Raw genomic sequence first — 115,343 nt, forward strand, 5'->3', positions numbered from 1 at the left:
GCCGTAGCAGGAAAGCGAATGAGCGATCTGTAAGCATATAAAAAGGACAAACACTCAATGTGTTTGTCCTTTTGTCTGCATTCTTATCTGTACCACGCTTTATTACGGTTCACTTGATTTTTATGAGCCGCATCGAAGAAATCGACTGTGTAAGAATAATCATAGTTCATTAAGCAGACAATGCCGCTTCCTTGAGGGTCATGCGGTAAGCCAAAGTTATGGCCGTATTCATGCGTAGCCGCTTTTGCAGTGTTCGCTGTTCCTTGATCAAGGTTAACGGCGAATGCACTTCCGCTTGGTGCACTATTGTAGACATAAGCAATTCCGCCAGCATCAAAGTTTGGATTTGCTGTAAATCCAGTGACAAAGTCATATCCTCTGCCATCAAAGCTTCGCGCAAGGTTAGACAGAATTTGCTCTGCATTTGATCCCGAAGACGTCCAAGATCCTACTGCTTGTACGACAAAGTCCACATCATGATCACGGTTAAACGTGACATCTGCTTGCTCGATGATGCTGACAATCCGTGTTTGCCAGTCACTATATTTCGCACGATACTGCGCATCAGCGACCGCATAGACAGTGACCTTCTGACTGCCTGTACTTGCTTTTGTTGAAATTGAATCTCCTGTATTGGCCTTAAAGGTTCTCGAGCCTACCTGCTTACCAGACTCATCTAATACCTTTGTTGTCACATCTCGTTCAATTGGAGGTGCTGTCTTCAAATCTTTAAAATCTTTTGCTTTTGGCAGCCCCTCACTAATATGGGTTTCGAACGGCGCATGACCATGATCATGCCCATGACCTGCACTCGCTACTGGTGCTGAAGCTGAACTTACCCCCGGTAACAAACTACCTACCAATAAAAATGACAAAAAGACTGAACGCTTTTTCATTCCTATCCCTCCTTTGTTTTTCACAAGGTTATATATTCACTGAAAATTCACCATTTTCCTTCTATTCAGTCAAAAACAGGGAATTAGATGCACAGGAAAAAAGTCGAATTACGTCATTTTCACTAATTTTTCGGATATTTTGACACACATTTCATCGAAAAATAGCGCTTTTGGTCTGGGTCTTACCAAACAAAAAAAGCCCTAAAAGTCGGGCTTTTGTTCAACTAGTTCAATTCCTTCAACTGATCAATATAAGCAAGGGCCGCCTCAAATTCTTCGTCCGTATAGCGCTGCTTGCTTTTAATGGTAAAGACCTTTTCCTTTACCTCATCTTCTGGCAGGTCATCAAAATATAAAATCGTTGAGACAAGCTCTAGGAAACGAGATGATTGCTCGTTCATCTGCTGCGTCAGCGCTTTGAGGTCAGGCATGTCCACTTCACACTGATCGAGAAACTCTTTCCCATTGTCCGTCAGCGAATAGCGATATTGATAGTATCCGCCCTTTTTTTCCTTCATTTCGTCCAAGAATCCAAGGTTGCACAGCTCTTCAATTCTGAGCGTCAACTCCTCTGAATAGGGGCCATAAAAATGAAAATCGTATTTCTCGTAAAAAGGCAAATCTAGCTTTTTTGCTATGTAAATCATCTTTTGCAGCTTCTTCCGTCCAACGATTTCCCCTGATTCAGAGAATACCTTCATCAACTTTGCATGCTCTTTCAACAAATTCCCGACATCTCCTTTTTCAGTACTTCCTTATCCCAAACCAAGCAGCTTCATGATCGCCTTCTTTTCTTCAGCTTTTTCCGACATATCTACAATTAAGTCCATCGGGAAATAAAGTTTATGATCGGTTCTTCGTTTACCGGAAATGGCGTCAACAATATCTGACTGTCTCGACAGTTCTTTAATATGACCGCTTTGCGTCAAAAGGTGGATGGGCAGCCTCTCTTCTTCCTCCCCTGGTCTGTAGAAGTCATAGGGCAAGTCAGAGGAAGAATCGACCACTAAATAATAGTCAGGATCAATTCCTGCCTCCTTGAACAAGGCAGTCAGCTTGAAATATTTCGTCATTTCTTCATTTGGATTAAACTCTGTATATTGGAACAATCGGCGGTTCATAAAACGGCGGCACAAATCAGCCAGCACGTGATCTTCTTCATCTTCCCACGCCTGAAAATAAAATAAGACAATGGATTCATCCAGCTTAATATAGTCCTCTGTGGTGACATTCCCCTCAAAGATTGAGTAAAAATGAACGGGGGCATGTGTAAAAATATAACCCGTTTCATGCAGCTCTTTTGCCCGATGAAGGATTTTCGTTAAAATGACTTCCGCACTGCGTGTCACTGGGTGGAAATAGACTTGCCAGTACATTTGATAGCGGCTCATAATATAATCTTCAACCGCATGCATCCCGCTCTGCTTCATCACAATCTGATCTTCTCTCGGGCGCATCACACGTAAAATACGTTCCATATCAAAGTGGCCGTAGCTGACGCCTGTATAGTAAGCATCACGCTGCAAATAGTCCATTCGGTCGGCATCAATTTGACTTGAGATCAAACTGACCACCTGTTTGTTTTGATACGTTTTGGCAATGACTTCAGCCACATGCTTCGGGAAATCATCACTCACCCGGCGGAGCACTTCATTGACTTCCGTCTGCCCTAAAATAATATCTCTTGTAAACGATTCATGGTCTAAGTGGAAGACCTTTTCAAAGGAATGAGAAAATGGACCATGTCCGAGGTCATGAAGCAAGGCTGCACTAAGTACAAGCTCGCGCTCCCCTTCATCCCATTCAGGCCGCCCTTTAAACACATCATCCACAATTCGTCTCACAATCTCGTATACACCGAGTGAATGATTGAATCGGCTGTGTTCTGCACCATGAAACGTCAAATAAGTAGTTCCTAGCTGTTTAATTCGTCTCAGGCGCTGAAACTCTCTTGTTCCTATTAAATCCCATATTAATGCATCCCTTACGTGAACATAACGGTGCACAGGATCTTTAAATACCTTTTCCTCAGATAATTTCCCTTTTGGATACGCCATCGTTTCGTCCCTCTTTTTTTAAGACGTGTTTCTATTATATCGGGTAACTTTTCCCGAAAACATCCTTGAATTTGCTGGTGAATGTGTTCTCAGAAGTTGCTTGGACGTAAAAAGCCCGACCTGACAGGGACGGACCTCTTTTTAGGTCGACTGAACACATTCAGTGACATTTATTTGACTTTTTTTTGAACCTTTTCAAGTAATTCATCTTCTGTTGGTGCGGATAATGGGCGATTGTTCACAAACGCAAAAGCCTTTTTTCGTCCTGGACCACAATAGGATTGACAGCCGATCTCAATTTTTGCATCAGGGTCAACCGATTTGAGTCGAGGCAATAACGTCTTTAGGTTCGTCGCATCACAATCGTCACATACGCGAAACTCATTAGCCATGGTCTTACGCTTCCTTTCAATGATGATACTTCATTCTATATGAAACAGTTGGACAGCCAATCGTGAATAATATACCACCCAACATTGTACATCGAAGCGGCTGGACTTGCAAGACGCTTTGCCGCCCCAATCACGTGCTTACATAAAAGCTAGTATTTTCCACTATCCTTTTAGCAAACTTGTATAAACCTTCTTGAACTTGGCTAATCTAATACCATCAAATCATATGGGGGTTTAAACACATGTCAAAACAAAGACAAGATGCTTGGTCAGAGGAAAATGATCTCCTCCTGGCAGAAACCGTCTTACGTCACGTCAGAGAGGGCAGCACGCAGCTAAATGCGTTTGAAGAAGTTGGAGACAAGCTGAACCGCACCTCAGCGGCATGCGGTTTTAGATGGAATGCTGTCGTCAGGCATCAATATGAAAAAGCGCTGGCACTTGCCAAAAAACAGCGAAAACAACGGATGCGCGCTCTTGGCAATGGCCAGCCAGCGAAAAAACGATTACTTTATCAGCCGCAAGTAGAAGAAACGGTTACTCAAGAGGAATTCTCACAGGAACTAGAGCCAGCAAAGGAAGAAACATTTGCACCAGCAGCTGAAACTGCTGAACAGCTTCAGTTTGTGGATCAAAGCTACAATGAAGAGTTAGCTAGTTTATCACATTTATTGTCACAGGCTTCTCCTGCCCCACATACCGCAGAGAAAAAACCGGAAGCAAATCCATTTAGGCAGCATCAAGAATTAACCATCGACGATATCATTGATTTCTTACGCCGTTATGAAGGCGATGGTCAGCAATCCACTGCCTTACGTATGGAAAACAGCCGCTTAAAACGAGAAAACAATGAGCTTTCTCATAAAGTTTCGCAGCTAGAAGCTGAAGTGAAAAAGCTTGAAAAGGATCAGCTCACGATTCAAGAAGATTATGAAACACTCGTCAAAATCATGAACCGTGCAAGAAAACTAGTTTTGTTTGAAGAGGACGATAGTGCCGCACCAACCTTTAAAATGGACCGGAACGGCAACCTCGAAAAAATGGCAGAATAACAAAAAGTGCTCCCCGCCTCGGGAAGCACTTTTTTAAATGCCCAAAAATAGCATCACACTAAAAAGGACATTGATCAAAAACACGAACATAAAAATATACCTGACCTGCCTTACCTGAAAATCACCAAACATAAAAATATAAAGACCTGCAATGCCAAGTGTCAGGACAGGCTGAAGAAATGGCACTAAAAGCGAAATGCCGTAGCCGGCTCCCATGATGACAGGAAGCCATAGTAAATAGAGGTAACCGCCGTTTTTGGATTTCAAGAAACCACTCCCTCTCTTTCTTCTATCTGCTTGATTTCAGGCTGAACAAACTTGAGTCCGGCCATTGTGCGGCCGCGTTTTTGTGATGTCCAGACCGCAATCGCCGGCTGATCTGTGAGAGATTCTGTGTCAATGGTGATCAGCACTTTCTCATGTAATTCAATTGAAGCTTCAGATTCGATTTTGCACCCAGATAAACTAATATCATGTATGTTCACCGGCACCTTCTCTTCTAACCGGCCCTCATAGGACAGCGTGCCTGCCACACCTTGCAACGGTCTTCTCATCCATTTGCGCCGCAAGGCCCTTGGTACTTTTTCCGTTTCTCTTATAAAGCGGAGAAATGTCCGAACAGCATAGGATTTTTTCTCACGATCCGTTATCGATACATGCTCTCGTGTGAATAAGAAACGGATCAGTGACAGATACTCTGATTTTTCTGTATCAGTAAAAGCAACACCAACCATCAGCTTGTCTCCATCTGGATGGCTCCAAACCACATCACACGCCACACTTTGATCCTCTGAAAAGAACAATTGCATTTGTCCTTGATTTAAAGAAGAAGCTTGATCCAATGGAATGGATAGACGCGCACCTGAATCACTCATGTCTAGTAGAAAACAAGCAATCGACTCATCTTGATGATCAGAACAGATCTGCCCCTCTTTTTCTATGACAAACCGCTCTGATTTTCGATAACGCGGACGATCAAACGCCACAATCAGTGCCATGAGTAGACCTGCACCGTTATAAAGCACCCAAAAAATATTAATCAACGTGAGATCAGCATTCATCGTCCCATTTACCTTCATATCGTATCCTATTTTCACAAGGACAAGCAATGAGAGCAGCAAGAAGATCAAATGAGGAATCATCGTTTTCAAATGAAAATGTCTCTTGTCCGTTTGAATTCCCTTCGGCGTGACAAGGAATTCAACCCTCTTCTTCAAAAATAGCTCACTTAAAGCTACACCAGCCAAGTGGAATGCCATAGAGCTTTCGTAAATATGACTCCAAAACATACTTCGTTTTTGATTCGACACCAGTTTAAACGCTAAATACGAACTAAAGAACGCCGGCAGCCAAAACATAAAAATGGACTGGAAATCGGCCCAGAAACTTTGAATACCAAATAATAAAAACAATATTGGTGTAAGAATGTAAATCATTTTAAACAAACCGTTAAACCAATACACAATGCCATCTAAATAAAGAACTCGCTGCATAAGCGTTAAGCCGCGAACCTTCAATGGATTAAACTTACGGGCGCACTGAATGTTCCCTCTCGACCACCGGTCTCTCTGCTTTAACAAGTCAAGCCAGCTTTCAGGTGCCAGACCGACGGCTAATACTTCTCCGACAGACACAGATTTGAACTTCCCTTGGAGAAGCATTCCGGTCGCCATGTCTTCTGTAATCACTCCAGTAGCAAATCCGCCAATTTCCTCTAAGGCCGTTCTTCTAAATACAGTATTACTCCCGACATACATCACCGCATTGAACCGATCCTTACCAGCTTGGAGGGTTTGCATGAAGAAGTCCTGTTCATTTGGAATTCGATCCTTCGAGAACATATTATATTGGAAAGGGTCTTCGTTATAAAACGCCTGTGGAACTTGAACAAACGCAGTCGCTCCATCATGAAAGTAAGGCACTGTCTTTTCTAAAAAGGCAGGAAGGGGGACCATATCAGCATCAAGTGTGAGAATCAGTTCCCCATTCGTTTGAGACATCGCATGGTTTAAATTACCCGCCTTAGCAAACTTGTTATCTGTTCTTGTCAGATAATGAACGCCAAACTCAGATGCAAGCTGCTCCACAGACTCCCTCTTGCCATCATCACATAAATAAATGTGGACGCTGCCTTTTGGATAAGACAGATTCAAACAGCCTGCAACCGTGCGTTTCAGCACTTCAATCGGTTCATTATATGTAGCTATGAAAATATCAACTGTTGGCAGCCTGTCCAAATCACTGATCATGACTTGTTTTCGATTTGAAGGCTTCCAAACAAGTGTATAAAACACAAGCAGCTGTAAAAATCCAATACATTCACAGGCTACAAGCAAGATGCCCATTATTATATTAAATGTACCTTCATGCGGCAGTGTAAAAAAGAGACGCCAGCAAATATAGGCAGCATTTGTTAACACACAGAGCACAATGATGATTTTTTTAACAGTAGAGGCAAGCGGCTGAATACGATACATCACATACAACACAGACAAAACACAAAGCATAAACAGCGGGTAATACGTGGTGAATATTGACAACAAATTTACCTTCTTTCTTACGCCATAAATGAATATCACATATAAAATTCCATAACAAAGGAGGGGATTTTTCATCACATTGCCCCTCCAAATCTATTCAAGTAACCAAATCAATATATTATTTCCACAATGTATCTAACTGATTTGAATAAAAATCAATCACTTTCGATAACTTAAAATAGCAGGATCTTTTGTCGTTTCAGTTAAACAGTTCAGTAATATTTCCATTGCTTTGCTATGTTCCTTTAAATTATACAAAGTATGGCATAGAACGTTTGAATGGCTTTGTTGTCCGGATAAGTTTCCATCCCTTTTAGGAATATCTGTTTTGACATTTCATATTCTCCTAAAGTTCTGTATGTACTTCCTAACCCTAGTAAAGCGTCTTAGTTCTTCTGAAGACAATCCTAACTCAATGGCCCTTTCATAAAAAAGACAGCCTGCCTTTCCTCTCCTAACAAGTCATAACTTCAGGCACATTGATAATGAATAGAGGCATCGTCTGGATACTCTTCTGCAAGATGAGACAGCATTTCCTTTGATTCTTGAAGATGTCCACTTTTTCGAAGTTCAATGGCTTTTTCAAGCTTTGTTTCCATCACTTCACCTCTACTCTTTTCAAGATAAAAGGACTGATATTTACGAAAATACCTTTTCATTCCGTTCAATCATCCGCGTCATGTTTTTCTCAAATTCCAGCTGTTCTTCTGCGTTCAGGCCCGAGGCTGTCAGCTGATCACTAAGCTTTTGAAGCTCCTCTAGTAATAAACGCATAAGAAGTGTACAATCAATCGATTCACCGATTAATTCTGATAAGGATGCCATCGTATCCGGCTGTATATCAGGAAATACTGCCTTCACTTCTTGCCGTTTATCCTTTAAGGCGGCGTCATAAAAACGGCGGATCAAGTCGGCACGTTCACGCCCGCTTCCATCTGCACACAAATAAATTTGCACAGCGACCCCACCGCGTAATCTACGCTGAGAAATGCCTGCAAATTTCTTTCCATTGATACTTAAATCGTAGCTGCCTGGACAATAAGAGCCGACTATTTCATAGGCTTCAATGTCCACATCATACATCGACAGCATCCGGCGGATCAATTCCACCATCGCATCATACCCGCGGTCAATATCAATGCCCTTCTTTTGTTCCGCAAAAATTAAAGACACATTCAGTACACCTTCATCCAGCACCACAGCAAGACCGCCTGAGTTGCGTACAATCACACGATATCCCTCTTCCTCAAGCAGCTTTACGCCATCTTGGAGAAATGGAAGTCTTGTATCCTGAATCCCAAGCACAATCGTATTGTGATGCACCCAAGAACGGGCTGTCGCTGGTGAAAGTCCATTCCCCACCGACGCGCAAAGCGTATCATCCATCGCAAAAGATTGCTTCGGGTCCACATAGAGGCCAAGACTCGACTGATCGATGATTCGCCATTTTGGCTGTGTCAGTAACTCAATAGGTTCATTTTTCATCTCCTGCATATCCTCTCGTTCATAAACTGTGTTTATTATAACATGTGATGAATGGGGGGAGAATGCAAAAAAGCTCCATAACATTTGGCGTCACAGAGCGTTTCAGTTGGATGATTTGGTTTTCGGTTACGCTTCTATGTTACAGCCCTCACTCACCCATTTCAGAAAGTTGCCGGTCAGGAGCTCTGCATGCTGAGGGTCCATTACACCAGCATCCACGATCCATACCTTTTTCTCCTCTTCAGCCAGCCGCATGAGAAATACTTGCCCGCCGCCATCGTCGCCAATTGCCACATAGCCGCTTGCATATTGTCGAGCCTCCCATGTTGCATTGCGTTCCGCAATGTCCTCCGTACCGTATAGAAGCACCTCACCGCCAACGGAACATCCATTTGTCTGTTTCAGCAGTTCCTTATAAACATGGGGCAGCAGCATGTTTAGCTGGGATTCTGCCTCTTTGATATGTATGTCACTTGCTGGTTTATTCACGTGCAGATGTGGGATTTGAGGTAAATTGAGCATTTTAAGAGCCTCCTCTATTTTAAGTTGCTGATTTTTTCATCACCCTTTTATACAAACGAAGGAGCATTTTTAAAAGAAAATAGAAAATGACCACGTCAAGTATAAAACCCCACACTAGAAATTCAAAAGTATGATGTCCGTGCAGAACTAGCCAATCAATAGGGAAACCGCGATAATCAGCATCTGAGTAAGAAACTCCTCTCAGCAAAGCTGTTCCTATAACAATCAGAACACTGACACTTAATAGCCAGTTGGATGTTTTTTTGCTTTTGTTTTGTTCATGTTCCATAGGCATTCCTTTCTCTGTTTTGCTGCCCGATACAAGACTTGATTCCAGTACTACAGACAACCGTCCTATCTATGACAGCATTTCTTTAAGCAAACTCTCTGCTTTATGTAATTCATCTAGAAAGGGGTTTAGATAGTCATTATAACTATCCAAATAAGCTCTCACCCCGCCAATGATCAAAATTTTTTGGAGATCTTCATTGTTCTGAATGATCCTTTGTGCATTTTTATATCTTTTGTATATTAATTGGAGAACACCTTGATGGATTTCTTGTGGATATTCTTTTTCTAAGATGTTGATGACGGTTTGGATTTGTTTTATTAGTTCTTGTTTTTTGTCCATAAAACTCTCCTATTTCAATTTTTTTAAGTGGCTGAATTTTAGGACATAGGTAAATGTGATATCTAAGTTATTATTACTTGGATATATTAAAGACCCTTTCTTGAAAAGGGTCTTATGCGTTTTTACTCTTTTTCTAAAGATCCATTAATATAACCATTAACTGATTGAATGAGGCCGACGTCTCCTTTAATTGTTGCTGTGACCTCCCCTGTAATAGTAATTTCAATTAAATCTTGGTCATTTTTATTTATTTCAATGTTCCCTCTATATGTATCTGAAAATGTTTTTATTTCTAAAGAATGGATATCAAAAATGTCTACCTCAAGAGAAATCGAATTGTAACCTAATTGATCCCATTTTTTTGGAGGATTTTCCGCATAATACGGCATATCAAAATGCAAAGTCACTTTTCTACCTTCCTCTTTAATATGGATACCTTCAATTCGTATATTTTCTAAGTTGGGAACCTCTTTGTATAGACTTTTTAAAAAGAAGTTTTCCTCTAATTTTTCAAACCACATAATATCACCTCTAATTATTTTTTAAATGGATAATGCTCTTTAGTCCCTGGGACTTTTCCTGTTCTAGGATTATCAAAGGGTCGTACATTGAAGTGGGGCCCTTGTCCACCTTTTTTATGACCTGCACTATGATCTTGTATAATAATTTTTTGACCCTTGTTATTAGTATATAGATACTCTTTAGTCCAAATAATTTTACCATAGTCGTCTTTTATTACACGCCCACCTTCATGAGGAGCGGTTCGCATCTCTACACGCCGAATTGATTCAGGATGTTGAGATCTTAAAATGCCAGCATCCTTTTTAGCTTCATTAAGAGCACCATGTCTGCTAGGAAGTTTCACTATGCTCTTAGAGCCTTTACCAGCCTTTGGAACCTTCTTAGCTACTTTCTCCCCTTTAATAATCTTAAAAACATATTTCCCCACTTTAACAATGTTGGTGCTTGGAACCATGTACACCCCTGATACCAAACGATCCATATCCGCGACTTTATCACCTGTTATCGGATCTCTTCCTGTATTAACCCGAATCGCGTCGTTTATTCCTGTAAATTCAACCGCTGTATTTAAGATATTTTGGGGTTGATCGCCCGTTTTTACATCAGACATCGGTTTAACGCTCTCAATCGTTACTTTGTTTTTTTCTGATATTCGTAACCGATACAGCATTCCGTCTCGCATGACGTCAACCGTTTTGGCATGTTCGAAGTTGATCTCTTTGTACTCATTTATGTTGTATACTTTTCCATTTAAGGTCAAGGTGGTTTGATTGATTTTACTAGACGGCGTTTCCCAAACAACCGTCTCCACATTCGCCTGTTGTTTCTCTTTCAGTTTCTTCAGCATGGTCATCATTGGATTGTCTTTTGGGTTGTCTATTTTATCCTTCAATCCACTGATGGTGTTGCTTACTTTTTCTTCTTTTCCATCTTTGAAAATAGATCCCTTTTGATAGCTCGTGATGTCGATTTTTGGGCCGGTGAACATGGGACTTAAGGTATCGATGTATTGCTTCATTGTTTGAAGGGAGCTTTTGGTTTCATGTAAAGCACTTGTCTGCTCCCGGTCAAATGCATGAAGCAGACCAATGGTTCTTGAGGTCTCGAGCCATGCCTTTTGATAGTTTTGCTGAAAAGCTGATTCATCTACATTTGGTAAATGAACAATATGACCAACTCTGTCAATGGCATGGTTTACCTCTGATATGATTTCAGAAATTGTTCGTTCAGCTTTTTTTAAGCCTTGGTCAAGATCATGTTCGATAAATGCTTGTGAGATAAATCCGTGCTCATTTGATTCTAATGCGTGAAGAGCCTGCTTTGTGTTTTTTAATGCAGCGCTATATTCCTCAATGACGACCTGAAAGAATTGCAGGAAGGGAATATGGCATTCTGTATAAAAGGCGCGGATGGCTTGTCCCGCCTCTCCCTTTAGTGCGCCATCGAGTGAGATGATGTGATTGATTTGTTTTTCTAGGGAGCTGATTTGCTGCGACTGCTGCTTTAACGCATTCAGCGTTTGATCTATTCCGTTTATTAGCTCAAAGGCGTCAAGGGTTTTCATTGCGTTCTCCTTTATTTTCTTTTACTGCTGAAAGCAAGCGCCTTGTCCGTTTCAATCATGGTGTTCACCGCTTGTTCTGTTTGTACAAGCTGTTTCTGAAGAATGCCTATATAGGATGAACTTAATTCGTTCAGCTGCTGATTGATCTTTTCTATTGTGTCTGCCGTCAGGAGCTGATTTCTCCCTTTGATGGTGGTTGGAAGGGCTGCATTCATTTGAGCGCCTGATTGTTTTGCATGCTGTAATACTTGTTTGACCTGACTGGCATCTATTTTAATTTCTCTCGACATGTGACTACCCTCTTTTTTCTTCCAGTTGTTTCTGCTTTTCTTTCTCTATTTTTCTTTCAACCGAATGAATTTCATGTTCTAACGAATAGATCTCCGATGTGAAATCACTGATTTTCTCATTGATTCGATTTAATAGATTGGTTAGCTGTACACCTTTTATTTCCTGACTGGCGGAAGCCATTTCGTCTCGAATGTCATCAAACGTGTCTGCCAAATGGCCAAACCATGTATGTGATGTCAGACCTGGATGAGTGATTTTTTTGCTGGCATCTGACAGGGCCCATTTTGCCTCTTTGATTTCTTTTCGGCACATATTGAGTTCGATGATTTGTTCTTTTTTGATAGATATATCTGCCTTTAATGAATACAAGGCTGCTTTATAACCGATGATTGCTCCAGATATGGTCAAACACCTCTATTCCTTAAATAGTCCTCCGTTATGTTACCATTTACTAGCACAAGAGGCATATGATTGAAAGTGAATTTACCAAAAAATGAATCGTACGTATTGGGTTTTAATACCTAATTCTCGCGCGCAAAAAAGCTGGATTCATTTACTGAATCCAGCTTCTTATTGCTTATTTGAGCGAATCACCTGCTGATGCAGATGGATGATCGCTAAATGAGGTGTCTTTCTTTTCAGGAATATAATGGAGAGAGAAACCAACAAGACTGAAAAAGGCACTTAACACCAGTGTTGGGTTTTTGAATAGGTTCGTACTTGCAATGATCATATCTCCCTTTTGCAAAAGAATCCCTAGTATTTGACCGAATACCAACAGGGCTCCTGACGTTAAGAACAGGACAAGCAGCACTTTAAATAAAAATTCCATCAATGCTCTCATGTGTTTCTCCTTTCTATACTGGAAGTATTCCCATTCCGATGAGCCAGCCAATTCCTACGATCGGCAGCATATAGTAGAGAATCAGCGGTATAAACGTTTTCTCCGGTCTGGCTCCTGCAAGACCAGAAGCAATGAAAATCGATCCTGATGCCGGCGGGGAAGCGCCTTCTGTTGATGAAAAAGCAAGAATGGCGACAACAGCCACAACTGGGTCCACACCGACTGAGACTAAAGCTGAAAAAGAGACAAGTCCAACAGCTGTTAATGTGGCTGTTGAAGATAATGGTCCAGCCACCAGCGTAACAAGAATACCCACAATGAGCACCATAAGCCATTTCGGAATGGTAAGTACTGATGTGATTTGCGTCAAATCTTCTGCGAGTCCTAATTCAGCAAGCACCTGACTAGCAGCAACAGCAAACAGCATCAAGGCACCGATCGTTGTAAACTTAGGAATGGCCGACTTGAAAAACTGCGACCAATCTAGTGCAGACGCCTTTTTTCTTCCAATTGTTAAACTAATCAACATCATGAGAATCGGAATCCACGTAATTAAAGAAATTTGATCCATTGCCTCTGGTCCGATGTTTGGATTACTTTTTAAGTAGTTTGCCAGCGGACCTATTGTGATAATGATAGGAATCAAGGCACCGAAAAAAATAAAGATCGATTTCCACCCTTGTTTCACAGCTTCCCTAAAAGGAAGAATATCATCTGGCGGCATGGCCTGAATTTTATTCTTTTTCACCAGAATATACACCAAAATAAATCGGTATACGACTTGATACAGTCCTCCTATTAACAGGGCAATATATAAATCTCCCTCAGATACAAGGGCTGCAATTGGTGCAAACCCCAGCATGATAAACATGGAAGAGTTAGGAGGCAGTGCCGCCCCAAGTCCGCCATTCCCTGCTAAAATCGTGGCCGTATGGGTTCGGCTCCAGCCTGATTTCATCATCCAAGAGGCCGTGATAGAGCCAGTCGCAGCTGTGTTTGCAGAATTTGAACCTGAAAGAGCACCTAAGACTGCTGAACCTAACGTACTCATATAAGCCGCTCCACCAGGAAGTTTTCCTACAACCGAATTTAAGATTCGCAAGAGTGCATGAATTAATTCCAGCTTTTCGATTAAATAAGCCATGAATACAAATGCGACAGCTGCATAGAGCACCTCATATGTGGATGCAAATTTTAATCCATCCCAGAAAAGTCTTAATGCATCCAATCCGCCAAATAATGTGGTTGCAATAAAGCCTAATAGCATGGCTTCTCCCATATTCCGTTTCACGACGACATTCCATATAATGATGACAGCTATGAATACAATCAACGCAATAAAACCCATATCGTTTTTTCGCCTCCCCTTTGTTCAATAAAACGCTTACAATTTATTTCCCCTGCTGCATCACGTCAATGACTTCTTCCCAGCTGGCCGGCTTTTTCCCATTAAACCGTTCAACGAATTGAAACTCTGCTAATCTCTCTAGCTTCTGTTGTGCTGCCCGTGACATACTGGCATCAACCTCTGCTTCATTCAGCATGTCAATAGAGCCAAGCAGCTCGATCGCTCGTCTTTTCGCATGAAGTGCACTCCCTGTCACAAGACGGTTCATGGTCTCTTCAAAACTTTTGCTATCCATTGTATCGCTTAGTGAAGAAATCACTTGATGTTCCACGTTATATTTTTTTGAAATTTCCAAAAATTCAATCATGAGACCAACGATCCCCTTCATATAAACGCTTCTGATCAGTTTCAAGGCCGAAGCATCTCCTGGCTGGTCACTGATTTTTTTAATATTCATGCCATAAGCATTCATTACTTTCATGAATTGGTCAGTTCCACTGCCGCTTGCCGTGATCGGAACCTTGTGTTTGTTGACTGGAAGAGGCCCTAGCATGGCAGCATCTACGAATAGAGCTTTTTGCTTTTCAATTTCGTTTGCCACTTGTTTTTTGATGTCTGGTGTTGATGCCGATACATCTACATATAATTGATCCTCTTTCAAACTTCCCGATACGGATTGGGCCACTTCTAAGGTTTTATTCGCTGGCACAGCGGCAATGACAATATCAGATTTCTCAATGACTTCGCTAATACTGCTGGTTAATTGAACTCCTGTCTGCGATGCTTTTTCCTTCAACGCGCCAGCCAATTTCTCGTTTTGTAATAGTACATCATACGCATAAAATTGATCTAATCCTTCTGTTTTCAATCCTGTTGACAGCTCATATGCCGCTTCTCCATATCCAATAAAGCCTATCTTCATCACAGATTCCCCTATCCCTTATATTTTTTCATTCTGCCTTCCAGCCATGCCGGTGCTAAGAGACTGATGTCTTGCTTTCCTTCGTTCATATACTGTTGAATCGTTTGTAACCTATGATTTTCATACGCTTGTTTCTCTTCCGCTAGCGTCAGCAGGTGTTCCGCCTTTTCCTTTGGAACGATGACGACTCCATCATCGTCTGCAATGACTAAATCACCTGGTGCTACTTTGACACCGCCGCACGAGATGGTTTGATTCAATTCCCCAGGACCATCTTTAAAAGGTCCATTTGGCATAAACCCCTTACTGTAGATCGGAAAAGCCAGCTCCTCTAAAGCGAGTTTGTCGCGAACAAGCCCGTCAATCACGATTCCTTCTATTCCTACAGCCTTTGCTGCCCCTGCCATCAATTCCCCTAAATATGCATGGCCCTTATGGTCTTTTCCATCAACAATCAGTACATCTCCTTCTTTCGCAGAGTAGATCGCTTGATGAAGAAATAAATTATCGCCTGGCCGTAAGCTGACGGTAAAAGCTGTACCTGCTACATTCATGCCTCTTGCAACTGGTTTGATTTGATGATCCATCGCGCCGGTGCATCCCATCACGTCTGACAGCAAGGTCGAGTTAAGCTTTCTTGCCCGATCTATTAGATCATTTGACACGAATTGAACAGTACTCATAGTTTCCATCATCCCCTTTTAGTTATATTCATTACATTTAATCTAATTAAAGTAATATTTATTACTTTTGTGATACGATCATACCATCTCGATTTTATTTAGTAAAGCGCTTTCAAAAAATCAAATTAAAAAATGAGTCACCACACGACTAATGTGTTGTGTGATAACTCATTTTCGTTAACATATGATTGATTTGATCTAAACGTGGTTTTGTTCTTTCAGGATCATTAATGGCTAAGGCACTTAAAATATAATCTACGATAAAGATAGCAGATACGACAGAGTTATGAGAGCTCACACTTGCTGAGGAACATGGCAATACATATTGTGCATACTTTGTTAGTGTAGAGCTATAGCTGTCTGTAATTAAAAGCACTTCCACCCCATATGACTTCGCTGCCTCCAGCAAATCCTTCATACGCTTTGCATAGCGGGGATAGCTGACCGCTATAATGAAATCATCAGATTGAAAATGAACGAGATCATCCACCCAGTCACTTTTGTCTGCATCAATATATTGACAATTCCCCAACAGCCGATTGATTCCGAGTGACAGATACTCGCCGACAGGTCTTCCGCTTCGAACACTTGTACACAGAACCTGGCGGGAGCTGGCTATTTTTTCAACAATATGCTGAAAGGTTTCTTCCGTGATATTGTCTAAAGCGTACTGGATATTTTGAAATTGCAGCTCAACATGATTATGCAGGAGCTTACTTTTATTTGAATGCTTGAGGTTCGCTTCAAGTCTCGTTTGAGGGGCAGCTTTATGCTTCATATTTGATTGAAGCTCTTTTTGAAGCTCGGAGAAACCGGAATACCCTACAGCAGCAGAGAATCTCATGATGGTCGCTGTACTCGTCCCTACTTTTGAGGCCAATTTATCTACAGTTAAAAACGCAACCTCCATTGGATTTTGCACGATATAATCTGCAATTCTCCTTTGTGCCTCGGTTAATCCCGCGACCTTATGCTGAAGCTTATGTATTAAATCGTCCATTATAGCACCTGCCCATTCTATCGGCTTTATCTACGATCAAAATTTTTTCTTTTCCCCTATATTGTACACATTTGTCATCAAAAAAACAGCCAGCACGAATCTATCGTACTGGCTGCCTTTTTCGAGATCATTATAGTGCTTGAGCTGCTGTGATAAGCGCAAGGTTGTAAACGTCTTCGGCATTACAGCCTCTTGATAGATCGTTTACTGGCTGGTTTAAACCTTGAAGGATAGGACCTACAGCTTCAAAGTTACCTAAGCGCTGTGCAATTTTGTAGCCAATGTTTCCAGCTTCAAGGCTAGGGAAAACAAATACGCTGGCGTCGCCTTTGATGACGGAATCTGGCGCTTTTTTCGCTGCTACTGAAGGAACGAAAGCTGCATCGAATTGGAATTCTCCATCAAGTACAAGCTCAGGTGCCTTTTCTTTTGCAATGCGAACTGCTTCAGATACTTTTTCTGTTTCGTCTGATTTTGCTGAGCCTTTTGTAGAAAAGCTAAGCATTGCCACACGTGGCTCGATATCAAACATTTTTGCTGTGTTTGCACTTTCGATCGCAATTTCAGCTAGATCTTGGCTGTCTGGTGCAATGTTGATTGCGCAATCAGCAAACACGTACTGCTCTTCGCCGCGAGCCATGATGAAGACGCCAGATGTTTTCTTTACGCCTTCTTTTGTTTTAATGATTTGAAGTGCTGGACGCACTGTATCAGCAGTTGAGTGTGCCGCACCGCTCACAAGTCCGTCTGCAAGACCTTTATACACAAGCATTGTACCGAAGTAGTTTTCATCTAGTAATGCTTTTCTTGCTTGCTCTTCTGTTGCTTTGCCTTTACGTCTTTCTACAAAAGCTTGTACAAGCTCTTCAAAACCTTCATATGTATGAGGATCATACACGTCAACACCATCAAGTGTAAGACCTAGTTCTTTTGCTTTAGCTTCAACTTCTTGTTTTTTTCCTACCACAATTGGCTGCAATACTTTGCCATCTGCTAATTTTTGAACGGCTGTTAGAATGCGTTCGTCCATTCCCTCAGGAAAAACGATCTTAACTCCTTTACCTGCAACCTTTTCCTGAACTGTTGAAAAAATATCTGCCACTTCAATACCCTCCTTGATTTTACAAAAAAAGCGTTCTCTTTTAAGCATACTCTTCTTCTACCTAAATTCAAACTACCAACTTACATTATAGCGCTTACAAATTAAATTCTTATTTTTCAAACTAATTTAATCAATTTTGATAAAAGCTGTTTTCCTCGTTCAAGTTTTGATCACATCTCCATTTGGACAAACTATGTTATAGTTGGAACAGATGGAAAACTGTTAATAGGAGTGAAAGAAATGAGCGAACAACATACAACAAATGAAGCAGCTCAAACACTAGATGGCTGGTATGCACTGCATGATTTTAGAACAATCGACTGGACAGCTTGGAAGCTGCTGACAAGTGATGAGCGCCAAGCCATCATTCATGAATTCACAGGTCTATTGGAAAAATGGAAGACAGCTGAGCATGATAAGGCTGGGAGCCAAACAATCTATAGTATTGTCGGTCAAAAAGCAGATATTATGCTCATGATTTTACGTCCGACAATGGAAGAACTAGGTGAAATTGAACTCGAATTCAACAAGACACGGCTAGCAGAGTTTACGATTCCAGCTTATTCTTATGTTTCAGTTGTTGAGCTCAGCAACTACTTAGCAGGAGGCGGCGATGGCGGAGATCCTTACGAGAACCCGCATGTACGTGCTCGCTTATATCCAGAGCTTCCTTCTTCTCAATACGTGTGCTTCTATCCAATGGATAAAAGACGTTCTGGCAATGACAACTGGTACATGCTTTCCATGGATGAGCGTAAATCTCTTATGAGAAGCCACGGCTTAATTGGCCGAAGCTATGCTGGGAAAGTAAAACAGATCATTACAGGTTCTGTTGGTTTTGATGATTATGAGTGGGGCGTTACCCTTTTCTCTGATGATGTGCTTCAATTTAAAAAATTGGTTTATGAAATGCGCTTTGATGAAGTCAGTGCACGCTACGGCGAATTTGGTTCCTTCTTTGTTGGAAACCGATTAGCAAACGAGCAGCTGGCGTCTTATTTCCATGTATGATAAACCCTTAAGGCTTCGGATCTCTCCGAAGCTTTTTTATGTATTTGTTTAGAAAGGTGATCACATCTTCATTTTCAGGATAAGTAAGAAACAAAACTAAACTCATGGCCCACAACAATGCAGTTAGGATGAACATCATTTTATTTCTTTAGCCTGCTTTCAATAAATTGAAGTGTGTCGGCTGCTATTCTATTTCTAGATAGTACAATTCCAGCATGCCCACAACTGTATACGTGCCTTTTAGGTTGATCCCAGCTATTCCACAGAGTATCAGCATCGTTTATGTCGATATACATGTCATATTTTCCTGATATTAAGAGTACATTTTCTTTTTCTACGAGAAGTTTTGCTTTACTAGGGTTCATAATATCCCAAGCTTTGTCGAGTTCTTCATACGTTGTCCCATGTTCCTCCAGATCTCTTCGTATATACTTCCCAGGAAGAGTGTTCCAGATGGAATGCGCAATATTGTTCGCATAAAAAACTGATACAATAATATTCACGTCTTTCTCGACTGTTGCTAATAAGTTTGTTAGCCACCCTCCTAAACTAATACCAACTACGATTATGTCCCCACCTTCATTTTCCTTGATCCATTTAATCAGCCCTCTAAGTTCAACAATAGCTTGCTGGGAGGATTGCACGGTTCGACTTATATTGGCGCTAATCATGTGTTCACCAGAATATGTTGAATTTTGTGGTTCCCTATCGAAATGATAAGGCAGCGTGTAGTAATACATATTCCAATCATAATTTTTAACAATTTTATCGTGAAAAATCTTCTTGATTCTGTCGTATGAATCCATTCTCCATCCATGTACAAAGATTACATTAGGCTTGTGCTTTGACTCTTTTCGTAAAAACACTTCCACCGAAACCTTGTCATTCTTATCTTCACCAGATTTGATGCTTGAATGAAAAGAAAATATTCCACTTTTTAAGTTTGCTGTATGGTTATCGATGTGAAATTGTAAATCAATTGGATGAGCACTAAAAAAACGATCCCTGTTACCTACGTCAATAGGCAAATGATTATAGTGACTTTCTTTGCTTCTTGTTCTGTGCATATCCATTAATGCTGCGTAATCTATTACCTTTAAAAGCTTCAAAAGAATTAACTCCTTTAATCTCAAATTATTACTATACGAATATTTCAGCATAAAAAGCTGAAAAGAATACAAAGGGCTAAAATAAAAATCATTTTAGCCCTTTGTCAACAATCTGAAACTTTTTATTTCACCACGGTCATTTCTGGCTCTTCTATTTGTTTCAAGCGTTCCTGAATTGGATGGGAAAAAGAGTGCTCTGACAAGACAATATGGGAGACGGTTTTTGTAAATCCAGATACTTCTTGAATAAAGGCTTCAATTTCTTCAAGAGAAGAAACTGACAGCTTAATGAAAAAGCAAGACTGACCTGCCACTCGATAAGCAAAAAAGGCGCGTGGATGCTCATTCATAAAAGCCACAAAACGCTGATACTCCCCATTTAACACCGTAACTTCCAGCAGGCAGTCAATCAGAAGCCCTAATTTTTTATAATTGACCTGAACAGAATACCCTTCGATAATCCCTGCATCCTCTAATTTACGCACTCTTTCTGCTACCGCAGGTGCTGATAAATTCACTCGTTTGGACAATTCCCTCATGGATAAGCGGGCATCTTCTCTCAATTCATTTAAAATATGCACATCTACATCGGTGATTTTCATTCGTACCTCTCCTATCCAAAAATCGTTCCATTTGAAAAGTATTTTATGATAATACTTATGATATGAAATGTAAAATAAAACTAAATAATGGTAGAATTTATTTTAACGGAATTGAATGAAAAAGCAAGTATGGAGGGATTACTTGATGAAAGAATCTTTAGACAGCCAGGCTTCTAAAACATTTCCCATCACACTTGCCATCGCACTCACACTTGGCGTTTTTGCTGCGGGATCGGAAGAGCTGGTGATTTCACCGCTGCTGCCTGATTTATCAAACTCCTTTCAGCACTCTCTTGATATTCTCGCTCTTTCCATCAGCATTTATGGGTTAGCTGTGCTGGTTGGAGCTCCGCTGCTCGTTCCTTTAGGGGACCGGTATTCAAGAGAGCTGTGTTTGATTATTGGGCTGTCTTTCTTTTTGATTGGAACAGTGATGTGTGCTGCTGCCCCAAATTTGGCCGTGTTTTTTGCAGGCCGTGCTATTTCTGGGCTGGCGACTGGTGTATTTGTGCCAACAGCCTATGCTCTTGTGGGCGACCGGGTTCCATACGAGTATCGCGGCAAAGTGATGGGACTCATTGTATCGAGCTGGTCTCTTTCTCTTGTCCTTGGTGTGCCCATTGGCGCCTTTATCGGTCAAAGTTTGAACTGGCGCTGGACATTTTGGATTTTTGCCATGATGAGTCTCGTTGTTCTGCTGCTCGTCATCCTTGAATCTCGAAAACAAGTCACAACAGCTGCTTCAAAGGCACCTCAAACTAGGGAGAAATCAGGCTCTTTATGGGGGGCTTTAAAAATCGACCGAGTCCCTGCCTATTTGACTGTGACATTTTGTAACATGCTTGGATTTTATGGCATGTACTCATTTTTAGGGGCTTACCTGCAAAGTCTGTTTTCCGGGGGGCAATCAACAGCTGGACTTCTGATCATGGCTTATGGCGTTGGTTTTTCCATGAGTATATTTACCGGGAAATTAGCAGATTGGTTTGGCAAAACACGTTCACTTTACTTTGTGCTGGGCGGCATTACGCTTGTTCTTGCCTTACTTCCTTATGCACCGTTCTCATGGACATTGCTCATTTTTGCTTTATTTATTTGGGGTGCTATGCAAAGTTTATCTGTCACGCTTTTGAGCACCGTCCTGAGCGACTGCTCCCAGACCCACCGAGGCAAAGTGATGGCATTTTACAGCCTTGCTTCCAATCTTGCCGTAATGCTTGGATCAGCTCTGATGGGACCTGTTTATGTCCATTTCGGCTATCATACAGTAGGGCTTGTATGTGCACTCATTACGCTTGTTGGTTTTCTCATCAGCTTCGTCAGCTATAAACGTGAAAAAACCTTACAGCAGAAACATAAAAACACATTTGAAACGTGAGCTCATTTCACTGCACATCTCGATATGTGCAGTTTTTTAGATCAATTTTTAATATCATCATAAAATACATTTTTTATAAATTTTGTTGACAATTACCAATTTTATTTTTTATAATCTAGTAAAAATTTGAAAAAGATTGGATGGTAAGGTAAACATGATCTTAAAGAATGATGTTTTTCATTTCAAAGAAGAGCCCATCGTTTCACCTAAGATGTTTACAGTCAATACATTAGGCCCTAAGGGGACAAGCAGTGAATATGCAGCAAAACATTTCATCTCTCATTCCACCACTACACTCGGCACTCATACGAAACTATCCCTTTACGACACATTCGAAACTTGCATTGAACATACTCTCTCTAACGCACTCCAATACACTCTCGTTCCACACGCATACGAAGGAATTAAACACTTCTACATGAGACCTGACCTGCAGCTTTTACAAATATTCAGATGTGACACGCCCATGTATGGTTTGGCTGTCAGACCAGATTTCCCCTTTCAAGAACAAATGCTTCACCATTTAAAAATTGTTTCTCATCCTGCACCTGTGAATTTGATTCAATATTTTATTCATCAAAATGCTGAATTTGAGCTTGTTAATTCTACAAGTACAGCCGCACAAAAAGTCAGAGACGGCGAATTTGATTTCGCTTTAACCAATGAGGTGGCTAGAGCTACATACGGCCTCACCTTCATTCGAACATTTAAAAGCATTCCTATGAGCTGGTCTATATTCGGAAAAGGAGAGATGTAACATGACAACTGAACAAAAGGTGCAAGAATTATATTTTCCTCAAGCGAAAAAACGAGAATGGGATAATGGTGTCATCCAATATTCTACTGCCAGAGGTGATACGGAAGTGTTAATTTCATACGTCCCTCCTCACACGATCATCGAACCTCACGAGCATCCAGAAGCACAAATCGGCATCGTATTAAAAGGTGAGCTTCAAATGACGGTCGGCCAATCGACCCAATTGCTCACCCCATTAGAATCAGCCTATATTGCACCACCATTCGTTCCTCACGGCGCATCGAATCTGACAGATGAAGAAGTGATCGCCATTGATATTAAGAGATTGAAAGATGGAGAGGAATATACGGCTCCTCCTACTTATTTCTTAGATATTTTCAAAACGCGTGATTTACTTCCTGGCATGGAAGTGACTTTTTTTGTGGAGGACTGGATGGAGCTTATGATTGCCAACATTCCGGGAAATGGCGGGGAAATGCCTTTTCATAAGCACCGTAATGAACAAATCGGGATTTGCATTAGCGGTGGGTACGATATGACGATTGAAGGCTTTACAGAAAAGATGGAATTTGGCACGACCTACTTCTGTGATCCAAAAGAAGATCATGGCGCCATTAATCCAAAGCCAGAAGCATCAAAGTCTATTAATCTCTTCTTCCCTCCACGCTATAACCGCTTAAAGCCAAAAGCGCCTAAGGTGAAGAAATGAACATTGCCGGAAAAGTCGTCCTGATTACAGGAGGTGCGTCTGGGATTGGGCTTGCCGCCGTCAAACTTTTCCTTGAGCACGGAGCAAAAGTAGCAGTGGCTGATATCAATGAAGATAGCGGTAAACAACTCATTGAATCATTGCCTCATGAACATGCTGCGTTTTTCAAAACAGATATTACGAATGAGTCTGACTGTCAAAAAACCGTTCAATCCGTGCTGAGCCAATTCGGGACAATTGATGTTTTGATTAACAATGCAGGCATCGAAATTGTCTCACCTATTCACGAGATGACACTGGAGGATTGGAACCACATTCTACAGGTCAACCTGACTGGTGTATTTCTTATGAGTAAGCATACATTGCCGCATATGCTTGAAAAGAAAAGCGGAAGTATTATTAATACTGGATCTGTCGGAGGTCTCGTTGGCTGGCCTGACATTCCTGCATACAACGCAACGAAGGGCGGTGTCATCCAGCTCACCAAATCGATGGCGATCGACTATGCCGCTCATCAAATCAGGGTGAATTGTATCGCACCAGGCATCATTGATACGCCATTAAATGAAAAATCCTTTTTAGACAATCATTCAGAAAGTCTTGAGGTTGTTAAAAAGGAAAAAGCAAAGGTGAATCCCTTGCTTCGTCTCGGAAAACCTGAAGAAATTGCGGGCGTGATGCTGTTTCTCGCCTCTGATCTATCCAGCTATATGACTGGAAGTGTTGTCACAGCAGATGGCGGATACACCGCTAGATAAAAAGGAGTGCTTTCATTGAGTAAAAAAACCGTACTTGTCATTGCTGACTTAGGAGGATGCCCGCCCCATATGTTTTATGAAAGCGTGGCGGCATCTTATCATATCGTTTCCTATATCCCTAGACCCTTTGCCATTACAAAGGGTCACGCTGAACTAATCGAAAAATACTCCATTGCCGTCATCAAAGATCGTGATTATTTTGAGACACACCCTTCTTTTGAACACCCTGATTCTATTTACTGGGCACATGATGATTATCTGAAATCAGAGGAAGAGGTGGTGGATGACCTAGTCCGTGTGGCTTCCTTTTTCAAAGCTGATGCCATCACCACCAATAATGAATTATTCATTGCACCAATGGCAAAAGCCGCTGAGCGGCTGGGGCTGCGCGGCGCTGGGGTAAAAGCAGCTGAAATGGCACGTGATAAAAGCCAAATGAGAGCTGCATTCAACGCTGCTGGTGTCAAAGCGGTGAAAACTCAGCCTGTCACGACTTTAGCTGATTTCCAGCAAGCTATTGAACAGATCGGGACACCGCTTATTTTAAAGCCTACATATTTAGCAAGCTCCATTGGCGTGACCCTTTTTCATGACAGAGCCGGCAGTGATGATCTCTTTTTAAACGTACAATCCTACTTGCAAACGATTCCCGTCCCAAACGCTGTGACATATGAAGCACCATTTGTCGCTGAAACGTACTTAGAGGGTGCTTACGAGGATTGGTATCAGGAGGGTGGCTATTCTGATTATGTCAGTGTAGAAGGGTTAGTCGTGGAGGGAGAATATATCCCTTTTGTCATTCATGACAAGACCCCTCAAATCGGTTTTACAGAAACGGCTCATATTACTCCCTCGATCCTAGACAATGAAGCCCAGCAAATCATCATTGAGGCAGCTAAGAAGGCAAATGAAGGGCTGGGCCTTGAAAACTGTGCGACCCATACAGAGATCAAGCTCATGAAAAATCGAGAAACAGGACTGATCGAATCCGCAGCTAGATTTGCTGGCTGGAATATGATTCCGAATATCAAAAAAGTGTTTGGGGTGGATATGGCCAAGCTGCTGATCGATGTATTAGTCGATGGAAAAAAAGCGGAGCTGCCAAAAGAGCTGCTTTCTGGACATACGCATTATATAGCAGACTGCCATTTATACCCTCAGCATTTCAAAGAAAGCGGACACATACCGGCAGAGGCCACACACATCACCATTGATCATATCCATATTCCGCAGGATGCTTTAGTTGGAGATACTGTGATCGTCAGTGAATCTGGCCCGTCCAAAGGCACCTTTGTCGATCTATCTTTATTTGAAGCCTTTAATGGCATCGTGTCGCTTGAGTTAAAAGGGTCATCCTCACAGGATGTTGCAGCATCCATCCGCAACTTACAGAAACAAGCTGCCCTTCATTTAATGGATGAATTAGTCAAGGGATAGAAAGAGAGGGTAACGTGGTGGAGATCTTACCATCTAACATAATGAAACGGCTGCCAGAACAGAAATTTGGAACCGTATTTGAGAAAATTGCGCAAAAAGCACAAAACGGAGCGAACATCATAAACCTTGGTCAGGGAAATCCCGATCTTCCTACTCCTGCACATATCGTAAGCGCCCTTCAAGAGGCGGCAGGCACTTTGCAGTTTCAGCAATATGCACCTTTCAGAGGCTTCGACTTTTTCAAGCAAGCCATTGCAGATTTCTACAAAAAGGAGTTCGGCCCTGAGATAGACCCACAGAAAGAGGTTGCTCTTTTCAATGGAGGGAAAACAGGCCTTTATGTCATGAGTCAGTGTCTGCTTGACCCTGGGGACGTTGCCCTCGTCCCCGATCCAGGATACCCAGAATATCATTCTGGGATCTTGATGGCAGACGCAAAGCCCTACTGCATCAAACTTGAATCGAAAAATGGCTATTTGCCGAATCTCTCTTCAATTGATCCGGAGGTACTCAAAAAGGCAAAGGTTCTTTTCTTAAATTATCCGAATAACCCAACAGGTGCTGTGGCAAATGATGCATTTTTTGAAGAGACTGCTGATTTTGCATCAGCTCACGGACTGCATGTCATTCATGATTTTGCCTATGGTTCATTTCATTATGAACAAAAACCCGTAAGCTTTCTAAACGCTCCTCTTGGGAAAAGCGTAGGAGTGGAATTATATTCTCTATCCAAAACATTTAATATGGCAGGATGGAGAGTCGCTTTTGCTGTAGGTAATGAGGACATCATCCAAGCCATTAACGCCTTCCAAGATCATGTGTTTGTCAGTATGTATGGCGGATTTCAACAAGCTGCAACTGTCGCCTTGCAAAGTGATGACCGTCACATACAATCATTAAAAGAGGTCTACCTTGAACGAATTCACTTTTTCATCCGTCAGGCAGAAAAGCAGCTAGGATGGTCCATCGAACGTCCAGCTGGCGCCTTTTATTTATGGGCTCCAATCCCTGATGATTTTGAACATTCTCATGAATTTGCTGACTATTTACTCGAACATACTGATGTCGTTGTCACGCCGGGGGGTGTGTTTGGAGCACATGGAAGCCGTCATGTCCGCATCTCAATGGTTGCTCCAATTGAACAGCTTGCCCTGTTTATCGACCGGCTTCGCATCCTTCCAATTCGCTTTAATCAAAAAACCCGCATATAGCGGGTTTTTGATGTCATATACTTTTCATCGAACCACCATCGACGGATATTTGTTGTCCTGTAAGATAGGAGGCTTCCTCTGATGCGATAAAAGCGGCCAATGAAGCCATTTCACTCGCTGACCCCACTCTTTTCATTGGAATTCCTGACGCTACAGCCTGTACAGCTTCTTCCCGCGATAATGCCTGTTTACGCATCATGTTTCCGATAAATTGTTCATACCGATCTGTAGCTATAAATCCCGGATTTAAACAATTCACTGTGATCCCTGAAGGTGCAAGCTGTGTGGCAGCATTTTTACTAGCATTAATAATCGCTGCATTCATCATACTGTTCGTAAACATTTGGTCGCCAGGCTCCTTCCATAGGTTCCCGACAATTTGAATGATCCGGCCATATTCATGTCGTTTCATCATCGCTGCCGCACGCTTCATCGTATCAATGTACGCAAGGGCTTTTTGAGAAAATACTGCCATCATCTGCTCGCTGTCACACGAATCAAAGGTATCCGGCTTCCCCCCTGGAATGTTATTAATCAACACATCCAGTCTGCCAAACTCTTTTTCTATTTTCGTAAAAGCCTCAGCCCTCACTCCTTCATCTGACATGTCCCCACAGAAAAGAGCCACCGGCTCCTTTGTTTCTGCCATACGCCCAATGTGCTGCTGCGCTTCTTCTAGTGAGGATTGATTTCTAGAATTGATGATGATCTTTACATTGTCTTGAGCGGCAAGCTTTACGGCGATGGCCTTTCCAATCCCTGTACTTGCTCCTGTTACAAACGCAATTCTTTTAGACAAACTCATCCACATCCCTTTTCTTATCAGCTTAGTACATATACATAAAATGACACATATAGAATGTATTTCAACAAAAAAAGACCTTTCTCCTGCGAAAGGCCCCCCGTTCTCTATTTAAATGTCGTTTCCCAATTAAACCCGATCGTTTCGTCATTCCAGGCGATTCGCTTTTCATCTGGGTTTTTCGGGTCATACGATTCTGTTGTGAAATACACAATTTGCAGCGGCGTCTCACCTAGTACACGATAGCCATGCGCGACACCCTTTGGGATAAGAAGCAGCATCGGATTGTCTTCCCCCATATAATACACATCGGTTTGCCCCTTTGTGGGAGAGTCGTCACGCAAATCATATAACACGACCTGCGCATGACCTGCGGGGAAGAACCAAACGTCGTCTTGTTTTTCATGATAATGAAAGGCTTTGATCACGCCTGGAAAGCTTTTCGACCATGACGCCTGCCCAAAGCGTTTCAGCATCGGTTCATCATCTCGAATGAGCTCTGCAAAAAAGCCGCGGTCATCACAATGTTTCATAAGTTTTTTCGTTTGAACACCATCAATCATGCTGTTGCCATCTCCCTTCTTTCTGCAAATATTCGTAAAGTGCATCCTTCCAATGCCTCGGCTGCCAGCCTGTGGCTTCAATCGCTCGAAGATCTAAGACAGAATAGGCTGGGCGAGGCGTTTGGAAGCCGTACTCTTCCGTGGAAATCGGCTCAATTGTGGCGGACAGGCCGCTTTTCATCACAATTTCTGACGCAAAATCAAACCAGGAACAGCTTTCTCGATTACTGACATGATACACGCCTGCCTTCTGATCAAACAAATGAATCAAGGCCTCAGCTGCATCCTTTGTATAAGTAGGAGACCCTATTTGATCGTTCACAATGCGCAAATGATCCTTCGTTTCAGCGAGCCGAAGAATGGTATTCACAAAGTTATGCCCCTCATGTCCATAAAGCCACGAGGTACGAATGATTTTCACTTCATCTGACACAAGCTGAATCAATTCCTCACCAAGCTTTTTACTCTTTCCATAAATGGTTTGAGGGTCTGCCTGTGCATCGATTTGGTAAGGGGTGTCCGCCTGCCCGTCAAACACATAATCTGTACTGACATGTAACACATCAGCGCCTGCGCGCTTTGCTTCCAAGGCTGTATAGTAGGCGCCAATGCCATTCACAAGATACGCCTTTTCGGTTTCTGTTTCACATTGATCAACAGATGTATAGGCTGCTGCACTGACAACAATATCAGGCTGATAGTGTCTCATCGCATGTCTAACTGCCTGCTGGTCTGTGATATTGAGCATGTTCCTCGTTAAGGCAATGACGGTCATGTCTTTTTCTTTGAGCTGTCTGCTCAATTCTTTCCCTAATTGGCCGCCTGCACCGGTGATTAAAACTTTCATCCGTCACCCTTCTTCGCTCTGATCGTATTTGGTTCGATACCAATTGATCGTTTTTTCGATACCTTCTTCAAATGACGTCTCCTGCGTCCAGCCGAGCTCGCCTTTTAGCTTACTTGCATCTATGGCATACCGTCTGTCATGTCCTTTTCGGTCTTGAATAAACGCAATTTGATCATGACTGATTCCAAGCTGCGATAGAATCGTTTTGGTTAAATCAAGATTTGTTTTCTCATTGCCGCCGCCAATATTGTATACCTGCCCGGCTGTGCCTTTTTCGAGTACCTGCTTCACAGCTCTCGCATGGTCCTCTACATACAGCCAATCGCGAATTTGCCGGCCGTCTCCATAAATCGGGATTTTCTCTCCATTGACTGCTTTTCTAATAATGGTCGGTATTAATTTTTCCTCATGCTGATACGGTCCGTAATTGTTGCTGCATCGTGTAATCATCGCGGGTAATTGGTAAGTGTGGATAAAGGATTTTACAAGCAGGTCTGAACTCGCCTTGCTTGCTGAATAAGGATTGTTCGGTGAGAGTGGTGTTTGTTCTGTGAAAGCAGGATCATCTGGCTCCAAATCTCCATATACTTCATCTGTTGAAATATGAATGAGCTTTTTCGCCTTTCCATTTAAAACAGCTTCAAGCATACGATACGTTCCAAGGACATTTGTTTGAATAAAAGGCTCTGCCGATTCAATGCTGCGATCAACATGCGATTCTGCCGCAAAATGAATGATCGCATCATAGACTTCGTCAAATGCTTGATCCAGCTCATGCTGAAGGCTAATATCCCCTTGAATAAACCGAAAATGAGACAACTTTAATAATTCATCCATCTCGTCTGGATGACTGGCATATGTTAATTTATCAAAAACGGTGAGCCTGACATTTGTATCCTGAAGCAGCAGCTTCACAAAATTCAGTCCGATAAAACCCGCTCCGCCTGTAATTAAATAAGACTTCGTCATTCGGATCCCTCTTTTTTCTTCATCGTTTCAAACATTTTCGCAGATGCTTCGTGGAGAGATTCATGTGTTCCTGCATCAATCCACCACCCTTTTAACATATCATAGGTCAGCTGGCTATTTGAGATATAGAGATTGTTCACGTCTGTAATCTCTAATTCGCCTCGATCTGACGGCGAGATTCTCTCAATATATTGAAAGACTTCTTGATCATAAAAATAGATGCCCGTGACGCAGTAGGATGAGCGCGGATGCTCCGGCTTTTCCTCTATTGATAAAATCTGTTGACGGGCGGCATCAATTTCTGCAATGCCAAACCGCTTTGGATCTGCCACTTCTTTCAACAGAACCTTGGCTCCTCTATCTTGCTGCTGAAAAGCTTCAACAAAAGGGTTTAGCGAATCCTCAAATACATTATCACCAAGCATCAGCACAAACTTCTCCCCTTTGACAAAGGGCTTTGCATAGGATAAGCCGTCTGATATCCCAGACGCTTCAGGCTGTACCTGATATACGATGTTCATCCCCAATTCCTGATCGCTTTCAAGCAGTTTTTGAAACAACGGGATTTGTTCTTCTTGTGATATAACCATCACATCTAAAACCCCTGCTTCCTTCAATTTGAACAATGACCAATAAATCATTGGATATGGACCAACCGGCAATAAATGTTTATTGAAAATCTTCGTTAAAGGCGCCAGTCGTGATCCCTTTCCTCCTGCTAAAATAACTCCCTTCACATCTACACATCCCTATAGTCTTTTTGGTGATGATTCATGAGGTGTATAAGAATGTTTTTCACTCGTTCAATTCCTTTTCCATCAATGAGTGTCCGTCCATTAAGATGGATGCTCCTGCGGAGAAAGTAGCTGCTGGACAGTCTTTCCACAGCACACCGTATATCTTTTTCATCCACAAGTTCACCTAAGCCAAGATGGTGGCACGCTCCCTTTTGTGCAAAACGAGCGGCTGTCACTGCTTGATGATCGACTTGTGAAAGAACAATACTTGGCACTCCGATACAAACTGCCTCGTATAATGTCATCCCGCCAGCAACTATTGCCAGATCAGCTTCCGAGAGACGCGCAGGTAATTGATCTGTATGACGAATGAATTGAATATGCTCAGCCTCTATTTGTTCTTCAATGCGGGAGGCTTTTCCTGTAACCGCTAAAATGTGTAAGTGGTCCGCTTCGAGGATTGCTGATACAGTCTTTAATAACAATCCACGCGGGTCACTGCCCCCAAGGCTGATGACCACCTTTTTGCATTCTTTTCGAACCTCATATGTGTCTTTTAATCGGCTTATCTCTTGATCTAACAATAAATAAGGTGTTCCATAAAAATATTCTGTCCCATCTACTTGCATGTACTTTTCGTCCAGACCGCCATAAATGCCGTTCACGACAGCATCGGCAAGCTGACAAGCTTCTGCTCTTTTTTCTTCGAATAAGACCAGCCTGGCAGAGCTGGAGGATGCTTTGACTAATTGAAGAAATTGGAGGTCACAATCAAGTACATCAATCAGCAGAAGATCTGGATTCAGCTCTTTTATGTCCTGCTCCATCTGAAGGAATGCCTTCGACTCCTGCACCAAATGAACGTGCCAATCTGGACCTGAGAGCATTTCTACACAGATCTGTTCATTTGTATAGAAAGATATGTCGTTTCCTTCTTGAAGCAGTTGATTTGCCAGCCGTTTCATTCTGACGATATGACCCATCCCTCTTAAAAACCCACCATACACAACAATCATGATTTTCTTGTTCATTCAGCATCCTTCTGTTTCACAAATTGATTCAGCCGAACAATATCAGGGTCTTGTTCGCAAATGGTGATGAGTTCAGCCGTAGGCACAGCAATGGAGCCGCCAGCTTTCTCTAGTAAACGGGTCGCAAACACATAATCTTCTTCTGTATCAATCGTGAATCGATAAGCAGGATATGCAAGTTCTTTGGGCGGTGTGAATAATTGCAGGTGAAATTGCTCAGGATGCTTTCTGATATAGAGCGTGACATGCTCACGCTCTGGCTGCGTAAGGGGAAAATTGTCGATTTCACTTAAAATCTGTGCGTCGATCATTTCCCCGGAAATACCGAGTGGCGTTCCAGCCGTATACGTGTAATCAGCCTTCTCTTGTCTATGTTTTTCAAGCATTTTCGACAAAAGGACTGGATCTATAAATGGGTTATCTCCTGTTAAACGCACAATGGTTTGTGGTTCAAAATGACGGACAATCTGCGCAAATCGCTGCAGTACATCCGCCTCACTGCCACGAAATACTTTATAGCCCTTTGATAAACAATAATGAGCCAGCAGATCATCTTCTGCCTCAACTGTTGTGGCGATCATGAGGTTCTGCGATTTGTGATTGTAATGATCTGATTGCTTTACTCGTTCAACAATCAGGTCGATCAGCGCCATACCGCCGATCGGTTTCATTACCTTTTTTGGCAGCCTTGTTGAGCCCATTCTCGCCTGTATGACAAAAAGGACATCATTGATCATTTGGCGTCTCCTGCATGAGTACATCTTTCCACGAAACCCCTGTATGGGCTGGGATATCTCTGACAGCCTTTGTGCCAAGTAAAACCGCCATATACCTTGGATGCAGACCTTGGCTTTTTTGTCCTGGACGTAACACGGCTAGATTTTCTGCGGTCAATGTCTCGCCTTTCGCAATGCCTTTTGTCGTAAAAATGCCTCGATACGCAAATTCACGAATCTTGCCTTCAATAGCTGTTGTCGTTTTATAAGAACTGCCAAGGAGCTCTTCTGGCACTGAAAGAGTGTCAGCTTCTGTTAGATTCCGCTGCTTTTCTGCCGCTCGAATATGCTGAACCATTTCCTTCAATTCTTCAGGATCAAGAGCAAAGGAATGATCAGCCCCAGGTAACGTTTTATCGACTGTAAAGTGCTTTTCAATGATTGCTGCCCCAAGCTTCACAGCGGCCACAGGCGCTTCAGTTGGATGCTCACTATGATCAGAAAAGCCAATGACTGCCTCGGGGAATGCAGCAGCTAAGGTTTGAAGCACGCGCAGATTCGTGTAAGCTCTAGGTGCTGGATACTTTGCTACGCAATGCATGATAGCGACCTGCTGATTGTGCTCGCTTGTAATCGCCTCATATGCTTCATGGACATCCGAAATGGTTGCCCCGGCTGTTGAGAATATGATGGGCTTTTGAAAAGATGCCGTGTGACGCATAAGAGGCAAATGATTGATTTCATAGGATGCCAGCTTGAAAGCCGGCGGATCGGTTTGATTCAATAGATCCGCAGATTCTTCGTCACACACTGTGCTTAAAAATATCAGCCCTTTTTCCGCGCAACGTGACAATAACACCGGGAGCCATTCTGGCGGCAGCTCCATTTGTTCCACTAAAGAAAAAATAGACACCTCTTCCCCTTTGGCTGTTTCGTACAAACCCGGTTCCTTTTGATACATCCGATCAGCTTGAAACATTTGAAACTTCACCGCATCGGCACCTGCTTCCTTTGCCACATCAATTAAAGCAAGCGCCTGATCCAGCTTTCCATCATGGTTAATGCCCGCCTCTGCAATGATAAAGACAGGCGCGCCATCCCCTACTTTGCGATCTCCGATATAGAAATACGCCATCTTACCTCTCTCCTTTTTTCGGCCACACATGGTAATACAAGAAGGCATTTTTTGTTCTAAAGCCCAGCTTTTCGTACAGCTGAATCGCGGTTGTGTTATGCATCTGAGTTCCGGCAGACATAAACCGATGCCCGCTCTCATGAGAGGCGTTAATCATCGCCATCACGAGCTTTTTCCCGATCCCTTTTCCTTGTGCATCCGCTCTAATGGACAATAAATCAAGTACCAGTTCATCGTCCTTTGTCACCCCTTGAATCAAACCAATGACTTCATCATTCACCTTTGCTGCGAGATTGATATCTGCACGTCCGAGTAAATTGTTTCTCATCCATTCCTGAAAGAAATGCTGGACGGCATTCTGATCTAAAAAAGGATCAAGTGCGTACCGGCTTTTCCCAAACGCCTGATGAGCAAGTGAGACCGCCTCATCGTAATCCTTTTCATCCGGCAGACTAATAACCACATCTTCACCTGCTGATGGAAGCTCCATTTGAACAGGCGGCGCCTCAAGACGAGTGAGACCGCCCACATAGTACACATGTGACAGTCTTTGAACGATGCGGTTTTTTACAAGATCAGACGCTTCAAGACGTAAAAAGAAAAAATCGCATTTTTCAGTTCTCATCCAATTGATGAAACGCTCCATCAATTCTTGAAAGGAAGACGCTGACTCCGCTTCCACAAACTTCACATGAAAAATATGCTGATCAAAAATGCCGCTTTCCCATTTTGACCATTCATATAACAGGACTGCTTTGAGCTGGGCGCCATTAACAAGAGCAAACTGCTTGAAGCCGTTCATTTGTTCCGCTTGTTGACCGTATTTCTCCAGCCAAGAAGCCAGCACCTGATCATCTACAGCATGAACGACCTTCATGATAATGCCTTCTGTTCTTTTAAAATAGACAACACCGCTGTGATAACATCCTGCACATCTTCATCTGTCATACTTGGATAGAGCGGCAGTGAGAGCGTCTGCTTGTAGTATGCAAGTGACTCAGGAAAATCCTCCGGTGAATAGTGATATGTTTCTTGATAGTATGGATGCAAGTGAACAGGGATAAAGTGAACACTCGTGCCGATTTTATATTCCTTTTGCAGCTGATCAATCAGTTCATCACGCGTGATAAATGCTTCTTTTGGATTCACTTGCAGTACATACAAATGCCATGCATGTCTTCCTTCTTGATGCACAGGCGGCAGGATCAGACCCGCTTCTTTTTGAAAAGCCTGATTGTATGCTTTTGCAATCTGTTCTCTCCGCGCCTGCATGTCATCTAGTCGGCTTAGTTGAACAAGCCCTATCGATGCCTGCACGTCAAACATGTTCATTTTATAGCCTGGTTCCTCGACCTCGTAATACCACGTTCCTTTTTCTCCATAACGATTCCACGCTCCCTTGCTCATCCCATGGAGCGCTAGTCTTCTAATCCGAGCCGCAAGCGCATCATCATTTGTTGTCAGCATGCCGCCTTCACCAGTCGCTAGGTTTTTCGTTGCATAAAAGCTAAAAGCGGTCGCATCACCAATGGATCCAACGGGCTGACCGTGATACGTTGTGTAAAGAGCGTGGGCAGCATCTTCAAGTACAAATAGATCATACTTTTTGGCAATCGCTAAAATTCGGTCCATATCGCACGATTGACCGGCAAAGTGAACAGGAACAATTGCTTTTGTGTGTGGTGTAATCGCCGCTTCTAGTTTCTCTGCATCAAGGTTGAGTGTCGCTGGATCAATATCGACAAATACAGGCGCTGCTCCCGTATGGATAATCGTATTGGCTGTTGCGCAGAATGTCAGAGGGGTTGTAATCACCTCATCCCCAGCCCTAATCCCTCTTGCCTTTAACGCTAAAAATAAAGCAGCCGTACATGAATTGACAGCGATCGCATGTTTTGCACCTGTCAGCTGCTGAAATTCCTCTTCAAACTGTCTTACTTTTGGTCCAGTTGACAGCCAGCCGGACTTTAATGTTCCAATGACTTCATCAATTTCTTCCTGCTGAATGAAAGGCAGAGCATAAGGAAGAAATTGTGCTCTCTTTTTTCCCATATCACTTGCACACCCCTATCTTCATCTCTGAAAATCCACACCGGTTTTTGTTTTGAGCAGAGAAAGCAGAACATCGATAGATCGCGCATGCGGATAATGTTGTTTAATGAACTGAGCTCCTTGCTGCTTTGCCAGTTTCATCTCTTGTTCATCCGACAAAATACGAATGGCTTTCTCAGCTAGTTCAACAGGGTTTTCCATATGATAGCTGCCAAGCGACTCGTAATATGGGTATCTTCTGCCTTCTGTCATTTTCCCGATCAGCACACTCTTTTCAAAAAGCATGGCTTCAAGACCAACTGTTGATGTGAGCGTAATCACGATATCCACATATGGCAGCAAGTCATACAGGTCAATTTCTTTTTTAATCAATTTCACATGATTTCCCGCTCGTTCAATAGTCACATAGTCATTTAATCGATTTCGAGCAATTTCCCAAGGATGCGGCTTCATGATCAGCTGAATGTCTTTCCGTTTGGCGATCGTTTTAAGAACATCGCCATAAAAGGCTTCAGAAAACGGCTGCGTTGCCACAAGCACGGTCTTTTTAGCCGGACTGAAGTTCAATTTACGAAAAATGAGATCCTGTTGAAGCGGCGTTCGCTCCTTCACCAAATCAAACCTCGGATGACCTGTGATTTCTACCTGTTCCGGCTGACAGCCTTTATCTACATACCAGTCCTTTTCATACTTTCCAAACACCCCATGGCAAGTCGTGAAAATCGGTAAAAAGGCTTCGTCTCCCATAAGCGCACCGTGCTGAAGACAGATACTCGTAAGCTGGCGTTTCACTGTTTGCAAAGCGAGTACGCGGCTGTAGACATCCTCTGTCGTTCCAACAATAACAGCTGCAATCGGCTGCATTTGAAATAGCATTTCTATTTGGTCAATGACATCAATAAATTGCACAATGTCCTTCCGCAGCTTTTCTCTAAAAAAGACATTGCCAAAGACAGGGTGGTGAGCGTAAGGTTTAAGGAGAGCATTTGCTTTTTCAATATATTCAGCGTGGGCTTCTTTATTAACCTCTCCGGCTAATTCCGGCTTACTGATCACGGGTAATCCATAATAATCCGCCTTCTTCCAGCGAGCGAGCACCACCGTTTGGTTTGGATGGAACCGCGTGTAATTTTGTTCCGTAAAACGCAGGTGTTCAAAGTGAAGCAATACCTTTCCATTCGCCGGACGATAAGCGATACGCTTAATCTGCTGCTTATGCTGATCAAAAAATGGCTGAATCTCTTCCGGTAATGGACAAGCGGTTGTCAGTTCTTGACCGAATGCTTCATCTTCCATGCGTTCCCTCACTTCAGGACTGATATATTGATAAAAATTACTGATCAACCCAAGAGGAATTTGCTTGTAGGACAAATCCTTCATCAGGTTCACATACTCAAAGTACACCTGCCAATAATGATGAATATAGTGCGACACTTCAGGTCACCTCCCATGTTTTTGTTTTAATATACTGCGAAGCTCCCAGCAGGTAGACTGCTCGGGAAGTGCTTGAATAAAGGCACTTTTCTCTTCTTCTGCCAGCTGATAATGAATGGACTGTTCTGTGATGTAATTTGTATCTAATATTTCATCAAAGGGATAGAACGGATAAAAATGATTTAACCGAAAAAAGAAACGGGCATCCCCTATCCGATAAAAATGCGGACTCTCGTCCCAGTAAGACCCAAATTCAGCATGAATTTTTGATAAAATGGATGCACGATGTACGACCGAGCAATGATCTATGGCACAGGGGGCATTCCATTGCACTGTTTGCGCCGGCCGAATCGTTTCCTTCACTGGCTCTTTTTTGCTATTTAAATAGATCACTTTAGAACTAGAATAGACAATCTCTTTACCTGGATGGGCATCTAGATAATGAGTGAGCTTCTCTAAACGGTCCGGGGCGTAGACATTGTCATCTGTTGCATAGGAAATATACTCGCCCTTTGCCAGTTCTAATGCTTGATTAATCAGCACGGCGTAGCGAGTTTTCGCTGTTCTCTCTTCCAGCGTTTTGACACCGCTTTGGATAAAGTGAACGCGGGGATCTTTGCGAAACGGTTCAATCGCAGCAAGGGTTTTTTCGTTTGATCCATCATCCATGATAAAAAGTTCAAAGTCTGACAGCGTCTGCTGCAGGACCGCTTCAATCGATCTGCCGACGTAAGCCGCCTTGTTGTAGCTCGTCATAATGACAGTTACTTTTGTCAAAGTTTTCACCTCGGTCTCTTTCAAACTATGTTTATCATATGTGTCTCCTCTTAAAGAGACTGTAGAGTGACCTATTTTTTATAAAATTGTATTTTTTTATTGATCTATCTTTGAAAAATGCGAATTTTTTGGTAATATAAGTAATCATTTGTGTGTATTAAAGGAGTAAAGAACATTGGAAGCTATGAAGAATGATCACTCCCAAGAAGAGGAAGTAAAAGGATTTTTTCGATTTTTTAAAATTTTCGTCGCGACAAAAACGATTATTCGCTCATATCAACATTCCAATATTCCCATTTGGCTGATGATGCTCCTTGCAAGTATCGCCGGTACGGGCTGGATCTACGAAGGGTATTTTAGCGAGTATATGGGCAATCATATTCCATTCCCTTTTATTCTGTTACAAGGAGCGGGATATGGTATTTTGGCAGGCAATATGATTCTATTTTTCGGTGTCCTCCTGATTAAATGGTTAGGCCGTCTCTTTTTCGACTGTCAAACGGCATATCGAGATATACTCAAAGCCTGCACACTGACGGTCTTTTTCCCTTCTGCTTTATTTTCACTTACTTGGATTTTCACTGTTGGGATGCTTGGTCCGTATACGTTTGTTAAAATCTCACCATATTTAGATCAGCATTATGAAGTATGGTATTATCTCGATCTTTTACCTCTTACGGAAGCATATGCAAAGACGTGGATATTGGGAATGGCTGTTTTAGGCATTGTCGCTGTGATGAAGCTCAGATTATGGCAAGCCTTCATCATTGTGATTACACCGCTCGCCGCGTTTTTTCTCATCATGACACTTTTATTTGATATTCAGCACGCTATAAACTGGATCATGTAAAAAAGACGAGTACCGATAGAATACGAAGGATTGTCTTCACGCTGAGGAATTGCATAGCAGTTCCTTTTTTTCGTTCAATGTACATATTCTCCCCTCCTGTCTCATAGTGTGAAAGAGAGAAAGAATGCTATGGAAACAACAGGTGCTTTAGCGCCTTCTGTTTAGAACACCATGAGGAAAGAGGAGGAACGTTATGAAATTGAAAAATCAATTTGGGCAAGGTTCGGGTTTCGAAGGTCAAGATTTTCGCCAGCAACAATATGGAGCAAATCCGTATCCTGCGCAGCAGATGGGTTATTCAGTCCCTCCCCAAACGCAGGGTCAAATGCAGCAGGGGTTTTCGCCAATGCCGTCTACCGGCACTTCACAAGGAGGCCAAGGAACGCAGGGCGGCGGTCAGCCATATCAAATTCCTTCTGGACCGGTTTATCAGCAGAATGTCACCGGGCAGCTGCCTATTGAGCAGTCCTATATTGAAAATATTTTACGATTGAACCGCGGCAAGGTAGCCACGATTTATATGACATTTGAGGCGAGCAAGGAATGGAATTCGAAGATTTTTAGAGGCGTCATTGAAGCTGCAGGACGTGACCACATTATCATTAGTGATAATAAGACAGGAACACGATACTTACTATTAACGATCTATCTTGATTACATTACGTTTGATGGGGAAATTCAATACGACTATCCATACTCCATGTCTACGTATTCTCCGAGATAACGTCAAGCATGGCAAAAGCAAGGCTCAGGTGCCCTTGCTTTTTTCTTTTGTCTAGGTTTTTGTCACACCTCTAGGGCGCTGCTCATAAGATGCCTAGTAGTTTTTATCAAAAGCCTAGAGGTGACATCAATGACTGTTGAGCTGGATTATACATCACCAAATGTCAAATTTTCATACGATCTGAATCAAAGCCCCCTTGTGAAATTCGATCAGCATAACCTGATTAATGTGTTAGGAAAAAAACAATTAAACTCGTTGGATCAAGTGTCCCTGCTGGATATATATTTGAGTAAAAGCAAAGTCGTAGAGCCTCATTATCATCAAAATGCCGCAGAGCTTGTTTATTGTATAGCCGGTTCTGCTGCCGTATCGATGCTGAATCCATTTACAAAAAAACTGCACACCTACACCATCACACCTGGACAGGTGGCAAACGTGCCTCAAGGCTGGTGGCACTATGAAGTCGCTCTCCAAGACAGAACTCATTTGTTAGCCATTTTTAACGCATCTACACCTGAAGTGATCCTAGGCTCAGACCTTCTCACCCTCACCCCTTCTCACATCATGGCCCATACTTATTGCATGAACGAAACACAGTGGAAGCAGGCGATAAAGCCTGTGAAACCAAGTGTGTTTATCGGACCATTTTGCCACCGGGAGGAAGAGTCTCAAACACATCCTGTCCCTCCATCTCACTACGTCCCATATTATCAAGCACCGCCCAACTATACCCCTTACTGGAGTTAAGAAAAAAACCGATGCCCCTATGAGAGCATCGGTTTATTGGCTTATAAATTTTTTGCTGCTGCAATGACAAGCATGATCCAAGAGGCGATAAATGCTACTCCGCCAATAGGAGTAATGGCTCCTAAAATCTTCACCTGCGTCAATGCCAGCACATAAAGGCTTCCTGAGAAGAAAAGGATGCCTGCAAGCATTACCCAGCCAGCGGCAGGAACCAAGGAGACACCTGACAGCTTATCTGCAAGAAAAGCGACAACAAATAAGCCAATGGCATGGAACATCTGATATTGAACACCTTTATTCCATATTTCTATATATTTTTCAGGGATTTTCCCTTCTAGACCGTGCGCACCGAAGGCTCCAAGTCCAACAGCAAGCATGGCGTTAATAGCACCTAAAATGAAAAATAGTTTCATTCGTCATTCTCCTTATCTCGTCAATTATATTTATCATAGCGCGGGTGAAGGGCGACATTCAACTTTCCCTTTACGTTGACACGAGATTGTCGGATTTCTTTTTCTTTCGTAACAAGACTTGGTCGACCACGATCGCAATGAGTGTACCTAGAACAAGACCGTTGCTTAATAATGAAATGAGCACAGGATGCATGCCTTTCAAGGCCCCCTGAGGCACAAACATCGCCCCTACGCCTGCTAAAACAGCAATCCCAAGAACAAAGCGAATCCGCGGGACTTCTTCTTTCTCATACTGATCAAACTCCGACATCGCAATCCCAATCATAGAAGAGAAGACCACAAAGTTTACAGCAAGCCCCACAGGTGATGGCAATGCAGAGAAAAAGCTCATGAGCAGCGGGAATAAACTAATGAGTACAATGAGCAGACTTCCTATGAAAAATGGCTTTCTCGATGGAATTTTCGTTGTCTGGATAAATCCTGCTGCCCCCGAAATAGGTACAGGCGCAATCGCCCCGATCAGCCCGCTTAATAAATGACCAAATGCTGCGACAAAACCAGCAGGACGTGCTCTTTTCCGCTCACGCAGTTCACCAAATGCCTTCACTGAGCTTTCCACAATTCGAATACTTGCCAGCATGTTCACAATGAGTAAAATCGTTATAAAAAAGGACGTGACAAGCAATCCGCTGTCAAAGACCGGCATACCGAATGGAAACAGCTTCGGAAACTCGATGATTTGTTCTGGAATTCGAACCGGCTTCGCCAATCCGAGTAGAGCGAATAACAGCCATCCGCCTGCAAGGGCGAATAACACAGAAAACTGCCTCAAGTAATGCCATTTTGAGCGGCTGATCATGAAGGTGAGGATAATAATCAAGATCGATAAGCAAAAGACAAGCCCGTCCACCTGATTTCCCCGATAACCGATGCCCATCAGCCCTTTCATGATTGGCTGACTTAGCTGCACAACAAGCAGCAGCAGGTAAATGCCTGTGACGACTGGCGTAAATAAAGACGCGAGCCAATTGATGATTTTAAATAAACTAAAAATAAAAAAGAAAACAGCACTAAAAATTAAAGCCCCTTGTAATGCTTGCAGGGTTTCAGGATACGTCGCAAAGATTGTACCTGTCATGCCGGCATAAAGGGTATACACACCCCACCAAAGCCCTGCTGGACTTTCATTGATCGGCAGCATATGGCCGCATAAACACTGCACCATCGCCACCAGACCAAGTGAAAAGAAAGTACTTTGAATCAGCTCCGCCGATTGCACTTGGTTCAATTCAAATGCTTGTGCAATCGCAATTGGTACGGCAATAGAAGCTGCGATAAAAAATGCCATCCACTGAATGGCGCCCAAAAATAGTTTCAAACCGATCACCTTCCCTTTGTCGTGACAAGACCATTAAAAATCAAAAATAGAGTCGCCGTTCCCGTCCTTCTCTTTTTGACCCTCATCATTTTGCTGAAATTTCTTCGCACCACTTGTGCCCATGAGTTTCTCAAGCATGGCTTGATCTGTAGTCACAGATGGCGCTGATGGTGTATGTATCGATGGAGGTGGTGAGATGGCCGGCGACTGCGGCATTTGCACCTTTGATGGTGCGTCGAGAATGACATCACATAGTGAAGAAATGGCCGCTACTTGACGTTTCACCTCTTCATCATTTCCACTTTGTTTTGCTTTTTGAACCGCTTCCTCCATTTTTTGAAGCAGGCTTGATATATGAATATTCAAGGGTAGACCCTCCAATCTAAAAAAATCTCTTTTCAACATTATTTTACCAAATGAACAAACCAAATGGGTTCATTTTTTCAAAGCAGTGCGCTCACGCCTTTCTTATTTGACCCATCATCTTCATTCACACATAATAAAAGGAACAAAATCGTCTATGAAAGGATTGAATAATGGACAAGCTCACGGCTCTATTTCAGAAACAAAAAGTCTTTCAGAAGCCGGCGGTTCAAGAACGCATCCGCATTCTTCAAGATTTAAAAGCAGCAATCAAACAGCATGAAAAGGATATATTACAGGCCTTAGCTCATGATTTACATAAATCCGAACAGGAAGCCTATACAACAGAGATTGGGATGGTGTATGAAGAAATCAATCATACCATCAAGCACCTTCACAAATGGGCGAAGCCAACTCGCGTGAAAACACCGCTGACTCATATCGGATCAAAAAGCATGATTATCAAGGAACCTTATGGAACTGTGCTCATCATTGCTCCTTGGAACTATCCTTTCCAATTGGCCCTTTCTCCATTAGTCGGTGCGATTTCTGCGGGAAATGCCGTGATTTTAAAGCCGTCTGAGCTGACGCCGGCAGTCTCACAAGTGATCAGCACTATCATCAAACGTGTATTTCAAGAAGACCATGCGGCTGTCGTAGAGGGCGGTGTTGAAGTCAGTACAGAACTGCTGAAACTGCCCTTTGATTATATCTTCTTTACTGGAAGTGTGGCAGTTGGCAAAGTCGTCATGGAAGCCGCCGCAAAGCATTTGACCCCTGTCACACTTGAGCTTGGCGGAAAAAGTCCCAGCATCGTCATGCCTGATGCCGACATCAAGCTGGCAGCGAAGCGGATCACCTTTGGAAAATTCACCAATGCAGGGCAAACCTGCATTGCACCAGACTATTTGCTCGTTCATGAATCCATCAAAGAGGAACTTTTGCGAGAAATGACAGCCTGTATCCGTGATTTTTATGGTGAACATCCCGAAACGCATCCGCACTTTGGAAAAAATGTCAGCCAGCGTCACTTTGACAGGCTTACACAATTTCTCTCAAATGGAACGATCGTCACAGGTGGACAGCGCAATGAACAGGAGCTCAAAATCGCTCCGACCATTTTAGACCACATCACATGGGAAGATCCTGTCATGCAGGAGGAAATTTTCGGACCGATTCTGCCTGTCATGACCTTTGATTCTCTGCATGAGGCAGTTCATATGATCAAAGCAAGGCCGAAGCCGCTTGCGCTTTACTTATTTACAACAAATAAAGAAACAGAATCCTATATTCTAGACAACCTCTCATTTGGCGGAGGATGTATCAATGACACGCTTATGCATGTCGCTACCCCTTACCTGCCATTCGGAGGCGTCGGCGAAAGCGGCATGGGGCGATATCACGGGAAGGAAAGCTTCTTTACTTTTACGCATGAAAAAAGCGTCCTGCGGCAAACCAATCGCTTCGATTTTTCCTTCCGTTATCCAAATGCGAAAAATGGACTCGACTTGGTCCGCAAATTTTTAAAATAAACAGGACGAAGGGGCTCTCCCCTCGTCCTATTTTCATTCAATATCCTTGATACACCAATTGATTTCTTCAATCCCCATTTGCTTTAAATACGCGTTTACCTTTGAAAACGGCCGGCTGCCAAAAAAGCCGTTTCTTGCAGAAAAAGGACTTGGATGAGGTGACTCAATGATGAAATGCTTGTTTTGATCAATGCGTTCTTTCTTGTTTTGAGCATGTCTTCCCCATAACACAAAAACGACAGGCTGTTCACGCTGATTCAGCACATCAATCACGCGGTCTGTCACACGTTCCCAGCCCTTGCCTTTATGAGAATTCGCCTCGCCTTTTCTCACAGTCAGCACAGTGTTTAACAGCAGCACACCCTGCTCTGCCCAGCTGACAAGTGAACCGTGGTTTGGAACAGGACAGCCAAGATCATCCTTTAGCTCCTGAAAAATATTTCTTAAAGATGGCGGGTGTTTGACGCCCGGCTGAACAGAAAAGCTTAATCCATGTGCCTGCCCTGGGCCATGATAAGGGTCTTGTCCTAAAATCACCACTTTGACCTTTTCATATGACGTCAAATGAAGAGCACGATACACGTCATCTGGTTTTGGAAAAACGGTCTGCGTGCGATATTCTTCCTTCATCCATTCACGTAATTCCTGATAATACGGCTGTTCAAATTCACTTTTCATCACAGCCCACCAGCTATCATTTAAAAATGGCTTCATTGTGGTTTTCCTCCTTCTACTTGCTGCGCTAGTCTGGAGATCATCGGTTTTCCATCCCACACAATCTCACTCTCTGATTCTCTTTTTTTCATCGCTGGTTCTTCTAATAATATCGCAAAGTTCGCTGTCGGCAGATCGCCCAGTTCATGCTTTTCACTTAAATCATCTAAGTAGTTTTTCCTTGTTTCACCAAGATCACTAGACTGATTTCCACCGCCGTCAAAAAACGCATAGATCACGCTCGCCGCTGGCACTCGTTTGACTCGGGCATGCTGTGATACACGCAAAAAGAAGTCCCAGTCCCAATAATGATGCATCGCTGGATCAAAATAGCCAATCTCATCGTGTATACAGCGTTTGTACATACTGCCCGAAGGAACATATGTAGAAAAGACACGCATATCCTCAATATCCGCTGTATAAGCAAACAAACGCCTCGACAGCGGGAAACGGGTCGCGCCTTTTTCTTCAAATGATACAATTTCTGCATCAGAAAAGACAAAATCGGCATCTTCCAGCGCCTTGCTCATGCGTTCGATATGACAAGGTGTGAAGTAATCATCGTCGTCACTCAGCATGATGACGTCTCCTGTCAGCTCCCGCACCCCCACATTTCTGGCATTTACATGCTGGACATTCTCATCTAAATGAATCAAGCGGATCGGAAGCTCAGGGTAAAGTTCCTGAATGATGTCGACTCGCTCTCCTGCATCATTGACGACAACAATTTCAAAAGGCTGTACGGTTTGTCTTGTAATGGATTCAAGCAGCTCACACAGTGCGCTGAGCCGGTTATGTGTCACAATTAATAAGGAAATCTTCATATGCAGCTTACTCCTTTAATAGATTCGTCTTTTTCCATTAAAACATAAATTGACTTTCTTCTCATGATATAAAAGGCGGTTTGATTTGAGGGGAAAATGGGAATTTTTGATGAAAAGGAGTGATCATGATGGAATATATCACGGTGGAAAATAGTAAAGAAGCAAAACAGACCATTGACCACATTCATTCATCGGGTTCATCAAAAGACGCTGTTTTTGTTTTTGCGTACGACCCAGAACGCTCTGATACCGTAACGGAGTATACAGATGCCAAAAGCATGACTGCGGTCGATCAAGGGATTTTGGATCAAGTCGCCAATGTCATTCGCACCCGGGAAGATGAACTGATGGCCAAAATGATGTCAGCTGGGGCCGATCAAGAGTTAGCTTTAACCCTTTTAGATGAACTGAAAAAAGGAAAATTGGTGATTTGTAAAAGGTAAGAAAGAGAGGCGTTCCGATGAGAGGAACGCTTTTTTATGCCGTTTCATTGTGATAAATGGAAAAGCTGATTATAATAAGGGATAGAACAGTAACTGTTACACATCACATTGGAGGTTCAGCAACTATGTCTATGAATAAAGCACTCACCATCGCAGGTTCGGATTCAAGCGGCGGTGCAGGTATCCAAGCAGATTTAAAAACGTTTCAAGAAAAAAACGTCTACGGGATGACAGCTTTAACCGTTGTCGTTGCAATGGACCCTCATAATCATTGGGATCATCAGGTGTTTCCAATTGATACGGCGACAATTCGCGCGCAGCTCTCTACCATTGTAGAAGGTATTGGTGTAGATGCGCTGAAAACGGGTATGCTTCCAACCGTCGACGTGATTGAGCTTGCAGCTGACACCATCAAAACATATGACCTAAAAAATGTCGTCATTGATCCTGTCATGGTTTGTAAGGGTGCGAACGAAGTCCTTTACCCAGAGCACGCGGAAGCATTGCGTGAAAAGCTCACGCCACTGGCAACCGTTATCACACCTAATCTTTTCGAAGCAGGTCAATTAAGCGGAATCGGCGAGATCAAAACGATCGAACAAATGGAAGAAGCAGCAAAACGCATTCACGAACTTGGTGCAAAGTATGTGGTTATCACTGGAGGCGGTAAGCTCAGCGAAGACAAAGCCATCGATTTGCTTTATGATGGACAAACCTTCGAACGCCTTGAAACAGATAAAATCGACACAGAATACACACACGGCGCAGGCTGCACATTCTCAGCAGCAGTCACAGCTGAACTAGCGAATGGATCAGACGTGAAAGAAGCCATTTATGCAGCAAAAGAATTCATCACGGCTGCCATTAAAGGCTCTTTCCAGCTAAACGAATACATCGGACCAACAAAGCATTCTGCTCATCGTTTTGACAAATAAAACAGAAAAAACCGATTCGCCTTGTTAGGAGGTGAATCGGTTTTTGTTTATCGAAAGCTTCGTCTCTGTGCAAACAGCCAATCTGTTAAGCCTGGCGTCTCATAAGCAGGCGTCCATGATGCATGGTCATATCCATACTTGCTTGCATACTCCGTATAAAGCGGCTGGCCGCCAGCTTTTTGAATAGCTTGAATTGTATTTCTCGCATAGCTGATAGGGATAATGGAATCATCCTCTGCATGAAATGCCCATATTGGCTTGCTCGCTAAAATTCCCGCCTTGCTCGGATCTGCACCCCCAGCAATAGGAATCATCGCTGCAAACAAACGAGGATATGTGATGTTCAACTGGTACGTGCCAAATCCACCTTGTGATAAACCCGTCGCATAAATTCTTTTCTGGTCAATCTGATAAGAAGTTAACACATGCTGAAGGACATCATAAGCTTTGTGTAAATCTGGTGAAAATTGAAACACATTCGTCAGATCAATTTCATTTTGCACATTTCTTGTTAATGCAAAGCCTCCATCGACAGCATTTCGCGCCTGAGGTGCAAGTACATACGAAGGATGTTTCTTTTGAACTTCAGGAGAAGCCCATAAAACTGCACCATCATTCGCAAGTAACTGCTTTTGATTGTCTGTTCCCCTCTCCCCGCCTCCATGTAAGAAGAGGACTAAAGGATAGGCTTTACCCCTCTTATGATTTTTCGGAATGTACAACCGATAAGGCATTCCTTGATATTCAAAAGATAAAAAAGATGATGCGATATCCTCTCGTGTGACAAAACGATAATTGTACGTAGACGGAGCAAGTCGATGCCTATTTTTGTAAGCGCTTACTTTTAAAGTCGTATCAGTTTCGATATGAATGGGCTTTTTGTATAACTGACTTTGAGTTGTCGGCTGGCTGCCATCTGTTGTGTAATAAAGAGAAGCTTTTTGAACGTGAGAATGCAGAGCTACCTCTTGTGAACGATAATATTGACCAGACGGGACTGAAGCAGTTGACGCAGCAGATGACGTATGATTTCGGGCAGAAGAAACGGAAGGAAAAAGAAAACTCATAGAAAACAGGACAATAATAAAGGTGATCAGGCATTTCTTGGTTGTATAGTTCATATCGTTCCTCCTGTACATGCTCAGATGAAATTTTTATTTATTATTGATCATGACAACACAAATGTCAACGCTTTCATTTAAATTTCTGAATCATCTTATTGAATAAAAAAAGCGTACCCGCTTCCGAGTACACTCTTTTATCCATACATGAACGCCTATTTTTGCTGATCGGACTCTTTCGCCATTTTTCGAATAAAGGCTTCAATGGATTCAACAAATAAAGCATATTCTTTCATTTGTTTATACGTATCTGACAGCTTCTCTTTCACTTCTTCCTGCTCTAAAGAAGGTTCACCGAGAATAGATTGAACTTGAATGAGCAATTCTTTATATTCTTCACGTTTATCTTCAACATGATCTGCCATTGTCTCCAAGCGTTTTCTAGTCGTCGGCTGCTGTTTTGAATTCAAGTAAACAACCCCTTTTTTTGTCCTACCGCATTTGGATAAACGTCAGCCTCAGCTGTATATATTTTAAAATGATACCATAATTCCACCTGTTATCATATATGTAAAACGTCATCAAACCGCTTTAGGCCACCCTTGTATATACACGCTATAGGCTCTAAGATACAGGCTGATCTCACTAAAAAAAGCAGATCAACGACCTGCTTCTTTTTGTAAATGCCATGTCTTCAATGTCAGCTTTGTTTCATTTCTGCCACTGATGGAGATCGATTTATTTCCCGGGGAAGGAAAGTAACGTGCAGTAAAAACTTCTCGGCCTCCGTTTACAAAAATCTCAATTGACGATGAGTCGATAAAGATATGAAGGTCGTGTAATTCCTCTATGACTACTTCACGAACTTCCTTTGATCGATCTTCAAATCGATCCCGCTCTAATGTCAGCTTCCCTTCCTCTTTATCATAGATGATGCGTGCTGCTGCACGGATACAGCATTCAAACCCTTTTTGTGTGTCAATTTGATCAATGAATACCTCTGCGCTCGTAATATCCTCTACAGGGATGGAATGAACAGAACGTTTAATATGAAAAACATGCTCTTGTTCATTGGTCCGCATGGATTGAAGTTCACTTACTGGTTTTTGAATCAGATGTCCGTCCTCATCTAAACGGAGCTCTCTCGGGATCGTGAGGCAGTGTATCCATTGATAAGAAATGGTCGGATGATGTTCTTCTCCTTGATCAGGCACCCCCATCCACCCGATTAAAAGTCGTCTGCCTGATTCGTCTAGAAAGGTTTGCTGCGCATAGAAGTCAAAGCCGCGGTCCAGCTCCTCAAACGCTCCGTGTGTATATTGATAGGAATGATCATCCAATGTGCCAACAAAATAGCCTGATTGATGTGTGTTGTGATATTTTAAGCCATCCGGCTCTAGCCCTTGCGGTGACACAATCAATACATCCCGGCCGTCTAATTCAAACAGGTCTGGACATTCCCACATATAGCCGAAATTGTCTAAACCATTCTTTCCGCTGCCTGCAATCGTGCCTTGAAACGTCCAATTATCTAACGTATCAGAGGTAAATAAGACAAGGTGTCCCTTCAGGTCTAAGCTTTGTGCACCAAGGACCATGTACCACTGGCCATTTCGCTTCCATACCTTTGGATCTCGAAAATGAGCAGTGAACCCTTCCGGCAGTGTTGCCACGACACCTTTTTTCTGAAAGTGAATACCATCTTCCGAAACAGCTAAACATTGATACGTCTCACGGTTCCCTTGTTCATCCCGAACGTTTCCAGTGTACATCACATGCATCTGTCCATCGTCTATAAATGCACTGCCAGAATAACAGCCGTTTTGATCAAACCAATCACTTGGGGCAAGAGCGGCTTCTTCGTGCTGCCAATTGACTAGATCTGTCGATGTGTAATGCCCCCAGAATTTTGCACCATGCCCCGTTTTGAATGGCTGCCACTGATAAAAGACGTGGTAAATTCCTTTCCACTGAATCAGCCCATTCGGATCATTTAAAAGACCGACTGGCGGCATCAAATGAAAATGCTGCCGGTACACATCCTTTTTGACCAAATGCTCATAGTTTCGAATACGGTCTGCTATCTTTTGACGAAGTGCTGCGTCAGTAGTTGTCATGACTGTGACCACTCCTTGATTATTTTTCGACTTCTTTTATTTTAAAAATGATAGTGAGAATAAATGAAACAGCAACAGCGATTAACATACCAATCACATAATTGACCACATTCTGAACACCGAATGGTGCTGCAATCGCAATCATCGGAATGCCTGTTAAACCATAAGCATTGGCTGCTACCTTCGTGAAAACTACAAATGCCCCGCCCAATGCTCCTCCAATCATCGCCGCAATAAATGGTTGACGATAGCGGAGGTTTACACCGAATATAACAGGCTCAGTAATTCCTAAAAAAGCAGAGAAGGCAGCAGGAAGGGCAATTTCTTTTGTTTTTGCACGCTTGGCTAAGAAAAAAACAGCCAATCCTGCCCCGCCTTGCGCGACATTGGACATTGCCCAGATTGGCAGCAAATAGTTACGCCCAATATCATTCAGCAATCCTGCCTCAATCGCATGGAAGCTATGGTGAACCCCTGTGAGCACAATTAAAGAGTAAGCACCGCCGAAAATGAGTCCTGCTAAGAACCCTGCATGGTCATAAATAAATGTCAGTGCATTCGAAATGCCTGTACCAAGCATTCTTCCAAGCGGTCCAACTGCAATAAATGTCACAAATCCAGTGACAATCACCGTCACAAATGGGGTCACAAGTAAATCAATACTGTTCGGAACGACTTTTCTTAAATTCTTCTCAACAAGGCACATGATATATACGGTCAATAACACTGGAATAACCGTCCCTTGGTAACCAAGAAGAGCAATATCAATATTGAATAAATGCATATATTCAGGTTTTGCTTCCGTCAATCCCCACGGATTAAGCAGATTCGGGTGAATCATAATTCCCCCAATGACAGCCCCTAAATACGGATTTCCGCCAAACTCTTTCGCTGCACTGACCCCAATTAAAATCGGCAAAATGATAAAGGCTGCACTTGAGAACATATCAAGCATTTGGAAGATCGCAGAGCTTGGATCAGCCCATTTGAAGGCTTTCATCATACCTAAGAGACCCATTAACAAACCGCTTGCCACAATTGCTGGAATGATTGGTACAAAAATATTCGATAACGTCTTTGCAAAACGCGCAAGTGGATTCATTTTTTGTTTCACTGCTTCATCATGGCTGACAGGCTTTTGTTTCTCGTCGCCAGTCTCAAGACCAGTCTCACGAGCAAATGGTTCATATACTTTGTTGACAGATCCCGTTCCAAAAATGACTTGAAATTGTCCTGAACTTGAGAAAGCCCCTTTTACACCTTCAAGTTCTTCAATGGCCTCTTTGTCAATCAAATCCTCATTTTTCACCACCAATCTGAGTCTTGTTGCACAATGAGTAGCACTGATGACATTTTCTTTGCCGCCTAACAGTTTTGTTAATTCTTTGGCTGTTTTTTGATAATCCATGAAGTTTCCTCCTTTTTTAAAGCAAAAAAGACCTAAAATTCACCAACGAGTAAAGGACATACACGTCCCCTCGTTACGCAAATTTTAGGTCTTGCCTGCCTGACAGTCACAATCCCGCGGTATCAAATTTTGATGACGCTTTCATCATAGTATAAGACTGTGACATGCGTCAACCTCTTTTTTCAAATCCAATGACCCATGTACACTAATAAGAGTAGTGTGCATAAAAAAAAGCCTGCATGCAGGCACGATCATTTTAAACCAATTCGGCTTCCTGCAGACGCTGGACATGCAGCGTGATGTAGCCGATCTCCGATTCAGGGAGATGAAGTCCATATTCATCTTTTAACAAATCAGCAAGTCCAAGTGCACACCGGTACGCCGTATCATACTTTGTTTGGATAAAAATCAGCATGTCTTCGTCCATGATTTGAAATGCCTCATTTGATTCCAACCTGCCTAATGCATACCTCAAATGTGTCACAAGCCGCTGATAGGAAATACTATCCTCATCAATTGAATGCTGAAAATATCTTTCAATATGCTCGATCATTTCTTTAATCATCGTTGTATATTTCACGGTCTTTTTCATGGACTCCGTATTCATTTTGGCCGTATGAATATGAAGTGCCACATATCCTGCCTCATCGTCCGGCAGTTCAACCCCAAGCCGCTCCTTTACATAACGAATGGCATACTTTCCAATCTCATATTCCTGCTTATATAAGACTTTGATCTCACCAAGCAATTTATTATATAACACAATGCCTTTTTGAAGGCGTTCAATGGCGAAGGACAAATGATCAGTCAGTGATATGTGAATGTGATCACTGAGCGGCATCATGAGTTTACCCTCTGCATAACTGATGATATGCTCTGCCACCTCAATATGCGCTTCTGGCAATGTGGCAAGAATTTGTTTGAATTTCTCATTTTCTTCACGCACAACAAAGATTTTCTCTATTTTTTGAAGAGGAACGACGTCATTTTTCCCCTTCTGAAAAGCAATTCCGGGTCCCATCACAATTTTCTCCTGATCGCCCTCCTTCACAATCACTGCGTTGTTATTCAATATTTTATATATCTTCAAGGGGTATCCTCTCCCAGCAGATAACATTTCTTATGTGGGATTTTACCCTGTTTCACTTTTTCTGTAAAGGTAAGAGCGGACCAGCACGCGCCTCTCGCATCGTCTTCTCTTCAAGCATCATCAGACTTTGAGTAAACCGCTTCTCTATCCTGCGTTTCTTCTTATGTTCTTCTGCCAGTTTCTCCAGCTCTCTCTCTTTCACTACTTCAAAGAATCCGGCATCCGCCGCGGCCGCCTGAAACCCTTGCTGTTTCATCATCACACCAGGGTTCACAAGCACATTCATCATAAAACCAAACCATACGCTCAACCAGCTTTTTAATTTCTTCACTGAACATCCCTCCGCTTTTCTTAGAATCTAGCAGCTCTAGCAAAACAACTGCTCCTATCATATCCCGAGAAAAAAGAGAGGTTTGTCACAATCTGGGTGAAAAAACCAACTAGTTTTCAGAAGTTTTGTTGAAAAGTGCAGAAGATCATCATGTGCCTGGATGTTTCAATGAAAATTTTATGCACACGCTATCCCAAAGATAAGCACACCTTATCAACAGGGTTTATCCACATATCAACACCCTTTTACTAGATTTTGTGTATGTAAATTTTTTATTTTCCATATATGTATCTGAATAATTGAGTTATCAACAGACATTTGTGAATAAGTGCGACTTTATAAACAAAATAGTTCTTTATAACTATGTAAAATAAGACCATTTTAGTAAAGGAATTGTTTTCAACGTATTGAATACTTAATAACGGGCAGTGAATCTTTCCTATTTATCCACAAAAAGAAAGGCTATCTCCCTAAAAACACAGCTAGAAAGGGGAAAATAAATGAAAAAGGTAATATCTCGTTCTTCTGTTCTATTGTTCTCCACTATTTTTATTTTATCCACATTCTTTACCGGTCAACAGGCTGCTGCTGCTCCATCTAACAAAAAGATGGAACTAGAAAAAGCAGAAATCTTCGGTGAAATCAATGTCAACTCGAAAAAACAAACCACTGTCATTGTTGAATTAAAGGAAAAATCCTTAGTTGAAGCCAAGCAAGAAGGCGAATCACAAACAAAGGCCTCCCTCAAAAAATCTCGAACAAAAGTAAAGAACGCAGCACTCAAAGAGGTAGATAAAGCGAGTGTTCGTCAAGAATATGAAAAAGTTTTCTCTGGTTTCTCTATGAAACTTCCTGCAAACGAAATCCCGAAGCTGCTCGCAGTGGATGGAGTAAAAGCCGTTTATCCGGATGTTACATATAAAACCGATGAAGTGAAAAAAGAAAGCATCCAGCTTCCAAACGAAGATGTCTCCCCGCTTATGGATAAAAGCGCTCCATTTATCGGTGCACCAAAAGCATGGGATGCCGGCTATTCTGGAAAAGGGGTCAAAGTCGCAGTCATTGATACTGGAGTAGACTATACCCACCCTGATTTAAAAGGAAACTTCGGTTTATACAAAGGCTATGATTTTGTTGATAATGATTATTCTCCGCAAGAGACACCTAAAGGAGATCCTAGAGGCGAATCCACAGATCACGGCACACACGTTGCAGGAACGATTGCGGCAAATGGACAAATTAAAGGGGTCGCAAAGGATGCCACGCTTCTTGCATACCGTGTACTTGGACCAGGTGGATCTGGAACAACTGAGAACGTTCTTGCAGGCATCGACCGGGCTGTTACTGACGGAGCAGATGTCATGAACCTCTCTCTTGGAAACAGTGTCAATAACCCTGATTATGCAACGAGCATTGCACTTGATTGGGCCATGTCTGAAGGCGTTGTCGCTGTGACTTCGAATGGAAACAGCGGTCCGAACAGCTGGACTGTCGGTTCTCCCGGCACGTCAAGAGAGGCCATTTCTGTCGGAGCAACTCAGCTTCCGTACAGCCTTTACAATGTGAAATTCCCAAATTATTCTACTGCAAAAGTCATGGGATACTACCAAGAGAGTGATTTAAAAGCGCTTGACCAAAAACAAGTCACACTCGTCCAAGCAGGAATCGGTGACGAAAAGGCATTTGAAGACATCGATGTGAAAGGAAAGGTGGCTGTGATTGAACGGGGTGCCATTGCTTTTGTGGATAAAGTCGACAATGCAAAAGCCGCTGGTGCAATCGGCGTTGTGATGTATAACAATACCGATGGAGAAATCCCAGTCGACGTACCAGGACTCGCACTTCCTACGATTAAGCTGTCAAAAGCTGAAGGAACAGCGCTTATTAAAGCCATTGAGGCTGGAAACGATACAAAGGCTTTCTCCATTCAATTTGTCAAGGAACTTAGTGAGCAAGTCGCTGACTTCTCATCCCGCGGACCGGTTGTGGATACGTGGATGATTAAGCCTGATCTATCAGCACCTGGCGTCAGCATTGTGAGTACGATCCCAACTCATGATCCTTCTCAGCCTTACGGATATGGCTCTAAGCAAGGAACAAGTATGGCATCTCCACATGTGGCAGGAGTTGCAGCGATCATCAAACAAGCAAAACCATCGTACTCAACTGAACAAATCAAAGCATTGCTGATGAATACAGCAGAAAAACTGTTTGACGCAAATGGCAGTCCATTCCCTCATAACACACAAGGAACAGGCAGCGTTCGAATCATGGAATCACTTCAGGCGTCTTCTATCGTTTCTGATGCGAGCTATTCTTACGGCACTTTCTTAAAGGAAAAAGGCGTTCAAATCAAAACGAAAAAATTTAAGGTAGAAAACCTTTCAAAAGCACCGAAAACGTATACCATTGATTACAAATTCAATGGCAGCGGCATTAGTACAAATGGAACGAAAAAAATTACCGTCAAAGGGAATTCCACTGGATCCTTTACTTCCGCAGTACAGGTGAATTACGGAAAAACCAAAAAAGGGACGTACCAAGGCAGCATAACCCTTCGCGAAAATGGCAGAAAGATCACAGAAATCCCTACTTTATTGATTGTGAAAGAGCCTGATTATCCGCGCGTCACTTCTGTTTCCGTAGAGCCGGACAATCGTGCTGGAAGCTATGTCATTAGCAGCTACCTGCCTGGCGGTGCTGAGAACCTTGCATTCCTTGTCTACTCGACCGATGGAGAGTATTTAGGTGAAGCTGGTGTTTATCAACATGTTGATAAAGGAGAGCACCGCGTAAAATGGAATGGCACAATCAATCAAGGCCAGAAGCTTGAAGCTGGTGAGTATACAATGCTTGTGTATGCAAGCTTGAAAGGAAAATCAGATACCGTACAAACGAAGGAAGCTTTCGATATTTACCCTGAATAAATGTGAATCACAAGAAAAGCCTTGTATGAGCGGATAAGCTCATCAAGGCTTTTCGAACATATATGGAGGAAAGAGAAACTCATGTTGATATTGGTATGGATCGTTTCTTTTTTTACTGCTTTTTTTCTGACGATCACCTTGGTTTATTTTCTAACCTTTTTACATACGAAGCAGCCTCGTCCTTTTCATCAAGCATGCGAGCTGTCTGTTTATACTTCCTGTATCTACCCGCTCAGCCTGCTCGTGTCAGCCGCCTTCTTCCTCACCATGATGGTCCTTTTCCCCTTGTACTGGCTCCGCAGGCGATAAATATACATACGTTATGCATCAAAGGCTTCTTTTAATAAACGATACGATGTGAGCCGGTCTTGCATGTGATGTGTGATGGTCACAGCAATCAATTCATCTGTCCGATAAGCCTTCGCGAGTGCGGTCAGCTGCTCTTTCACAGATGCTGGCGTTCCAACGACCATCCTTTGACGATTAGCAGCCACTCGTTTTTGTTCATATGGACTGTAGGAATACGACTGTGCCTCTTCATATGAAGGAAAGCCTTCAAGATTCAGCCCTTGTTCATTGGCAAGTAAAGATAAATCTAAGCTGACAGCCAGTTTTTCTGCCTGCTCCTCTGTTTCGGCACATAAAACAAAGACTGCCAGACTGACACGCGGCTTTTCACCGAATACTGAAGGTTCAAATCGGTTGATATATTGCTCCACAGAATCTTCTCCGCCTTCACCATTAATAAAAAGAGCAAACGTGTAGCCTGCACCTGCTTTCGCCGCAAGCCTTGCACTCCCGCCAGAGGAACCGAGCATCCATACTTCTGGCGCGGTCTCTACCTTCGGAGAAGCGGTCAAATGAGGCAGCGGGTAAAATTCATCCGCTAGATCATGTAAATACACCTTCAATTCCTCTACCTGCTCAGGATATTGGTCGCCTAGACGCTTTCGCTCACCATGATGAAGGGCAATGGAGGAAATGGGCATACCACCAGGAGCACGTCCAATTCCAAGATCGATTCTGCCGGGAGCCAACGCTTCGAGAACCCTGAAGTTCTCTGCTACTTTATAGGCACTATAGTGGGGGAGCATAACGCCGCCAGAGCCAATGCGTATATGCGACGTAACAGCTGATAAATGCCCGAGGAGCACCTCTGGACTCGATCCTGCAAGCCGGTTTGAAAAATGATGCTCTGATACCCAAAAACGGTGATAGCCCCACTTTTCCGCCTGCTTCGCCAGTTCAACCGTCTGCTTCAGTGCTTCAGCAGGTGTTGCGTCTCCAATCAAAGGAGATTGATCCAGTATACTTAATTTCATTATGCTGCACCTCTTACAGAAATCCCCCTCTCTTAATGGAAAGGGGGATTTCTTATTTATTTTCGATTAAAGCCCTTCTCTTTCACAAATTCTCCAAGGAAGGCACGCTTTGGCTGACTAAAGCCTCTCAGCATCTGCTCAGACCAAGTATCTTTTCTCTCACCGTTAGTTCGTGCTTCATAATATGCCGAAATACGATCATCGTATTCTTTTAAATAACGATCCACATGCGCTTCATCTTGCTGATATGAATTTTCATGATAGATGAGTTCAACTGGCAGCCGTTCCTTTTGAGACGACTGGTTAGCTGGATGACCAACAGCCAGACCGAATAACGGCAGCACATAAGATGGCGTTTCAAGCACTTCAGAGACTTCTCTCAGCTGATTACGCAGTCCGCCAATATAGCAGATCCCAAGTCCCATTGATTCTGCAGCAACACTGACATTTTGTGCAGCCAATGCCGCATCAATGACGCTAATGAGAAAGGCTTCCGTATTCTCAAACGCCTCCTGATGATTCTTCCCTGCCTTTTTTGCAATATGATCATGGCGTTTCAAGTCTGCACAGAAGACAAAGAAATGCCCATTCTTCTCAACGTAAGGCTGATTCCCAGCCAGTTCAGCAAGCTTGGCCTTCTTCTCCTGATCTGTCACCCCAATAATACTATACGCCTGTACATAGCTTGATGTCGAAGCAGCCTGTGCACTTTTAATCAGTGTCAGCACCTCTTCTTCTGACAAACGTTCGTCTGTAAACGAACGGATGGATCGATGATTTAATATGGTTTCTATCGTTTTGTTCAATTCGAAGACCTCCTTCACTTCTTCTATCATAAGGCAAAGACATAGGGCTTTTCAAAAATGAAAACTCGCATAAAAAAAGACAGCCTATACTTAGACTGCCCTTACCCGTTTTATTTAAATAAATAACTTTGATATTTCGTTAATTGAACGCTTGCGTTATAGGCGATCCCGAATCCAATGAGAACGGACAAGACAGAGCTTCCTCCAAAGCTGATAAATAAGAGTGGAATCCCTGTTACAGGCATCACGCCTATGTTCATGCCAATGTTCTGGAACGTATGGATTACAATCAATGCTGTATATCCTACGCAGAAGAATGACGCAAATCGGCTATAAGGATGGATACGGTCAATCAGTACAACAAGCCGGTAAATCAAGAAGAAGAACATGATCACAACAAACGCACAGCCAATAAAGCCAAAGGCTTCACCTATAATGGAGAAAATCATATCCGTTTGTGCTTCAGGAACGTAAACCTTCAAGTTTTTAATGCCATTCCCAAAAATCTGCCCTGCACCAATGGCCATAATCGCCTGCTCTACTTGATATTTATCAGATCCAGATGCATCCTGCGTCTGTGCTTGGTTGGCTGTTGAAGAACTATCAGGCAGCCAAGCGGTGATCCGGTTGATCTGGTACTGCTGGATGCCTATTGTTTTCGCAAAATCAGGGAATAAGATAATCACAGCTAAAACAGAAGCAACTAAAAGCACAACCACTGAACCGATGAGAGAGATCAGTTTCCAATTGATCCCTGATAAAAACACCATCACCACAACAATAAACATACAAACAGCCGCAGTCCCTGCATCCTGCAAGAAGATCAGTCCAACTGGTACAGCTGCCACCCCGGCAATTTTTAATAGAAGGAAAATATCATCCTCTAATGTCCGCTTTCCTCTAGGTGTAGACTTTCCAATGACAGATGCAAGCATCATAATCAAACCAATTTTCATGAACTCTGAAGGCTGAAATGTCCCTATTCCAGGTAACACAAACCAGCTTTTTGCACCATTTTTGATTGGAGCAAAATCATGACCTCCGATTTGTGCAGGAGCAACCTTCAGAAAAAGTAACAGCAGGATGCCGCCTATAAAAATATAGAGACTTAGCTTCTCTAATTGCTCCAAATCAAAGTAATTTATGGCAACAATACATATAACTCCGACCATGTAGTAAATAATCTGTCTGGTCCATGCATTAGATCCGTACTGCCCAAATTGACCCGCAGCATAAATCGCAATGACACTGATGGCAAAGAAGGCTAAAAATATAAAAATCAAATCTCCTTGATAGTAAGGAGATGTATTCTGCTTGTTCATGAACTAACCACCCTTATTACAAAACATAAAAGCCCTTATTTATATTAGATTGAAATTTTCACAAAATCAACTCACCTTAAATATGACGGAAGATACATCCGAAAGGTTCCATTCAATTTTCAAAAAATGAAATACTTTTCATCCTAACAATAGGAAAAAATCCCTCTATACACTTTTCATTCAATCGATCTCAAGTCCTTTAAAAAGTTTATTTTACAGATTTTAAGGGGAAAATTCAATGACCTATGTGGCGATATGACAAGTAAACATCAGATGAGATAAGCTGCACTGAGGAATAAAACCATTTTGTATGGAATAAGTCCCATTTTCCAATTATTACGTTTACTTCAAAGTCAATTGTGGTATAATACTTGTAACAAAATGTTCACAATATCTCCTAAAAACAGACACAATTGCATCCTGACCTCTCATTTGATTTGAACATCAACTTACAAAGGAGTTGGATACGATGGATATGTTCTTTGCGTACCTATGTATAGCAACGGCTACACCCCTGTTTTTATGGCTGGAAAACAGAAAGATTGCATTAGCATCTATTCCACCCATTATGATTATGTGGATTTTCTTTGGTCTTTACATGACAAGCAGTTTATCTCCAGCAGGACATACCTTCATGATCGCATTCTTTGCCATTAACGTGATTTTGGCTCACATTGCAGCGTTCCTCATCTACGGACTTCCATTCATTCGCAAAAGATTCAGCAGCAGATAGTATCGCCCAACTATTGGAAGCGTTATCACCATCATGATAAAAACCACTCACCTTCAAGAGATGAGTGGTTTTTTTATTATTTCTCTGAATGCTCAGACTGCTTTGGCGCAGACGGTGAATAACCGTCTTTACTGTTCTCTCCGTGGCTGTAGTGAGCCGCAAAGATCCAAACAGATCCGATGACGAAGATAATCGCACAGAACAGACCAAACAAAGTATTTCCGACTTGAACAGTTCCGTTTTCACTCTCTGTCATGTGCATAAACATGAACAGCTGCAAGAATGCTTGAATGAACGCAAAACCAAAGATAATCCATAGTTTTGCGGAACTGCCAATTTCAGCTCCAATCGCAATCCAGAATGCTAAGACTGTCAGCACAATGGATAGGATAAAGCCAACTACGTGTTTCCAAGGGAAGTGTTCGTGCTCTGCTGAGGAATGTGTTTTTCCAGCCATATCACAAAAGCCCCCCTAATCCGATCAAGTAAACAGCTGTGAAGATGAAAATCCATACAACATCAAGGAAATGCCAGTATAGACTTGAGATGAAAATCTTCGCTGCTGTTTGTGGAGTTAATCCACGTTTTTTAATTTGGAACAAGATTCCGGTAATCCAGAAGATACCGATCGATACGTGTAGTCCGTGAGTTCCTAAGAGTACAAAGAATGCAGACCAGTACGCACTTGTATGGATGCTCGCACCCTCATGTACATAATGGAAGAACTCAAAAATCTCGAATCCAACGAAGCCTGCACCTAGAAGCAGTGTGAGAATCGTCCAAATGACAACCCCTTTTGTACTTCCACGGCGCATTTCATGAACAGCAATCCCGCATGTAAATGAACTAACCAATAGCAGGAATGTCATGATCAATACAAGCTTCATATCAAACAGCTCAGCTGGTAAAACGCCGCCAGCTGTTCTGCCATGTAGAACAAAGTAGGTCGCAAAAAGTGTTGAGAATAACACGATTTCCGCGCCAAGGAATATCCAGAAACCAAGGATGTTTAAACGTCCGGTTTCAGAGCGATATTCAAGCGGTGCATTTGCATAGCTGCTATCATTATGTCCCATTACTTCTGCGCCTCCTTATTCTTTTTCTCTGTTTCAATGACTTCTTCAACAGGAATATAGTAGCCATCGTCATATTCGAATGAACGTAAAATCATCGTTGCGAATACACCGATTAAGCCAATAACGCCAATCCAGTACCATTCAAATACAAGACCGAATGCACCAAGTCCAAAGAATGCAGACATGATCAGCGGTCTGCCTGAATTGTGCGGCATGTGAATTTTCTTGAATTCTTTTTCAGGATGAACGTCCACATTGTTTTGCTTCCAATGATGGAATGCATCTGGTGTTGTCACTTCTGGAAGTGCTGCAAAGTTATAATGCGGCGGAATTGCAGAAGATGTCGCCCAGTCAAGTGTACGTCCTTCTCCCCAGCTGTCTCCAGACACTTCACGTTTTGAATGTCTCCAGCTGTAGTAAATGTTGTAGCAAAGGATGATGAATCCGATACCCATCATAAATGCACCAATTGTTGAAATAAAGTTTAGTGCAGTCCAGCCATCTTCTGGTCCATACGTATAGATACGTCTTGGCATTCCTTGCAGTCCTAGGAAGTACTGCGGGAAGAAACAGATGTTAAATCCGATCATGAATACCCAGAAGAACCATTTGCCGATTCTTTCGTTTAACTTGTAACCAAACATTTTTGGATACCAGAAAACAAGACCAGCAAAACAAGCAAATACAGTACCTGCGATTAATACATAGTGGAAGTGGGATACAAGGAAGTACGTGTTATGGTACTGGTAATCCGCAGCTGCCATCGCAAGCATAACCCCAGTTACACCACCGATTACGAAGTTTGGGATGAAACCAAGTGCCCAAAGCATTGGTGATGTAAAGCTGATACGGCCTCGATACATCGTAAAGAGCCAGTTAAAGATTTTCACACCTGTTGGTACAGAAATCGCCATTGTTGTAATCGAGAAGAATGAGTTAACCGCTGCACTGTTCCCCATTGTAAAGAAGTGGTGAACCCACACAAGGAAACTAAGAACAGAGATTGCCACAATTGATACAACCATCGCTTTGTAACCAAACAACTGCTTTCTTGAGAACGTCGCAAAAATTTCTGAGAAAATACCGAAAGCCGGCAGGATAACAATATATACCTCAGGATGTCCCCAAATCCAGAAAAGGTTCGCCCAAAGCATCGGCATACCGCCTGCTTCGAGTGTAAAGAATGCAGAACCGAATAAACGATCAAATGTCATAAGTGCTAAAGCAACTGTTAGTACAGGGAATGCAAAAACGATGATGACAGACGTAATCAATGTTGTCCATGTAAACATTGGCATACGCATAAGTGTCATACCTTTTGTACGCATTTTTAAGATGGTCACCATGAAGTTAATACCTGTCATAAGTGTACCAATACCTGCAATTTGGAGCCCGAGCAAGTAGTAGTTCTGTCCAGGTCCTGGTGAGAAATCATTTCCGGCGAGCGGCATGTAACTCGTCCAGCCTGCACTTGGTGATCCTCCAATAACGAAGGAAATGTTGAACAGCATTGCTCCGACCATGAATGTCCAGAAGCTAAGGTTGTTCAGATAAGGGAATGCAACGTCACGTGCACCAATTTGAAGAGGAACAACGACGTTGATTAAACCAATTAAAAATGGCATCGCCATGAATAGAATCATGATCGTACCATGCGTTGTAAAGATTTCATTATAGTGGTTTGAATCTAAAAACGTATTATTAGGAAGCGCCAGCTGCGCGCGCATCATCAGTCCGTCTACCCCACCGCGGAAGAACATAATCACAGCAGCAAGGATATACATGATTCCAAGCTTTTTATGATCAACTGATGTCAGCCATTCTTTCCAGAGCCATTTCCACTTTTTAAAGTAGGTTAAAACAAACACGATGGCAATGGAGGTAAGAGCGATAGAAATTTGCGCACCAAGAATTAATGGGTCTCCAGTTACAAAAAACTCATCCCATTTTAAATGCATAACGGCCTCCTCCTTTCCTTAGTCAGTTTATTCATTATCTAGTTTTCTTTTATAGTTCTTCACATTCTCGAAAGGATCTGTTTTGGAATGCGGAGAAACTGATTGGTAACCTAAACGTTTGCGTGCTTGGAGTGCGTATTCAGAATCCTCTCCATGCTTCGCAAAGGATAAATGTGTTGATGAGAATGTCTGCACATCTGCAGCATCAGGAAGCATCAAGTAGTCATACGTTTTCTTCGTTAACTTCGGTGCTTCTTTCTTCGTTTTGTTTACCCATTTATCATAGTCAGACTGCGTCATCGCATTGACTTTGAATTTTTGCTGAGCAAAGCCCTCGCCTGTGAAGTTGGCGTTTCTTCCTTGGTATGTGCCTACTTCATCAGCTTGAAGATATTGTTCCATTTCCATTCCAGCCATCGCATACTTCTCCCCGCCTAGCTGAGGAATCCATAGTGATGCCATTGTATCAGCGGAAGTGATTTTGAATAAAATCGGCTGATCTTTTGGAATGTTTAAGTAGTTCACTGTCTCAATATTTTCCTCTGGATAGCTGAAAATCCATTTCCAATCAACAGCTGTCGCATAAACGACAAGTGGATCTTTATGGCTTGTTGCTTGAGGTGCCTCTTCCAAAGAGTAAATTGTTTTTACAGTTGGAATCGAAAGAGCAGCAACGATTAATATTGGGATCACTGTCCAGACAACTTCTAGAAGCGTATTCCCGTGTATTTCTGGGTTATAAGAGGCGTTTCCAACGTCCTTACGCTCACGGTATTTAACCAAAATGATGGTAAACAGTACAAATACCGCACCAACGATAAAGAGCATGAATCCGATAGATAAAAGGATTAAGTCTTTTTGTTGTGCTGCGACTGGTCCTTTAGGATCTAAAACAGCGATATTGCTGCAACCTCCTAATACAAAAACACTCACGAGCATCGCTAATAAAAGCATAGGTTTAATGGCTCTGAACAAGAAGATCACCATCCTTCCTTAAATAATGTATAAATTGCTGAATAATTGTGAAAAGCCATCTGCCTTCGAAAACTTTTCTTCCCTTTGTAATGCTATCAAAATCTGTTAGAGTTAGCTTCCCTTTTTTCAAAAGTTCATTTATTTTTCAACAGATTTCTTTTAAAATGTCATAAATTCGACATAAATTTATATTATTGCACACACAATAAATTTCTAGGATTTTGAAAAGTTGAGAGTTGAAGGCAAAGGACAAACAATCAAGAACTTTGTCAAATTTAGGTTTACCACAATAAAAAAGTTTGGTCAAATTTCAATTTAACTTAATGAAATTTTATCTAGGTAAACAATTTCAAAATAGGTATCCCCACATTTAACAAAAACCTTACTTATTTTAACGCAAGTTGACAAGAAAAGAAAGTATCGATCCTCTGACTATGCGCGTTAAGAATTGGCAATTATGATGAATATGTGGAATCCCGCTAAATGACTTCCAGCAAAAAACCGGCTCAGCGCCGGCATTCTGCAATTATTCATCTCTTACTAAAATGTCAGGGCGCCTATAGATGTCTTCTTCATGTTCAACATCAATGTATGTCCACTTGCCTGTATAGGTTAAAAAGCGGTTCCCCTCTTTCTCTACGACCATCGTATCCTCTGATTTCAATCCAGGCAATGAAGGATTCCAAGTAAAGACTTGATGCAGCTGAATTTCTTCCTTCGATGAGGGAACTGCAATGATTTCTCTAGATACAAAGCCCGTTTTCCCCCCTTGATGAAGCTTTTTCCAGCTATCAGGGAAGCCCTCTTTTTCATACTGAGCAATACCTGCTTTCAATACATCTCCCAATGTCTTACCAGGGCGCGTGGCAGCATTCATGACCGTGTCAATTCGTGCAAGCCGCTCTTTGTTCTCTTCAAGCTCCTTTGGAAGCTGACCGAAGTAAACAGACCTTGTGACATTCGCCACGAGTCCATGCCGTTCAGCGCAAAGAACAACAAGCGCATGCTTTTGAAGTTTTTTGTCTGTCGGAATTGGATGACGGTATTGATGAATCCGGTCATCTGTTGCTACAAGCAGCACTTCAATCGTCATTCCCTGCGCGATCGCTTTTTGAGCCGCAAGCGAAGCGATTTCGTACTCCGTCTGTCCTGGAACGATTTCTTTACAAACACTCTCTACAATGACCGCTGTTTCATGACAAAGCGTTTCATATTGGCGGAGCTGTGATGCAGAAAGAATGGATCGAACTTGCGACAAATCCGGCTCGATCCATTCGAATCCATCCATTTGAATGTCTGACCCGATCCGTTTGTCTTTTGTGAGTGTTTGAATGTGTGCCGTATCATCCTCAAACCAATCCATCGTCACCACTTGAAAGGGGTGATCGATATACGCCATCTCTTCTTCAATGATCCGCTTTTCTTCCATTTGATTCACTATGAGGACGATGTCGTCTTTTAACACAAGCAGCTTGCACACGCCCTCTGGTGTATTTAACACGATGTGATTTCTTCTCCCTCCTGTCAGCCAGGAGAAGTTATTACGCTTTTGAATCAAGACACCGTCGAGCTGTTTTTCTTCCATTAATGTTCTTACTTGTTCAATCATCTAATCACCTGCCTATATGAGTGTATGAATGAAACGTTTAAAAGCTGTTTTCCCTTGCTCTGTTCTTTTAAACACACCCGCCTGTGAGAGAATACGAGAAAAAATCATACCGACTTCTTTTTGTAAAATAGCTTCTGTATTGTCCTCTGTAAAGGTATTCTCTTCAAGCAGACGCTCTGCCCATGTTTCGTGTTTCGTGATAGCAGGGCGGGCTTTGATTTCTTCAAGGGGGTTTTTGGATAACAGCGCTTCTTTTAATTGACTTAATTCCTCTGCTAATCTACCAGGAAGAACTGCAAGACCCATCACTTCAATTAATCCGATATTCTCTTTTTTAATATGATGGACTTCTTCGTGCGGGTGGAAAATTCCATCCGGGTGCCGCTTGTTTGTACGATTATTGCGCAGCACTAGATCTAATTCATAGTCATCTCCATGGCGGCGTGCAATTGGTGTAATGGTATTATGCGGCGTCTCTCCTGTATGAGCTAGCAGCTCCACTTCTTCATCTGAATACATTTTCCACTCGTTTAAGATAAAGTCTGCAGCGTCTGCAAGCTTCTGCCGGTCGCTGCTTCGAAGGCGGATGACAGACATCGGCCATTTCACAATGCCAGCCCTCACATTCGGAAAGGCATTCAGAGAAAAGACCTCTTCCACCTCCGCTTTCGCCATCGGAAATTCATGCGCACCGCCCTGAAAATGGTCATGACTTAATATACTGCCCCCGACAATCGGAAGGTCGGCGTTCGACCCGATGAAATAGTGCGGGTATATATATATGAAAGAAAGCAATCGTTCAAAGGTCTTTTTGGTGATGCTCATCGGCTCATGTTCGCCTTTGAACACAATGCAGTGCTCGTTGTAATACACATAAGGTGAAAATTGTAGAAACCAAGATTCATCTGTGAGTGTCACAGGAATGATCCGGTGATTCTGTCTCGCTGGATGGTTGATGCGCCCCCCAAACCCAACGTTTTCTTTACAAAGGAGACAAAGAGGATATTGTTTTTGACTAAGCTTTTTGGCTTCAGCGATTGCTTTTGGGTCCTTTTCCGGCTTTGATAGATTGATTGTGATCTCCAGCACGCCATCATCTGTTGGTGTAAACCACTGCACATTTTTGGCGATTCTGCCTGTATGAATATAGTGTGCGTGCTGCTGCATTTCATAGAACCAGCTTGTAGCAGCCTCTGGCCCTTCATGCTGGCGCTTCTCTTCAAACTTTGCGTAGATGACACTTGGAGGCGCCACCAAGCATCCCATGATTTTCGCATCTAGTAAATCGCGATACGTATCCGTCCCCTCAGGGATAAGGCCAGTCTCAACTGCCCAATCCAGCATCGGCATTAAGATGTCTTCAAGCTCCGCCTCCCCTGAGACTGTTCTTGGCTCAGCTTCACCCAGCCTAAGCACCTCAAGCAGCCGATTTCTCGTATAATCCATATCTAGTCGTGTGATCAGCTCTTGATTGATCCCGTATTGAATCAGCTGTTCCAGTTTTTCAAAAATATCAACCGCCATTCTCTCTGTCCCCTCTCTTGCCTGCCTGTTATGCGTTATTTACTCTGGTAGCCGTCTGGATGCTTCTGAAACCAATCCCACGCATTTTGAATGATGGTGTGAAGGTCAGCATATTGAGGTGTCCACCCTAATTCTTGCAGCGCTTTTTCAGAAGAAGCAATCAGCTTTGCTGGATCTCCCGCGCGTCTGTCAGCGACCTGTGCTGGGATCGCATGCCCCGTAACGTTTCTAACAGCATCTACTACCTGCTTCACGGAGAAACCAGTGCCATTCCCTAAGTTGTATGTTGCACTTCCTTTTCCAGCGCGCAGACGATCAACAGCTAAGATGTGCGCGTCTACTAAATCCATGACATGAATGTAATCCCTAATACACGTGCCATCCTCTGTCTCATAATCATCACCGTAAATCATGATCTGATCTCGTTTTCCTAAAGCCACTTGCAGAATAATCGGAATGAGATGTGTCTCAGGCTGATGATCCTCTCCGACAAGTCCTTCTGTATGAGCGCCAGCTACATTAAAGTAGCGAAGCACGACGTATTCTATTCCATATGCCTGCTCAGACCACTTCAGCATTTTTTCAATCGCTAGTTTCGTTTCTCCATAAGGATTGGTTGGATTCGTCTCATCCGTTTCAACGATCGGCACTCGCTTTGGTTCACCATATGCGGCAGCGGTTGAAGAGAAAACGAGGTGTTTCACATCAAATTCATTCATCACCTGAAGTAAGGCTGTCGCTCCTCCAACGTTGTTGTCATAGTACTTTAGCGGGTCTGTTACACTCTCGCCGACAAGTGAATCTGCGGCAAAGTGCATCACCGCTTCTATTTGATGCGTTTTGAAAACCTGTCTTAAAAAATCTTGATCTCGTAAATCTCCCTCTTCTAAAACAGCTCCCTCCAAAACGGCTTCTTTGTGCCCTGTCTGCAAATTATCCACTACCACCACTTGTTCACCTTTCGCTAAAAGAGCCGCTACCGCATGACTGCCAATATACCCTGCTCCCCCGCACACTAAAATTGTCATTACACTTCCTCCTTCTTGAGTTCTCTTGCGCCGCCTCCAATTCCAGCTGTGTAAAAAGAGGCTTGAATGCCCGTCTTCTCTTGATAAATCGCTCCCGTTTCTTCTATAAACGATGCCAGCTGCTTTTCTTTCACAATACTGATCGTGCAGCCACCAAAACCCGCGCCCGTCATACGGGAGCCAATTGTTCCAGGATGGAGCCAAGCGGCTTCTGCCAGAGTATCCAGTTCAAATCCAGTCACTTCATAATCATTCTTTAAAGAGAGATGAGAAGCCTTCATAAGCGCACCTATTTCTTCCATTTTATCATCTTTCAGAAATTTGACTGCTTTTATGGTCCGTTCGTTTTCTGTCACCACGTGTCTTGCACGTTTGCGGCATGTTTCATCCTGAATCAAATGGGCATGTTCGGCAAATTCATCTGCCGTGAGCTCACATAAGTGGGCAAGGCCGATTTCTTCTCGTAAATCGTTTAAAGCTGATTGACACTCTGACCTGCGTTCATTGTATTTGGAATCTGCCAGTGTCCGCTTTTTGTTTGTATTGGCAATGACAAGCGCCAGCCCCTCTTGCCGAAACGGACTGTATTGAAAATCAAGGGTATCGCAATTGAGCAAAATGGCGTGATCTTCTTTTCCAAGAGCAATTGAAAACTGATCCATGATGCCGCAATTGACGCCAATAAATTCATTTTCTGCACGCTGCGAAAGGAGGGCAAGACGGGCATTTGAAACGCCGAATGAATGCCATTCATTGATGCAGACGGCGGTGACAAGCTCGATGGAGGCAGAGGAAGACAGGCCTGCGCCATTGGGAATATTGCCGCCGTATACAATGTCAAAGCCTTCTTCTATCTTCATTCCTGCTTCGATAAACTGATGGAACACGCCCTTCGGATAATTTGCCCAGCCGTCCGACTCCAAGTAAGCGATTTCAAAAAGGTCGAATTCTTTCACACCATCGCCATCAAAGTTCAAGGAATACATTCTCACGCGGCCATCTGACCGCTTTGCACATGCTGCATATGTACCGAGAGTGAGCGCACAAGGGAATACATGACCTCCATTGTAATCTGTATGTTCACCAATCAAGTTCACTCTTCCCGGGGCAAAAAAATAGCGAAGTTCTTCTCTATCCCCAAATTGCTGGTGAAATGCCGTGCGTAACATATCGATCATATCCATTCCCCTTTTCTCATCTGATACTCTTATTTTAGTTGCCTGAACTGCGTAAGTTCAATGGTAAAAAAATCGTTAAAAAATACCCTTTTTTTGCTGTGAATGGTACGATGTGATATGAGGTGTAACATGATTCAAAATAGAAAAAGGTTGTTTTTTGCTGTGAAGGAGGTTTTCCAATTTGAAGAAGGAAGCATTTGCATTTCGTTTTCACCATTCTGATGTTACATTGCCGGCACAAATATGGTCTGTTGGCTGGGAGGTTCAATCATCTTCGTTATACAGCTGGAATGGCGTGGAGCGGAAGGATCAGGGCAAGTGCATCTTTCAGCTCACACTGTCTGGACACGGCATGATAGAAATCGGACAGAAGCGGTTCAAAGTCTTGCCAGGGCAGGCCTTTCTTGTGAAAAGTCCAAGTGCCTATCAATATTATTTTCCAGAGGACAGTGAGCATTGGGAATTTCTCTATTTGACGCTTTATGGGGAAGCCTGTGATCTTTGCTTTGACCAATTTATAGATCAAGGAAAGCAGGTCATGCGTTTTCATCCTCATTCTAAACCGATCCGCCTGCTGAAGAAAATTTATGATGAAGCCAGTGAAAGACGGATTACCAATCCATTTGAGGGGTCTAGCCTTGCTTATCAATTTGTCATGGAACTGTATTCATATTTGCCAAAGCTTGAGGGACAAATGGAAAAATGGCCTGAGCCCATCGTCCAAGCGGCCTTGTTTGCCAGCCATCATTTTCACGAGGAAATTGGCCCAGACGATATGGCAGCTGCGGCACGTTTATCCAAAAGTCATTTTACGAGGGAATTCAAAAAGGCCACTGGCTTCACACCTATTCACTACTTAACCAATATCCGGTTAGAGAAGGCGGAAACATTATTAAAAACAACGAAATACTCAATTGAAGAAATCGCCATACAGTGCGGCTACCGAAATGCGAATTACTTGAATAAAGTCTTTCGAAAGAAAATCGGCATGTCTCCAAAGCAACTGCGGGAAACAAGCGATGCATAATAAAAAGCAGCCGCTTTATCATTGGCTGCTTCTTTTACGATTTTGACAGATCAACATGAATTCTTCCTTGTTTTAAAACAATCGTCATTTGCGTATCAGGGGTCATTAAGTTTTCTAAAATGTCCGTTGCCGTTTGAAGCGCAATGTCCATTCGGTTGATCTTTTCCTTTTCTTGTTCCGAAAACGCTTCTGGATGTGCGGTCATTTCTTTGACTAGCCTCAGCACTTGTTCATGCTGCTTTTCTGTTTGTTGATATATGGCATCATATAAGTCGTCTGGCCTGCTGCTCATTTCACATCACCTATCTTTTTTATGTGTTAAATCGCATCTTCTTTTGTTTTCTTGAAGACGAACCACTTACTGGCGACATAATTGACCACCACAATCACAAAGTTGACGAGAATTTTTGCGACGGTTTCATTGAGCGCCATTTGGCTCACAAATAAAATCATCAGCCCCAGATCTACACCTAGAGACATGAGACGGACACTAAAAAATGAAGAAAGCTCACGCATGAGGCTTTTTGTGTCACGAGCCTTTTGCTTGAAGACATACTTCTTATTGGTGATATAAGCAAAGAGAACAGCAAATACCCATGAAACAACCGTAGCTGTTTTGTAATCCATGGAAAACATCTCAACGAATAAATAGAAGCTGACGATATTGACAATGGTTGTACACACACCCATCACAAGATACATGACAACTTCTTGATACTTTTGAAAAAGGCTATACATGTCTTTCTTCATTCCTTCTTGGTGGTTTCTGTTTCTTTTAGAATACCATCTTGAGAAGAACTTCCCAAACGAACAATATGTATGTCCTGAAAAGATGAAATTTGTTCTACTCGATGGCAAATGTCAACGCAATTGGTTTATATGAGTCAAATGTTTTAGGTCTTTATCATTATTTTAATTTATAATCTTTCAACTGACTTTACAATTGTTTATTATTAGAAGTAAGATTTCAATATTTATGGGTTTTTTAGTCATTTTTTTAGGGACGTGGTAGGTGATAGATTTTACAAAATAGGTTAAATGTCATCATTTTTCGACAAAATTTATTTTGCGCTGTTTTCAACCACACGTACAGTTACTAGACGGTTTGTTCAAGTCATTGGTTGCAGTGAATATGTCTTATTGAACTGGAGGATATTATGGATACGCAAGTGAAAAGAAGAGTTGACGAAGAGTGGGTTTATTTGATTCAGGAAGCGAAAAAAATTGGACTAGGCATCGAAGAAATACAAGCTTTTTTAACATCCAACGGTGATCAGAAGATGATAAACAAACCGTAAATCAACGCCGTTATCCTTTGTCTTTCAGACTGCTTTGGCTATAAGTTCTGACCTGTCAATTGACCTTTTGAAAATCCTTTCATGACGATACGCTACAATAATTGAACACCTCTCCATACCAATCCCTTCCACTCAATGGGGTTCTGTCTTTCTATATTAGGAGGACAGTCCGTTTCCCGTTCTTTATATGATCCCTTTTTAGCCGCCATTCATGAAAATTGTCCTTCTCTCGTTATAAAACCAAGCTGTCCACCCATATATTAAGCATGAAAACAACGAGAAAGCAGAAAGGTGGGTAGAGCGTGAGTTCAGATTCCCTTTCGTATTATCACCAAAAAAAGGATCAGTATTATCATGGGGTAAACCCGGTCATCGTCAGCCGTATCCGCGCGGAATGGACGTCTTTGTTGGATATCGGATGCGGCACAGGCAAGCTTGGAAAAGTCCTGAAACAAAAGGGCCGGACCATTTATGGCATTGAGTCATTTGAAGATGCAGCAAAAGAGGCTAAACAAGAGCTGGATCATGTTCTCTGCGGAAATATTGAACAGCTGGCTCTCCCTTATCAACATGAACAATTTGACTGCATGATTTTCGGAGACGTCCTCGAGCATTTATTGGACCCTTGGGCCGTTTTAAAAAAGGTGAAACCCTTCCTAAAAAAAGAGGGTGCCATCCTGTCATCTATTCCAAATATCGGCCACATTTCAACGGTTTTAGAATTACTAGCCGGCAGATTTACTTATACAGATGCAGGGTTAATGGATCAAACACATTTACGTTTCTTCACACTTCACGAAATACATGCACTCTTTCATTCAGCGGGTTTTCGCATTCGCGAATTCGAGGCCATTCGCGTACAGCATCCTTCCTATGCAAGCGTGTTGAATGATCTACATGAATTACTCATGAAACACGGCATTCGTTCTGATTTTCACGAGGCAGCTACAGCCTATCAATATGTGGTCGAGGCGGTTCCATTTCATGAGTAATCCGACGATTCTGTTTGTTTTATGTGTGAATGATGAATCGATGTTTCAAGCTTGCTTCCGGCAGCTCGCTTCACTTCCGGCTCCTCATGGATACCATGTGGAGGTCTTACCCATCAGACAGGCATCAAGTATGACCTCTGCATACAATGAAGCCATCACTCATCCAGCTCAGTTTAAAATTTATCTTCATCAGGATACCTTGATTGTCAAACAGCATATGCTGCTTGAGCTCATCCCGCTTTTTTTACAAAACCCATCACTTGGCATGGTTGGAGTGATTGGAGCAGAAAGCGTGCCTGACAATGGAATTTGGTGGGAGAGTTCTGATTGCAGGGGAAAAGTCATTGAATATCGTCACGACACCTATCAGCTGCTTTCGTTTGAAAGAGGCCGTCAGCAGCCCGAAGCGCAAGATTATATCCAAGCTGCAGCCATTGATGGTCTTTTCTTGGCGACGCAGTATGATGTGAAGTGGCGTGAGGATCTCTTTGATGGCTTTCATTTTTATGATGTCTCGCAATCCTTTGAATTCATGCAACAGGGCTATGAGGTTGGGATTGTGAGGCAAGAAGAGCCTTGGTGCATCCACAAATGCGGAGATCATTTTGACGCAGAAACATATGAAAAAGCGAGACAAACATTTCTTGCAAATTATCGATAGAAAGCACCCTTTTCGGGTGCCTTTTTTATGATATACTGTCATAAACAGCCAGATCGTCTCATATGCATTGGAGTACCTTGTCCCTAATTCGTACAAAGGAGGAAACAATGGCAGACAAAAAAGTTCATTATAAGAAGGTTGCCGCTTCAAAGGATTTTCGAAAACTTCTTGAGGAAAAACGCAGATTTATCGTACCGATGACGATTTTCTTTTTTCTCTTTTACTTTTCACTTCCGGTTGCTACATCCTACTTCACCTTTTTGAACACGCCGGCAATTGGCGCGATCTCATGGGCTTGGTTATTCGCCCTCACACAATTTGTTATGACCTGGGTTTTATGTGGACTTTATGCGAAAAAAGCAGCTAAGTTCGACAATTATGTAAGCGCTTTAAAAACTGAATCAAGAGGTGATGACGAATGAGCATGACCGCTTTTATTTTATTCGTTGCGATCGTAGGGCTCACCTTGGTCATCACATATTTTGCTGCGAAAAAAACTAGCAATGCGAGTGATTTTTACACAGCAGGCGGAGGTCTGACTGGGTTTCAAAACGGCCTTGCCATTGCTGGAGACTATATGTCCGCTGCATCATTTTTAGGGATTGCTGGCATGATCGCGTTAAACGGGTTTGACGGCTTTTTCTATAGCATTGGTTTTCTAGTAGCGTACCTTGTCGTTCTTTACGTTGTGGCTGAACCGCTTCGAAATCTGGGGAAATATACGATGGCCGATATGATCGCTGCACGGTTTAAGCGCCCTGCCATTCGAGGGGTTGCCGCCTTTAATACCATTACAGTCTCCACTTTTTATATGATTGCACAGCTTGTTGGAGCAGGTGCGTTAATCAAGCTGCTTCTTGGCATTGATTACTGGATCGCAGTGCTGATCGTGGGTGTCCTGATGACCATTTATGTCGTGTTTGGCGGCATGATTGCGACCAGCTGGGTACAGATCACAAAGGCTGTGCTTCTCATGATTGGGACGTTAATTATTTCTCTGCTTGTGTTTGCAAAGTTTGATTTTAGTCTGCTGAAGATGTTTGAACAGATGAAAACAGCGACCCCGCTCGGTGGGGCATTTCTTCACCCGGGAAATAAATATGATGTGCCTTTAGAGACACTGTCTTTGAACCTTGCTTTAGTGCTTGGGACAGCAGGTTTGCCGCACATTTTAATCCGGTTTTATACGGTCAAAGATGCCATTTCTGCGCGTAAATCTGTTCTATCCGCTACGTGGATCATCGGGATCTTTTATTTAATGACTGTTTTCCTTGGCTTCGGCGCTGCTGCATTTGTTGGAACAGAAGCGATCACAGCAGCAGATGCAGCAGGAAATATGGCCGCTCCACTGCTCGCTCAAGCTCTTGGAGGAGATTTGTTATTTGCCTTTGTTTCCGCTATTGCCTTTGCGACTATTTTGGCGGTAGTAACGGGTCTCGTCCTATCCGCCGCGTCTGCCTTTGCGCATGATTTTTATAGTCAAATTATCCGCAAAGGAAAAGCGAGTGAGCGGGAGCAGGTGAAGGCGGCACGCTTTGCTTCCATCGGCGTGGCGATTCTCTCTATCGTTCTTGCATTATTTGCCCAGTCCTTAAACGTCGCTTTTCTTGTGTCTCTTGCCTTCGCAGTGGCGGCGAGTGCGAATTTACCTTTGATTATCTTCACTGTTTTTTGGAAACGATTTAACTCTACGGGTGCCATCGCAGGAAGCTTAACAGGCCTTCTGAGCGCACTGATCATCGTCTCGCTCAGTCCAAGCGTCTGGGACCCATCGGGAGCAGCCATCTTCACAGGAGATCCGCTCATCCCGCTGTCGAACCCTGGGATTATCTCGATTCCACTCGGATTTCTTGCCGCTTACTTAGGCACGATATTCTCGTCTGAAAAGGCAGATGAAGACACCTTTACGGAAATTCAAGTAAAGGCACATACAGGCATGCATATGGATACTGATTCATAAGGAAAGGCCGGCTGCTCAGCCGGCTTTTCTTGTGTTCTTCTATTCAATCTCAGTAAGGTATAAATTGGCTTTTTAACTTATTTTTATACTTCTCTAATCTGGCAACCCTTCTAAACGTGATTAGAGAGCAGCATGTAATGAGGATTAACAGAATTTCATGAACTTCCCCCCTGTTATCAACCACACTCTTCATTCCTATCCCTCCCCGTAATGAATCTATTTATAGTGATGTATTCTCTGCAAGATGTCATTCCTATGTTATCATGTTATACACATACTGGAAATTATTTAAAACGACACGAAAGAAGTGGGATGACATATGCAAAGGATTTATTCTGCAAAATTATTATTCGAATCTATCTCATCACCAAGCAGTATACCTGATAAAATCTTTGAAGAACGAATTGTCTTAGTAAAAGCTAAAAACCAACGTCAAGTGAAGGAAATAATCAAACAAGGCTTCCCAGAAGAAACCTATGATAATGCAGAAGGTGGACAAACTAACATAAGTTTAGCAGCCATCCTAGATATCTTTGAGCTTGTAGATCACTTAGAGCAAGAATCACTGCACTTGAGTGAAGTGTACAGCCGCCACCTTATTTTTGATAAAGAAACATCTGTTCAAGAAGCCATTGAGGCATATTCTCTAGATAAATAAAAAGCCGGCTGCTCAGCCGGCTTTTTAATAGCGCTGGAATAACTCTGGGTTTTTCGGAACGTTTTCTAAATAAACGATCTTCCCTTGGTCGTCCAGCTCTGCGATATCAATTCCTTCTGCTGTATAGACACGGCCATCTGAAAGCTTTCCGCAAACGGCCCAGTTTGTTTCATACTTTCCATCTTCTCTTTTATTCCACCCATCCCACATATGCTTAATGTCATCATGTACGTGGAAAAATGTATTCAAAAATTGTGTGAACGCTTGGATCCCAGGCTTTTGGGCGCCATTTAAGACAATCATGACATCGTCAGAAAACAATGCCAGCAATTCATCCATCTGCTCCTGACCTTTTCCTGCTTCATCGTATCGGCGAAAATACGTATCGAGCACTTCCATGTTCATTCTCCTTTATTTACCTGTCATTTCGAAAATAATCGAACTATATGATTGTACACAATTGTATAGCTCCTGTCTAATTTACCCGGCATAAGAAAAGACATGAATTGATTTAATCCATGTCTCCTTCAGATTAAAGAGATGCTTTTTCTGCTACAACAAGTGATTTCAGCTCTTCTGCTGCTTTTTTTGGATCGGTGCTCTGGCTAATAGCACTAATGATGCTTATACCGTCTGCCCCAGCTTGTATCACTGGTGCTGCGTTATCGTATGTGATCCCTCCGATACCTACAATCGGAATCTGAAGGCCATGACGGCGGACTTCAGTGATCAAAGACACCCCCTGGACACTGCGTGTATCCTTTTTCGTTTCCGTTGGATAGACTGGGCCCATACCGACATAATCTGCTCCGTCCTTCATGGCTTGTTTTACTTCATCTAGGTTATGCGTCGATACGCCTAATATTTTATTCCCGATCCTTTCTCTGACGTCTTTTGCATTTGTGTCTTCCTGTCCAACATGAACGCCATCTGCATCAAGATCAATCGCTAGCTGTACATCATCATTCACAATAAAGGGAACATTTGCTTCTTGGCAAAGCGCTTGGATTTGACGAGCCAATTGTTTCTTCTCATCACTCTGCAAAGCTTTTTCACCCTTTTCACGAAATTGAAACATGGTGATTCCGCCTTGAATGGCCTCTTTCACAACATCAAGCGGCTGCCTCGTTGTATTCGCTGTGCCCAAAATAAAATAAACCGATAATTGCTGTTTGATTTGCTGTTGATCAGCCTTTGTCATGTGAAACTCCCCCTATTTTCCCTAGTGTCAGCACATCATCGCCGGTTGTGTGCGAAAGTGCGTTTAACAATTCCATTTGAAAGGTTCCAGGTCCTTTATCCTTTGCGTGCAGAGCTGCCCTTTCAGCGGCGACACCATAAAACAGCAATGCGGCTGCCGACGCATGAATTGGCTGTTCACCCGCTGCACAAAATGCTCCGATGACAGACGTCAGCAAACAGCCAGTTCCCGTCACCTTCGTGAGCCATTCATGTCCATTACGAATGGACAGCACCTCATCTCCATCTGACACCACATCGACTTTTCCTGTGATTACCACTATTGTCTGAAGTGCAATGGACGCTTGTTTGGCTAATGCCGATACATCTCCATTCGCTGCTTTCGCATCAACGCCTTTTGACTCCCAGCCATCCACTCCAAGTAAATGAGCCACTTCAGCAGCATTTCCTCTGACAACGGTGATTTTCACTTTCTCTAACAGCTGTTGAGCAGCATTCGTTCGAAACGTTGTTGCACCAACGCCGACAGGATCTAACAAAACAGGTACACCTTTTTCATTGGCGGCTTGTCCAGCGAGAATCATGGCTTCCACCGTTTCCTTAGTTAATGTGCCAATATTCAGCACTAGTGCATCCGCTAATTGCGCCATTTCAGCCACTTCTTCTTTGGCGTTTGCCATGACCGGCGAAGCACCTAAAGCAAGCAGTCCATTCGCTGTAAAATTCGTCACAACTTGATTGGTGATATTATGAACGAGTGGATTTTTTTCTCGAACCTTCTCCAATAAATGAGACGCGCAGCTTGTTTTCATCCGTATCGTCCTCCCTTTTACTCTGCATCCCACACATAGGATTTCGTATGCTTTAACCATTCTCTTGCCGCAAACGACAAATAGCGGTCCTTTCGCCAAATGACACCTAAATGCCACGGAATCGACGGGTTTAGGGAAATGACCTTTACCTTTTCAGGATCAAGATCACGGCAGATTCGTTCTGGCAGAAGTCCAATCCCTAAGTTTTCAGCTACCATTTCACTAATGAAATCCCACTGAGACGTTTCATAAATGACATTTGGCCGAAATCCCGCATTCATACACTCATTCAAAATCCGGCTGTGCAGAACAAAATCTTCTCTAAAGAAAATAAAAGACTCTTCCCTTAAATCAGCTAAATGTACTTCCTCACGACCAGCCATCGGATGGGATGGATGCGTCACGAGCTTCATGTTCTCTTTAATAATGGTGTACGTATGAAAAATTTTATCATTTGCAGGCAGAACAATGACACCAATATCAAGCGACCCATCCTCGACCCCTTCCTCTACTTTAATGGAGCCGTGCTCGACCAATTGAAATGTAACATCTGGATATTGCTGACGGAATTCCCCCATGACATTCGGGAAGAAACTTGACCCAATCATCGGCGGCAGTCCGATTCGAATATGCCCTTTTTTCACATTCATTAAATCATTTAATTCGCTCGTTAAATTCTGAAATGACTGTGTAATTTCACTCGCCTGTGTATACATGGTTTGGCCAGCATCTGTCATTTCAACCTGCCGACCATTTCGGTAAAACAACTGCACCCCCAGCTCATCCTCCAGGTTTTTGACCATCTTAGAAATGGTCGGCTGCGATACGTAAAGAGACTGCGATGCTTTCGTGAAGCTCTTTAACCTTGCCACTTCTAAAAAATATGTTAAATGTCTGATGTCCACATGCTTCACCCTTCCTATAGACAAAAGGAATAATTACTATTCGATATATGTATTTTACCTATAACTGAACGTGCTGTACACTTTAAAGTAAGCTCATCAATTGGAACGTTGTCATGTTTTTGTGAAACACTGAACAATTTATATAGAAAAAGGAGTGAACAGAAAGTGAAATTGCTCAAAACGCCGCTGATTGCTGCCCTTCAGATTATGGTCTTGTTTATTTTTGCGAAATTCATGAATGTGCTGGCGGCCTTTTTGCATTTGAGAATTCCGGGCACGATCTTAGGCATTCTTGTCATTTTCTTATTACTTCATTTTAAGATCATTCAATTAAAATGGATAGAACTTGGCGCCGTATGGCTGCTCGGAGAACTGCTGCTTTTCTTTATTCCATCAGCAGTTGGTGTCATTGATTATGGAAAATTGCTTTCTCAATCTGGCACAAGTATTGTCCTTGTCGTCTTAATTAGTACGTTTGTGGTCATGCTCTCAACTGGTATCATGACGCAAATGATTGCAAAACGAAAGGAGCGGAAAAAGCTATGTTAGTTGGCGGACTATTTCTGATTTTAACAGTTCTTTTATATCTCGGATCAAAAGCGGTATACAAACGGCATCCGAAGGTCTATGTCTCACCGTTACTTGTCACTCCGCTTGTCCTTGTCGTCTTGCTGTTAATCGTCAACATTCCTTACGATGCTTACAATCAAGGAGGGAAATGGCTCACGAATATGCTGCAGCCTGCGACTGTTGCTTTTGCCATTCCTTTATATAAGTATTTTCATATCCTGAAGAAGCATGCAGTGGAAATTATTTTGAATGTGGCTTGCGGCTCTGTCATTGCGATCTTATCAACGGCTTTTATCGCCAAGTTGTTTCATCTGGACACAGGCCTTATTGAGAGCCTTGTCCCAAGATCAGTCACAACACCTGTAGCGATGAGTGTGTCAGAGATGATCGGCGGCATGCCGTCCGTTACGGCCGTGTTTGTCATTTTAACCGCATTGTTTGGATCGATTATCGGTCCAATGGTGATCCGTTACTTCCGCATCGATAATGACATTGCCATGGGCGTCCTGCTTGGAACGGGTGCACACGGGGCAGGAACATCGAAGGCTTTTGAAATGAGCTCCGTCTCAGGAACGATCTCAAGTGTATCGATGATTATTTCAGCCATTATTACATTATGTGCAGCGCCTATCCTTATGTCGTTTGCCTTATAAAAAAAGCCATTTCCCTTATTGGAAAATGGCTTTTTCTTATGCTTGTATGAAGACAACCTTTAAATAGTTCCCTTCAGGATAATTCTTCGTTGTACGGAAATCCTCAGGAAGGGTATATTCTTCAAGTATCCGATAGGTTTGCCCTGCTTCTTTAAAAGCCTGCGCAATAAACCCTTTAAATTTCTTCATGCCAAATGCACTGCTATTCGTTGATGCCACAATGACGCCGTTCTCAGCTGTAATTTGGATGGCTTCTTTTAATAGCTTCTTATAATCCTTCGCCGCACTGAATGTGTGCTTTTTCGTTCGTGCAAAGGAAGGCGGGTCTAAGATGACGAGATCATAGGTCCAGCCTTTTTTCGCTGCAAACGGAAAATATTTAAAGACATCCATGACTTTGATATCCTGCCCGTCCACATCAATACCATTGACTTCAAACTGCTCAGATGTTTTTTTCAAGCTGCGGTTTGCAACATCCACACTTGTCGTACGGCTCGCTCCGCCAAGCGCAGCTGCCACTGAGAAAGCACCTGTGTAAGAAAATGTATTGAGCACAGTCTTTCCTTTTGCATAACGATCTCGGATCGCTTTTCTCACATGACGCTGATCAAGGAAGATACCCGTCATCGCGCCATCATTTAAGTAAACCGCCACGTTCATGCCGTTTTCTTTCACGATGAGAGGAAATTCACCTTTCTCTCCCTTCACAAAATCATCATCTTCTATATACTGTCCAGATGTATCAAATCGTTTCTTTTCATAAATGCCTTTATAGTCTGGGTATACGTGCTCAAGTGCAGCCAATACATATTCCTTTAATGTATAGACTCCTTCGCTATACCATTGGATGAGGTAGAATCCGTCATAATAATCAATCGTGACGCCGCCAATTCCATCACCCTCTCCGTTCAACACACGGAAAGCAGTCGTCTGTGCATCACGAAATAAATGCGTTCTGCTTTTCGCTGCCTGCTCAAGCCTAGAGACAAAAAAAGCTTGATCTATTTTTTCGTTCGCATCAAAGGTTAGGACCCAGCCGATACCTTTATTTTGTACACCATAATACCCTTTTCCTAAAAAAGTGCCCCGCTCATCCACCCATTCAATGAGCTCGCCTTCCCGTACACCGTTCACATCCGATACTGCATCTTTGGAAATGAGCGGATATCCCTTTTTCACTTGTTCCGCAAATGTTTGTTTTAATGAGGTTTTTTTCATTTGTGTCATCCTTATCCTAAATTGACTCTCTCTATCCTACCATATGAATGTATACGTTACTTCTATTATGATAAGATGAGGAGAAAATTATCAACATGACATAGAGGAGGCACTTCGTTTGACGACATTACGCTTAGATCATACAGGTATTATGGTTTCGAATATTGATCAGTCGATTGATTTTTATGAAAAAGTGGTGGGCATGAAATTAAAGGACCGCATCACTCATACAAATGGAGTGATTGAGCTTGCCTTTCTCGGTTTTAAAGATGAAACCGAAACGGAAATTGAGCTCATCCAAGGCTACAGCAGTGACCTGCCATCTGAAGGGAAGGTCCATCATCTCGCTTTCACAACAGACAGCATTCATGCTGAATTCAATCGTATTCAAAAGCTGCAAATTGAATTAATTGATGAAGAAATCACGACATTACCAAATGGATATTGCTACTTCTTTTTTAGAGGACCAGACCAAGAATGGATCGAATTCTTCCAGCGCTAATATTTCCTAGGAAATGGGGCCGCTAAATCTCTCCCATTTATTCATAAAGAAAAGAGTAAGAGCATATACATGCCCTTACTCTTTTTTATAACACCTTACTAAGAAATGATTTTGTACGCTCATGCTGCGGGTTCCCAAAGAGAGCTTCCGGTTTGTCTTCCTCGACAATATATCCGCCATCCATAAAGATGACACGGTCTCCTACCTCTCTTGCAAAGCCCATTTCATGTGTGACCACAATCATTGTCATACCTTCTACAGCTAATTGTTTCATTACAGCTAATACATCCCCTACGACCTCAGGATCAAGAGCTGATGTCGGCTCATCGAATAATAGTACTTTCGGATCCATTGCCAACGCTCTTGCAATGGCGACACGCTGTTTTTGTCCACCAGATAATTGGTTAGGATAGCTTTGAGCTTTGTCTTTTAAGCCGACTTTTTCAAGCAAGTCTAACGCTTTTTCGACTGCTGCCTTCTTCTCGATGCCTTTTACTTTTATCGGTGCAATCGTAATATTTTCTAAAACGGTTTTATGAGGGAATAAATTAAAGTGCTGAAACACCATGCCTACTTCTTGTCGTACTTTATTGATATTCACCTTTGGGTCTGTAATCGTGTGCCCGTGGACAACGACTTCTCCAGCCGTGATATCTTCTAATTTATTGAGGCATCTTAGAAACGTGCTTTTCCCTGATCCAGAAGGACCTATGACACACACGACTTCCTTTTCCTCGATGACTGCATTAATATCCTTTAACACTTCGTGATCGCCAAAGGATTTCTTTAAGTTTTTCACCGTAATCATACTCATTTGATATCAAATCTCCTTTCTGCGTAGCTAGCCAGTAGAGAAAGTAAATAAATGATCACGAAATAAATGACACCGACAATGAGCCAGACATTCAAAGGATCAAATGTAGCCGATGCTTGAACTTGTCCTCGCTGCATAATATCGGCAATTCCGATAATAGATAAGAGAGATGTATCCTTCAAGCTGATGATGGCCTGGTTTGTAATCGCTGGGAGCATGCGGCGGAATGCCTGCGGTAGGACGATAAAGCGCATGTTTTGCCCCCCTGTAAAGCCTAAAGAGCGCGCAGCTTCTGTTTGTCCTTTATCAATAGACTGAATCCCTGCACGAATAATTTCTGAGAAATAAGCCCCTGCATTTATCGCTACTGTAATAATCCCTGCGGGCACTCGATCAAGCGAAATGAATTCAAGTGTATTCAAACCAAAATAAATGAAGAATAGCTGTACGATAAATGGTGTGCCTCGAATGGCATTCACAAAGACGAGTGCGATGAAATTTAAGATTTTAAATGGTGACAGACGGAATAATGCCACAATTAAACCGATGATAAACCCTAAAATGATGGCAACAACAAAGATATATAAAGTGGTTTGCAAACCATCCATTAAATACGGAAATGCATTAATAATAGTATCCATGTTTCTCCCTCCCTAATTCACATACGGCTGACACATAAAGAAAGCGCGCTCGGAGCGCGCCTCGCTTGTGTTATGACTTCAAATATTTATCAATAATTTTGTCATATTCACCGTTTTTCTTTAGGTTCTCAAGGCCTTTATTGATCTTCTTCAATAGGTCTTGGTTTTTCCCCTTCATGACAGAGATACCATACTGGTCTCCATTCAAGCGGTCTCCAACTGTTTTCAATTTTAAATCTTGTTGTGCAATCGCATACGTAATGACAGGATAATCCTCAATTAAGGCATCTGCATTTCCGTTTGATACTTCTTGGAACATAGATGGGCTGTCATTAAATTGAACGACTTCATACCCATATTTATCTGCGTTATCAGATGCGAACTTTGCACCAGTCGTCCCGTTTTTAACAGCTAGCTTTTTCCCCTTTAAATCATTAATAGATTTGATGCTGCTGTCCTTTTTCACAACAACTGTCAGTCCAGCGTCGAAGTAAGGATCTGAGAAATCTACTTTCTTCTTACGCTCATCTGTAATACTCATCCCGCCCATTCCAACATCAAGCTGTCCTGCCTGCATCGCTGGAATGATACCTGAGAAGTCCATGGCTTCAAGCTTCACTTTGAAACCTTGGTCTTTCGCGATTGCATTAATTAAATCAACGTCTATCCCTTCATAATTACCGCCCTTTTCAAATTCAAATGGCGGATAAGTTGTATCTATCCCGATTTTATATGTGCCTTTGCCTTCTCCCGAACCACTGTCCGATTTTGATCCACAGGCTGCCATGACAAGCACAACAATTAGTCCCATGATCAATAACATCGATTTCTTCATAAAACACGACCCCCATTGTCAGTTTTGTCTAAATATTCGCAATAACAATAATACTATACCACGCTAAAGCTATAGTGTGTGATATTTTTTATCAATACCAAAGATCCATACAATTCTAGATCAATAGTCTCTTTAAATTTTACTTTTTTGCGAATAACTCATTTTATTCTAAAAGAAGAGTCATTCACAATTATGATGTGAGATAATCTCACAAAAAAACGAGGCAGCGCCTTGATAAATGATGTTTCTCCCTTGCATACGAAAGCAAACTCAACAACTTACTTCCTCTCTATATTGATATTGTAATATATTTTTCCCAAAACCCTCTTTTTACCCGAAAAAATGTAAGCGTATACAAAAGAGCAGTGTCTCCCTATTTCTTTCACTACTGGTTGAATTTACATCAAAAAACATGTTTTACAAACTGCACGAGAGAGCTTAAAATATAAGAAGATACTGGAATATGGGAAGTTGATTCAGAAGAACGGATATTGATAGATGAAGAAAGGAGGATAAGAATTGGCAGAAGCAGGTGTTTTGTCGTCCGTTGATGTAGCGAATATGCTCAATGATTGGTATGTCATGATGAAAAAAAGAGAGATACAAGGTGCCATCCAGTTAAAAGAAGACATTCTTCAAGCTTTTGATCGAATGGAAGAAAATCAAGACGTCTTACTTTACTATCAACTGCTAGAGTACCGTTTTAAAGATCTAATAGAAGATACAGCTTCATTAGATCATAGTCTTTTTGTTGATGAAAATGCCATCCGTACGGATGATATGCTCAGCTATTATTTCTATTTCTTTAAAGGGATGTATGAAATGCGCAGAGGCAATCAGGATACGGCATTTCACCATTTAAAATTGGCCGAGGATAAATTAGATCTCGTGCACGATGACATTGAAAAAGCCGAATTTCATTATAAAACAGGGTGTCTTTATTATAATATTAGGTCCACGCTTCTCTCCATCCACCACTTAAAGATGGCTTCATCTATTTACGACGCAGATCCATGTTATGTGAAAAAATCAATCAGCTGTCAAATGATGCTTGCTTTGAATTATGCGGATCAGTCGAAATATGATGAGGCAGAATCGCTGTTCGAAGAAGTGATTCATTCACTAGAACAGATGGAAGATCCAGATTTACTTGGACATGCTTATTGCAATGCAGCCTTTATTAAAAGTCTAAGAAATGAATACAGTGAAGCTGTGCCGCTCCTAGAAAAGGCTTTAATGATAGAATCATTCGAAACTTCTTCTCCAGGCGGCTATTTACTTGCCATGTACGCCTACACAAAAGCACTTTTTAAGCTGAAAAAGCCAGGTTTGTTCCACTATTATGTACAGCTTTCACTTCAAAAAGCAGAAAATTTAAAACAACGAAACATTTCACTTAAATTATCTATTTTAGAAACACTTATGATTCAGCCAGACAACATGATTGAGCAAATCAAGGCTTATTGCGATCAATTAGAAACAATGAATTTCCTTGTTGACCTTGAAGCTATTTGTCAGGATGCAGCAGCTTACTTAACGGATCTTGGGCTTCATGAAGAATCCTCTTATTTTAAAAACAAGGCGTTGTCCTTGAAAACTTGTTAAGAAAATGGAGTGATGTATGATGAAGAAATGGCTCATCACAAGTGCGATTTTAACCCTCTTGATAACAGGTGTTTCTGTTGGTACTTCCATTCAAAAAGACAGCCAATCTGCACAATCTCAAGATATTATTCAAAAGAGAGACCGTGGAACCAATCCTTAATATGAAAAAAAGCAGCTGTGATCAAAACAGCTGCTTTTTGATGTGCTAATCAATTTCTCGTTTAATATTCTGCATTTTTTCATCTAAGTAATGGGCAATATCTGCCGCTTCCTTCAGTTCATCAGTCAGCTGATGAGGAACATCGTTATGCAGTTTATAATAGATTTTATGCTCTAGACTCGCCCAAAAATCCATCGCAATGGTCCGCACCTGAATCTCAACCTTCACATGCTCCACACGATTTGTTAAGTAAACAGGTATCTCAACAATTAAATGAAGGCTTCTGTAGCCATTTGGTTTTGGATGTTGAATGTAGTCCTTCACTTCAAGGATCTTTAAATCCTCTCTTTGCCTCAATACATCCATAATGTTATAGATATCTTGAATAAAAGAACAGATGATGCGGACACCTGCAATATCATGGATATGCTCCTTGGCACATTGTGTCGTGATGTCGCATCCTTTTCTTGCTAGTTTATTCACTATGCTTTCAAAGGATTTAATTCGTGATTTTGTATGCTCTATTGGGTTGTGTCCATGGATTAAATTATACTCCTGGCTGATAATTGAAAACTTTGTATCCATTTCATCTAACGCAAATTTATATACTAATAGTTCATTTTTCCAGTCTTCCATGACATTTTTCAAATCTTCTACATGAGTTGCTGACATATTCATTTTCTTTTTGTCATCTCCTTTTGGGAAACGGCAGCTGCACCGCTTTCCGTTTACTAGACGGAGAGAGGACTCGAATGGTTTTAAAAAATACGCAGTTAGCCTCGTTGTTTGTAATATGTCAGCGCCAGTGCAAGGGCCAGCACAGAGCCTTTCACAATATCCATTGCATAATAAGGGACAGACATCATCACAAGCCCATTTTGTAAAATACCGATGAGTACAGCCCCGATAAAAGTGCCAAATGCGTTTGGCTTACCTGCTCCCATAACGGAAAAGCCGATAAAAGCAGCCGCTACTCCATCCATTAAATATGGTGCACCCGCATTAATTTCTGCTGTCATCACCCTTGATGCAAGTACGATACCGCCGATCGCTGCAAATAACGCAGAAAGCAGATAGGCCGCAATTTTGTATTTGTTCACATGTATGCCAGACAAACGAGCCGCTTCCTTATTCCCACCGATGATGTACATGAATCGGCCGTGCTTTGTGTAGGTCATGAAAACATGCGCAAATAGTACAATGGCAGCCATAATAAGAATGATATATGGCACCTGTCCAATTTTGCTGAAAAAGGCAGGAATCGTTCCCGTTGAGAACGTGCCATCGGGAAGCACCATATTTTCAGAAATAGTCGCCCCTTTCGTATACGTTTGAGCCAGTCCTTGAATGATAAACATCATGGCTAATGTCATGAGCATATCTGGAATTTTCATTTTGACGATCATCCATGCATTTAGCAGACCAACAATGATAGAAGCCGCTAGTGCAGAGAGGATTGCAATCAGTGGGTTTTGCGAGAACCATACGAACATAGAAATGACAATCGCATTTGATAGCGTAGCGACTGATCCAACTGATAAATCAAAGCCGTTTACTGCCAATGAGATGGTTAAGCCCACCGCAATGATGGTCACTATCGAGATAGACCGTAGAATATTGATGATATTTCCTGATTGCAAAAACGCTGGATTCGCTGCCGCAAATACCACAATCAACACGACAATGGTTAAGATCGTCCCATATCGATAAAAGAAATCAAACAGATGAAAGGATGGCCGCTGTTTTTTGATTTGCTGCACAGGGGCTGGAATTTGTTGTTCGCTCATGATTGTCCTCCTGTTGAATGATATAAAAGCTCCTCTTCAGTCGTCGGTGCGGTCATTTCCCGGGTAATGCTGCCATCATATAACACGTATACTCGGTCAGCGATACCTGCAATCTCTGACAGCTCACTCGACGCATAAATCACAGATTTTCCGCGGGCGGCAAGCTCTGCAATCAAAGTGAAAATATCTTTTTTCGCTCCAACGTCTACACCTTTGGTTGGTTCATCAAAGAGATACACATCTGCCTCAGCCAGCAGCCATTTTCCGATAGCAACCTTCTGCTGATTTCCACCAGATAGGTGCTTCACCTTCGCTTCAAGCGACGGCGTTTTGACACCAAGCCGTTTGACGATGTCGCCTGCTCCCTGCTTTTCCTTCGAACGATGTAAGAAGCTGAATATCCGTGAAAATGAGTGAAGACTTGCAGCCGTTAAGTTCCACCCCACGCTCTCTTCGGTCAGAATCCCTTCTTTTCTCCGCTCTTCCGGCACAAGAGCCATTCCAGCTCTCACCGCTTGATGAGGCGATGTGATGCGGATGGTTTGACCATGAAGCTGCACGGTCCCCGTCTTTTTTTCTGAGGCACCGAAAAGGGCTTTGCACAATTCTGTTTTACCAGCACCGACAAGTCCTGCGATCCCGAGAATTTCTCCTTTTTTGACATAAAAGTGAATGTTGTTTAATTTATGTTGATCGTTTAGCTCTTTCACTTCAAGCACAATAGGTGCATCTTTCAGTGGCCTGCGAGACGGGAATTGCTCCTCTAATGGTGCGCCTAGCATTTCTTCAATGACCTGCTGCAGATTTGTGTCTTTGACAAGGTGAGCTGCGACATCCGTTCCATTTCGCATCACAGTCAATTCATCACAGATGGTGAAAATTTCAGGCATGCGGTGAGAAATAAACACGATCCCCGTCCCATTCTGTTTCAACCGATCAATCATTGAGAATAATTTGCTTGTTTCTGCATGACTAAGCGGAGCCGTTGGTTCATCTAAGATTAAAATGCTGCATTTAATGGAAACAGCCTTGGCAATGAGCACCATCTGTTTTTCGGCAAGGGTCAGATCGCTGACAAGTCGTTTTGTGGAAATGTCGATGTCCATTTCTTTTAATAGCTGAGCCGCCTTGCGATGCAGCTCTTTCCAGCTGACAAATGTTTTTTTCTCAATCTCATGCATCATCATATTCTCACCAACACTTAAGTAGGGAACAAGCGCCGTATCCACTTCTTGGTGGACCGTCTGCACACCATATGAGGATGCATTCTTTGGGGTTTGAATGGATGCCGCCTGGCCATTGATGTAGATGGTCCCGTCGAAGTGTGAATGAGCGCCAGAAAGAACCTTCATTAACGTTGACTTCCCAGCTCCATTCGCTCCAATCAGTGCATGAACCGTCCCTTTTTTTAATGTGAAATTCACTTGATCTAACGCTTTGACCCCTGGAAATTCAATTGAAATATTCTTCATACGAACAAGCGGCGCTGTCATAGGCGTCCTCCTTCTCTTGATATCATCTGAAAAACGAAACACCCTCTATGGAAAGAGAGTGCACGTCGCTTATTTTGTATAATGCTTCTTCAAGGTCTTCATCCAATCTTCCTCAAAAGCAGTCGATGAACCGAATCCCTTCACCTCGTCTGCAAGATTGACCATGTTAATAGCTTTTCCTGCTTGTTGAAGCTGCTTTTGCGAGATGAGAGAGGCCTCAAGGTCATAGGAAGACGGTGTTTTCTCACCAGCTATTTTCTTCGCAAGAATCCTCACGTCGACTGCGCCGATGAGCTTCGGATCAACCGCTGCTGTATACTTCCACGGACTGTCCTTCGCCGTCATTTCTTGAAGATCCGCATTTGATACATCAATCCCATAAATCTTCACTTCTGTTCTTCCTGCTTCCTTTAACGCTCTTGCTGCCCCAATGGCAAAGGCATCCCATGTGGCAAAAATAGCGTCCAGCTTGCCCTTTGGATACTTATTCAGCATGGCTGCTACTGCATTTTGCGTTTGAACAGACGTATCAGAGGAGGCAATACCAAAGCGGTCAAGCTCCTTGATTCCTGAATGTTGTTTAAGCGTTTCTTGATAGACCTTATTTCGTCTCACCATTGGCGGGAATCCATCTACCCAGAGGTACGCAATATTTGCTTTTCCTTTAAAATCAGACACGAGCGCATCTAATGATTTTTTCGCTAATTGTTCGTCATCTTGAGACGTCACCGTGACCCCTTTGATGTCCTTCAGCTTAGGATTCGAATCAAACGCTACAACTGGAATGCCTTTCGCTGTGATTTTTTTCACATCAGCGACTGTCGCCTCGTCGTCCCCGTGAGAGATGATAAAGCCATCATAATTTTCTTCAAGCGCCTGAGAGATGGCATCATGGAACTTCGCTGTATCTCCATTTGCGGTGTAGACATCTACCGTAAAGCCGAGTGCTTCACCTTCTGCCTTGGTTCCAGCTAAAAATTGAGCTGTATGATCGTCTCCTCCAATTTTGCGGATGACTTTAATTTTTGCCCCCTGTCCCTTTGCAAATCGCTTCGGTACATTGTCAAAAGAGACTTTTTCGTTCGTATTTGCCTTTGAGCCTGCACTTGATCCGGTGCCGCAGCCTGTTAATAGGACGGTTAATGCCGTTAATAAGACAAGACATGATGTAAAATGCTTACGCTTCATTGCTGTTCCTCCTCAAGTTGTTTTGATTTTTCACATCTGAAAACTAGGTAAAAGAGTGGAAATACGCCTGTAAAACAGGCATTTGATTCGAAAAAGAGACGAAAAAAAGCCTCTCTTGGAAAGAGAGGCTTGATCACCGTTGCATGAAACATGTATCGGGAAGTCTTCCTCTCTTATCTGTCAAAGCTGTAACAGCTTTGCAGGAATTAGCACCAATTTCTAAAATAGAAACGGTTGCTGGGCGTCATAGGGCCAGTCCCTCTGCCTCTCTTGATAAGAGATCCGTTATGAAATTTGTTTTCGTTGAAATGTCTTCTTTACTTTAATGTGATGTCACATCAATGTCAATGACTTTTTTGAAAATTTCTAAAATATCATCAGCTTCCGATGATTTTCTTCGCAGGTGATGATTTCTTCAGACGGAAATCATATTTTTTCTCATTCACAAATTGCGGGTTAAGATGTGCTGATCCTTTATCTTGACCGCTTTTAGAGAGATACGTTTTGTAGCCTTCCAGCCATTTCCCGTGCCATACCCACTGTGATGCTTTTGCACCTTTGCGGTCATCATAAACGTTCTTCTGGAAGGTATTCTTTTGGTTCACTTGATAAAGATTCACGACTAAGTAATGCGAGGCACTAGCGGTCATGATATTATTCGTGATTCGATTGTTCACTGCTTGATACTGCATCAGCAATTGACCGCCTTCTAAACCGGCTGTGTCATTTTTGTACAAAGTATTATGTGAGATCGTCGTATTGGTTGTACCGCCACGCTTCTTATCATAGCCGCCAATAGAAATGCCTGTATAACGGTTTAAATACACTTGATTGTGTTCGATGCGGATGCGGTCCGCCATTTTTCCTTTATGTTCGCTTGTGACTTCAATCCCTAAGTCATTGTGATGTGAGATGTTATGATCGATCACAATGTCTTTTCCGCCATCGACATAAATTCCGCCAGCAGAAATGTCGCTGCCATAGGCTGGGTTCCCTGCACTCGTAATCTCATATACTTTGTTTCTTGAGACGACACCGTTTCTGACTTGATCATACTTTTTAGAGGGTGCCACGTTCTCAAATCCAATTAAATCAATGCCAATATTATCAGTGTGCCGGACCGTATTATGTGTCACACGGAACTTTTTCACGTTCCCATTTAGCACAAGCGCTTCACTGAAGCCCAGCTTTAATTTTTCAACGGTATTTCCTTTGATTTCAATGTCTTCAATCGCTGCTGGAGCTTTTGTCCCATAGACAGCAATTCCATGTGCATTTCCATTTTCATGTTTCGTCTGAATATCATACACTCGGTTATTAAGCAGTTTGACGCCTTTGCCGCTTCCTTTGATGAAAATACCAACTGGTGTCAAATCTTCTTTATTCGTCTTAAGGTGTCCTACAGTCAGGCCTTTGAGGGTGATGTAGCTCTTTTGATCGATCGTGACAAGACCTCCATCGGCTTGATTTCCTTTAAGGGAAGCCCCGCTAATCACAGGTTTTTCTTTTCCATAAGCTTGAAAGACAACGGGTGCTTTCTTTGTTCCTGAATGGCGGACAATCAATTTTTCTTTGTATGTGCCGCCTCTCATGTAAATGGTTGCCCCAGCCTTCGCCATACTTGCCGCTTTTTTCAGCGTACGGAAAGGTTTTTGCTTAGTTCCCGGGTTTTTGTCGCTTCCGTTTACCGCTACGTAATAGGCTGTGCTTTGCTTAGCGCCAGCCTCATCTGTCATCGCTTGACAGCCAAAGCTGATGACGGTCATGAATAAAATGAGTAAAATGCCTGGTATCGCTCGTTTCATCTTGTTGTTTGCTCCTTTCCCTTCTCTCCTTCCTTTATCGGTTAAAAAAAAGAGGATTAAAATATGACGATGTCCCTTGCAATGTACTAGTCAAAAGGTGTATGGTTGAAAGAATATCTTACAGGAAAACCATTCGTTTTTAAATTGTCAGATTAATCAGTTAATAACGCATTTGGATTTTATTTCTTTTTTTAAAAGGGGTGACATGAGCCAAACTGACAGCAGAGAGAAGGAAAGCGCTTTAACAGATTTTTCTTGTCTGAATTACAGAAAACCTATTGCTAATATTTTGTGAAGGTATAGAATAGAATCATAATTATTTCATATTATTAGAATTTTCAAATAATCAAACAGCAAGGAGATTTACAATGCCAAAACAACCCATCCGCGTTGAACTTAGTTCAACAAAAAAACCAAAACCTCAATCTGATCAACTTGAATTCGGAAAAATCTTCACAGATCACATGTTTGTGATGGATTATTCAGTTGATAAAGGCTGGTACGATCCAAGAATTATCCCTTATCAAGCCATTCCAATGGACCCAGCGTCGATGGTCTACCATTATGGTCAATCTGTTTTTGAAGGCTTGAAAGCTTATGTTTCTGAGGATCAAAAAATTCTCTTATTCCGTCCGGAAAAAAACATGGAACGCTTAAACAGATCCAATGACCGCCTGTGTATTCCGCAAATTGATACAGAAACAGTATTAGAGGGCTTAAATGAACTCATTCGTATTGATAAGGATTGGGTACCTGATGCAGAGGGAACTTCCTTGTATATTCGTCCATTCATTATTTCCACTGAGCCGTATTTAGGCGTTGCACCGTCTAGCACGTATAAGCTGCTCATTATCTTATCTCCTGTGGGATCATACTATAAAGAAGGCATTCATCCGGTCAAAATTGCAGTTGAAAATGAGTTTGTCCGTGCCGTTAAGGGTGGAACAGGAAATGCCAAAACAGCTGGAAACTATGCCTCAAGCCTTAAAGCACAGCAAGTTGCTGAAACGAAAGGATTTTCACAGGTTCTTTGGCTTGATGGGGTCGAGAAAAAATACATTGAAGAAGTCGGCAGCATGAATATCTTCTTTAAAATCAATGGCGAAATCGTGACGCCTGAATTGAACGGCAGCATTTTAGAAGGCATCACACGCAACTCTGTGCTTGAACTGTTAAAGCATTGGGGAATTCCAGTAACAGAGCGCAAAATTTCAATTGATGAGTTAATTGAAGCACATCAATCTGGCGAGCTTGAAGAAATTTTCGGAACTGGAACGGCAGCCGTGATCTCTCCTGTCGGGGAATTAATTTATCATGATCAGCCATATGTGATCCAAAATGGTCAAACAGGCGAAGTATCGAAGAAATTGTACGAAGCCATTACTGGCATCCAAAAAGGGACACAGCCAGACATCTTCGGCTGGACAGTTGAAGTTGACTCAGTCGTCAAGCAAGCATAAGCATAAGCATATAAAAAGAACCTTTCAATCATGAAGGGTTCTTTTTTGTTTATTTACCTCTCTTTTATCCCTTATAATGGTAAATACACATGAATAAAGGGGAGTGATGGTATGTTTTTTACTTATCTACTAGCGTTCTTTGGAATCTGCATCGGATCGATGATCGTCGCCACTGGTTTCGACGATTCACCTTTCCTCACCCGGTTTTTATTTAAGGCTCTTGGAATCTCTATCCTTGCTCTTTCCATCTCTTTTGTAAAGGTCCGACGAAAGAAGTTACAGAAACAAAAGCGAAATAGACTTAGTTGACCCGTCTCTTCCCATCAAATCGTGCACCAAAACAAGACCGATACCCCAACAATCGCCCCTGCGTATATCCACTGTTTCCTTTTGATGCTCCGCTTTTTTTCGATCAGTAAAAAGATCTCTGGCAAAAAGATGATCATGATTTCTAGGATAAAGACAAGATAATAAACAAGCGGCATTGGCTGGAAATCAAATTTCCTTGCATCTCCTCCAATCGTTGCAAAATACATCAACAGATTGGTCACGGGAATGGTAAAACAAACGAGCAGGCGGAGAACATAGATCCACACATATTCCTTATGCCGAATGAGGCCAACAAATGAAGCAATAAGGCCATACAAAAACAAGATCACTGTACCATAACTCATGACAGGCTGTACGACAAACCCGTAAAACATTAAACCAATTGCAACCATATTCCAACAGTCCTTTCTTTGAAGCCATACATGCTGTTTTTTCTAATCATACACTTCTTTCTCCAGTTTCCATATGGGGCAATCAAAAAAATGACCCCATTAAAGGGGCCATTATGTGTTAAGCATTGACTGATTTGAAGAATTGCGGTAAATGCTCACGATGCGCTTCGAGCATTTCGTCTAAAATTTGCTTTGCAATGTCGTCAGATGGGACGAGCGGGTTGATGGTCATCGCCACAAGAGCCGTCTCGTAATCTCCAGTCACAGCCGCTTCTGCTGCCACACGCTCGAATGATTTGATTTGTTGAACGAGTCCTCTTACAGCTACAGGCAGATCACCTATCGCGATTGGTTTTGGTCCGTCCTTCGTAATGATACAGTTTACTTCAACCGCTGATTCAGCCGGAATGCTGGCAATCGCCCCTCTGTTCACTGTATTGACTGGTTGAATGTCGTGCTTATCATTATAGATGGAGCTGATTAAGTTACAGGCCGCATCGCTGTAATAGGCCCCGCCTCTTTTTTCGAGCTGTGGTGGTTTAATCGACAAATCAGGATCTTTATAAAGCTCAAATAATTCCTGCTCGACCTGCTGTACAACCTCTGCTCGTGTTCCTTTCTCTTGAGCCGCCTTTTGCTCTTCTTCCAGCATATCTTTCGTTTTATAGTAATAGCGGTGATACGGACATGGGATGACCCCTAATCCTTTCACAAAAGAAGGCTCCCAGTTTTTCGCTTCAATGTTTTTCATGGACCACTGGCTGTTTGGATTTCCTAGTTCATCAAGCACTTGATCCATAATGCTGACCCCGTCTAAATATACGTCTAATCCATAGACCATGTGATTGAGACCGGCAAACTGTACCTCGATGCGTTCAACGTCCACATCAAGCGCTTTGGCAATCCCCATTTTGATCCCAATCGGCACATTGCATAGACCGACCACTTTTTTTAGATTCGTGTAGCGTAAAACAGCTTCTGTGACCATGCCGGCTGGATTTGTAAAGTTCACAAGCCATGCGTCTGGGCAAAGCTCTTCCATATCCTTCACAATGTCTAGAATGACTGGGATGGTCCGAAGGCCTTTAAATAAACCACCTGGTCCGTTCGTTTCCTGACCGATGACGCCGTATTTAAGCGGTATTCTCTCATCCTTTGCCCGTGCTTCCAGCAGTCCTACACGAAATTGTGTCGTCACAAAATCTGCGTCCTTCAAGGCCTCCCGGCGATCAAGAGTCAGGTGTACCTCAATCGGCAGACCTGCTTTTTCAACCATACGTTTCGCCAGAGCGCCTACGATGTTTAACTTTTCCTGACCCGCTTCAATATCCACAAGCCATAATTCTTTTACAGGCAATTCTTGATATCGTTTAATAAACCCTTCGACGAGCTCAGGCGTATAGCTCGATCCACCGCCTATTGTGACAATTTTGATTCCTTCTTTCATGAATTGACACCTCCGAGTTGCTTCATTTTTTCATGGAGCTCGATGATTTCTGCTGCGAGCTCCTTGACGGTCATTGCGTTCATGAGATGATCCTGCGCATGAATCATTAAGAGACTAATTTCCGTCTTTTCGCCCCTGATTTCTCCTTGGATCAGCTCTGTCTGTGCGTGATGCGCCTCATTTAACGCGTCTTGTGCGTCCTGCAATTTTTGCTTCGCCTCATCAAAGTTTCCTTGTTTTGCACATGTAATGGCCTCCATCGCGGAGCTTCTGCCATTTCCGCCGTGCAGGATGAGTTGAAACACAATTTGTTCCATTTCCATCGGCCGCATCCCCCTTGTTCCCTCTATTACATGCTGACGACATTTTCATCAGTTGATGCTTTTGTTTCTAATTCACTTTCTTCTTTCAATTTCTGCTTATCCCACATTCTAAAGAATGGGTAGTATAGAGCAAATGACAGCGCAAGGTTAATCAGCTGCATGACAGCACCAGAGATTTTGCCTCCTGTGGCGAGATAGCCTGAAATGATTGGCGGCATGGTCCATGGGACAGCAATCCCGGCTGGTTTTGCCACAAGCCCTGTACTCATTCCGATATATGTGGTGATGATCATCATGATTGGCGTAAGGATAAACGGAATGAGGAGCATTGGGTTCATGACAATCGGCATTCCAAAAATGATTGGTTCGTTGATGTTAAAGATGGCTGGCCCAATGGCAAGGCGGCCAAGCTGTTTCATTTGTTTACTTCTGGCACGTAAGATCATGGTCAGCACCAAAGCAAGCGTTGCTCCGCTTCCGCCGACGTTGATGAAGATTTCAAAGAACTGCGCTGTGAAAATATTCGGCAGTACTTCTCCTGCTTGGAATGCAAGACGGTTCTCATCCATTGCACCGAGCCAAATTGGCCCCATGACGCCGCCGACAATGGTTGCTCCGTGAATACCACATGCCCAGAGGAGCATTTGCACACCCATCGCAACGATACTGCCGCCTAAGCTGCCACCAAGAATCGATAGCGGTGTGCCAATTAAGACCGTGATGATATTATGAATACTCTCAAAAGGTGTCATCTCAATCACAAGTCTAGCGACCCAGATCAGGGTGATGACCACAAAACCTGGAATAAGTGCAATAAACGATTTACTGACTGCTGGCGGTACACCATCAGGCATTTTGATAACAATGTTCCGCTGTACAATGAAGCGGTAAATTTCGGTTGAAAGCATGGCAATAATCATGGCAACGAATAAACCTTTACTGCCCATCAGTGTGACAGGAATTCCCCCGCCTACTAGGATAGCTTCTGTTGAGCCTTCAGGTGTGAAAGGTACTTGATATGGTGTAGCCAAAAGGAAAGCCGCAACAGCGATCGCACCAGATGATAGCGCATCAACGGCATACTTTTCAGCAAGCCTGTAAGCAATCCCGAAGGTCGCAACAAGTGCCATAATGTCAAAGGTTGCATTAACAGGATAGGATAGTTTCGTGGCCCATTCTGCTCCGAAGATACTTGCCATAAAATCGCTGTATCCTGGAATCGGAAGGTTGGCTAAAATGAGAAACAGTGAACCGACAATAATGAGAGGCATCGTTAAAACAATTCCGTCACGCAATGCTTGTAAATGTCTTTGAGCGGCAATCTTCCCTGCAAACGGCATGACCTTCTCTTCTAGAAATCGGTTGAATCCATTCATCCCCTCCGCCCCCTTTATCCGTTCACTAACTGTTCAGCAGATTTTAAAACCTCAGCGCCATTACAAACGCCATAATGCACAGTATTAATCACGTCTACTGGGATTCCTTTTTCTTCTCCGAGCTTTTTCATTTGTGGTAATAAATATCGAACCTGAGGTCCTAATAAAAGCACATCGGCTTGATCAATATGATTTTTCGCAGAATCTCCTGATACTGCCCAAATACGATATTCTTTTCCTTGTTCTTGTGCGCTTTTCTCCATTTTTGTGACAAGTAAGCTTGTGGACATACCTGCTGCGCAAACCAATAAGATGTTCATGTGTAAACGCCCCCTTTTCAAAGTGTGAAGCTATTCTTTACACTTTCATCATATTATGAAACCGCTTTCATAAACACCCATACTTTTTCCTTTAGGAAGCGGAAAAAGTTAATATCACACAGTTAGTTCTTGTACGAAGGAACCTTTTTATACATGATATCAAGCATGTCTTCAAATGTATCACAGGCGATCAGATGCTGAATGAATTTCACATTATGCACAAGCTCTCCCAGCAGGCGGTACATGCCTTTTAAATCTTTGGCATTCTCTTTTTCGACACAAAGCAGGCAGACAAATTGAACCTTTTTCTCTCCCCAAATGATTGGTTTTTCTAATGTACATATCGCCCAAAACGTCTCATCTGTCAGCGGCGTCATCGGGTGCGGAATCGCTGTATAATGTCCGAAAGAGGTTGGGGCAGCCTCTTCTCTTTCCATGACAGATGGTGTGAGTTCAGCTGGCGCTAAGCCCATATCGATGACTTTTTGCGTTAAAAAGGTGATGACCTCTTCCTTTGTGTGAAAAGCTCGTTTTGTAAAAACCAATTCCTTTTTCATATATTGAGAGGCCAATGTCACCCTTGTTTCACTCGTCAGAGCTTCTTCAATTTTTAAAAAATCACCGCCTCCCAATATGGTGTTCACTTGAATGACTGGAACCGGTAAATCCATATGAATTGGGATCGTTGTAATAATCAAATCCAGGGCATGCAAAGAGACATGCGGCAGCGAATATAGCTCTGCTGTTCCTAAAATGGTCAGCTTTGACCCAAATTGTGACCGCAAACGATCCTGCAGCAGCCTTGCACTCCCTGCACCAGACGCACAGACAATAAGACACCGCTTCGGCGGGATCTCCATTTTCCTCCGCTCTAAAGCCGCACCAAAGTGAAGCGCCATATATCCGATTTCGTTCTCATGAATACTCAGCCCTTCCTCTTCTTCAAGGACCCTGCTGGCGATAATCCCCGCTTCAAAAGCAAGGGGATACCCCGCTTTTATTTCATCAAGCATCGGATTTCTTAAGTTCATTCCATATTTACATCGGTTGATGGCAGGCTTTAAGTGCAGACTGAGTCCAATCATTAGTTCCGTATCACCGGCTAAATCAAGCTGCAGTTTTTGATCAATGGCCTTCAGCATGAGCTGTACAAGCCGGCTCGTGTCATCATCTACAATTTGTTTTTGACCGCTCGAGGAAAAGGACTGTACCATTTTGGCTGTTCCTAGCAAATGAATGGTGATATAGACAATTTCCTCTTGTGGAAATGAGACATCCAGCAGCCCTTCAAGACGCTCCACCATTTTTTTAGCGACCTTATATTCCTTTGCCCGCGGAATTTCGCTGATTTCCTCTGGAAGAACAGATACATAGTTTCCGTGTCTAATTCGTTTGCAGGCAATGGCAACATGAACGATTAAATTATTCATGCAAATGTCTGATAGATTCATACCTTCCTCATTGATATAATTGATCATTGTTTTCTGAATCAATTCGAGTTCATGCTTTGGCAAAATAGTAACAGCTGTGTTCAGCATCGTTTGATAAGAACGACGTTCATTGAATAAATATTCTGACATACAATAACGGATTTTCATCTCTGATCCCTTGATTCGGCAGCCTTTGCTCGGCTTCGCTTCCAGCTTCAGATCAAAGGGCTCCAGCTTACGTTTGACCGATTTCACATCGTTGCTCATCGTTGATTTACTAATAAACAGCTGCTCCTGTAAATCCTCCAGCTTCACATAGGATTCTGCCAAAAGAAGCCTTTTTAAAATAAACCGAACACGCTCCTCTGGCAGCACAGCAAGCGGCTCTTCCTGCTCGACCTCCTCCTTCATAAAACGGCGAAAGGCATTCTCATCGTTGATCAGCAGCTCATAACCAGCTCCTCTAACAGCTGTTACGGCCGCTTGGTAAGGGGCAAGGCGGTCGTTCAGTTCCTTTATGTCTGTACGAATGGTGCGGCTTGTCACTTGTAAACTGGCAGAAAGTGCAGCGCTGGTGAGCGGGGTCTCAGCTGCCATGAGCTGACTTAAGATGTGCGCCAGTCTTTTACTCAGCATCAGATCGGCCTCCTTATGTAGGGGTGGAGAATCTGCCTTGTCTGGACAGGTTGTATACGCTTGCAGTTCTCTTCATTACTCATATTCTACTGAAAAGAAATAAAAATTGCCAACTCATTTATATGACAAATGCCCCTATTTATACAACTAACCATATCTAATGTCCTATGAATCTTTTTGAAAGATACTTGCGAAAACCACGAAAAAAAGGCGTACACCTTCGTGTATCCGCCTTCTTTATGAAGAGATCAGCTCGGTAAAGACAACCAATCTTTTTTCATGCGTACCTGCTGCATGATCAAAGGTCCCTGTACAAGTGATTAAATTGAGATTCCGTGTAAAGGCGTATCCAAAAAACGCATTGGGCTTCTCTTCACGCGGATAGCTTCTTACTTTTATGACTTCAAAGCTTCGCTTTTTTCCTGATGAGGACGTGACGACCACCTTGTCTCCCTTTTTTAGCTCCTTTAATCGATAAAAAACCGATGGCCCCCATTTATTATCTACATGGCCATTCATGACGGCATTCCCTTTATCTCCCGGCTTTGGACCATCTTCAAACCAAGCGGTGTTGTCTGTATCCTGAGGAACACCCATACTGCCATCATTTGATAAAGATGTTTTCTCCACTTTTGCTTTGACATCAATAGCGGGAATGGCGATTTCAGCTGGTACAATGCCAGACGGCTCGTCTTTTAATGTATCGTGTGAGTGGTTCTGTTTCTCAGCTTGATGTGTAGTCATTTCCTTAGAAACGGATATGTTTTTTGAGGATGACGATTCATCCATTGACGGTGATGAACAGCCTGTGATGATGAGAAGCGAAAGAATACTGAGCAGCCAATTCTTCATCTAAGCCGGCCTCCTTTTGAAGAAAGGAACGGCACGATTGTGCACGTTCCCATCTGTCTTTATGAGTTAGAATTTGATGCCTTACGGCGAATGAGGAAAAATGCACCGCCTGCTAGAATTAAACTTGCGATCATACCCGCAAATGCTTCATAGGACATGCCTAAAGGACCGGCTGTGCCTCCCATACCTGTTTTCGGTATTTCATTAGGCATATTGGATTTGAACAGCTCAGGATGCTGATCAACAATCGCTGCTGCGACATCCTGACCAACCATGAACATATGACCATAAGCCTCTCTCACTGTCGGATAAAGCTGATCATATTCGCCATTATGGTAAGACGTATATGTTTTGATCAGCTCATCAATATGTGTTTTCAAACCAGCCTCTAAATCAGCTGCCTTTAAACGTCCATCTGTCGCTTGATCTAGGAATTTCGCTTGCTTCATTCGATACGCATCTAAATCTTTGACAGCCTTTTCTTTTGCTTGTTGATTCCCTGATGCATCCGCTTTGACATAATCAACTAAATAGCCGATATGGCTTGACCAAATGTTTTTGAATTGTTTGCCTGCATCCTTACCATAAACAGATGCAATCGCAGCAGATAAATCATTTGTGTTTTCATTTAAAGCCGCTGCTGCCTGCTTAAAGTCCTTACTGCCATCATTTCCTTTTTGCATGGCAACTACCGCGAGTGCCAAATGCTCTGAGAACAAGTAGTTTAAATCTTCACGAAGATCCGCTGCTGGTGTATCCACTGACTTTTGATCAAATTTCCCAGGAAATTGATCTGTGATGGCCCATGACACGCCTTTTCCTACCTCAAACATATGATGAATGGATTTTCTAACCGTTTCATAGGTCGTATCAAAATCCTTTTCAGTATAGCTGTCAAACGCTTTAAGCAGTTCATTCACATGCATCTTCAAGCCTTCTTCAAGCTCACTTGCTTTCAGTCTGCCGTCTGTTGCTTGATCGAGCATATCGGCTTGTTTCATTCGATATTGATCAAGCTGCTTCATCGCTTTCTTTTTACCTGCATTATCTTTTTTCGCTGTGGCTTGTACATAGTCAACAAAGTAGCCGATATGACTTGACCAAATGTTCTTGAATTGTTTGCCTGCTTTAATTCCATACACAGAGGCAATTGCATCTGATAAGTCATTCGTGTTGTCATTTAAAGCCGCCGCTGCTTGATCGAAGTCTTTACTGCCGTCAATTCCCTTTTGCATTGTGATCACTGCTAAATAGGCATGCTCTGAAAACAACTGATCTAGTGCTGCTCGAAGATCTGCGGCTTTATTTGACACCTCTTGTGACGAAGACGTCTTCTTCGCCTCCCCATGCATATGTCCTTCGTGTGCACTTGCGATATGAGCCGCTGGGAATAATAACGCTGCGCTCAGTGGAATGGTTAACATTGCTTTCTTCATGTTCATCTTTTATTTCCTCCTCTTTCCGTTTGTTATGTACTTAACGGAGAGAGGGAGAAAATAGATCATTCGATTCTATTATTTTTTTCTTACAACACAGGCTCTGTATGTTTGCATAAAAAAAGAGCCGGATTATCCGGCTGATACGTTACGACGTTTAGATGCTTTTCGCTCTTTATATATTTTTCTCACCACTGGATAAATCACAGGTGCCCATTTGACAATTTGTTTCAGCCATTTTTTCATTTCTCCCGCGCCTCCTTATTGTCATTCTTAAAGGACGATTCCCCATCTTGTCATGAAATAAACAGGTGCGGGAGAGCAGGAGTTAAATCACGCCTTGTGCGATCATGGCATCTGCCACCTTACGAAATCCTGCAATATTTGCTCCAACCATGATGTTTCCTGAGTGTCCATATTCGTCTGCTGTCTCTGTACACTGACGATAAATAGACTGCATCATTTGTTTCAGCTGAGCATCTACTTCTTCAAATGTCCAAGATATTCTTGCACTGTTTTGTGCCATTTCCAATGCTGATACACCTACACCGCCAGCATTCGCCGCTTTTGCCGGCGCAAACAAAATACGATTCTCTTCAAATACTTTGACCGCCTTAAGAGTGGATGGCATATTGGCTCCTTCTCCTACAGCGATGACACCATTTGCCACAAGCTGCTGTGCATGCGCCTCTGATATTTCATTTTGTGTTGCACATGGCAGCGCAATATCACAAGGAACGGACCAAATTTGTTCGCAATCTTCAATTAATTCAGCATGCGGGTGAATGTCTATGTATGCCCCAATCCGCTGATTCTCGACTTCCTTGAGCTGTTTGATCGTCTCAAGTGAAATCCCTTGAGGATCATAAATCGCTCCGCTTGAATCACTGCAAGCCACAACCTTACCGCCTAATTCGATTACCTTTTCCATTGCATAGATAGACACATTTCCTGAGCCCGACACAACAACAGAACGTCCTTCAAATTGGAGCCCATGTGCTTTCAGCATTTCCTCCATAAAGTACACCAGTCCGTAGCCTGTCGCCTCTTTTCTCGCTAAGCTGCCTCCGAATCCAGGGCTTTTCCCCGTGAGTACACCCGCTTCATAAGCACCGCGCATTTTCTTGTACTGTCCGAACATATAGCCAATTTCGCGTGCTCCTACACCAATATCACCTGCTGGCACATCTTGATCAGGTCCAATATATCGGCCGAGTTCACTCATAAAGCTTTGAACGAAACGCATGATTTCTCCATCAGACTTCCCTTTAGGATCAAAATCCGATCCGCCTTTCCCTCCGCCAATCGGCATACCAGTCAGTGCGTTTTTAAAGATTTGTTCAAACCCTAAAAACTTGATAATGCTTGCATTGACGGTTGGATGGAAACGAATGCCTCCTTTATAAGGACCGATGGCACTATTGAATTGAACCCTAAACCCTCGATTGACTTGTACTTTGCCCTCATCGTCTACCCATGGCACTCGAAATACCACAAGCCGCTCAGGCTCAATGAGCCGTTCTAAAATGCCTTGTTTTTCATACTCTGGATGCTTCGCAAAAACTGGGACGAGTGATTCCAAAATTTCTTTTACGGCTTGCTGGAACTCCTCCTCGCCGGGATTTCGTTTTTCCACCTCTTCTAACACACGGTGGATGTAGCTTTGTGCTGTTTGTGCTGCTCGATCTAAGGTCAACATGTCGCATCTGCCTCCTTGTAGATATCTCCACACATTTAATTGTTAGATTTTCTAACGCATATTGAGATTAATTTAACACCAATTGTAAAATCTGATCAATATTGATAACAGATGAAAATGATGCCGAATTGAGATAGATCAAGCAGCCGCAGCGATTGTTTTTAAAAATAAGCGCTCAAGGAATGACTAATGTGCTAGAAACGAACGAGCGGATATTTCTCGTCCCGTTTTCTTTGACAAATACATGAATCATGATGAATTTCTAGCTGGTTTTCCATTGAAAAAAGGGTCAAAAGTTTGATCGGATGCACTCAATCTTTTCGGGGCGGCTTCCCGCCTCTTTTTCGATCAGGTAACACGACACAAAGCCAATATAAAATAGAAGACGATGGAAAGTTAATGAGACCGACAATGCCCCAAAACCACTTGTAACGCCCTCTTTTCTTTGCATCTATAAATAAAAGAAAGCCCTGTGCAAACAATAACGGCAAGACGCACAATAAGATGATCATTTCCGACTGACTCATACGGAAGACCCTCCTTTGATATGTTGATATTCCTTGTAGCCAACAACAAAGCAGATGGGGACGCTCACTATTTGGAGAAGAATGAAGATGATAGGCAAATGGGTAATGGCAGCTGCAAAGAGTGCTAGAATGGTCAAACTGATCAAAACGTATGCCAGCACTTCTTGTTTAAAACGCCTTTTCTCTTTTTCCTTCGCCTGTTTCAGCATCATCATGACAGCCTGCTCACTTGGCTTTTCCACTTCAATTTGTTCGTCTAGCTGCTGCAGCTCTTCTTTTAAACGTTCGGTCAAACGATCTTCCTTCATAAATCCCACTCCTTTCGAATTTTCTTTAATCCATGATGAACCCTCGATTTCACAGTGCCTTCTCTCATTCCAAGCATTGAAGCCATTTCTGGGTAGGTAAATCCATAATAATAGTGCAGAATAATCGGTGCTCTCTCCTCAGCCTTTAATTCATTTAAAGCATCCCACATGTCATGCCATGTGTTCCCCTTTTGCTGAACGTCCCATTTAAAGCGGCGTATGGCTTCCTGATTTGCTTTTCCTTCTCTCATTTGTTCACGTTTTCTTTTCTTCTGGTGATCTAAAAATTGCCTAGATGCAATCGAAATAAGCCAGGTTGAAAATAAGGCATCTCCTCTAAATGAAGAAAGTTTCATATACGCTTTCAGCATCGTTTCTTGCATGATTTCCTCTGCCAGCTCTTGTTGAAGGGTCAGCTTCAACATATATCGGTAAAGAAAGGAATAATGATGCCGATAAAGGGCTGTAAACGCGGCATCATCTCCCTGTTTTGCCCGCTGAATCAATAATGTCTCTTCTGTCTGCTCCAAGCACGCCCCTCCTTCCTTTTCTTCTCTTACTCATAAGACGACACGGATGACAATATCGTTTAAAATGGACCTTATTTTTTAGCATATCTTCTATGATTCTCGTTTTATATCCAATTTTTTCTTATGTAATGATTATGGCATTCCTTCTTCTCTAACAAAATGATGCGTTTATAATCATCTTGATTTTCTACCAAACGGAGAGCCTCCTCTCCATAATCAAGATGTCATCCTCATACCTATCGACAATGGTCCTTATCTCATGAAGATGAAAATGAAATAATCATTGGCTTAGCTTCCTAGAAAATCATGGAATACGCTGCGCCTATCCTTAGCCGATGATACCTTTTTGCATGCTATGCTCATCCTACATTCCGAAAGAAGCAATGCTTGTGAAGGAAGGAGGAGTGGTTGAATCACAGCTTATTTTGGAAACGTTTTCATTAAAATAAAATAGAATGGAGATGTTGAGTTTGAAAAGAAAAATTCCAATGTTAGCCGGTGTATTAGCTGTTGGTCTCGTCACTTCATTATTTGCACCAAACGGGGAGGCAAAGGCAGCAGCCAAATATCCAGAAAGCCCTTCTATTATGGCCAACTTTAATCAACAAGGCTTCTCCACATTAAATGGCGGCACAACAGGCGGTGAAGGCGGTAAAACCGTCACAGTCAAAACTGGAAATGAACTATTGGCTGCCCTCAAAAATAAAGGAACAAACGAAAAATTAAAAATTGTTGTAGACGGGACCATTACCCCTTCTAATACATCAGCCAATAAAATCGATGTGAAAGATACAAATAATGTCTCGATCGTCGGTAAAGGGACGAACGGCGAATTGAATGGAATTGGCATTAAAGTATGGCGTGCCAATAACATCATCATCCGCAACTTGAAAATCCACCACAGCAAAATCGGTGACAAGGATGCCATCGGGATCGAAGGCGGTTCTAAAAACATATGGGTCGATCATAATGAATTGTACAACACATTGAATTCCGGGAAGGATGATTACGATGGTTTATTTGATGTAAAAAATGACTCTGACTACATTACCTTCTCGTGGAACTATGTACATGACAGCTGGAAAACAATGCTCATGGGCAGCTCCGATAACGATAACTACAATCGAAAAATTACGTTCCACAACAACCGCTTTGAAAACCTAAACTCTCGTGTACCGTCTATGCGCTTCGGGGAAGGACATGTCTATAACAACTATTATAAAAACATCCTCACAACAGCGATTAACTCACGTATGGGCGCGAAAATGAGAATTGAACACAACGTATTTGAAAACACCACAAATGCCATTGGAAGCTGGGACAGCCGTCAAGTTGGTACATGGCATGTCATCAACAACTCGTATATTAACAGCACAGGCAGTCTGCCAACGTCTTCAACAGGTACGTATAACCCTCCTTATAACTACTCTTTGCTTAACGTGAACAATGTGAAATCAGAAGTGATATCAAATGCAGGTGTTGGTAAAGTAAACCCTTAAACCACAAAACGTTCGGGCAGAGATTTCCTGTCCGAACGTTTTTGTCATTTCATCCATTTATATTGTAGAAAACGGGCGATCCATTTCATACAGCTTTTGATAACGCTTGTTTTCTTTTAGTAACTCCTGATGCTGACCCTGCATCTCAATGCGTCTGTCTTCAATAAACATGATGCGGTCACACGCCTCACAGCCAGTCAGATGATGGGTGATCCAAATAACTGTTTTCCCTTTTAACACACGGAAGATGGTTTCAAGCAATTCACGCTCTGTCCGTGGATCAAGCCCGACGGTGGGTTCATCTAATACAACAACCGGCGTGTCCTGAAGCAAAATTCGAGCTAACGCCATACGCTGTCTTTCTCCACCTGAAAATCGAACCCCTGTCTCCTGAACACCTGTGTGATAACCTTCTGGCAAAGACTCGATGTCATCATGCAGCTGCACTTGTCTAGCTGCTTCTTGTACCTGCTCTTCTGTTGCCTCTGGAGATCCTAAACGAATATTGTTTAAAACAGACGTATCGAATAAATATGGCTGTTGATTCAGCACAGATACATAGGCAGACACCTTCTCTTGAATGCTTTGAACCGGTTTTCCTTGAATGCTGACAGCCCCTTGATTTGGAACAACTGCCCCTTCTAACAATTTCAAAATGGTCGATTTTCCTGCACCGCTTTTTCCTAAAAGCGCGAGTGATTCCCCTTGCTTCAGAGAAAATGACAGGTCTTGAAGGACATATTGATGCGTGTCATACCGAAAGGACACTTGATCAAAACAGACAGCTTCATCTTGAGAAATGGTTGACTGATTCACTGCCTCGCTTTCAGTTTCTCCTTCATATGACTGCTTTTCATAATGATGTAATCTGCTGACAGCATGCTGGTAGACGGGAATATCACCTGCCGCATCTGACAGCGGAAGAAAAGCCTCTGTTAACGGAAACAGCACAAGTACAAAGGCTGCAATCAGTGTGTGTGACATGGATCCTGACTGAACGACGGAGCCGCTCCAATAAACAACAAGCACGACAGCTCCTCCAATCAAGAGCTGTGCCAAAAATTGACGCACGCGGATAAATCGGTGTTTCGCTGCTTCAAGCGCTAACAGCTGCGCTTCTTTTTGTTCATATCCATCCACAAAATCTTTCTGCCTGCCGCTGAACAGCCAGTCACTAACGCCCATGACTGCATCTGTTAAATGGCTGTACAGTTCATTTCTGCCTTTTTTCATTTGAATTTGTCTTGCCCGGTTCACAAGCACTGTGACGTATGGGAAAACGAATACGAGAAGTGCCATATAAAGCAGCATCAGTCCAGCAAAAGGCCATGAGAAAAGGCCAAGTGCTCCAATGGATGCGGCATATAAAAGCAGTGCACCGATGGATGGAAAGATGGTTTTTAAATAGGCATCCTGCAATCTCTCCACATCATCTGACAAGAGACCAAGCATTTCACCTGTCCCAAGCTTTGTCTGTTTGGCACTTCGTTCAGCCATGTCATAGAGGCGTACACGCATTTTTTCAATCATTGTCAAAATGAGCTGATGACTTGCCAGCCTTTCTGCATAACGGGCAGCAGAGCGCGAAATACCAAAGGTACGTACGGCCACAATTGGGACGTAGACCATGAGTATATTCTCAGGTCTTGTCGCAGCCTTTGAAATGAGAAATCCCGACGTGTACATTAGCATAGAAGCAGAGAATACCGCAATGGCTCCTAAAAATAAAACCAAGGCAAACAGCTTTTGATTCTCCTTGATATAAGGTATAAACCAGCCTTTACTGACCATGTGTGACCGCCCCCATTTGCTCCTGTACCAATTGATAATACACGCCTTTTCTTTGCATTAATGATTCATGTGTCCCCATTTCTGCGACGGTTCCTTGATCCATGACAATGATTTCATCCATGTCCGGCATCCAATGGAGTCTGTGTGTCGCTAAGAACACAAGTTTATGTTCAAACAGTGGAAGCATTGTTTTCTTCAGTTCATACTCTGTTTCAATATCGAGATGCGCCGTTGGTTCATCTAACAGCATAATAGACCGCTGGCCCAGCACAGTTCGAGCAAGCGCAATTCTTTGCGCCTGTCCTCCGCTTAGCTCTCTTCCCTGTTCTCCAATGACCTCATCCAGTCCGTTTGGCAGCTGCGTAACCAGCTGAGATAAGCCAGCTTCATGCACCGCTCTTTCCACTTCTTCCTCTGTTGCATTCGGTTCATAAAAACGAATGTTTTCTCTTAATGTCATGTGAAATAAATAGGGGTGCTGCGGCATATAGACAACTTCCTTTTGCCATTCCTTCATCTGTAAATGACCAAGCGGCTGACCGTTTAGCGTGATTTGACCCGAAGACGGTTCAACAAAGCCGCCGAGGACATCGGTTAACGTCGATTTCCCTGAACCACTGGCACCAATGATGCCGATTTTTTTCTTCCCTTTGACAGTGAGATCTATATCCTGAATGGAATAAGGAGCAATTTCATCATGCTGAACACAAACATCCTGCAGGGTGAGCACGGATTGTTCATCCCACTTATTCAGCTGCACAGATTTTGTCTCCTGGGCGCGGAAGCCTTTTTCTTCTAAAATGACCTGCATGGCTTCATTCGCTTCTTTTCCATTTAACGTCGCATGATAATCATTTCCCACTTCACGTACCGGCAGAAAATACTCCGGCGCCAGCATAAGCGCCGTCAAAGCCGGAAATAACAGAAGCTCTCCTTCAATTAAACGTAAGCCAAGAAAAACAGCGACGGTTGCAATTGATAGCATGGAAAAGAAATCGAGGGCAAACGATGACAGAAAGGCGACCTTCAGTGTACTCATGGTCGCTTTTCGATATCGCTTTGACACCTCCGCAATATGACGGGAGTGTTTTTTGCTGATACCTAAGTAACGCAGCGTCTCAAGGCCCCGGAGAGAGTCAGTAAAATGATTGGATAATTTCTCATACGATCTCCATTGTTTGGCCGCTTTACGATGAGCAACAAGGCCTAGCAAAATCATAAAAATAATTAAAATTGGCAGCGTCACAATTAAAATGACGGCTGATGTTTCATCTAATGTCCACACATAGATAAGGACCATCGCCGGAATCACTGCCATGTTCACCATTTTCGGCAAAAACAGCTGTAAATACTGACGGTATTGAGCAATTCCTTCCATTGCTAATGTGACAAGCTTTCCTGTCCCTTTTTTCTTTGCGAAGGCAGGCCCTAATCGAAAGAGTTGGTCTAACAGCTGCTTTCTGACGTCTGCTCCAATTCGGGAAGAGTAGGTAAACATGACCTTCTCCCGAATCAAGGTGAGACCGTGCCGCACAACAAAGGCAGCAAGAAACAGCATGACATAAGGCGTTGCCTGCGAGAGGCTTTTCCCGTCAAACAGCGTTGTAATGGCATGTGCCAGCCACTGTGCTTGGAAAATAATACTTGCTCCTTGGATGAGTGACACAATACCTAAGAGGGCAAGAAGCCCTCTCATTCCTTTTAATTGAAGCAAACGTTTATCCATTAGTAGGTCATTGGCTCCTTACCGCTTACACGTTTACGGAAGACGTAATAGCTCCAAATTTGATACCCAAGCACAAAGGGCAGCAAAGAAACAGCAACAATCGTCATGACCGTCAGTGAATAAGATCCAGATGCAGCGTTTTGAATTGTGAGATCAAATGAATGACTGATTGAACTAATCATGACGCGCGGGAACAATGCAGTGAACAGCATGGACACCGTCACCATGATGCCTGCGCCTGTGAATAAGAAAGTCCAGCCATCACGTTCTTTTCTCATCAAAACAAGGGCAGTTACATAACAAACCACAATCAGCACAGTTAATGGAATGGTGATGATCGGGCGTACAGTATAAATATCTGTTTCAATGATGGACACACCGACAAATATAACAAGAACAGGGAGTGCAATGAGCAGGACACGCTGGCCCAGTTTTCTTGCACGATCTCTTAAGTCACCCTCTGTACGAAGTGTGACAAAAATCAAGCCATGCAGCAGGCAAAGAACCGTCACAGCTAACCCGCCGATCACTGAGTAAAGATTCACAAAGTCCGTAAATCCAGCGTACATGTTCATGTCTTGATCAATTGGCATCCCGCGTAAAATACTCGTGAATAACACACCGAGCAAAAACGGCGGAAGCAGACTGCCAAAGAAGATCACCCAGTCCCACGCCTTAATCCAAGAGGTTTTCTCAACCTTCCCTCGGAATTCAAAGGCGACTCCGCGCCCAATGAGCGCTAAGAGGAGAACCGCAAACGGAATATAGTATCCGCTGAACATCGTGGCATACCAGTGAGGAAATGCAGCGAAAATAGCGCCGCCAGCTGTAATCAGCCAGACCTCATTCGCATCCCAGAAAGGACCAATCGTATTGATTAAAATGCGGCGCTCGTGCGCGTCCTTTCCAAGCAGCTGCATGGACATCCCGACACCAAAATCAAATCCTTCTAAGAAGAAAAATCCAACAAACAATACTGCGACAAGAATAAACCAAATCTCGTTAAGATATGCCATGATATGCGCCTCCATCAAATGGATCTGTAGACAGGTCCGTTTCATCCTTTTGATCTGTATCCTCTTCAGAATGTGCACCTTTTTTAATTTCTCGAATGAATAAGTAGGCAAGCAAAATGGCAAGAATCAGATACATCACCGTAAAGCTAATGACTGAGAATAACAGCATGCCATACGATACGTTCGGTGAAATCGATTGAGCTGTCGTCATCATACCAAAGACGGTCCACGGCTGACGCCCAATTTCAGTCATGATCCAGCCGGCTGAGTTCGCAATAAACGGGAACGCGATCATCCCTACCATGAAGCGTAAAAACCATTTGTTCGTTTCTAGTTTCTTTCTAAAGCTCAAATATAAGCCAATCATACTAGCAAAAATCATCAGCATTCCGGCACCGACCATGATTCTAAAGCTCCAGAATGTTGTTTTCACTGGCGGAATGTAGTCTCCAGGACCAAACTTGGCTTCATATTCTTTTTGAAGTGTCAGCATGCCTGGAACATCTCCACTGAACTTCTGATACGCCAAATAACTTAAAGCAAACGGAATATTGATCTCCGCAGAGTTTTCTTTTTTATTTGTGTCAATGTTGGCAAATAGTGTCCAAGCTGCTGGATCTCCACTATCCTTCCAAAGGGCTTCACTTGCTGCCATCTTCATTGGCTGTGATTTCATTAAGTGCTTCGCTTGATCATGTCCAGAGAACGCCACACCTAAACCAGAAATTAAAGCGAGGACCATCGCAATCTGGAATGACTTTTTGAAAAAGGCGATTTCTTGTTTTTTGATCATTTTATAGGCACTAACTCCTGCAATAAAGAAAGCTCCTGTTGCCAGTGCACCAAATAGAACGTGCGGAAACTCAACCCAAAGCTGCGGGTTCGTCACAAGAGCGCCAAAATCATTCATTTCTGCACGGCCATTTTTAATGGCAAATCCAACTGGCTCCTGCATAAATGAGTTGGCGAGTAAAATCCAAAATGCCGAAAAGATCGTACCAAGGGAAACAAGCCAAATGCACAATAAATGAATCTTCTTCGGCAGACGATCCCAGCCGAATATCCAAAGTCCAATAAATGTAGATTCAAGGAAAAAGGCCAAAAGTGCTTCAATGGCAAGCGGTGCACCAAAGACATCACCGACAAACCTTGAATAATCTGACCAGTTCATCCCAAACTGGAATTCCTGCAGAATCCCTGTTACCACACCTACTGCAAAGTTAAGTAAGAACAGGTGACCCCAAAACTTCGCCATCTTTTTATAGATGTCTTTTTTCTTGACGACATAAAGGGTCTGCATCAATGCGACGATAAACACCAAACCTATTGACATAGGAACAAAAATAAAATGAAATAATGTCGTTGAAGCAAATTGAAATCTTGCTAAAAACAGCTCACTCACAGCCTTACATCCTCCCTTACTTTCACATGCCGAACGATTCATGCTCACCATTTCACAAAATATTCACCATTTGTTCAATGTTTCACAAATAAAAGTCCATTTGAAATGGTTCGCTAGGTGAAATTTTACTCTTGATTTTCATTCGGTTAGTTATTTATACCTGTACTTTACACCCATACGCTTCAAAAATAAAGTAAATTTTACCTAAAAATTGGATGGTATTGTGTCAGTTGTTTGAATACTTTGTCAAAAATATGTGACGGAAAATAAAAAATCGCAAAAAAACAGCGCTGCATGTGGGCCGCAGCGCTGTGTTTCTTTTTAGGCTTTTTTCTGTAAAGCAGGTCTTGTCACTTGGACTTCATAGTACGTAATTTTGTTTTTTAATAGTCCTTCAGGTTTCGCTTTTCCGTGAGCATGTGCATCTCCAAATGCCTGAGATTTTGTCCAGTTCACAAAGTCTTCTTTTCGATTCCAGCGGGTATGAATGGTCACCTCATCGTAATCAGTTGTCTGCTGCGTGACCCAGACTTCCATGCCTAAAAATCCTTCCATGAATTCTACTTGTCCCTGCTTGTTAAAACGCTTAACAAGGTGGTCTGCACTGCCTTTTTCTACTCTAACCTGGTTGTTTACAATGATCATGTTTGGTTCATCTCCCTTTTGTTGTTGGATCGAAGCGATTGGGATAATGAGCGGATGCTCTCCATCTAGGTGAACCTCTGCCTGAATCCCAAATACCTCTTTGAAAAAGTTTTCTGTTAATACATCCTTTGGTGTCCCTATTTGGTAAACCTGACCACGCTTCATCGCAATCAGGCGGTCACAATATTTTGCTGCCTGCTGCAGGTCATGAAGTACCATTAAAATGGTGATTCCATGTGTTTCATTCAGCTGTTTGAGCAGCTCTAGTAAATCAAGCTGGTGCGCAATATCTAAGTAAGTGGTAGGCTCATCCAGAATAATCGTCTCTGTCTTCTGAGCCAGTGCCATTGCAATATACGCCTTTTGCCTTTCTCCGCCTGACAATGTATGCAGCATCCTGTTTTCATTCACGCGGCTATTTGTCACATCAAGCGCCCACTCTACCGCCTCCTGATCTGTCTTCGAGCTCTTTTTCCAGATCGAACGATGCGGACTGCGTCCAAGTGCGACCAGCTCACGTACTGTCATCGATGGGATCGCCGTTCTCGTCTGCATCAGAACGGCGATTTCCTGTGCAATCTCCTGTGCTGTCATTTCTTTTTGCGGGATATCGTGAATATAAATCATGCCGCTTTCAATCGTCGTAAGACGTGCGGCCGCTTTAATAAACGTCGACTTCCCTGACCCATTCGGTCCAATAATGCCTGTTACACTTCCTTTAGGCACAGCTGCTGATATAGACGACAGCCGAAAGCCTCCTTGACTGAGACTCACGTCATCCATCGCAATCACATCCAACTTAACCCCTCCCTTTCTTTTTTAATAAATAGAGGAAGAAAGGTGCACCGATACAGGCAAGCAGGATACCAACAGGCAGTTCAACCGGTGTAAACCATACCCGTGCTGCTGTATCAGCAAAGACCACAAGTACGCCGCCGCCAAGCATTGAGATCGGCAGCAGGTACCGGTAGTCATCTCCAATTAAAAGGCGGATAAAATGAGGGACGACAAGACCGACAAATCCAATTAAACCGCTCACGCTTACAGCTGCACCCGCCAAAAGCGCCGCCAGTGCAATTAAGAAAAATCGGGTTCGCTCGACTCTAAGGCCGAGCAGCTGCGCTGACTCATCACCTAGCAAAAGGAGATTTGCCGGCTTGATCGCAAAAAAACAAAGACACAATCCAGCAATCGCATAAGGTGACACAAAGCTCAGGTGATGCCAGCTCCGTCCATTTAATCCTCCTGATAAAAAAGGCAGAACAGCCTGCACACGCTCACTATAAAGCACCATAAATCCATTCATGACCGCACCAAGCAGGGCATTGACTGCCACTCCTGCCAGAATCAATTTCAGTGGTGAAACCCCTTGATCAAACGACAACATATACACAACAAGTGCCGCTAATAAAGCGCCAAGGAAGGCAGCTGCTGGAAGCAGATATGTGAATTGTGGAAACACGATCATGCTGAGTACAGCAGCTAACCCACCGCCGGCGGTCACTCCGATGATGCCGGGGTCAGCGAGTGGATTTCGGACGACTCCTTGTAAAATGGCTCCTGATGCTGCGAGACAGGCCCCGACGATGAAACCTATGAGAACGCGAGGCAGACGTAAATCCATGACGATTTTTTCATGGACTGGCTGGCCTGATCCCGTCAAAGCAGCGATTAAATCTGGCAGCGATAATTGAACAGAACCTAAGGCAAGCCCTAAACAAATGCCCACACCTAGCGAAAGAAGCAGTCCCGGTATCAGCCATCTTCGTCTCGACTGTCTTTTTTGAAAATCTAACTCTGCATTCATCTTCATGATGACAATCGCTTCAATCTCTTCTCTAGTTCATCAATCGCCTTTATGACGTCTGCGCCTGGATTCGTCCCGAATAGATCACTAGGCAGAACCTCCACGCGGCCATTCTTGACAGCAGATACATCGTGCCATGCTGCATTCTGTTTCATTTCACTCATAAAACCTGCTTTCACATCTTCAGGATTGCTGTGTGTCATGAGCAGAATGAGATCAGGATCGGCTTCGATCACCTTTTCTGCATTGATTTGGGCATATTGAGGGAATTTTTCGAGTGCCGGTTCATTCTCAGCGATGTTTGCACCCCCTGCGATATGCAGTAAATCTCCG

General features: G+C 42.7%; 122 protein-coding genes, 1 pseudogene and 1 riboswitch (2 of these 124 running past the window's edge). Of the genes and pseudogenes, 31 read left to right on the forward strand and 92 right to left on the reverse strand.

The features are described from left to right. Positions 1 to 33 carry the 3' portion of a 2-hydroxymuconate tautomerase gene (locus tag NSU13_RS17215; protein ID WP_003214939.1) on the forward strand. It extends 153 nt beyond the left edge of the window, so 33 of the gene's 186 nt are visible here — the last part of the coding sequence; the start codon falls outside the window, past its left edge; the stop codon is at positions 31 to 33. A gap of 50 nt (positions 34 to 83) precedes the next feature. Here the strand turns inward: NSU13_RS17215 and NSU13_RS17220 are convergent, their stop codons facing one another. The 4 genes from NSU13_RS17220 to NSU13_RS17235 all read right to left on the reverse strand — a co-directional run bounded on the left by NSU13_RS17220 (position 84) and on the right by NSU13_RS17235 (position 3,345). Next, positions 84 to 896 carry a zinc-dependent metalloprotease gene (locus tag NSU13_RS17220; RefSeq protein WP_025093861.1) on the reverse strand — a complete coding sequence of 271 codons (813 nt, stop codon included), beginning with the start codon at positions 894 to 896 and terminating at the stop codon, positions 84 to 86. Between the two features lie 224 nt (positions 897 to 1,120). Beyond that, a complete protein-coding gene (locus tag NSU13_RS17225; RefSeq protein ID WP_034281252.1) occupies positions 1,121 to 1,621 on the reverse strand; it encodes a YwgA family protein in 501 nt (166 codons plus the stop codon). Between the two features lie 30 nt (positions 1,622 to 1,651). Beyond that, the gene (locus NSU13_RS17230) at positions 1,652 to 2,953 is read right to left on the reverse strand and encodes an HD domain-containing protein (protein ID WP_007497716.1); all 1,302 of its coding nucleotides are present in this window, start codon (positions 2,951 to 2,953) and stop codon (positions 1,652 to 1,654) included. Between the two features lie 170 nt (positions 2,954 to 3,123). Further along, positions 3,124 to 3,345, reverse strand: a complete 222-nt coding sequence (locus NSU13_RS17235) for a DUF1450 domain-containing protein (protein ID WP_003215259.1) — start codon at positions 3,343 to 3,345, stop codon at positions 3,124 to 3,126. 242 nt (positions 3,346 to 3,587) lie between these two features. On the opposite strand from NSU13_RS17235, the gene NSU13_RS17240 reads away from it, so the two are divergent. Continuing rightward, positions 3,588 to 4,397, forward strand: coding sequence for an RsfA family transcriptional regulator (locus NSU13_RS17240; protein ID WP_081124994.1), 810 nt, complete (start codon positions 3,588 to 3,590; stop codon positions 4,395 to 4,397). 33 nt (positions 4,398 to 4,430) lie between these two features. Here NSU13_RS17240 and NSU13_RS17245 read toward each other — a convergent pair whose 3' ends face one another. The 17 genes and pseudogenes from NSU13_RS17245 to pta all read right to left on the reverse strand — a co-directional run bounded on the left by NSU13_RS17245 (position 4,431) and on the right by pta (position 17,851). Further along, on the reverse strand, positions 4,431 to 4,664 hold the full coding sequence (locus tag NSU13_RS17245) for a DUF5970 family protein (RefSeq protein ID WP_024426379.1): 234 nt from the start codon (positions 4,662 to 4,664) through the stop codon (positions 4,431 to 4,433). Next, positions 4,661 to 6,937 carry a glycosyltransferase gene (locus NSU13_RS17250; RefSeq protein ID WP_342489666.1) on the reverse strand — a complete coding sequence of 759 codons (2,277 nt, stop codon included), beginning with the start codon at positions 6,935 to 6,937 and terminating at the stop codon, positions 4,661 to 4,663. The genes NSU13_RS17245 and NSU13_RS17250 overlap by 4 nt, the downstream gene beginning before the upstream one ends. Positions 6,938 to 7,055: 118 nt before the next feature. Continuing rightward, positions 7,056 to 7,536, reverse strand: a pseudogene (locus NSU13_RS17255) (tetratricopeptide repeat protein). 40 nt (positions 7,537 to 7,576) lie between these two features. Continuing rightward, on the reverse strand, positions 7,577 to 8,422 hold the full coding sequence (locus tag NSU13_RS17260) for a biotin/lipoate A/B protein ligase family protein (RefSeq protein WP_342489667.1): 846 nt from the start codon (positions 8,420 to 8,422) through the stop codon (positions 7,577 to 7,579). Between the two features lie 126 nt (positions 8,423 to 8,548). Further along, entirely contained in the window at positions 8,549 to 8,962 is a 414-nt protein-coding gene (locus NSU13_RS17265; protein WP_326483568.1) for an SMI1/KNR4 family protein, read from the reverse strand. 1 nt (position 8,963) lies between these two features. Then, positions 8,964 to 9,233 carry a hypothetical protein gene (locus NSU13_RS17270; protein ID WP_046312895.1) on the reverse strand — a complete coding sequence of 90 codons (270 nt, stop codon included), beginning with the start codon at positions 9,231 to 9,233 and terminating at the stop codon, positions 8,964 to 8,966. Between the two features lie 69 nt (positions 9,234 to 9,302). Next, the gene (locus NSU13_RS17275; RefSeq protein ID WP_120207893.1) at positions 9,303 to 9,575 is read right to left on the reverse strand and encodes a hypothetical protein; all 273 of its coding nucleotides are present in this window, start codon (positions 9,573 to 9,575) and stop codon (positions 9,303 to 9,305) included. 122 nt (positions 9,576 to 9,697) lie between these two features. Beyond that, positions 9,698 to 10,096, reverse strand: coding sequence for an Imm50 family immunity protein (locus NSU13_RS17280; RefSeq protein WP_061110209.1), 399 nt, complete (start codon positions 10,094 to 10,096; stop codon positions 9,698 to 9,700). Positions 10,097 to 10,110: 14 nt separating this feature from the next. Next, the gene (locus NSU13_RS17285; protein ID WP_342489668.1) at positions 10,111 to 11,661 is read right to left on the reverse strand and encodes a T7SS effector LXG polymorphic toxin; all 1,551 of its coding nucleotides are present in this window, start codon (positions 11,659 to 11,661) and stop codon (positions 10,111 to 10,113) included. A gap of 11 nt (positions 11,662 to 11,672) precedes the next feature. Then, on the reverse strand, positions 11,673 to 11,951 hold the full coding sequence (locus NSU13_RS17290; RefSeq protein ID WP_065214899.1) for a YwqI/YxiC family protein: 279 nt from the start codon (positions 11,949 to 11,951) through the stop codon (positions 11,673 to 11,675). Positions 11,952 to 11,955: 4 nt separating this feature from the next. Continuing rightward, a complete protein-coding gene (locus tag NSU13_RS17295) occupies positions 11,956 to 12,354 on the reverse strand; it encodes a DUF5082 family protein (RefSeq protein WP_065215051.1) in 399 nt (132 codons plus the stop codon). A 175-nt stretch (positions 12,355 to 12,529) separates the two neighbouring features. Next, positions 12,530 to 12,796 carry a hypothetical protein gene (locus NSU13_RS17300; RefSeq protein WP_252049891.1) on the reverse strand — a complete coding sequence of 89 codons (267 nt, stop codon included), beginning with the start codon at positions 12,794 to 12,796 and terminating at the stop codon, positions 12,530 to 12,532. Between the two features lie 13 nt (positions 12,797 to 12,809). After that, complete coding sequence (locus NSU13_RS17305; protein WP_041115475.1) at positions 12,810 to 14,144, reverse strand: TRAP transporter large permease subunit; 1,335 nt, start codon at positions 14,142 to 14,144, stop codon at positions 12,810 to 12,812. A gap of 43 nt (positions 14,145 to 14,187) precedes the next feature. Beyond that, the gene (locus NSU13_RS17310) at positions 14,188 to 15,066 is read right to left on the reverse strand and encodes a prephenate dehydrogenase/arogenate dehydrogenase family protein (protein WP_252049892.1); all 879 of its coding nucleotides are present in this window, start codon (positions 15,064 to 15,066) and stop codon (positions 14,188 to 14,190) included. Between the two features lie 11 nt (positions 15,067 to 15,077). Then, positions 15,078 to 15,749, reverse strand: a complete 672-nt coding sequence (locus tag NSU13_RS17315; RefSeq protein ID WP_111926900.1) for an RraA family protein — start codon at positions 15,747 to 15,749, stop codon at positions 15,078 to 15,080. Between the two features lie 148 nt (positions 15,750 to 15,897). Continuing rightward, positions 15,898 to 16,749 (reverse strand): MurR/RpiR family transcriptional regulator, encoded by an 852-nt coding sequence (locus tag NSU13_RS17320; RefSeq protein WP_342489669.1) that lies wholly within the window; start codon positions 16,747 to 16,749, stop codon positions 15,898 to 15,900. Positions 16,750 to 16,879: 130 nt separating this feature from the next. Beyond that, positions 16,880 to 17,851 carry a phosphate acetyltransferase gene (gene pta / locus NSU13_RS17325; RefSeq protein ID WP_024423792.1) on the reverse strand — a complete coding sequence of 324 codons (972 nt, stop codon included), beginning with the start codon at positions 17,849 to 17,851 and terminating at the stop codon, positions 16,880 to 16,882. Between the two features lie 240 nt (positions 17,852 to 18,091). Between pta and hemQ the strand changes: the two genes are divergently transcribed. Further along, positions 18,092 to 18,862, forward strand: a complete 771-nt coding sequence (gene hemQ, locus NSU13_RS17330) for a hydrogen peroxide-dependent heme synthase (RefSeq protein WP_034281267.1) — start codon at positions 18,092 to 18,094, stop codon at positions 18,860 to 18,862. A gap of 140 nt (positions 18,863 to 19,002) precedes the next feature. Here the strand turns inward: hemQ and NSU13_RS17335 are convergent, their stop codons facing one another. Both NSU13_RS17335 and NSU13_RS17340 read right to left on the reverse strand, forming a co-directional pair. Then, the gene (locus tag NSU13_RS17335; protein WP_252049894.1) at positions 19,003 to 19,971 is read right to left on the reverse strand and encodes an alpha/beta hydrolase; all 969 of its coding nucleotides are present in this window, start codon (positions 19,969 to 19,971) and stop codon (positions 19,003 to 19,005) included. A gap of 122 nt (positions 19,972 to 20,093) precedes the next feature. Beyond that, positions 20,094 to 20,573 carry an Lrp/AsnC family transcriptional regulator gene (locus NSU13_RS17340; protein ID WP_041087746.1) on the reverse strand — a complete coding sequence of 160 codons (480 nt, stop codon included), beginning with the start codon at positions 20,571 to 20,573 and terminating at the stop codon, positions 20,094 to 20,096. Between the two features lie 145 nt (positions 20,574 to 20,718). Between NSU13_RS17340 and NSU13_RS17345 the strand changes: the two genes are divergently transcribed. The 6 genes from NSU13_RS17345 to NSU13_RS17370 all read left to right on the forward strand — a co-directional run bounded on the left by NSU13_RS17345 (position 20,719) and on the right by NSU13_RS17370 (position 26,823). Continuing rightward, complete coding sequence (locus tag NSU13_RS17345) at positions 20,719 to 21,951, forward strand: MFS transporter (protein ID WP_070326139.1); 1,233 nt, start codon at positions 20,719 to 20,721, stop codon at positions 21,949 to 21,951. 154 nt (positions 21,952 to 22,105) lie between these two features. Continuing rightward, complete coding sequence (locus NSU13_RS17350) at positions 22,106 to 22,708, forward strand: bacilysin biosynthesis protein BacA (RefSeq protein WP_024423797.1); 603 nt, start codon at positions 22,106 to 22,108, stop codon at positions 22,706 to 22,708. 1 nt (position 22,709) lies between these two features. Continuing rightward, positions 22,710 to 23,417 (forward strand): cupin domain-containing protein, encoded by a 708-nt coding sequence (locus tag NSU13_RS17355; RefSeq protein WP_252049895.1) that lies wholly within the window; start codon positions 22,710 to 22,712, stop codon positions 23,415 to 23,417. After that, positions 23,414 to 24,175, forward strand: a complete 762-nt coding sequence (locus NSU13_RS17360) for a glucose 1-dehydrogenase (protein WP_034281272.1) — start codon at positions 23,414 to 23,416, stop codon at positions 24,173 to 24,175. Before NSU13_RS17355 ends, NSU13_RS17360 begins: the two co-directional genes overlap by 4 nt. A gap of 15 nt (positions 24,176 to 24,190) precedes the next feature. Further along, a complete protein-coding gene (locus NSU13_RS17365) occupies positions 24,191 to 25,612 on the forward strand; it encodes an ATP-grasp domain-containing protein (RefSeq protein ID WP_046312877.1) in 1,422 nt (473 codons plus the stop codon). A 17-nt stretch (positions 25,613 to 25,629) separates the two neighbouring features. Further along, on the forward strand, positions 25,630 to 26,823 hold the full coding sequence (locus NSU13_RS17370; RefSeq protein ID WP_046313464.1) for a pyridoxal phosphate-dependent aminotransferase: 1,194 nt from the start codon (positions 25,630 to 25,632) through the stop codon (positions 26,821 to 26,823). Between the two features lie 13 nt (positions 26,824 to 26,836). Here NSU13_RS17370 and NSU13_RS17375 read toward each other — a convergent pair whose 3' ends face one another. The 12 genes from NSU13_RS17375 to NSU13_RS17430 all read right to left on the reverse strand — a co-directional run bounded on the left by NSU13_RS17375 (position 26,837) and on the right by NSU13_RS17430 (position 37,886). Then, positions 26,837 to 27,628: an SDR family oxidoreductase gene (locus NSU13_RS17375; RefSeq protein WP_269199619.1), complete on the reverse strand. Its 792-nt coding sequence runs from the start codon at positions 27,626 to 27,628 to the stop codon at positions 26,837 to 26,839. Positions 27,629 to 27,732: 104 nt separating this feature from the next. Continuing rightward, positions 27,733 to 28,188, reverse strand: a complete 456-nt coding sequence (locus tag NSU13_RS17380) for a dTDP-4-dehydrorhamnose 3,5-epimerase family protein (protein ID WP_328699130.1) — start codon at positions 28,186 to 28,188, stop codon at positions 27,733 to 27,735. Beyond that, on the reverse strand, positions 28,181 to 29,035 hold the full coding sequence (gene rfbD / locus NSU13_RS17385; RefSeq protein ID WP_328699131.1) for a dTDP-4-dehydrorhamnose reductase: 855 nt from the start codon (positions 29,033 to 29,035) through the stop codon (positions 28,181 to 28,183). The genes NSU13_RS17380 and rfbD overlap by 8 nt, the downstream gene beginning before the upstream one ends. Before the next feature lie 3 nt (positions 29,036 to 29,038). Next, positions 29,039 to 30,004, reverse strand: a complete 966-nt coding sequence (gene rfbB / locus NSU13_RS17390) for a dTDP-glucose 4,6-dehydratase (protein WP_328699132.1) — start codon at positions 30,002 to 30,004, stop codon at positions 29,039 to 29,041. Beyond that, a complete protein-coding gene (locus tag NSU13_RS17395; protein WP_046312873.1) occupies positions 30,001 to 30,741 on the reverse strand; it encodes a sugar phosphate nucleotidyltransferase in 741 nt (246 codons plus the stop codon). The genes rfbB and NSU13_RS17395 overlap by 4 nt, the downstream gene beginning before the upstream one ends. A 2-nt stretch (positions 30,742 to 30,743) precedes the next feature. Beyond that, complete coding sequence (locus NSU13_RS17400; RefSeq protein ID WP_342489670.1) at positions 30,744 to 31,772, reverse strand: glycosyltransferase; 1,029 nt, start codon at positions 31,770 to 31,772, stop codon at positions 30,744 to 30,746. Further along, positions 31,769 to 32,509: a glycosyltransferase family protein gene (locus NSU13_RS17405; RefSeq protein ID WP_041115448.1), complete on the reverse strand. Its 741-nt coding sequence runs from the start codon at positions 32,507 to 32,509 to the stop codon at positions 31,769 to 31,771. The genes NSU13_RS17400 and NSU13_RS17405 overlap by 4 nt, the downstream gene beginning before the upstream one ends. Continuing rightward, positions 32,499 to 33,623 (reverse strand): N-acetylneuraminate synthase family protein, encoded by a 1,125-nt coding sequence (locus NSU13_RS17410; RefSeq protein WP_214755338.1) that lies wholly within the window; start codon positions 33,621 to 33,623, stop codon positions 32,499 to 32,501. The genes NSU13_RS17405 and NSU13_RS17410 overlap by 11 nt, the downstream gene beginning before the upstream one ends. Position 33,624: 1 nt before the next feature. Next, positions 33,625 to 34,500, reverse strand: a complete 876-nt coding sequence (locus NSU13_RS17415; RefSeq protein ID WP_342489671.1) for a GNAT family N-acetyltransferase — start codon at positions 34,498 to 34,500, stop codon at positions 33,625 to 33,627. Next, the gene (locus NSU13_RS17420) at positions 34,497 to 35,675 is read right to left on the reverse strand and encodes a DegT/DnrJ/EryC1/StrS family aminotransferase (protein ID WP_041115442.1); all 1,179 of its coding nucleotides are present in this window, start codon (positions 35,673 to 35,675) and stop codon (positions 34,497 to 34,499) included. The genes NSU13_RS17415 and NSU13_RS17420 overlap by 4 nt, the downstream gene beginning before the upstream one ends. A gap of 21 nt (positions 35,676 to 35,696) precedes the next feature. Then, entirely contained in the window at positions 35,697 to 37,109 is a 1,413-nt protein-coding gene (locus tag NSU13_RS17425) for a CDP-glycerol glycerophosphotransferase family protein (RefSeq protein WP_041115440.1), read from the reverse strand. Between the two features lie 6 nt (positions 37,110 to 37,115). Then, positions 37,116 to 37,886 (reverse strand): glycosyltransferase family 2 protein, encoded by a 771-nt coding sequence (locus NSU13_RS17430; RefSeq protein WP_041115894.1) that lies wholly within the window; start codon positions 37,884 to 37,886, stop codon positions 37,116 to 37,118. Between the two features lie 184 nt (positions 37,887 to 38,070). Between NSU13_RS17430 and NSU13_RS17435 the strand changes: the two genes are divergently transcribed. From NSU13_RS17435 to NSU13_RS17445, 3 genes are all read left to right on the forward strand, one after another. Continuing rightward, on the forward strand, positions 38,071 to 38,736 hold the full coding sequence (locus tag NSU13_RS17435) for a YIP1 family protein (protein ID WP_242026008.1): 666 nt from the start codon (positions 38,071 to 38,073) through the stop codon (positions 38,734 to 38,736). 193 nt (positions 38,737 to 38,929) lie between these two features. Next, positions 38,930 to 39,460 (forward strand): spore coat protein GerQ, encoded by a 531-nt coding sequence (gerQ, locus tag NSU13_RS17440; protein WP_024426405.1) that lies wholly within the window; start codon positions 38,930 to 38,932, stop codon positions 39,458 to 39,460. Between the two features lie 129 nt (positions 39,461 to 39,589). Next, on the forward strand, positions 39,590 to 40,207 hold the full coding sequence (locus NSU13_RS17445; protein ID WP_024423814.1) for a cupin domain-containing protein: 618 nt from the start codon (positions 39,590 to 39,592) through the stop codon (positions 40,205 to 40,207). A 41-nt stretch (positions 40,208 to 40,248) separates the two neighbouring features. Here NSU13_RS17445 and NSU13_RS17450 read toward each other — a convergent pair whose 3' ends face one another. From NSU13_RS17450 to NSU13_RS17460, 3 genes are all read right to left on the reverse strand, one after another. After that, complete coding sequence (locus NSU13_RS17450) at positions 40,249 to 40,620, reverse strand: DUF423 domain-containing protein (protein ID WP_025093833.1); 372 nt, start codon at positions 40,618 to 40,620, stop codon at positions 40,249 to 40,251. 70 nt (positions 40,621 to 40,690) lie between these two features. After that, the gene (locus NSU13_RS17455; RefSeq protein WP_041115438.1) at positions 40,691 to 41,998 is read right to left on the reverse strand and encodes a purine/pyrimidine permease; all 1,308 of its coding nucleotides are present in this window, start codon (positions 41,996 to 41,998) and stop codon (positions 40,691 to 40,693) included. Between the two features lie 33 nt (positions 41,999 to 42,031). Next, positions 42,032 to 42,364 (reverse strand): YwdI family protein, encoded by a 333-nt coding sequence (locus NSU13_RS17460; protein ID WP_034281287.1) that lies wholly within the window; start codon positions 42,362 to 42,364, stop codon positions 42,032 to 42,034. 170 nt (positions 42,365 to 42,534) lie between these two features. Between NSU13_RS17460 and NSU13_RS17465 the strand changes: the two genes are divergently transcribed. Further along, complete coding sequence (locus NSU13_RS17465; protein ID WP_041115436.1) at positions 42,535 to 43,893, forward strand: aldehyde dehydrogenase; 1,359 nt, start codon at positions 42,535 to 42,537, stop codon at positions 43,891 to 43,893. A gap of 33 nt (positions 43,894 to 43,926) precedes the next feature. On the opposite strand, the gene NSU13_RS17470 is transcribed toward NSU13_RS17465, so the two are convergent. Together NSU13_RS17470 and NSU13_RS17475 are read right to left on the reverse strand one after the other, a co-directional pair. Further along, positions 43,927 to 44,607: a uracil-DNA glycosylase gene (locus tag NSU13_RS17470; protein WP_024426408.1), complete on the reverse strand. Its 681-nt coding sequence runs from the start codon at positions 44,605 to 44,607 to the stop codon at positions 43,927 to 43,929. Continuing rightward, positions 44,604 to 45,431 carry a glycosyltransferase family 2 protein gene (locus NSU13_RS17475; protein ID WP_024423819.1) on the reverse strand — a complete coding sequence of 276 codons (828 nt, stop codon included), beginning with the start codon at positions 45,429 to 45,431 and terminating at the stop codon, positions 44,604 to 44,606. The genes NSU13_RS17470 and NSU13_RS17475 overlap by 4 nt, the downstream gene beginning before the upstream one ends. Positions 45,432 to 45,559: 128 nt before the next feature. On the opposite strand from NSU13_RS17475, the gene NSU13_RS17480 reads away from it, so the two are divergent. Both NSU13_RS17480 and NSU13_RS17485 read left to right on the forward strand, forming a co-directional pair. Further along, the gene (locus NSU13_RS17480; RefSeq protein WP_342489672.1) at positions 45,560 to 45,874 is read left to right on the forward strand and encodes a general stress protein; all 315 of its coding nucleotides are present in this window, start codon (positions 45,560 to 45,562) and stop codon (positions 45,872 to 45,874) included. A 125-nt stretch (positions 45,875 to 45,999) separates the two neighbouring features. After that, positions 46,000 to 46,809 (forward strand): bifunctional hydroxymethylpyrimidine kinase/phosphomethylpyrimidine kinase, encoded by an 810-nt coding sequence (locus NSU13_RS17485; RefSeq protein WP_024426411.1) that lies wholly within the window; start codon positions 46,000 to 46,002, stop codon positions 46,807 to 46,809. 47 nt (positions 46,810 to 46,856) lie between these two features. Here NSU13_RS17485 and NSU13_RS17490 read toward each other — a convergent pair whose 3' ends face one another. The 6 genes from NSU13_RS17490 to NSU13_RS17515 all read right to left on the reverse strand — a co-directional run bounded on the left by NSU13_RS17490 (position 46,857) and on the right by NSU13_RS17515 (position 52,816). Then, on the reverse strand, positions 46,857 to 47,930 hold the full coding sequence (locus tag NSU13_RS17490) for a chitobiase/beta-hexosaminidase C-terminal domain-containing protein (protein WP_342489673.1): 1,074 nt from the start codon (positions 47,928 to 47,930) through the stop codon (positions 46,857 to 46,859). A gap of 155 nt (positions 47,931 to 48,085) precedes the next feature. Further along, the gene (locus NSU13_RS17495) at positions 48,086 to 48,340 is read right to left on the reverse strand and encodes a hypothetical protein (RefSeq protein WP_024423823.1); all 255 of its coding nucleotides are present in this window, start codon (positions 48,338 to 48,340) and stop codon (positions 48,086 to 48,088) included. A 189-nt stretch (positions 48,341 to 48,529) separates the two neighbouring features. Then, positions 48,530 to 49,987, reverse strand: coding sequence for a sucrose-6-phosphate hydrolase (locus NSU13_RS17500; protein WP_326135225.1), 1,458 nt, complete (start codon positions 49,985 to 49,987; stop codon positions 48,530 to 48,532). Positions 49,988 to 50,006: 19 nt separating this feature from the next. Beyond that, positions 50,007 to 51,395 carry a sucrose-specific PTS transporter subunit IIBC gene (locus NSU13_RS17505; RefSeq protein ID WP_034281296.1) on the reverse strand — a complete coding sequence of 463 codons (1,389 nt, stop codon included), beginning with the start codon at positions 51,393 to 51,395 and terminating at the stop codon, positions 50,007 to 50,009. A 256-nt stretch (positions 51,396 to 51,651) separates the two neighbouring features. Next, a complete protein-coding gene (locus NSU13_RS17510) occupies positions 51,652 to 52,485 on the reverse strand; it encodes a PRD domain-containing protein (protein WP_034281297.1) in 834 nt (277 codons plus the stop codon). A 52-nt stretch (positions 52,486 to 52,537) separates the two neighbouring features. Continuing rightward, complete coding sequence (locus NSU13_RS17515) at positions 52,538 to 52,816, reverse strand: hypothetical protein (protein WP_034281298.1); 279 nt, start codon at positions 52,814 to 52,816, stop codon at positions 52,538 to 52,540. A 500-nt stretch (positions 52,817 to 53,316) separates the two neighbouring features. On the opposite strand from NSU13_RS17515, the gene NSU13_RS17520 reads away from it, so the two are divergent. Further along, positions 53,317 to 55,743 (forward strand): S8 family serine peptidase, encoded by a 2,427-nt coding sequence (locus NSU13_RS17520; protein WP_342489674.1) that lies wholly within the window; start codon positions 53,317 to 53,319, stop codon positions 55,741 to 55,743. 320 nt (positions 55,744 to 56,063) lie between these two features. On the opposite strand, the gene NSU13_RS17525 is transcribed toward NSU13_RS17520, so the two are convergent. The 3 genes from NSU13_RS17525 to NSU13_RS17535 form a co-directional block, all read right to left on the reverse strand. After that, positions 56,064 to 57,065: an LLM class flavin-dependent oxidoreductase gene (locus NSU13_RS17525; RefSeq protein WP_080701182.1), complete on the reverse strand. Its 1,002-nt coding sequence runs from the start codon at positions 57,063 to 57,065 to the stop codon at positions 56,064 to 56,066. 56 nt (positions 57,066 to 57,121) lie between these two features. Beyond that, positions 57,122 to 57,871 carry an oxygen-insensitive NADPH nitroreductase gene (gene nfsA / locus NSU13_RS17530; RefSeq protein WP_342489675.1) on the reverse strand — a complete coding sequence of 250 codons (750 nt, stop codon included), beginning with the start codon at positions 57,869 to 57,871 and terminating at the stop codon, positions 57,122 to 57,124. Positions 57,872 to 57,981: 110 nt separating this feature from the next. Beyond that, positions 57,982 to 59,193: an FtsW/RodA/SpoVE family cell cycle protein gene (locus tag NSU13_RS17535; protein WP_041115417.1), complete on the reverse strand. Its 1,212-nt coding sequence runs from the start codon at positions 59,191 to 59,193 to the stop codon at positions 57,982 to 57,984. A gap of 469 nt (positions 59,194 to 59,662) precedes the next feature. On the opposite strand from NSU13_RS17535, the gene NSU13_RS17540 reads away from it, so the two are divergent. After that, positions 59,663 to 59,926, forward strand: coding sequence for a spore morphogenesis/germination protein YwcE (locus NSU13_RS17540; RefSeq protein WP_008345491.1), 264 nt, complete (start codon positions 59,663 to 59,665; stop codon positions 59,924 to 59,926). 76 nt (positions 59,927 to 60,002) lie between these two features. Here the strand turns inward: NSU13_RS17540 and qoxD are convergent, their stop codons facing one another. The 8 genes from qoxD to NSU13_RS17580 all read right to left on the reverse strand — a co-directional run bounded on the left by qoxD (position 60,003) and on the right by NSU13_RS17580 (position 69,280). Then, a complete protein-coding gene (gene qoxD / locus NSU13_RS17545) occupies positions 60,003 to 60,383 on the reverse strand; it encodes a cytochrome aa3 quinol oxidase subunit IV (RefSeq protein WP_012011667.1) in 381 nt (126 codons plus the stop codon). A 1-nt stretch (position 60,384) separates the two neighbouring features. Then, entirely contained in the window at positions 60,385 to 61,002 is a 618-nt protein-coding gene (gene qoxC, locus NSU13_RS17550) for a cytochrome aa3 quinol oxidase subunit III (RefSeq protein WP_039182371.1), read from the reverse strand. Continuing rightward, a complete protein-coding gene (gene qoxB / locus NSU13_RS17555; RefSeq protein ID WP_024423835.1) occupies positions 61,002 to 62,960 on the reverse strand; it encodes a cytochrome aa3 quinol oxidase subunit I in 1,959 nt (652 codons plus the stop codon). Before qoxB ends, qoxC begins: the two co-directional genes overlap by 1 nt. Before the next feature lie 27 nt (positions 62,961 to 62,987). Next, a complete protein-coding gene (gene qoxA, locus NSU13_RS17560) occupies positions 62,988 to 63,944 on the reverse strand; it encodes a cytochrome aa3 quinol oxidase subunit II (RefSeq protein WP_108909040.1) in 957 nt (318 codons plus the stop codon). A gap of 517 nt (positions 63,945 to 64,461) precedes the next feature. Continuing rightward, the gene (locus NSU13_RS17565; protein WP_342489676.1) at positions 64,462 to 65,544 is read right to left on the reverse strand and encodes a M24 family metallopeptidase; all 1,083 of its coding nucleotides are present in this window, start codon (positions 65,542 to 65,544) and stop codon (positions 64,462 to 64,464) included. Between the two features lie 12 nt (positions 65,545 to 65,556). Then, positions 65,557 to 67,068, reverse strand: a complete 1,512-nt coding sequence (galT, locus tag NSU13_RS17570) for a UDP-glucose--hexose-1-phosphate uridylyltransferase (protein ID WP_342489677.1) — start codon at positions 67,066 to 67,068, stop codon at positions 65,557 to 65,559. A 35-nt stretch (positions 67,069 to 67,103) separates the two neighbouring features. Then, positions 67,104 to 68,096 carry a UDP-glucose 4-epimerase GalE gene (galE, locus tag NSU13_RS17575; RefSeq protein WP_342489678.1) on the reverse strand — a complete coding sequence of 331 codons (993 nt, stop codon included), beginning with the start codon at positions 68,094 to 68,096 and terminating at the stop codon, positions 67,104 to 67,106. Continuing rightward, positions 68,096 to 69,280, reverse strand: coding sequence for a galactokinase (locus NSU13_RS17580; RefSeq protein ID WP_342489679.1), 1,185 nt, complete (start codon positions 69,278 to 69,280; stop codon positions 68,096 to 68,098). Before NSU13_RS17580 ends, galE begins: the two co-directional genes overlap by 1 nt. A gap of 175 nt (positions 69,281 to 69,455) precedes the next feature. Here NSU13_RS17580 and NSU13_RS17585 point away from each other — a divergent pair, with 175 nt between their 5' ends. Then, positions 69,456 to 70,301: an AraC family transcriptional regulator gene (locus tag NSU13_RS17585; RefSeq protein ID WP_024423841.1), complete on the forward strand. Its 846-nt coding sequence runs from the start codon at positions 69,456 to 69,458 to the stop codon at positions 70,299 to 70,301. 34 nt (positions 70,302 to 70,335) lie between these two features. Here NSU13_RS17585 and NSU13_RS17590 read toward each other — a convergent pair whose 3' ends face one another. Next, positions 70,336 to 70,593 (reverse strand): hypothetical protein, encoded by a 258-nt coding sequence (locus NSU13_RS17590; protein WP_034281308.1) that lies wholly within the window; start codon positions 70,591 to 70,593, stop codon positions 70,336 to 70,338. Positions 70,594 to 70,619: 26 nt separating this feature from the next. Then, positions 70,620 to 71,003 carry a GtrA family protein gene (locus NSU13_RS17595; protein WP_012011676.1) on the reverse strand — a complete coding sequence of 128 codons (384 nt, stop codon included), beginning with the start codon at positions 71,001 to 71,003 and terminating at the stop codon, positions 70,620 to 70,622. A 455-nt stretch (positions 71,004 to 71,458) separates the two neighbouring features. On the opposite strand from NSU13_RS17595, the gene NSU13_RS17600 reads away from it, so the two are divergent. The 6 genes from NSU13_RS17600 (at position 71,459) to NSU13_RS17625 (ending at position 75,870) form a co-directional block, all read left to right on the forward strand. After that, positions 71,459 to 71,599, forward strand: a complete 141-nt coding sequence (locus NSU13_RS17600; protein ID WP_008345506.1) for an anti-repressor SinI family protein — start codon at positions 71,459 to 71,461, stop codon at positions 71,597 to 71,599. A 302-nt stretch (positions 71,600 to 71,901) separates the two neighbouring features. After that, on the forward strand, positions 71,902 to 72,591 hold the full coding sequence (locus NSU13_RS17605; protein WP_046312826.1) for a class I SAM-dependent methyltransferase: 690 nt from the start codon (positions 71,902 to 71,904) through the stop codon (positions 72,589 to 72,591). Beyond that, on the forward strand, positions 72,584 to 73,252 hold the full coding sequence (locus tag NSU13_RS17610; protein ID WP_252049911.1) for a glycosyltransferase family protein: 669 nt from the start codon (positions 72,584 to 72,586) through the stop codon (positions 73,250 to 73,252). Before NSU13_RS17605 ends, NSU13_RS17610 begins: the two co-directional genes overlap by 8 nt. 107 nt (positions 73,253 to 73,359) lie before the next feature. After that, positions 73,360 to 73,674 (forward strand): DUF485 domain-containing protein, encoded by a 315-nt coding sequence (locus tag NSU13_RS17615; protein ID WP_342489680.1) that lies wholly within the window; start codon positions 73,360 to 73,362, stop codon positions 73,672 to 73,674. Further along, a complete protein-coding gene (locus tag NSU13_RS17620) occupies positions 73,671 to 75,212 on the forward strand; it encodes a cation acetate symporter (RefSeq protein ID WP_342489681.1) in 1,542 nt (513 codons plus the stop codon). Before NSU13_RS17615 ends, NSU13_RS17620 begins: the two co-directional genes overlap by 4 nt. A 319-nt stretch (positions 75,213 to 75,531) precedes the next feature. After that, positions 75,532 to 75,870, forward strand: a complete 339-nt coding sequence (locus NSU13_RS17625; protein ID WP_046312819.1) for a DUF4288 domain-containing protein — start codon at positions 75,532 to 75,534, stop codon at positions 75,868 to 75,870. Positions 75,871 to 75,894: 24 nt separating this feature from the next. Here the strand turns inward: NSU13_RS17625 and NSU13_RS17630 are convergent, their stop codons facing one another. The 4 genes from NSU13_RS17630 to NSU13_RS17645 all read right to left on the reverse strand — a co-directional run bounded on the left by NSU13_RS17630 (position 75,895) and on the right by NSU13_RS17645 (position 78,787). Further along, entirely contained in the window at positions 75,895 to 76,269 is a 375-nt protein-coding gene (locus NSU13_RS17630; RefSeq protein ID WP_034281317.1) for a nuclear transport factor 2 family protein, read from the reverse strand. Between the two features lie 133 nt (positions 76,270 to 76,402). Continuing rightward, positions 76,403 to 77,071 carry a thiamine phosphate synthase gene (thiE, locus tag NSU13_RS17635; protein ID WP_081125038.1) on the reverse strand — a complete coding sequence of 223 codons (669 nt, stop codon included), beginning with the start codon at positions 77,069 to 77,071 and terminating at the stop codon, positions 76,403 to 76,405. After that, positions 77,058 to 77,882, reverse strand: coding sequence for a hydroxyethylthiazole kinase (gene thiM / locus NSU13_RS17640; protein WP_342489682.1), 825 nt, complete (start codon positions 77,880 to 77,882; stop codon positions 77,058 to 77,060). Before thiM ends, thiE begins: the two co-directional genes overlap by 14 nt. A 17-nt stretch (positions 77,883 to 77,899) precedes the next feature. Continuing rightward, a complete protein-coding gene (locus tag NSU13_RS17645; protein ID WP_039182411.1) occupies positions 77,900 to 78,787 on the reverse strand; it encodes a LysR family transcriptional regulator in 888 nt (295 codons plus the stop codon). A 165-nt stretch (positions 78,788 to 78,952) separates the two neighbouring features. Between NSU13_RS17645 and NSU13_RS17650 the strand changes: the two genes are divergently transcribed. Together NSU13_RS17650 and NSU13_RS17655 are read left to right on the forward strand one after the other, a co-directional pair. Continuing rightward, positions 78,953 to 79,336 carry a CidA/LrgA family holin-like protein gene (locus NSU13_RS17650; protein ID WP_080701177.1) on the forward strand — a complete coding sequence of 128 codons (384 nt, stop codon included), beginning with the start codon at positions 78,953 to 78,955 and terminating at the stop codon, positions 79,334 to 79,336. Then, positions 79,330 to 80,010 (forward strand): CidB/LrgB family autolysis modulator, encoded by a 681-nt coding sequence (locus NSU13_RS17655; RefSeq protein WP_024423852.1) that lies wholly within the window; start codon positions 79,330 to 79,332, stop codon positions 80,008 to 80,010. The genes NSU13_RS17650 and NSU13_RS17655 overlap by 7 nt, the downstream gene beginning before the upstream one ends. Before the next feature lie 36 nt (positions 80,011 to 80,046). Here the strand turns inward: NSU13_RS17655 and NSU13_RS17660 are convergent, their stop codons facing one another. Further along, positions 80,047 to 81,228, reverse strand: a complete 1,182-nt coding sequence (locus tag NSU13_RS17660) for a class I SAM-dependent rRNA methyltransferase (protein ID WP_342489683.1) — start codon at positions 81,226 to 81,228, stop codon at positions 80,047 to 80,049. A gap of 118 nt (positions 81,229 to 81,346) precedes the next feature. Between NSU13_RS17660 and NSU13_RS17665 the strand changes: the two genes are divergently transcribed. Beyond that, positions 81,347 to 81,730, forward strand: coding sequence for a VOC family protein (locus tag NSU13_RS17665; protein WP_342489684.1), 384 nt, complete (start codon positions 81,347 to 81,349; stop codon positions 81,728 to 81,730). Positions 81,731 to 81,815: 85 nt separating this feature from the next. Here the strand turns inward: NSU13_RS17665 and NSU13_RS17670 are convergent, their stop codons facing one another. The 3 genes from NSU13_RS17670 to NSU13_RS17680 form a co-directional block, all read right to left on the reverse strand. Further along, positions 81,816 to 82,544 carry an amino acid ABC transporter ATP-binding protein gene (locus NSU13_RS17670; RefSeq protein ID WP_034281322.1) on the reverse strand — a complete coding sequence of 243 codons (729 nt, stop codon included), beginning with the start codon at positions 82,542 to 82,544 and terminating at the stop codon, positions 81,816 to 81,818. After that, complete coding sequence (locus NSU13_RS17675; protein WP_024423856.1) at positions 82,541 to 83,185, reverse strand: amino acid ABC transporter permease; 645 nt, start codon at positions 83,183 to 83,185, stop codon at positions 82,541 to 82,543. Before NSU13_RS17675 ends, NSU13_RS17670 begins: the two co-directional genes overlap by 4 nt. Before the next feature lie 70 nt (positions 83,186 to 83,255). After that, positions 83,256 to 84,020, reverse strand: coding sequence for a transporter substrate-binding domain-containing protein (locus tag NSU13_RS17680; protein WP_342489685.1), 765 nt, complete (start codon positions 84,018 to 84,020; stop codon positions 83,256 to 83,258). A 519-nt stretch (positions 84,021 to 84,539) separates the two neighbouring features. On the opposite strand from NSU13_RS17680, the gene NSU13_RS17685 reads away from it, so the two are divergent. After that, on the forward strand, positions 84,540 to 85,625 hold the full coding sequence (locus NSU13_RS17685) for a Rap family tetratricopeptide repeat protein (protein WP_327828325.1): 1,086 nt from the start codon (positions 84,540 to 84,542) through the stop codon (positions 85,623 to 85,625). 19 nt (positions 85,626 to 85,644) lie between these two features. After that, the gene (locus NSU13_RS17690) at positions 85,645 to 85,785 is read left to right on the forward strand and encodes a hypothetical protein (protein ID WP_162860197.1); all 141 of its coding nucleotides are present in this window, start codon (positions 85,645 to 85,647) and stop codon (positions 85,783 to 85,785) included. A 45-nt stretch (positions 85,786 to 85,830) separates the two neighbouring features. Here the strand turns inward: NSU13_RS17690 and NSU13_RS17695 are convergent, their stop codons facing one another. The 5 genes from NSU13_RS17695 to NSU13_RS17715 all read right to left on the reverse strand — a co-directional run bounded on the left by NSU13_RS17695 (position 85,831) and on the right by NSU13_RS17715 (position 92,058). Continuing rightward, complete coding sequence (locus NSU13_RS17695) at positions 85,831 to 86,463, reverse strand: GTP pyrophosphokinase family protein (RefSeq protein WP_034281324.1); 633 nt, start codon at positions 86,461 to 86,463, stop codon at positions 85,831 to 85,833. 95 nt (positions 86,464 to 86,558) lie between these two features. Next, positions 86,559 to 87,572: an ABC transporter permease gene (locus NSU13_RS17700; RefSeq protein ID WP_039182429.1), complete on the reverse strand. Its 1,014-nt coding sequence runs from the start codon at positions 87,570 to 87,572 to the stop codon at positions 86,559 to 86,561. Continuing rightward, a complete protein-coding gene (locus NSU13_RS17705; RefSeq protein WP_342489686.1) occupies positions 87,569 to 89,065 on the reverse strand; it encodes a sugar ABC transporter ATP-binding protein in 1,497 nt (498 codons plus the stop codon). Before NSU13_RS17705 ends, NSU13_RS17700 begins: the two co-directional genes overlap by 4 nt. A gap of 69 nt (positions 89,066 to 89,134) precedes the next feature. Further along, the gene (locus tag NSU13_RS17710; RefSeq protein WP_034281327.1) at positions 89,135 to 90,253 is read right to left on the reverse strand and encodes a sugar ABC transporter substrate-binding protein; all 1,119 of its coding nucleotides are present in this window, start codon (positions 90,251 to 90,253) and stop codon (positions 89,135 to 89,137) included. Between the two features lie 170 nt (positions 90,254 to 90,423). Further along, positions 90,424 to 90,533: riboswitch (SAM riboswitch) on the reverse strand. A 97-nt stretch (positions 90,534 to 90,630) separates the two neighbouring features. Continuing rightward, on the reverse strand, positions 90,631 to 92,058 hold the full coding sequence (locus tag NSU13_RS17715; RefSeq protein ID WP_046312807.1) for a right-handed parallel beta-helix repeat-containing protein: 1,428 nt from the start codon (positions 92,056 to 92,058) through the stop codon (positions 90,631 to 90,633). Positions 92,059 to 92,426: 368 nt separating this feature from the next. On the opposite strand from NSU13_RS17715, the gene NSU13_RS17720 reads away from it, so the two are divergent. Then, complete coding sequence (locus tag NSU13_RS17720) at positions 92,427 to 93,518, forward strand: branched-chain amino acid aminotransferase (RefSeq protein WP_024426445.1); 1,092 nt, start codon at positions 92,427 to 92,429, stop codon at positions 93,516 to 93,518. Between the two features lie 323 nt (positions 93,519 to 93,841). Here NSU13_RS17720 and NSU13_RS17725 read toward each other — a convergent pair whose 3' ends face one another. The 13 genes from NSU13_RS17725 to sigY form a co-directional block, all read right to left on the reverse strand. Next, positions 93,842 to 94,240 carry a hypothetical protein gene (locus NSU13_RS17725; RefSeq protein WP_034281330.1) on the reverse strand — a complete coding sequence of 133 codons (399 nt, stop codon included), beginning with the start codon at positions 94,238 to 94,240 and terminating at the stop codon, positions 93,842 to 93,844. 118 nt (positions 94,241 to 94,358) lie between these two features. Continuing rightward, positions 94,359 to 95,687 (reverse strand): 6-phospho-beta-glucosidase, encoded by a 1,329-nt coding sequence (locus NSU13_RS17730; protein ID WP_041118210.1) that lies wholly within the window; start codon positions 95,685 to 95,687, stop codon positions 94,359 to 94,361. Further along, the gene (locus NSU13_RS17735; protein ID WP_025093804.1) at positions 95,684 to 96,010 is read right to left on the reverse strand and encodes a PTS lactose/cellobiose transporter subunit IIA; all 327 of its coding nucleotides are present in this window, start codon (positions 96,008 to 96,010) and stop codon (positions 95,684 to 95,686) included. The genes NSU13_RS17730 and NSU13_RS17735 overlap by 4 nt, the downstream gene beginning before the upstream one ends. Before the next feature lie 26 nt (positions 96,011 to 96,036). Beyond that, complete coding sequence (celB, locus tag NSU13_RS17740; RefSeq protein ID WP_024423868.1) at positions 96,037 to 97,386, reverse strand: PTS cellobiose transporter subunit IIC; 1,350 nt, start codon at positions 97,384 to 97,386, stop codon at positions 96,037 to 96,039. Between the two features lie 14 nt (positions 97,387 to 97,400). Beyond that, positions 97,401 to 97,706, reverse strand: a complete 306-nt coding sequence (locus tag NSU13_RS17745) for a PTS sugar transporter subunit IIB (RefSeq protein WP_024423869.1) — start codon at positions 97,704 to 97,706, stop codon at positions 97,401 to 97,403. 122 nt (positions 97,707 to 97,828) lie between these two features. Next, positions 97,829 to 99,772 carry a BglG family transcription antiterminator gene (locus tag NSU13_RS17750; RefSeq protein WP_342489687.1) on the reverse strand — a complete coding sequence of 648 codons (1,944 nt, stop codon included), beginning with the start codon at positions 99,770 to 99,772 and terminating at the stop codon, positions 97,829 to 97,831. 237 nt (positions 99,773 to 100,009) lie between these two features. Further along, the gene (locus NSU13_RS17755) at positions 100,010 to 100,624 is read right to left on the reverse strand and encodes a class F sortase (RefSeq protein WP_098677103.1); all 615 of its coding nucleotides are present in this window, start codon (positions 100,622 to 100,624) and stop codon (positions 100,010 to 100,012) included. Between the two features lie 59 nt (positions 100,625 to 100,683). After that, positions 100,684 to 102,066, reverse strand: coding sequence for a copper amine oxidase (locus tag NSU13_RS17760; protein ID WP_342489688.1), 1,383 nt, complete (start codon positions 102,064 to 102,066; stop codon positions 100,684 to 100,686). Between the two features lie 126 nt (positions 102,067 to 102,192). Beyond that, positions 102,193 to 102,306 carry a hypothetical protein gene (locus tag NSU13_RS17765; RefSeq protein ID WP_223250414.1) on the reverse strand — a complete coding sequence of 38 codons (114 nt, stop codon included), beginning with the start codon at positions 102,304 to 102,306 and terminating at the stop codon, positions 102,193 to 102,195. Between the two features lie 82 nt (positions 102,307 to 102,388). Next, positions 102,389 to 103,759, reverse strand: a complete 1,371-nt coding sequence (gene gdhA, locus NSU13_RS17770) for an NADP-specific glutamate dehydrogenase (RefSeq protein WP_024423873.1) — start codon at positions 103,757 to 103,759, stop codon at positions 102,389 to 102,391. A 311-nt stretch (positions 103,760 to 104,070) separates the two neighbouring features. After that, positions 104,071 to 104,286 carry a hypothetical protein gene (locus NSU13_RS17775; protein WP_046312798.1) on the reverse strand — a complete coding sequence of 72 codons (216 nt, stop codon included), beginning with the start codon at positions 104,284 to 104,286 and terminating at the stop codon, positions 104,071 to 104,073. Continuing rightward, positions 104,283 to 104,594, reverse strand: coding sequence for a YxlC family protein (locus NSU13_RS17780; RefSeq protein WP_034281336.1), 312 nt, complete (start codon positions 104,592 to 104,594; stop codon positions 104,283 to 104,285). Before NSU13_RS17780 ends, NSU13_RS17775 begins: the two co-directional genes overlap by 4 nt. Beyond that, positions 104,591 to 105,124, reverse strand: coding sequence for an RNA polymerase sigma factor SigY (sigY, locus tag NSU13_RS17785; RefSeq protein ID WP_041118218.1), 534 nt, complete (start codon positions 105,122 to 105,124; stop codon positions 104,591 to 104,593). Before sigY ends, NSU13_RS17780 begins: the two co-directional genes overlap by 4 nt. A 461-nt stretch (positions 105,125 to 105,585) precedes the next feature. On the opposite strand from sigY, the gene NSU13_RS17790 reads away from it, so the two are divergent. Further along, positions 105,586 to 106,623 (forward strand): pectate lyase, encoded by a 1,038-nt coding sequence (locus tag NSU13_RS17790; protein ID WP_034281462.1) that lies wholly within the window; start codon positions 105,586 to 105,588, stop codon positions 106,621 to 106,623. 57 nt (positions 106,624 to 106,680) lie between these two features. Here the strand turns inward: NSU13_RS17790 and cydC are convergent, their stop codons facing one another. From cydC to NSU13_RS17825, 7 genes are all read right to left on the reverse strand, one after another. Beyond that, a complete protein-coding gene (gene cydC / locus NSU13_RS17795) occupies positions 106,681 to 108,414 on the reverse strand; it encodes a thiol reductant ABC exporter subunit CydC (protein ID WP_342489689.1) in 1,734 nt (577 codons plus the stop codon). After that, entirely contained in the window at positions 108,404 to 110,140 is a 1,737-nt protein-coding gene (gene cydD, locus NSU13_RS17800) for a thiol reductant ABC exporter subunit CydD (RefSeq protein WP_342489690.1), read from the reverse strand. Before cydD ends, cydC begins: the two co-directional genes overlap by 11 nt. Beyond that, on the reverse strand, positions 110,140 to 111,156 hold the full coding sequence (cydB, locus tag NSU13_RS17805; protein WP_342489691.1) for a cytochrome d ubiquinol oxidase subunit II: 1,017 nt from the start codon (positions 111,154 to 111,156) through the stop codon (positions 110,140 to 110,142). Before cydB ends, cydD begins: the two co-directional genes overlap by 1 nt. Next, complete coding sequence (locus NSU13_RS17810) at positions 111,143 to 112,558, reverse strand: cytochrome ubiquinol oxidase subunit I (RefSeq protein WP_041118224.1); 1,416 nt, start codon at positions 112,556 to 112,558, stop codon at positions 111,143 to 111,145. The genes cydB and NSU13_RS17810 overlap by 14 nt, the downstream gene beginning before the upstream one ends. A 321-nt stretch (positions 112,559 to 112,879) precedes the next feature. Continuing rightward, entirely contained in the window at positions 112,880 to 113,995 is a 1,116-nt protein-coding gene (gene isdG / locus NSU13_RS17815) for a heme oxygenase (RefSeq protein WP_327828405.1), read from the reverse strand. 7 nt (positions 113,996 to 114,002) lie between these two features. Continuing rightward, a complete protein-coding gene (locus NSU13_RS17820) occupies positions 114,003 to 115,016 on the reverse strand; it encodes an iron ABC transporter permease (RefSeq protein WP_061110257.1) in 1,014 nt (337 codons plus the stop codon). Continuing rightward, positions 115,013 to 115,343, reverse strand: partial view of an ABC transporter substrate-binding protein gene (locus NSU13_RS17825; RefSeq protein ID WP_342489692.1) — the 3' end only. 608 nt of this gene lie beyond the right edge of the window; 331 of the gene's 939 nt are visible here — the last part of the coding sequence; its start codon lies beyond the right edge, outside the window; it ends in the stop codon at positions 115,013 to 115,015. Before NSU13_RS17825 ends, NSU13_RS17820 begins: the two co-directional genes overlap by 4 nt.

Origin of the sequence: Bacillus sp. FSL M8-0049, from assembly GCF_038593355.1 — a bacterium.
Taxonomy (GTDB): Bacteria; Bacillota; Bacilli; order Bacillales; family Bacillaceae; genus Bacillus; species Bacillus safensis.

Bases quoted from the DNA above. Each gene is read 5' to 3' on its own strand.
- NSU13_RS17235 (WP_003215259.1), bottom strand. From the start codon at position 3,345: ATGGCTAATGAGTTTCGCGTATGTGACGATTGTGATGCGACGAACCTA.
- NSU13_RS17525 (WP_080701182.1), bottom strand. From the start codon at position 57,065: ATGAAATTAAGTATACTGGATCAATCTCCTTTGATTGGAGACGCAACA.
- NSU13_RS17485 (WP_024426411.1), top strand. From the start codon at position 46,000: ATGTCTATGAATAAAGCACTCACCATCGCAGGTTCGGATTCAAGCGGC.
- NSU13_RS17260 (WP_342489667.1), bottom strand. From the start codon at position 8,422: ATGAAAAATGAACCTATTGAGTTACTGACACAGCCAAAATGGCGAATC.
- NSU13_RS17405 (WP_041115448.1), bottom strand. From the start codon at position 32,509: ATGATCAATGATGTCCTTTTTGTCATACAGGCGAGAATGGGCTCAACA.
- NSU13_RS17780 (WP_034281336.1), bottom strand. From the start codon at position 104,594: ATGAAGGAAGATCGTTTGACCGAACGTTTAAAAGAAGAGCTGCAGCAG.
- NSU13_RS17320 (WP_342489669.1), bottom strand. From the start codon at position 16,749: ATGGACGATTTAATACATAAGCTTCAGCATAAGGTCGCGGGATTAACC.
- NSU13_RS17445 (WP_024423814.1), top strand. From the start codon at position 39,590: ATGACTGTTGAGCTGGATTATACATCACCAAATGTCAAATTTTCATAC.
- NSU13_RS17280 (WP_061110209.1), bottom strand. From the start codon at position 10,096: ATGTGGTTTGAAAAATTAGAGGAAAACTTCTTTTTAAAAAGTCTATAC.
- NSU13_RS17355 (WP_252049895.1), top strand. From the start codon at position 22,710: ATGACAACTGAACAAAAGGTGCAAGAATTATATTTTCCTCAAGCGAAA.
- NSU13_RS17410 (WP_214755338.1), bottom strand. From the start codon at position 33,623: ATGGCGTATTTCTATATCGGAGATCGCAAAGTAGGGGATGGCGCGCCT.
- NSU13_RS17270 (WP_046312895.1), bottom strand. From the start codon at position 9,233: ATGGAACATGAACAAAACAAAAGCAAAAAAACATCCAACTGGCTATTA.
- NSU13_RS17480 (WP_342489672.1), top strand. From the start codon at position 45,560: ATGGAATATATCACGGTGGAAAATAGTAAAGAAGCAAAACAGACCATT.
- NSU13_RS17730 (WP_041118210.1), bottom strand. From the start codon at position 95,687: ATGAAAGAAGGAATCAAAATTGTCACAATAGGCGGTGGATCGAGCTAT.
- NSU13_RS17695 (WP_034281324.1), bottom strand. From the start codon at position 86,463: ATGAATATGTCAGCAACTCATGTAGAAGATTTGAAAAATGTCATGGAA.
- NSU13_RS17540 (WP_008345491.1), top strand. From the start codon at position 59,663: ATGGATATGTTCTTTGCGTACCTATGTATAGCAACGGCTACACCCCTG.
- NSU13_RS17655 (WP_024423852.1), top strand. From the start codon at position 79,330: ATGTTAGTTGGCGGACTATTTCTGATTTTAACAGTTCTTTTATATCTC.
- NSU13_RS17470 (WP_024426408.1), bottom strand. From the start codon at position 44,607: ATGAAGCCATTTTTAAATGATAGCTGGTGGGCTGTGATGAAAAGTGAA.
- cydC (WP_342489689.1), bottom strand. From the start codon at position 108,414: ATGGTCAGTAAAGGCTGGTTTATACCTTATATCAAGGAGAATCAAAAG.
- NSU13_RS17760 (WP_342489688.1), bottom strand. From the start codon at position 102,066: ATGAACATGAAGAAAGCAATGTTAACCATTCCACTGAGCGCAGCGTTA.
- qoxB (WP_024423835.1), bottom strand. From the start codon at position 62,960: ATGCATTTAAAATGGGATGAGTTTTTTGTAACTGGAGACCCATTAATT.
- NSU13_RS17275 (WP_120207893.1), bottom strand. From the start codon at position 9,575: ATGGACAAAAAACAAGAACTAATAAAACAAATCCAAACCGTCATCAAC.
- celB (WP_024423868.1), bottom strand. From the start codon at position 97,386: ATGAATGGATTCAACCGATTTCTAGAAGAGAAGGTCATGCCGTTTGCA.
- NSU13_RS17625 (WP_046312819.1), top strand. From the start codon at position 75,532: ATGCAAAGGATTTATTCTGCAAAATTATTATTCGAATCTATCTCATCA.
- NSU13_RS17285 (WP_342489668.1), bottom strand. From the start codon at position 11,661: ATGAAAACCCTTGACGCCTTTGAGCTAATAAACGGAATAGATCAAACG.
- NSU13_RS17755 (WP_098677103.1), bottom strand. From the start codon at position 100,624: ATGAAGAATTGGCTGCTCAGTATTCTTTCGCTTCTCATCATCACAGGC.
- NSU13_RS17300 (WP_252049891.1), bottom strand. From the start codon at position 12,796: ATGAGAGCATTGATGGAATTTTTATTTAAAGTGCTGCTTGTCCTGTTC.
- NSU13_RS17600 (WP_008345506.1), top strand. From the start codon at position 71,459: ATGGATACGCAAGTGAAAAGAAGAGTTGACGAAGAGTGGGTTTATTTG.
- NSU13_RS17565 (WP_342489676.1), bottom strand. From the start codon at position 65,544: ATGATTGAACAAGTAAGAACATTAATGGAAGAAAAACAGCTCGACGGT.
- NSU13_RS17400 (WP_342489670.1), bottom strand. From the start codon at position 31,772: ATGAACAAGAAAATCATGATTGTTGTGTATGGTGGGTTTTTAAGAGGG.
- NSU13_RS17720 (WP_024426445.1), top strand. From the start codon at position 92,427: ATGCCAAAACAACCCATCCGCGTTGAACTTAGTTCAACAAAAAAACCA.
- NSU13_RS17475 (WP_024423819.1), bottom strand. From the start codon at position 45,431: ATGAAGATTTCCTTATTAATTGTGACACATAACCGGCTCAGCGCACTG.
- NSU13_RS17675 (WP_024423856.1), bottom strand. From the start codon at position 83,185: ATGGATACTATTATTAATGCATTTCCGTATTTAATGGATGGTTTGCAA.
- NSU13_RS17500 (WP_326135225.1), bottom strand. From the start codon at position 49,987: ATGACAACTACTGACGCAGCACTTCGTCAAAAGATAGCAGACCGTATT.
- NSU13_RS17505 (WP_034281296.1), bottom strand. From the start codon at position 51,395: ATGGATTATCAAAAAACAGCCAAAGAATTAACAAAACTGTTAGGCGGC.
- NSU13_RS17790 (WP_034281462.1), top strand. From the start codon at position 105,586: ATGTTGAGTTTGAAAAGAAAAATTCCAATGTTAGCCGGTGTATTAGCT.
- NSU13_RS17305 (WP_041115475.1), bottom strand. From the start codon at position 14,144: ATGGGTTTTATTGCGTTGATTGTATTCATAGCTGTCATCATTATATGG.
- NSU13_RS17765 (WP_223250414.1), bottom strand. From the start codon at position 102,306: ATGAAAAAATGGCTGAAACAAATTGTCAAATGGGCACCTGTGATTTAT.
- NSU13_RS17465 (WP_041115436.1), top strand. From the start codon at position 42,535: ATGGACAAGCTCACGGCTCTATTTCAGAAACAAAAAGTCTTTCAGAAG.
- NSU13_RS17350 (WP_024423797.1), top strand. From the start codon at position 22,106: ATGATCTTAAAGAATGATGTTTTTCATTTCAAAGAAGAGCCCATCGTT.
- NSU13_RS17520 (WP_342489674.1), top strand. From the start codon at position 53,317: ATGAAAAAGGTAATATCTCGTTCTTCTGTTCTATTGTTCTCCACTATT.
- NSU13_RS17420 (WP_041115442.1), bottom strand. From the start codon at position 35,675: ATGGGAAAAAAGAGAGCACAATTTCTTCCTTATGCTCTGCCTTTCATT.
- NSU13_RS17660 (WP_342489683.1), bottom strand. From the start codon at position 81,228: ATGAAAAAAACCTCATTAAAACAAACATTTGCGGAACAAGTGAAAAAG.
- NSU13_RS17310 (WP_252049892.1), bottom strand. From the start codon at position 15,066: ATGAAGATAGGCTTTATTGGATATGGAGAAGCGGCATATGAGCTGTCA.
- NSU13_RS17360 (WP_034281272.1), top strand. From the start codon at position 23,414: ATGAACATTGCCGGAAAAGTCGTCCTGATTACAGGAGGTGCGTCTGGG.
- NSU13_RS17820 (WP_061110257.1), bottom strand. From the start codon at position 115,016: ATGAAGATGAATGCAGAGTTAGATTTTCAAAAAAGACAGTCGAGACGA.
- NSU13_RS17630 (WP_034281317.1), bottom strand. From the start codon at position 76,269: ATGGAAGTGCTCGATACGTATTTTCGCCGATACGATGAAGCAGGAAAA.
- NSU13_RS17240 (WP_081124994.1), top strand. From the start codon at position 3,588: ATGTCAAAACAAAGACAAGATGCTTGGTCAGAGGAAAATGATCTCCTC.
- NSU13_RS17450 (WP_025093833.1), bottom strand. From the start codon at position 40,620: ATGAAACTATTTTTCATTTTAGGTGCTATTAACGCCATGCTTGCTGTT.
- NSU13_RS17715 (WP_046312807.1), bottom strand. From the start codon at position 92,058: ATGAAACGAGCGATACCAGGCATTTTACTCATTTTATTCATGACCGTC.
- NSU13_RS17670 (WP_034281322.1), bottom strand. From the start codon at position 82,544: ATGAGTATGATTACGGTGAAAAACTTAAAGAAATCCTTTGGCGATCAC.
- NSU13_RS17375 (WP_269199619.1), bottom strand. From the start codon at position 27,628: ATGAGTTTGTCTAAAAGAATTGCGTTTGTAACAGGAGCAAGTACAGGG.
- NSU13_RS17680 (WP_342489685.1), bottom strand. From the start codon at position 84,020: ATGAAGAAATCGATGTTATTGATCATGGGACTAATTGTTGTGCTTGTC.
- NSU13_RS17750 (WP_342489687.1), bottom strand. From the start codon at position 99,772: ATGCTGAGTAAAAGACTGGCGCACATCTTAAGTCAGCTCATGGCAGCT.
- thiE (WP_081125038.1), bottom strand. From the start codon at position 77,071: ATGACAAAGGCTGATCAACAGCAAATCAAACAGCAATTATCGGTTTAT.
- NSU13_RS17315 (WP_111926900.1), bottom strand. From the start codon at position 15,749: ATGAGTACTGTTCAATTCGTGTCAAATGATCTAATAGATCGGGCAAGA.
- cydB (WP_342489691.1), bottom strand. From the start codon at position 111,156: ATGGCATATCTTAACGAGATTTGGTTTATTCTTGTCGCAGTATTGTTT.
- NSU13_RS17615 (WP_342489680.1), top strand. From the start codon at position 73,360: ATGGCAGACAAAAAAGTTCATTATAAGAAGGTTGCCGCTTCAAAGGAT.
- NSU13_RS17620 (WP_342489681.1), top strand. From the start codon at position 73,671: ATGAGCATGACCGCTTTTATTTTATTCGTTGCGATCGTAGGGCTCACC.
- NSU13_RS17435 (WP_242026008.1), top strand. From the start codon at position 38,071: ATGAAGAATGATCACTCCCAAGAAGAGGAAGTAAAAGGATTTTTTCGA.
- NSU13_RS17490 (WP_342489673.1), bottom strand. From the start codon at position 47,930: ATGAACTATACAACCAAGAAATGCCTGATCACCTTTATTATTGTCCTG.
- NSU13_RS17230 (WP_007497716.1), bottom strand. From the start codon at position 2,953: ATGGCGTATCCAAAAGGGAAATTATCTGAGGAAAAGGTATTTAAAGAT.
- NSU13_RS17610 (WP_252049911.1), top strand. From the start codon at position 72,584: ATGAGTAATCCGACGATTCTGTTTGTTTTATGTGTGAATGATGAATCG.
- NSU13_RS17580 (WP_342489679.1), bottom strand. From the start codon at position 69,280: ATGGATATGATCGATATGTTACGCACGGCATTTCACCAGCAATTTGGG.
- NSU13_RS17415 (WP_342489671.1), bottom strand. From the start codon at position 34,500: ATGAAGGTCGTTCATGCTGTAGATGATCAGGTGCTGGCTTCTTGGCTG.
- NSU13_RS17690 (WP_162860197.1), top strand. From the start codon at position 85,645: ATGAAGAAATGGCTCATCACAAGTGCGATTTTAACCCTCTTGATAACA.
- thiM (WP_342489682.1), bottom strand. From the start codon at position 77,882: ATGAAAACAAGCTGCGCGTCTCATTTATTGGAGAAGGTTCGAGAAAAA.
- NSU13_RS17345 (WP_070326139.1), top strand. From the start codon at position 20,719: ATGAAAGAATCTTTAGACAGCCAGGCTTCTAAAACATTTCCCATCACA.
- gerQ (WP_024426405.1), top strand. From the start codon at position 38,930: ATGAAATTGAAAAATCAATTTGGGCAAGGTTCGGGTTTCGAAGGTCAA.
- rfbD (WP_328699131.1), bottom strand. From the start codon at position 29,035: ATGAAAGTTTTAATCACCGGTGCAGGCGGCCAATTAGGGAAAGAATTG.
- NSU13_RS17595 (WP_012011676.1), bottom strand. From the start codon at position 71,003: ATGTATCTTGTGATGGGTGTGTGTACAACCATTGTCAATATCGTCAGC.
- qoxD (WP_012011667.1), bottom strand. From the start codon at position 60,383: ATGGCTGGAAAAACACATTCCTCAGCAGAGCACGAACACTTCCCTTGG.
- NSU13_RS17710 (WP_034281327.1), bottom strand. From the start codon at position 90,253: ATGAAGCGTAAGCATTTTACATCATGTCTTGTCTTATTAACGGCATTA.
- NSU13_RS17705 (WP_342489686.1), bottom strand. From the start codon at position 89,065: ATGACAGCGCCGCTTGTTCGTATGAAGAATATTTCAATTGAATTTCCA.
- rfbB (WP_328699132.1), bottom strand. From the start codon at position 30,004: ATGACGAAGTCTTATTTAATTACAGGCGGAGCGGGTTTTATCGGACTG.
- hemQ (WP_034281267.1), top strand. From the start codon at position 18,092: ATGAGCGAACAACATACAACAAATGAAGCAGCTCAAACACTAGATGGC.
- NSU13_RS17700 (WP_039182429.1), bottom strand. From the start codon at position 87,572: ATGAGCGAACAACAAATTCCAGCCCCTGTGCAGCAAATCAAAAAACAG.
- NSU13_RS17220 (WP_025093861.1), bottom strand. From the start codon at position 896: ATGAAAAAGCGTTCAGTCTTTTTGTCATTTTTATTGGTAGGTAGTTTG.
- NSU13_RS17290 (WP_065214899.1), bottom strand. From the start codon at position 11,951: ATGTCGAGAGAAATTAAAATAGATGCCAGTCAGGTCAAACAAGTATTA.
- qoxC (WP_039182371.1), bottom strand. From the start codon at position 61,002: ATGGGACATAATGATAGCAGCTATGCAAATGCACCGCTTGAATATCGC.
- NSU13_RS17380 (WP_328699130.1), bottom strand. From the start codon at position 28,188: ATGATTGATGGTGTTCAAACGAAAAAACTTATGAAACATTGTGATGAC.
- NSU13_RS17735 (WP_025093804.1), bottom strand. From the start codon at position 96,010: ATGGAAATGGAACAAATTGTGTTTCAACTCATCCTGCACGGCGGAAAT.
- gdhA (WP_024423873.1), bottom strand. From the start codon at position 103,759: ATGTTGACCTTAGATCGAGCAGCACAAACAGCACAAAGCTACATCCAC.
- NSU13_RS17340 (WP_041087746.1), bottom strand. From the start codon at position 20,573: ATGAAAATCACCGATGTAGATGTGCATATTTTAAATGAATTGAGAGAA.
- NSU13_RS17535 (WP_041115417.1), bottom strand. From the start codon at position 59,193: ATGAACAAGCAGAATACATCTCCTTACTATCAAGGAGATTTGATTTTT.
- NSU13_RS17725 (WP_034281330.1), bottom strand. From the start codon at position 94,240: ATGGTTGCAATTGGTTTAATGTTTTACGGGTTTGTCGTACAGCCTGTC.
- cydD (WP_342489690.1), bottom strand. From the start codon at position 110,140: ATGGATAAACGTTTGCTTCAATTAAAAGGAATGAGAGGGCTTCTTGCC.
- NSU13_RS17775 (WP_046312798.1), bottom strand. From the start codon at position 104,286: ATGAGTCAGTCGGAAATGATCATCTTATTGTGCGTCTTGCCGTTATTG.
- NSU13_RS17745 (WP_024423869.1), bottom strand. From the start codon at position 97,706: ATGAACATCTTATTGGTTTGCGCAGCAGGTATGTCCACAAGCTTACTT.
- galT (WP_342489677.1), bottom strand. From the start codon at position 67,068: ATGGCGGTTGATATTTTTGAAAAACTGGAACAGCTGATTCAATACGGG.
- NSU13_RS17590 (WP_034281308.1), bottom strand. From the start codon at position 70,593: ATGAGCAGCAGGCCAGACGACTTATATGATGCCATATATCAACAAACA.
- galE (WP_342489678.1), bottom strand. From the start codon at position 68,096: ATGACAATTTTAGTGTGCGGGGGAGCAGGGTATATTGGCAGTCATGCG.